This window comes from Candidatus Pantoea deserta, from assembly GCF_003813865.1.
In the GTDB taxonomy this organism is placed as follows: domain Bacteria; phylum Pseudomonadota; class Gammaproteobacteria; order Enterobacterales; family Enterobacteriaceae; genus Pantoea; species Pantoea deserta.
On sequence record NZ_RMVG01000014.1, the window covers coordinates 1 to 113,448 of the forward strand.

Here is a 113,448-nt window from a genome sequence, read left to right on the forward strand (position 1 = left end):
AGGCGCCGGGGCGGCAGCCGGGAAGAATGCGGTTGAGAATAATGCTTTGGGGGCAAACCCGGACATAATGAAGATGAGCAGAAAGAGGAGCGTGGGGATCGTTCATTAAAAATCATACCGATAAATCCGATGACTCCGGGGATTATTAACACGGATGGAGAAGCTCAGACAAATGGAATGTCCAAAACTTCAGTTCCTGAGATACCGCCAAAATTGCGTGAATTTACGAACCCAGCCCAAGGGCCAGTCATTCCTCAGGGTTGGATACGCAAGCCTGGGCGAACACCCGGAAGAACTATTTATTACCCGCCAAATACGAATTCTGGTAGTTCGTATATAAGAGTTTTGCCTCCGGGAGCAACGCCTGTTCCGGGACTAGAAAATGGCTATGGGATATCCGCTAAGAATGGTCAGCCAACAAATCCAGCTACAGGTAGTACTGGAACTCGAAGAGAAACACTTGTACCACTCTTTGCAAATACGATGCCGCCAAAAAGGTAAGGTTAAATGATTACTGAGAATGAACTCCATGAATTTGAGGAAGCGATATTTACTGGGGTTACCGTTGGAATAGGGTCGTTGGTTTTGCTGTTCTCATCAGGAACACGCATACTGATCCAGTGTCCCTTTAGATGTGAGGAAAAAAACTCTTTTCATGTAGGGCATGGCGAGGATATATCAACAAGTAGTCTCCTGTTTTCATATCTTAATCAAAGGGTTGAGTTATGCTCTTTGCCAGATGGTGAAATATTAAAATTGTCCTTTGGCAACGAGAAAAAAATATATATCGTTCCTGAAAACAACGGCTTTGAATCTTATGTAATTACTACAAGCCAAGGTGATTATCCTGTAACCGCTTACTGATTGAAATCCCGGCCACCGCGCCGGGATGTTACTAATAATCAGCCAGTCACCACGACTTCTCAACCGCCCCGACGACATAGCAACCCGTTCAACAAGCAGCGCTTTCATTGTCTAGCGCAGCGCGTACCACTCTTTATGCTTCAGCGGATTCATCGCCGCGCCGATAATATCGGAAATCACGTTCACCAGAATCACCAGACCGCCAACCACCATCACGCCTGCGGAAATAGCGGCGTAATCCTGCTGACGAATGGCGTTAATCAACCAGCGACCCAGGCCAGGCCAGTTAAACACCATCTCAGTGATCATCGCCAGCGTCAGCATGGTAGAGAACTGCAAACCCAGACGCGGGATCACCGGCGGCAGAGCGTTATGCAACACATGGCGACGGATCACGGTAAAGCGCGACAGCCCGCGCGTGGCGGCGGCTTTGACGTAATTTTTATCCATGACCTCGCTGGTGCTGGCGCGCAACAGGCGGATTACCTCGGTCGCAGGCGCCACGGCCAGCACAATCACCGGCAGGATCATATGCGTCAGCACGCTAATCAGCATCTCATGACGCCAAGGCGAGGGACTCAGCCAGGCGTCAATCAGCGCAAATCCCGTAATATTCTGCACCGGGTAGAGCAGATCAAAACGACCCGAAACCGGCAGCCAGCCCAGCGTAAGCGAGAAGAACAGGGTAAACAGCAACGCCAGCCAGAACAGCGGCATAGAGAAACCGAGCAGAGCCAGCGCGCTAATTAGCTTATCCTGCCACTTATGGCGCATTACGCCCGCGCAAATGCCGAGCGGTATGCCGGTCAGCAATGCCAGAACAAACGCCAGCACGCACAGTTCCAGCGTAGCGGGGAAAACTTCACGCAGCTGTAAGCCAATCTCCTGGCCATTGGTGCTGGACACGCCGAAATCAAACTGCATCAAACCACTAAACCAGAACCACCAGGCGTCGAACAGCGAAGCGCCTTCCAGCGGCGCGTTAGGCGTGAAATAGCTCAGACTGAAGCTGACCAGCGACAGCAAAAACAGCGTAATAACCAGCAACAGCAGGCGGCGTAACATATAGATGATCACTTATGGCTCCTCGCGCTCATCGCGGTACACTCCGGCAAAAGAGGCATTACCAAAGGGACTCAGCACCAGGCCCTTAATATCATGCCGGTAGGCCTGAAGCCGCAAAGACGACGCCAGCGGCAGCACGGGTAGATCCCGCGCCAGCATCTGCTGCGCCAGATGGTAGTTGTCAATGCGACCCGCCAGCTGCTGCGACAGCAGCGCTTTTTGCAGGGCTTCGTCAAAGGCTGGCGAGCACCAGTGCGCGTAGTTGGTCTGCGAACGAATCGCCGCGCAGCTCAACAGCGGGCGGAAAAAGCTGTCGGGATCGTTACTGTCGGTCGCCCAGCCGGTCAGGGTCAAATCATGGTTCATCGCCATCAGCTGCGCCTCCTGAAAACGCCCCTCAACCGGCGCGATGCTGACCTGTACGCCCACCTGAGCCAGATCGGCCTGCAACAGCTCCGCCGTTTTCAGCGGGCTGGGATTCCAGGATTGCGACGCGGCCGGCACCACCAGACGCAGATGCAGATCTGTGACGCCCAGCGACGCCAGCATGGCGCGCGCTTTTTGCGGATCGTACTCGGTGACACGCGCGTCATTGTCGTAGGCCCAGGAGGCGCGCGGCAGCACAGACGCCGCCGTTTCCGCCGTACCGTAATAGATAGACTCCATTAATCGCTCATTGTTGATCGCTAAAGCCAGCGCATGACGCACTTCAGGGCGATCGAGCGGCGGTTTACGGGTATTGAACGCCAGATAGGCGATATTCATGCCGGGACGCAGCGTCATACGTAAGCGAGGGTCGTCGCGCAAAATGGAAATCTGGCTGGCGGCAGGATAGGCCAGCACGTCGCACTCGCCGGTCAGCAGTTTGGACAACCGCCCCGTGCCGCCCGCGCCCAGATCGATTACCGCCTGTTGCAGACGGGGCACGCCTCGCCAGTAGGCGGGGTTGCGCGCCAGACGAATATACTGTCCGGCGCGATATTCGCTGAGCTGGAAGGGACCGGTCCCCACGGGCTGACGATCCAGCTCTTCCTGACGGCCGAGACGCGTCAGCCGATCGGCATATTCCGCGGAGAGCACCGGCGCGTAGTGGGTCGCCAGATGCCAGAGAAAAGAGGCGTCTGGGCTATTAAGGCGAATATCTACCGTATTATCGTCGAGCTTTTTCACGCTCTGCACCGCGTCTACAAATTGCAGGCTGTCAAAGTAGGGATAGCTGCCGCCGTTGACGTTATGCCAGGGGTGATGGCGATCGAACATGCGCGCAAAGCTGAAGACGACATCGTCCGCGTTCATGGGGCGGGTTGGCGTAAACCAGCCGGTATGCTGAAACGAAACCTTACTGCGCAGATGGAAGCGGTAGGTTGCGCCGTTATCGCGCACCTCCCAGCTGGAGGCCAGATCGGGCACCAGTCGGTAGGTATAGGGATCGACATCAAGCAGGCGGTCATAAAGCTGCGCGGCCAGGGTATCAACCACAAGGCCGCTACTGGCCATTTGCGGGTTGAAGGTATTCAGCGTGCCGTTAACGCAATAGACAAAGCCGCTCTGACGAATATCACGCTCGCTGGCTGACCAGGCCGACGCGCTAAACAGACTGAGAGCAAGCAGCAGCGACGAAATTAGTTTTGACATAGAACTCAACGGTATTCGGGCAATAGGCTGAGTGTATCGCAAAGGGGGCAATGTCCCAAAATATGCGAAGCAGGCAAGAGGGAATTTGCCAGACGAGAGGGGAAAACACCTACCCTTGCTATGGAGATGAGAAAAATTCTCACTTAGCGCTTTACAACTGAGAACAAGAATGATTATTATTACCTTGCGATTCGACGGTGGCTCTACCGAAGAAAAGCACGACATTGCTCACATTGCTTCCAGTATTGTTGCCCGCAGATTATATGCGGGCTTTTTTTTGTCCTGCGTCGCCTGACGCGATGCGGCTTACTGTCAGCCTAAAGTCCTGTTCAGGAAAGTTTCAATCAGGCGGGTAACTGCGTCTGGATTCTCCCGATTGCTGATATGCCCAGCCTGGGAGATCAGATGAAACTCGCAGCCCAGCATTTCCGCCATTTTCCGACCCTCTTCGGGCGGCCTGGGAAGATCATATTCGCCGGTTGCGATACACACCGGGCAGCGAATACTTTTTAGCAGCGGCAGGCGATCGGGGCGGCCAAATATCATTTTACCGATGGGGACAATACTTTCGCGCAGGAGAGGCGTCGGAAGGGCGGCCAGTTTTGCTGTCAGCAGCGAAACATCATCTGCCGCAGCCTGGTCGGAATAAAACTGAGAAACAATATAATTCAGCAGCGGTGGCTTAATGGCGCCGGTAAAATTTACCGCGTTCAACATTTCCACATATTGCGCTTCTTTTTGCGCGGTTTCTTTTCCGATAAACGTATCAAAAAGCATCAGCGCGTTAACGCGTTCTGGCGCTAAAGCGGCAAGCTCAGCGGCCCACATTCCGCCAACCGAAAGGCCCACAACGGCAAATTTATCGATGCCCAGGCTGTCCATTAGCTTTAAATGGGCTTCCGCCAGCGCTTTAAGAGAGGTTGCTGAAGCAGGCAAGGCTGGCGAATTACCGTGTCCCCAGAGATCGGGTAAAATAAGGCGGTATTTTTTTGCCAGCTTTTCTGTTTGCGGCGTCCACATACTACGGTCAAAGAGATAGCTGTGCCCCATTAAAAGGGGAAATCCTGAACCAACATCCGTGAATGACATCATATTATTCGGGTTCATATCGTCGTCCTTTAGGTCTTAATCCTTTACCGTTTTATTTATTAAATAAAACGTCACCCACCATAAAGGCCCTGTTGCCGGAGTTATTGACCGGCATCAATTCAGGGCCTTGATTTTACGGCGAACGCGATTTTGTCACCTGGGGAACGGAGAAATTTATGACTCGGTCTGGATACCGTGCTTTTTCAGCATGGCGCGCAGCTGATGATAGGTCACGCCAAGTAAATCGGCCGCGCGTCGCTGATTGTATTTCGCCTGGCGCAGGCTGGACTCCACCAGCGCGCGTTCCTGTGCGTTTTGCCACTGGCGCAGATCGAGCGGCAGCGCAGGCAGGGAACTCTCGCCGCTATCGGGCGGCGTCACGGCAGGCTGGGCGCGCGGCGCAAAGGGGTTGAGGATAATGGTGTCGAGCGGTTCGTCGCTACTGTGGTGGCGATAAACCGAGCGCTCCACCACGTTTTTCAGTTCACGCACGTTGCCCGGCCAGTGATACGCCAGCAGGGTCGCCTGCGCCTCAGGAGTAAAGCCTGGAAACAGCGGCAGGCTTAGCTCACGGCACATCTGAATGGCGAAATGCTCGGCCATCAGCAGAATATCGCTGCGGCGTTCGCGCAGCGGCGGCAGCTGAACCACGTCAAAGGCAAGACGATCGAGCAGATCGGCACGGAATTTACCTGCCGCCGCCAGCGCTGGCAGGTCTTCGTTCGTGGCGCACACCAGCCGCACATTGACCTGAAACGCATGATTGCCCCCGACGCGCTCAAGCTGCCCATATTCAATCACGCGCAGCAGTTTCTCCTGTACCAGCATCGGGGCCGTGGCCAGTTCGTCAAGAAACAGCGTGCCGCCGTCCGCGCGCTCGAAGCGGCCCAGATGACGCTTCTGCGCGCCGGTAAACGCGCCCGCTTCATGGCCGAACAGCTCAGAGTCAAGCAGGTTCTCGTTCAGCGCCGCGCAGTTGAGCGAGATAAACGGGCCTTGCCAGCGATCGGACAGATAGTGCAGGCGGCTGGCGATCAGTTCTTTGCCGGTTCCGCGTTCTCCGACCACCAGCACCGGTTTCTCCAGCGGCGCCAGCATCGACACCTGCTCAAGCACTTCCAGAAAATTATTCGACTCGCCCAACAGATTATCGTTGCTGCCTGCCATGATGAAATTCGCCATCTGTTAATCAATTTCACTACATTACGTGACGCCCGCTGCGCTGTAAAATTTAAATTGCTATTAAAATCAATAAAATAAAATCTGGCACGCCTTTTGAATAGTAACAGTCAGCGCATGGCGCACCAACATAATCAAAGAGGAACTGCATGATGGGTATTTTTTCTCGTTTCGCCGACATCGTAAACGCCAACATCAACTCCCTGCTGGAGCGTGCGGAAGATCCGCAGAAACTGGTCCGCCTGATGATTCAGGAAATGGAAGACACGCTGATTGAAGTACGTTCAACCTCTGCCCGCGCCCTGGCGGAGAAAAAACAGCTGACCCGCCGCATTGAACAGGCGGAAATTCAGCAGGCCGAATGGCAAGAAAAAGCCGAGCTGGCGCTGCGTAAAGAAAAAGACGATCTGGCGCGCGCCGCGCTGATTGAAAAACAGAAGCTTACCGACCTGATCGCCTCGTTGCAGCAGGAAGTGACGCATATCGACGAGACGCTGGCGCGTATGAAAGGCGAGATCGGCGAACTGGAGAAAAAGCTGAGCGAAACCCGCGCGCGTCAGCAGGCGCTGACGCTGCGTCATCAGGCGGCGTCTTCTTCGCGCGACGCCCGTCGTCAGCTTGACAGCGGCAAGCTGGATGAAGCGATGGCGCGTTTCGAATCCTTTGAGCGTCGCATTGACCATATGGAAGCGGAAGCCGAAAGCCAGCGTTTTGGCAAAGTAAAATCGCTGGACGCGCAGTTTGCCGATTTACAGGCCGATGATGAAATCAGCCAGCAGCTGGAAGCGCTGAAAGCCAAAATGAACCGTAGCGAATAATAACGATCGATCTGCGAGACTGATTAAGGAGAGTCAATGAGCGCACTTTTCCTCGCTATACCGCTGACCATATTCGTGCTGTTTGTCGCGCCGATCTGGTTATGGCTGCACTACAGCAATCGCCGCAGCGGCAATGAACTGTCGGCAGGCGATCTTCAGCGCCTGCAACAGCTGACGCAGGACGCCGAGCGCATGCGCGATCGCATCCATGCGCTGGAGTCTATTCTTGATGCGGAGCATCCTAACTGGAGACAGCCATGATTAAACGTAAGCTCTGGCGTAAACCGGACGAAGGTAAGCTGATGGGCGTCTGCGCCGGCGTGGCGGAGTATCTCGATATCCCGGTGCGTCTGCTGCGCGTCATTGTGGTGCTGTCGCTGTTCTTCGGCCTGTTCGCGATTACCGTCTGCGCCTACTTTATTCTGGGCTTTGTGCTGGATGTGAAACCTGCGGATGCCGAAGACGGGCCGGTCGCGCCCAACGCCAGCGAGCTGCTGGACCGGCTGGAAACCGCGCTGCGCCGTGACGAGCACAGCGTGCGCGACATTGAGCGCTACGTGACCTCGGAAACGTTCAGCGTGCGCAGCCGCTTTCGTCAGCTCTGATTTTCCCTGACGGGGCCTGCTGGCTCCGTTATTCTGACCAACCGGAGGTTTCTTTTGTCATACTCACGTACGTCCTCTTTTCGCCGCCGCGCGACCCCCGCGTTGAAGTCGGTGGGAAAATTCATCATTATCAATGCCGTGAGTTACGGGCCTGCCGGACTGACCGGCTGGGCGGTGAAATCCGTTGCGCGTCGTCCGCTGCGCATTCTGCTTTCCCTGGCGCTGGAGCCGTTGCTACAGCGCATTATGAAGCGGGCATCGGCGCGCTTCATCAGGGAAAACGATGATAAACAAGTCTGAACTACTCGCACTGCTGAATCGCGGCGCAGATCGACATCTGCGCCTGGCCGTGACCGGCCTGAGCCGCAGCGGTAAAACCGCTTTTATTACTTCTTTAGTCAATCAGTTGCTTAACGTGCACAGCGGCGCGCGGCTGCCGCTTTTTTCCGTGGTGCGCGACGAGCGGCTGCTCGGCGTCAAGCGTATTCCGCAGCGCGATATGGGCACTGCGCGCTTTACCTATGACGAAGGGCTGGCGCAGCTCTACGGTACGCCGCCAGCCTGGCCTACGCCGACGCGCGGCGTCAGCGAAATGCGGCTGGCGCTGCGCTATCGCTCCCAGGATTCGCTGCTGCGCCACTTCAAAGAGAGCGCGACGCTCTATCTGGAGATCGTGGATTATCCCGGCGAGTGGCTGCTCGATCTGCCGATGCTGGCGCAGGACTACCTCGACTGGTCACGGCAGATGCTGGGGCTGTTGCAGGGCGATCGCGCGCAGTGGGCGCAGCCGTGGCGCGAACTGTGCGCCTCGCTCGATCCCTTCGCGCCGGCTGATGAGAACCGGCTGGCGGACATTGCCGCCGCCTGGACCGCGTATCTGCACCGCTGTAAGGCAGAAGGGCTGCATTTTATTCAGCCTGGCCGTTTTGTTCTGCCCGGCGAGATGGCGGGCGCGCCGGCGCTGCAATTTTTCCCGTGGCCGCTGGTGGATGAGGCGCAGCGCAGCAAACTGGCGCAGGCCGATAAAGGCAGCAACTTCGCCATGCTGCAACAGCGTTTTCGCTACTATTGTCAGCATGTGGTGAAAGATTTTTACCGCAACCACTTTTTGCGCTTCGATCGCCAGATTGTGCTGGTGGATTGTCTGCAACCGCTGAACAGCGGCCCGCAGGCGTTTAACGATATGCGTCTGGCGCTGACCCAGCTAATGCAGAGCTTTCACTACGGGCAGCGTACGCTGTTTCGCCGCCTGTTTGCGCCGGTGATCGATAAGCTGCTGTTTGCCGCCACCAAAGCCGACCATATTACGGCGGACCAGCACGCCAATATGGTGTCGCTGCTGCAACAGCTGGTGCAGGATGCCTGGCAGAACGCGGCGTTTGAAGGCATCAGCATGGACTGCATCGGGCTGGCGTCAGTACAGGCGACGCAGAGCGGCCTGGTGGATCACCGCGGCGAAAAGATCCCCGCGCTGCGCGGCGAGCGGCTGGCGGACGGCGAAGCGCTGACCTTCTATCCGGGCGAAGTCCCGCCGCGTCTGCCTGGCCATGCGTTCTGGCAGCAGCAGGGCTTCCAGTTTGAACAGTTCCGGCCGCAGCCGCTCGACATCGATCGTCCGCTGCCCCATATCCGCATGGACGCTGCGCTGGAATTTTTATTAGGAGATAAGCTGCGATGAGCGAAGACAAACTGAAACCGCGTATTGATTTCGCCCGGCCGCTGGAGGCGTCGCGCGAGCCGCTGCTGCGTCCGGCGCAGGCGTTTGATGCCGACGCGCAGCAGGCGTTTCTCGCCGTGGATAACGACGCGGATGACGTGGTGGAAGAGGGCGCGGGCGAACGCGCGGTAGAACAGGCGCTGCGGCCCAGGCGCAGCCTGTGGCGCAGGCTGGTGGGGGCGGGCGCGGCGCTGTTTGCCGCAAGCGTTGCCGCCCAGAGCGTGCAGTGGGCTTATGACGCCTGGCTGGCGCGCGACTGGTTCGCGCTCGGCAGCGGCGCGGCGGGCGGCCTGATCGTTATCGCAGGCGTGGGCGCGCTGACCAGCGAATGGCGTCGCCTTTACAAGCTGCGCGCGCGTGCTGAAACGCGCGAGACGGGGCGCGAGCTGCTGCACAGCCACAGCGTCGGCAGAGGGCGCGCCTTTTGTGAAAAACTGGCGCAGCAGGCCGGACTCGATCAGGCGCACCCCGCCTTGCAGCGCTGGCACGCCGCGCTGCATGAGAGTCAGAACGATGGCGAAACCGTCAGGCTCTATGCGCAACTGGTGCAGCCCGTGCAGGATCGCCAGGCGCGGCGTGAAATCGGTCGTCATGCGGCAGAGTCAACGCTGATGATTGCCGTGAGTCCGCTGGCGCTGGTGGATATGGCGTTTATCGCCTGGCGCAATTTACGACTGGTTAACCGCATCGCGGCTATCTATGGCATTGAGCTGGGCTACTTCAGCCGTCTGCGGCTGTTTCGCCTGGTCTTGCTGAACATCGCCTTTGCCGGGGCGTCAGAGCTGGTGCGCGAGGTGGGCATGGACTGGATGTCGCAGGATATTGCCGCACGGCTCTCCGCCCGCGCCGCACAGGGTATCGGCGCGGGTTTGCTTACTGCCCGGCTGGGCATCAAAGCCATGGAGCTGTGTCGTCCGCTGCCCTGGCTGGAGGAGGATAAGCCGCGGCTGGGAGACTTTCGTCGCGATCTCATTACCCGGCTGAAAGAGACGCTGCCAACAGGCAGCGGCCCAAAAACGCGCTAAATGGCGCTATACCGGTGCGCAGTTGCCAGCGCAACGCGCACCGTTTGCTGAACACCCCTGTCAACTTTAGCTTCCACACCCCCTTCAGACCCGCCGCAAGTTAGCGTATTATCTCCAGATTCTTCACCTGACTAAGGCCATCGCAATGCGTCTTGAAGTCTTCTGCCAGGACCGTATTGGTCTGGCGCGCGAGCTGCTCGATCTGTTAGTTGCCCGTAACATTGATTTACGCGGCATTGAAATCGCGGCTCTGGGCCGTATCTACCTCAACTTCTCTGCGCTTGAATTTGATCAGTTCAGCAGCCTGATGGCGGAAATTCGCCGCACGCCGGGCGTGACCGACGTGCGCACCGTTGCCTATATGCCCTCGGAGCGCGAGCACCGCGCCCTGAGCGCGCTGCTGGTGGCGATGCCGGAGCCGGTTTTTTCCATCGATCTTAAAAGCAAAGTAGAGCTGGCGAACCCGGCGGCGCAGAACCTGTTCGACCTCGACGAACAGAAAATTCGCAACTACAGCGCGGGCAATCTGATTAACGGGTTCAATTTTCAGCGCTGGCTGGAGAGCGATCGCGTCGAGGCGCAGGCGCAGCAGGTGGTCATTGACGGGCGTGATTTTTTGATGGAGGTGCGTCCTGTCTATCTGACCGCAGACGAAGGCGCGGGCGATCAGCCGGTCGGCGCAATGGTGATGCTGAAATCGACCGCGCGCATGGGACGCCAGCTGCAAAACCTGATCGTCACCGATGAGTCTGAGTTTGAACATATCATTGCGGTAACGCCGAAGATGCGTCAGGTTATCGATCAGGCGCGCAAGCTGGCGATGCACGATGCGCCGCTGCTAATCGTCGGCGATACCGGCACCGGCAAAGATATGCTGGCGCGCGCCTGTCATCTGCGCAGCGCGCGCGGCAACAAACCCTTTCTGGCGCTTAACTGCGCTTCGCTGCCGGACGATGTGGCGGAAAGTGAGCTTTTTGGCCACGCGGCAGGCGCCTATCCCAACGCGCTGGAGGGAAAAAAGGGCTTTTTCGAGCAGGCCAACGGCGGCTCGGTGCTGCTGGATGAGATTGGCGAAATGTCGCCGCGTATGCAGACCAAACTGCTGCGCTTTCTCAACGACGGCACCTTTCGTCGCGTCGGCGAAGAGCATGAGGTGCATGTAGACGTGCGCGTTATCTGCGCCACGCAGAAAAACCTGATTGAACTGGTGCAGCGCGGCGAGTTTCGCGAGGATCTGTTCTATCGACTGAACGTTTTGACCCTGCATCTGCCCCCTCTGCGCGAACGTCCGCAGGATATTTTGCCGCTTACCGAAATGTTTGTGGCGCGCTTTGCCGATGAGCAGGGCATTCCGCGCCCGCGCCTGTCATCGCAGCTAAACGGTTTTTTAACCCGTTACAGCTGGCCGGGCAACGTGCGTCAGCTTAAAAACGCGCTCTACCGCGCGCTCACGCAGCTGGAAGGGCACGAACTCCGTCCGCAGGACATTATTTTGCCTGAGCAGGCGCTGGACGCGACCTTGGGGGAAGAGGCGATGGAAGGGACGCTGGATGAGATCACCAGCCGCTTTGAGCGCTCGGTGCTGACCCGTCTCTATCTCTCCTATCCCAGCACGCGCAAGCTGGCGAAACGGCTCGGCGTATCGCACACCGCTATCGCCAATAAACTGCGTGAATATGGTTTAGGCCATAAGCGCGGCGAGCAGGAAGAGAAAAACGGCGGCTAAGCGCCGCCGTCGTTATCTTTACTTCAGTACCGCCAGCGCCGCATCGTAATCCGGTTCGGTGGTGATCTCATTCACCAGCTGGCTGTACAGCACCTTATCATTTTCGTCCAGCACCACTACCGCGCGCGCGGTCAGACCGGCCAGCGCGCCTGCGGCAATCTCCACGCCATAGGCATTTTTGAACGCTGCGCCGCGCAGCGTTGACAGCGTGACCACGTTATTCAGGTTATCCGCGCCGCAGAAGCGCGACTGGGCAAACGGCAGATCGGCCGAGATGCACAGCACTACGGTATTGGTCAGTTCGCTCGCCAGCTGGTTAAAGCGGCGCACGGAAGCGGCGCAAACGCCCGTATCAATGCTGGGAAAAATATTCAGAACCTTACGTTTTCCTGCATACTCAGTGAGTGATACGTCAGTAAGGTTTTTCGCCACCAGCGTAAAGGGCTGAGCCTGCTCGCCGGCCTGTGGGAAGTGACCTGCAACCTCTACCGGGTTGCCCTGAAAGTGAACAGTGTGAGACATAGCGATTCCTCAAAAGCCAAAAACTGGCTGGTTACAGATGTGTAGCGTTCAGAACAGGGTTATGACATATCTGTGAAAGACTTACGAGAAAAAAACAGAGTTTATTCAAGACGAGGCGCAGTTTTCGACATAACACGGAGAGAGTATGAGAACGGTAAAAAGCTATCCGGAATCCTGGCCGCTGCACACGCCTTTCGTTATCGCTCGCGGCAGCCGCACTGAAGCAAAGGTCGTAGTCGTCGAAATCGAACAGGATGGCATCAAAGGCACCGGCGAGGCGACGCCCTATGCGCGCTACGGCGAAACGGAAGCCTCGGTGCTGGCGCAAATCGCCCAGGTGCTACCCGTCTTACAGCAGGGAATGACGCGTGAGGCCTTGCAGCAGGCGTTGCCTGCGGGCGCGGCGCGTAACGCCATTGACAGCGCGCTGTGGGATCTTGAGAGCCGTCAGCAGGAGCAGGACCTCTGGACGCTAAACGGCATGACGCCACCCGATGCGGTTACCACGGCGCAGACCGTCAGTATCGATACGCCTGAAGCCATGGCGAGCAGCGCCAGGGCGTTATGGCAACACGGCGCGACGCTGCTGAAAATCAAGCTGGACGATACCTTTATTACCGAGCGCCTGATGGCGATCCGCACGGCGGTGCCGCAGGCCACGCTTATCGTCGATGCCAATGAGTCCTGGCAGGCGGAAGGGCTGGCGGCGCGCTGTCAGCTACTGGCCGATCTTGACGTGGCGATGCTGGAGCAGCCGCTGCCTGCCGGTCAGGATGCGGCGCTGGCGAACTTTATCCATCCGCTGCCGATCTGCGCTGACGAGAGCTGCCATACGCGCGACAGTCTGCCTGCGCTGCAAGGCCGCTATGAGATGATCAATATCAAGCTTGATAAGGCGGGCGGGCTGACCGAAGCGCTGGCGCTGGCGGCAAAGGCCAGAACTCTGGGGTTCGATATTATGCTCGGCTGTATGATCTGCACCTCGCGCGCCATCCATGCCGCGCTGCCGCTGGCAGGCGAAGCGCGTTTCGCCGACCTCGACGGACCCACCTGGCTGGCGGTGGATGTGGAGCCATCGGTGCACATCAGCGCCGGCAAGCTGCTTATCGCTGCCAGCGCAGCAGGTTGATCATCGCTTCCAGATAGCGCTCTGTGGCTTCATCGACCGAAATCGCCGGCATTTCGGCGGTGACGCAGGGCAATCCCAGATCGTCGCACCAGCTGCCGAACGAGCCGGGCGTAGCATAGCCGACGCTGCTCACCAGCGGCAGCCCGGTCTGCTGCGCCAGCCAGTGGCCCAGCGCGCTGCTGTGCGGATCGTCGATGCAGGCCAGCGGCTCATGCCAGGAGACCACCCAGCCTGGCCTGAGCTGATGAATTAATTCGCACAGCGCCTGGGTTTCCGGCTCTGAGGCGGGACGTTCGCCGGTCGAGAGCACCACGTCGCGCGCGTCGGCGACGCTGTTCCAGCGATAAACCGTGTCGCCGTTTTGCCAGTTGGCCGCCGGAAAGTTGCGGTTAAGATCGACGCCGTTCGCATTGGCGCGCAGGCCAAGCTGACAGCCGTCAGGATTGACCGCCAGCACGACATGATGGCGGCGCAGCCGATCCGGCAGGGTGCGCATGGCGGCTGAGAGAGTGGCGATCGCCGCATTTTCATCGCCATGGGTGCCCGCCAGAATAAGTCCGCTGTCAGCCTCTGCGGCCGGCGCGGGAAACCACAGCAGCGGTGCGCCCAGCACGCTGTCGCCATAGCGCTGAAACGGGATTTCGAGTTTTCCGCGCAGCGGTCGCGGGTGTAACGACGTCATAGGCTCTCTCCTGTTGCTGTCTGCCTGACAAAGTAGCGGAAAAGCCGCGCGCGGAAAATCGCTATTTATCCTTCAGTCATTTGCGCTACAGTGCCGGGGTCATGCTGCGTCCGGTAGTGCGCTGCGCAGCACTTCATCAGGCTAAGGGAGTGAAAATGAACAAGACATTTTGCACGACGCTGATTGCGCTCGGCTTCGCAGGTATCGCGACGTCCGCGCTGGCGGCGCAGGTGCCCTCTGGCGCGCAGCTGGCGAGCCAGCAGGAGATTGTCCGCCATATCAAGGATGAACCTGCCTCGCTCGATCCGCTGAAAGCGGTGGGTTTGCCGGAAATTCAGGTTATTCGCGATCTGTTTGAAGGGCTGACCAATCAGGATGCCAAAGGCAACATCGTGCCGGGCGTGGCGGAAAGCTGGAGCAGTAGCGACAATAAAACCTGGATCTTTACGCTGCGCAGCAATGCAAAATGGTCGAACGGCGAACCGGTCACGGCGCAGGACTTTGTTTTTAGCTGGCAGCGTCTGGTGGACCCCAGGAACAGCTCTACCTTCGCCTGGTTTGCCGGGCTGGCTGGAATCAGCAACGCCACCGCTATAACTAAAGGCGAAATGGCGGCAAATACCCTGGGCGTCAGCGCCATTGATGCCCAACATCTGAAAGTGACGCTCGACCGCCCGGTGCCCTGGTTTCCTGCGCTTGTCGCCAACGTGGCGCTCTTCCCGGTGCCGCAGCAGGTGATTGCGCAAGAGGGCAGCGGCTGGACCGCGCCGGGCAAGCTGGTGGGAAATGGCGCCTATCAGCTTCAGTCGCGCGTAGTGAACGAAAAGATCGTGCTGACGCGCAATCCGCACTACTGGGATGACGCCCATTCCGTTCTGACCAAAGTCACCTTTATTCCGATCAATGAAGAGTCCAGCGCCACGAAACGCTACCGCGCAGGCGACATTGACATCACTGAATCCTTCCCGAAAAACATGTATGCGCAGCTGAAAAAGACGCTGCCGGGCGAGGTGTATACGCCCGATCAGCTGGGGACCTACTACTACGCCTTTAATACCCAGAAAGGCGCGACGGCGGATGCGCGGGTGCGCAAAGCGCTGTCGTGGAGCATCGATCGCCGCATTATCGCGGAAAAAGTGCTGGGTACCGGCGAGAAACCGGCCTGGCGCTTTACACCCGACGTGACGGCGGGCTTTAAGGCCGGGAATCCCTATATTGAGCAGCACGGCCAGCAGGAGCTTAACGCTCAGGCGAAAGCGCTGCTGACCGCGGCGGGTTACGGGCCGGACCGACCGCTGCACCTGACGCTGCTTTATAACACCTCGGAGAGCCATCAAAAGATCGCTATTGCCGTGGCGTCAATGTGGAAGAAAACGCTCGGCGTCGACGTTACCTTGCAGAATCAGGAGTGGAAGACCTACATCGACAGCCGCAACAGCGGCAACTTTGACGTTATCCGCGCCTCCTGGATCGGCGACTACAATGAGGCTTCAACCTTTCTCAGCCTGCTGACCAGCGGCAACAGCAGCAATATTTCCCGCTTCAGCAATGCCGATTACGACGCGGTTCTCGCCAGAGCCAGCAAAGAGATTCAGCCAGAAGCGCGCAACAACGACTACCTGAAAGCGGAGCAGATCCTCGCTGAGCAGGCACCGATCGCGCCCATCTATCAGTACACCAACGGTCGCCTGATCAAGCCGTGGGTAAAAGGCTACCCTGTTCAAAACCCGGAAGATGTCGCCTACAGCCGCGAGCTGTGGATCGAAAAACATTAACCCTGAGGCGGCCTGCGTCGCGGGCCGCTGACAGACACCTTTGCTCACAGCCTGACGATTGCAACTGGACCACGCCGCGCTAGACTGTATCGTATTGATTTTAGTAAAGAGGCGAGTCAGTGAACGTCATTGAAGGTAAAGCGTTGCAGGTTTCCGACGCGATTATCGCCTGCCAGCTGGATGGCAAGGGCGGCTTAATTCCTATCGAAGATAAAGATGTGCTCCACTGCGAGCGTCCCTGCTGGCTGCATCTTAACTATACCCATCGTGAGAGCGCCGACTGGCTGCAATCCACGCCGCTGATCCCTGATACGGTGCGCGATGCGCTGGCGGGGGACAGTATGCGTCCGCGCGTCAGCCGGCTCGGCGACGGTTTTATGATCGTGCTGCGCAGCGTCAACCACAACGCCGACTCGCGGCCTGAACAGCTGGTGGCGATGCGGGTGTTTATTAATGACAAGCTGATTGTGTCGACCCGCCGTCGCAAAGTCTATGCGGTCGATGCCGTGCTCACCGATCTGCAAAACGGTAACGGGCCGGAAGATGGCGGCAGCTGGCTGGTGGATATTTGCGATGCGCTGACCGATCACGCCAGCGAGTTTATCGAAGAGCTGCACGATAAAATCATTGAGCTGGAGGACGCGCTGCTGGACCAGCGCATCCCCGCTCGCGGACAGCTGGCGCTGCTGCGTAAGCAGCTGATTGTGATGCGTCGCTACATGGCTCCGCAGCGTGATGTCTATTCGCGGCTCGCCAGCGAAAAACTGCCCTGGATGGACGACAGCGATCGTCGTCGTATGCAGGAGGTGTCCGATCGGTTAGGGCGCGGACTCGACGATCTGGATGCAGGCGTGGCGCGCACGGCCGTGCTGGCGGACGAGGTCGCGTCTTTGATGGCGGAAGCGATGAATCGCCGGACCTACACCATGTCGCTGCTGGCGATGATTTTCCTGCCGACGACCTTTTTAACCGGGCTGTTTGGCGTCAACCTGGGCGGCATCCCCGGCGGGAACTGGCATCTGGGTTTCAGCGTATTTTGCCTGCTGCTGCTGGTGTTAATTCTGGGCGTGGCCTGGTGGCTTAAACGGCGGAAATGGTTGTAACAATTTATTAATCAAAAGGTTAGCTAAGGAAAGAGGCAAAAAAATCCGCCGTTGCGGCAGAAAGAGGAAAAAAGCTGATCGAGGTCAATAACTACCCAGGCCATCAGCGGCAAACTCTGTTCCCGCAGGTGAATGCAACGTCAAGCGATGGGCGTTGCGCTCCATATTGTCTTACTTCCTTTTTAGAATTACTGCATAGCACATAGTTAATTCAACATGCCGGCCTTATCCGCCGGCTTTTTTTTTGCCCGTGTCGCTGAGTTATACCTATGCTTAAGGAACAACGACAGCAAAGGAGAAAGGCATGACATCCATTATCGCCAGCGACCCGATTCCTACCGATCCTGTCCCGATTCCCGATCCGATACCGCAACCGCCGCCCAATCCGCAACCGGATCCGCAGCCGGAACCCGGCTATCCGCCGATTCTCGATCCGCCGCCGCATCGATAAAAAAAGGGCGCGCTGACTTAACAGCGCGCCCTTTTTGTTTTGTCTGCTGGTTACGGCAGCTGGAGAACGTTAAGACGCTCCGGAGCCGCATCCTCATCATCTTCCTGCCAGCCGGCAGGCTGCACTGGCAGAGTTTCGCGGTCAAAAGCCAGATCGCCGCCGTCTACCACGGCATCGCCGTGCTGAATGCCTTTAAAATCAAACAGGTTGATGTCCGCCAGATGTGAAGGCACAACGTTTTGCATGGCGCTGAACATGGTTTCGATGCGTCCCGGATAGCGCTTATCCCAGTCGCGCAGCATATCGGCAATCACCTGGCGCTGAAGATTCGGCTGCGAACCGCAGAGGTTGCAGGGAATGATCGGGAATTTACGCGCCTCAGAGAAGCGAATAATGTCTTTTTCCCGGCAGTAGGCCAATGGACGAATTACAATATGCTTGCCGTCGTCGCTCATCAGCTTCGGCGGCATTCCCTTCATTTTTCCGCCGTAGAACATGTTGAGAAACAGCGTTTGCAGGATGTCGTCGCGGTGATGACCCAGCGCGATTTTGGTGCAGCCCAGCTCGGTGGCGGTACGGTAGAGAATACCGCGGCGCAGGCGCGAGCAGAGGGAGCAGGTGGTTTTGCCTTCCGGGATCTTCTCTTTGACGATAGAGTAGGTGTCCTCTTCGACGATTTTGTACTCGACGCCCAGCGACTCCAGATACTCCGGCAAAATATGCTGCGGAAAGCCCGGCTGTTTCTGATCGAGATTAACCGCCACCAGCGAGAATTTCACCGGCGCGCTCTGTTGCAGATTGCGCAGGATCTCCAGCAGCGTATAGCTGTCTTTGCCGCCTGACAGGCAGACCATAATGCGGTCGCCTTCTTCAATCATATTGTAGTCAGCGATGGCCTCGCCGACGTTGCGACGTAAACGCTTCTGGAGTTTGTTGAGGTTGTACTGTTCTTTTTTATCAACCGTCTGATTTTCTTGCATGTTCAGTGTCTCTAAAACCAAAAAAGGGCATATTAAGGGGCAACAGGTTTCGGCTTGTCAGCTCAGCGTTGAGCATCTTAATCCGGCTGCCGTTCATCGCTTCAATCCTGGCGCATCAGGCTCATCGACCTGCTGCGCGTTTTCATGCCCCGTCTGGCTGGCTATAAAAGGGTTGCGCCAGCCGATAGCAATCAGCAGGCAAAAGTATGCCGCGTATGGTACGGATTACGGCGGCGAATGCCAGCACGTTTTATCGCGGCGCTTCCGCTGGAACCGGCGCAGGAGAGGAAGAGAGAGATTTGCAGGTACTTTTGCGGCGCAGAGATAAACACTAAGCGTAGCTTTCACTTTTGTCGCAGAGAGCGTATCAAATGCATAAAGCCATTTACCAACGGCAGAGCGCCTGTTTATAAACCTTGCGCATCAGGCTGAAGATTTCGCATGGGTGTCGTTCACAAAAATAGGGCACTGAAATCACCCAGCCCGGCGTTAATATAATGGCGAAGCGGGATAATTTATTGTCTGTTACAAATAATAAATTCAGGTTCATAGCTGACAGGAAAATTAACCGATCTTGCTATAAAGCAGACCTCATGAATTTTATCATGAATAGCAGTTGCAGCATGTAAATCTGTGCCCGCTATCACCGTAATTTTGGGCCTCAGGATGGCGGAAATAAAACGGCCGGCTCCCCCTTTCAGGATTTCTCCCGTCGCCACGGGCGTGTCTTCATAGCCTGTTACTGTAATGCCAGCATCAGAAGCCAGATGTAAATACCACAGCATATGGCAGGCAGACAGAGAGGAGATAAGAAGATCTTCCGGGTTCATTTTGCCAGAATCGCCACCCAATAAGGGATCATTTGAACAGTGAACAGGTTCTTTTCCCTCAATGGCAATGTCCCATGTGCGTTTGTATGCCTTATAACCGGACGTGCCAGTACCCAGATTTCCTGTCCAGGATATGTGTGATTTGTAAAGGTGCTCCATTCTTCTGCCTCTTTTTTTCACATTGTCTACGATAGCCATTCATTACGCGTATAGCCCCGGCCACAAGTTATAAGTTGAATAATGGAGCTTTTTTCAAACTTGTCACAGAAGTAGCGTAGATGGCATAATGGTATACCATTTTATACAGTGTAGAAAGTATTATATGAGCGTCACGCCCATTACCACCGCAAACCTGCTTGCCCGGCAGCTGAAAAATTTAATCAACAGTGGCTCTTTAAAAGATGGCGATCGGCTCATTGAAAGAGACCTTGCAAGCCAGTTTTCTGTTAGCCGCATCCCCATGAGAGAAGCTATACGGCAACTTGAGCAGGAGGGACTAGTCAAGGTTTACAGAAATCGGGGAGCGGTCGTTAAAACGCTTGATGCATCCGATATAGACGAAATTTATCAACTCCGGGCTTTACTGGAAGGTGAGGCTATATTTCAGAGCATGAATTACATGGATACTGAAACAATGGCACGGGCAGAACTTGTTCATCGTCTGCTGGGGAGCGCATCTGAACCCACGCAGCAGGGGCTTTATAACCGGGAGTTTCATGAGTTGTTATATCGCAGGTGTAAAAATCATCGTCTGCTGGAGATGATTAATGGGTTACGTGAGCAAATTGAGCGATACGAGCTTTTCCAGCGCCGCCTGTTGTCGGATACGCTTAAATTTCAGGATGAACACGAGCAAATATTAATAGCCTGCCAGCATAACAATCCAGCAGCGGCTCGTGAAAATACCGTCAGTCATATTCTTTCCGCAGGAGAGATATTAAAATCTTATCTTTTAAGTCGTTAATTTTTGCTGAAATTATAGTCTTACAAGCCAGCGCGCTGGGCTAATGGTATTTCCGTTATTAGCCAGTAAAATTGTCACAGGAAAAGCTAACTGAGGGCGTCGTTTATCGGCAGGAGTCATAGTCTGTCGCTTTCATGCAATAAATCAAAAAAATATTTAGCTATGCCATTTTGGAAAGCAATATCCGAACGCTTAAGCAGGCAGGCAGGCAGAGAAAGAGGCACAGTTCACCTCATCAGGTTTTCACGTTTGCTTTTGACACAAAGCGGATACTGGCAGGCAAGGCATTACGCATTCTAATGCCAGTCAGCATCACGTATATCCATTGGCTCAGTTAACTCATTCACTTCAGACGCGCAGTGTCGCCTTGATGGTGTCGACAAACAACCGTAACGCGAAGGGCATATGACGATTTTGCGAAAAATAGAGCGCGATACCCTGCGAGGCGATGGTCCAGTCGTCCAGCATGGTCACCAGGCGTTGCGTATTCAGCCCGTGTTGCGCATAGCGCTCCGGCACATAAGCCACACCTAATCCGGCGGCTGCAGCTTCTGCCATCAGCGCGCCGCTGTCGAGCGTCAGACTGCCGGGCACATCCAGCGCCAGTTGCCGTTCACCCTGCTGATATTCCCAGTGGTAGCGTTTGCCGCCTGGCAGACGGTGGCGTAAGCAGAGGTGCTGCATCAAATCCTGTGGATGCGTAACGGGCGGCCGCGATGCCAGGTAATCAGGCGATGCCACCGTAACAAAGCGTAGCGGTCCGCTCAGAGAAATAGCCACCATATCTTTAGGCACATCTTCAGACAGCCGTATGCCGGCATCGAAGCCTTGCTCGACAATATCAACCAGCTGACCTTGCGCCACTAAATCAATTTCAATCCCCGGATATTGTTGGGTGAAGGTCGGTAATATTCTTTCCAGCAGAAGGCTGATAGCGGCATCACTGGCGCTGATGCGCAGCGTTCCATAGGGTTGATGGTCGCTGTCGGTCACGTCATTCAGCACGTCGTCCATCTGAGCGAGCAGCGGGAGCATGCGCTTAATCAGCCTTTCACCGGTTTCCGTCAACGCCACGCTTCGCGTCGTTCGATGAAAAAGTCGCACGCCGAGCGTCGTTTCCAGCGCTTTGATGGTGTGACTGAGGGTTGAACGTTTAAGTCCGAGCACATCGGCGGCGCGACGAAAACTGCGCTGGTCAGCGACCGTTTTCACCGCCAGTAATTCATTCCAGGACGGGCGTTTCATTGTTCAGTATTTCCCACCATCTCATGCCGGTTTGGGGAGATTATGCCATCAATCATTCGCTCTATGATGAAAGACAGTTCACTAATCGGAGAGAACGGAAATGAAAACCTGGCTAATTACCGGCGCATCCAGCGGTCTGGGCCGCCTGATGTGTGAAAACCTGCTGGCCCGCGGCGATCGGGTCGTCGCCAGCGTCCGGCGTGAAGCCGCATTAGAGGATATGCGTGCGCAATACGGCGAGAGTTTACAGGTAATGGTGCTTGATCTTAGCCACACAGGCACGATTAAGCCCGCTGTCGAGGCGGCGTTCGAGCAGGCGGGGCGGTTTGATGTCGTGGTAAGTAACGCCGCTTATGGTCTGTCTGGCGCAGCGGAAGAGCTGAGCGACAGGCAAATTGAACGGCAGATCGCGACTAATCTCACCGGTTCGATTCAGCTGATCCGCGCAGTGATCCCGCTGATGCGGCAGCAGGGCGGCGGCCGTATTGTGCAGGTTTCCTCGGAAGGAGGGCAGATTGCTTATCCCAACTTCAGTCTCTACCACGCCACCAAGTGGGGCATAGAGGGGTTTGTCGAATCGGTTCGACAGGAAGTGGCCGCGTTTGGCATTGATTTTTTGTTAGTCGAACCGGGTCCGACGGCAACGAATTTTGGCGCGGGGCTGGATATTGCCGATGCCCTGCCAGTTTACCGTGATACGGCAGCCGGGGAGGTACGGAAAGCGCTGGCGAACGGTGAGTTTACGATTAAAGGCGATGCGCAAAAATGCGTCACGGCGATGATCGCTGCCGCTGATGCTGACAGTACGCCGCTGCGATTACCGCTGGGCAGTACGGCCTGGGACAATATCGAAAAGGCGCTCAGTATGCGGCTGGATGCGCTGCGGGCCATGAAAAGCGTGGCATACAGCGCGGATAGCCTGAAGGAATAGCGATGCCACTGATTTCAGCTACCCGCATGACGCGTTGCTTTCAGCGGGAGCAGAGAGATGAGCGCCCATCCGCGCCAGCCCTGCCATATGGCTGGCGCGGAACATACGCTACCAGCATTGCCTGACTCAGTGCGCTACCGCTGAGGCAGAGTGACTGCCCCCACAAAACCGATTAGGCTGCCTGTCGGTGGCTATCCCGCTGCGCTTTTACAGTGCCCGCGCTGGGCAAAGCGCATTGTCAGCCAGACCGCGCCTGAATGCGTAAACACCCTTTCAGCACAGCGATAAGTCTCAGGACTGCCGGCGCTTTACAGGAGATCGGCAGCCGCGCTTTTGCCACAGGCTATCGCACCAGGTCACTGAGTCTGTAGAAAGTTTAAAATACTTAATTAAATTTGTTCGTTACGGGGATGATAAATCTTCTTGACAGTTAAGTTTCGCTAATGATAAATGTAAATTGAAACGTCAACAAACGGCCTTTCACTCACAAGTTCGTTCTAATTTTCATAATACCTTCAACTGAAAGTAGGGAGTTTTTATGAGCAAAATTAACGAAGTTGCACGTCTGTACAAATCTCCTAAGCCTGCTAATGAAAATAATGTGGAGGGTAACGCCTTCACAGAAATGGTATTACAAACTAAATCTGCCGCTACGGCCGCTTTTGATAAGCTTGCTTATCTGGCAGGCATCAAAAATGCGCCAGCGGATGATAAATATTCGCAGCTAAATACCAGTAGTCTCAGCGAGCTGATGAAAAGCGCAAAAAGCGCCGGATATGACATCGAAGTGGTCAATCTCTGACGATATAAGGCAGCCTTTGCGGCTGCCTTTTTTATGAGGCCATATTTATGAGCGATGTAATCGAGCAGCTGAATAAAGAAATCACTATTGACGGGCTGCGCTGGGTATCGCGCTGGAGAGTCAATAACGGAAAATCAGATTCATACGTTGTACCTTTTGTTACCACCCATCCGGTTAATATCGTCTACCACGGCGAGCATGAATTTAAATATGGGCAGTACGGTATTCACCTGGGCCAACAGGACACGCTCACTTTTCTTGGCAACGAAGAGCAGGTTATCCTCGCTAAATTTATTGACTGCCGCGCCAGCTCACCGACGTTCCGAAAATACCTTGAGTTTGAAATAACGCCGTCGTCGGCCAAAACCTTGATCATTCCTCCTGGCGTGGCGCACACGTTCCATAATCTGGAAAATATTTTCACCCTTAACTCTTATACGCTTTTTCTGCCAGATATTGATACCTTATCACGGGCCGATCTTAACTGGTCTCCGGGCAATGACGTCATTAATATCCCGGAAGATATTTCACCCGACGATGTACCGGGTTATCGCCCTATGACGGAGGAGGCTGCGGATATTGTTTATCATCGCATTGGAGAATTTCAGCATGACAATCTGAAAAAACATAAATTCCAGCACTCAGAAACCAGAGAGTTCACGCTGGAAGACGGCAGTAAGGTCAACCTGAGGATCAGGGAAAAACTGGCAGACGAAGAGGCGCTGGCGCTGCCTGAATCCGCTATCACGGGCGTTGCGTTTCGGGAAATTCCCTCAGTCAAAACGGGCAAGCACAGCTGCATTGTTCCGCTGACCAGAAAGTCGCCGATGTATATTGTCGAGCATGGCAACGAGCATTACGACTTTGATTCTTACGGCTTACACCTGGGTCAGGAAGATCACCTGACTTTTCTGGGAAAAACCGATCACAGCATAACGCTAAAGCTGGTTGATATGCGGGAAGGCTCTGATACGCAGTTTATCGAAGAAGAGATCACCTTTACCCCTTATCCCAATGTCGAATTGATCATTCCCTGCGGTGTCGCGCACGCGTTGATAAACATGGCTGGGGTGATTACGGTTAACAGACCGGTTATTTATCTTAGCGATGAGAAAGAATACATACCCGGTCATGACGTTATAGACTGGCCCATAAAGAACCGGAACTATCTGAGCTACCGGATAAACAGCAGGGAAGCCGATACCGATTACTATGCTTTTCTGGTGGCAAGGCAGCAGGAGCTGGTCAGAGAGACCCCGACGCATAATACGCCTAAATCCGTGGTTGTATTTGATGAGCGTTCGGGTAAACATGTTAAAGTCCTGCTAAAAGAAAAGGTTTGAAATCAGCGATGAGCGCCCTGTTTTTTTTTATGCTGTTCTGCGTGATGACGGCGGACGGACTGATGGTTTTTCTTACGCCGGTACTGGTTTACCAGCTCACCGGCAGCATTGAATATTCAGGTCTTTCCTATGCGCTGTGGTGGTTGCCAAGGATACTGATTATTCCTTTTACAGGAAAATACATTGACCGGCTTGGCGTCCGACCGATATCTGTTTCTTCAGACTTAATAAAATCAGCAGGGTGCCTTTTTCTCGCTTTCGGCAGTTTTTCATCCGGTTTAAGCGTGGCCGTCGCCTTTGGCATCGTCGGCAGTATCATTTCTATCGGCAACTCTCAGACCGTCATTTCGTTTGAAAAGCTCGTTTCGACACTCAGCAGAACCAAAGAGCATCACGCCAATCTGATATCGCGCATGGATTTTTTTGGTATGGTGGCAGGGCCGCTGATTGGTATAGCGTTGATTGATTATGGCTACCGGTTGCTGCTGGTTGTTCCCTGTATCTTATATGCGGCTAATGCGCTGTTCTTTATCCTTAAGAAAAAAGAGCTACGCGATACCCGGCTTTCAACATCAGATGCGCCAGCAAGCAGTTCGCATACAGAGGGCGGCTTTAAACAGAATTTTAAAATTATTTTTCTGTCGCCGGTGCTGTTGTTGTGTATCTCTCTTGCCGCCGGAAATAATATGTTTGATGGGCTGGTTGAATCGAGCGGCACGGCGCTGATTGACCGGGTTATGGGGCTGCACATCAAGTATTTTGGCCTGATCGATGTGGCCGCAGGCGTCTGCGGCGTGGCGGGTACCTATCTGTACGGCTCGCTAAATGCGCTGATGTCCCGTAAAACCATGCTATTTTTTGCCGTTATCACCATCACGGTAAGTTCACTACTTATGCTGGCTTATCCTTCACTGTTTCCGGTTTTCGTTGGAGGCTATGCGCTCTCCATTACAGGCAAGGTTTTTACCGGGAATATATGCAGGATGATCCGTATTGAAACAATTAACCCATCAAACTTTGCTGGCGCATCCTCACTCATCGTATTATTCAATCAGTCGGTGCTGCCTGTTATTGGGATGATTATCTATTTCTCAGGGGATTCCACCAGGCCTGTTTATTTTTTCATGCTGGTGTCAGTGATTATTTCATTTACGGCGGGAATGATATTGTGTCGACAAAGCCTGTCTGAGGCTAAAAGGCCTGAAACATCCGGAGTGATTTAGTTGCTGTGCAGATAAGCAATGCTTATATTTTAATGCCCAGCGGCCCGGTTTTCTGCGTGGAGCGGCGTGCTCAACAGTGTCAAAACCATAATGCTTCAGAGCAAGATTTTTGCCACATCCATTTCCGTTACAGAGCGGATCTCCAGCGTGAGGCTTCACGGAGGCAGGGAACGGTCTGCGACTCTTCTGTCATAACCCATGCGCGTAAGCGCTTCTCAGCCAACGGACACCTGCTGCATCATCAGGCCGTGCGTCTGAAAAGCGCCAGTCAGAGACATTACTTCACGATGAGCGCCTTCCCCGATCCGTTTTAAGCCTGGCTGTCACCGCGTACCCAGCGACAGGCGCGCACTGATTCGTCTGCGCCATCAGGATAAAGTCATCCTTCGCGCCTTTTCTTCAGGCCAGCAGGAGAAGTGGGGCAGCAGTAAGACGCAGTTTATCCCGCTCGTTATCAAGTCATTCCCTTTCGCCAGGCGTGCAGCCTGCCGCTAATAATGCCTAATCAAGCCAGAGCCGTATCAGGCGCAGTTAGCGTGCTGATGCAGAAAGTGCATAACATCCTCAAATAAACTGCGTTGATGATTCGCACCGCGAATAATCAATAAGCCCTGCTTTATGTTTCATTGTGTAATTCAGGCTTGCACTTTACCGGTAACATCGTATTTTGAGAAAGGTGTCGTTAAACACCTGCTCAAAGGAGGGTTATTTATGACTAAGCATCATCTGATTAAATCTGTTGAAATGACTGCAATTGTTGTTGTCGCGCTGGTGATCGCCTGGCTGGCTGTCACCGGCATCCTCTCATCAATGGGCCTTGATCACGCCTGGCCTTATCCAGCTAAATAACTGAGTCTGACACCAGGGAAATCAAGCGGCACTTAAAAATAACCAGAAGAAATTAACGGCTTGACACGCTAAACATGGGGTTAGCGACAACGCGGGAAGGGGGTAAAGGGCGGTAAAGATAACTGACAGCCCCGGCAGCGAAAAGGCCGCCTCACGACAGCGGCCAGTGAATGATTACAAAGGTGAGACTGTCTCAACGTTGTGCTGAAAAACGTAAGGATCCGATAGCAGTTCAAACTGCTCATCGTCCGGATAGGTGACCGCCATCTGGTACTGTTCGCCTGCGAATGCTTTCACTGCCTCCAGATCTCGCCAGTATGTCGCCAGAAAGAAATGCTCCCATTCTCCCTGCGTCTCTCTGCGCACATAAGCGCCCAGACTATCCGACGTCGCCTCTGCATGTTCAACACCGGTTTTCTGTAAATGGCGTGCAAAACCTTCACCATGCCTGGTCGGTACACAGCCGTGCCATGTTCTGACAATCACAGCGCTATCCTCATGTTGTGGAAGAGGTTTAACCATAACACGACTGGGAGGGCGGCGGGGTTTGGAACGAGCCTGTAGGTTGAAAAGCGCCTTTGCATTGTCGTTGCTTGTATTCTGATAAACAGATTGCCTGCAAGCCAGAGGAAGCCAGGCCTGCGGCGGCAGAGCAGAATCAGGGAAGGCGTAAAACCAGTCAACAATAATGGCTTTCTCCGTTGCCTTCTCATCAGAGTATTTAGGCTACGGCGAGTTTTATCAGCCGGCTTTTGTTGCCTCAGAGCATAATCGCTTTGCGTCACTTCAGCCGGAAAAGGGTCTGGCTGCAATCTTTAGTCGCGTGACCGGCTATAAAAAGCCGCCATTGCTGGCGGCCTGAAGGGGGTCTGGATAAAAGCGGCGTCTGTGGATTTGCCGCGTGCAGGGGGGATGTTAACTGGCGGGCGCGGTTTTTATCGCCGGGCGCTGTGGCACTACCCACAGAAAGCCAATAATAATCAGCGCAAGCGTCAGGGAGGCGCTATAGCGGCTCAGCGCAAGTCCACCGGATGCGATGGGTTTATCCAGAAAGTCGCCGACCACGGCGCCCAGCGGACGCGTCAGGATAAACGCGGCCCAGAACAGCGCAGTACGTGACAGCGCGGTAAAGCGGCTGGCGGCCCAGATAAGGGCCAGCGCCCCGACAAACAGCAGAATACCGCCGTCATAGCCGAGTCCTTCGCTGTCTGCGGTCCAGTCACCCAGCGCCGTACCCAGCGTTTGTGAAAACATAATAGTGACCCAGTAAAAGATCTCCGTGACGCCGTTATTTACTGAATTAACGGCGACGGTGCCGCAGGTTACGCGCCAGATAAACAGCGAAAGCACCAGTAACGTACTCAGCAACAGCGTGCCGCCCAGATAGCCTATGCCCAGAGAGCGATCGGCAAAGTCCGCCAGCGTCGTGCCGACGGTTGTGGTGGCAACGACGGTAAACCAGTAGATCCACTTATTAAAACTGTGGCGCTTGATCTGCACCACTACAGCGACCAGAAAGATGATGGAGAAAATCAGTGTACCGGTAAGGTAACCCAGATTCATCGACATAGTGACCGCATCGCCGCCGGTTTCACCCAGCGTAGTTGCAGCGATTTTAGTTAACCAGAAGGCCAGGGTAACGGCAGGGACTTTACTCAGGGAGTGAGACTCTGTGATCTTATTTTGCATTGTAAACGCTCCGGAAAAGCCTGAAACAGGCTCAGGCAACCCTTACGTTATAGGAATATTCTTAATTGAAGCTTAAGCGGCAGGGGCGTGGTGGCGAAATGCAGACCGTTACAGACAGGGCGGCAGGCCGTCATGATCTCTTAGCTCGGCGCCTGTTAAAGGCCCAGTAAGCCTCGCGTTTCCGGCTTAAAACAAAGTGGATAACAACGCTGCGCGGTACAACGGATAATACCTCCTGCGCAGCGGTGTCGCTGTCTGTGAAGAGAGTCACAGGCGTCGGAAAGGCATTTTCCTGCAAACAGGGGCGAAGAGCATGCCGCATAACAACCGGATGCGGCATGTCCGAATGCGCCAGGTCAGGAATTTTCCGAAGAGTGAACGCCATAGAAGCGCGTTTTCTCTCGCTGGCGCGCTTTGCGCGGCATTACCAGACTGGCGACGATAATCACCAGCGTCAGTCCAGCGGTCGCCAGCAGCTCGGTCTGATGTTGCGCATTAAACAACATACAAAGCAGGACGGTAGCGATAAACAGAATAGTTACCCAGGTCAGACCGGGAAAGAGCCACATGCGGTAACTCAGGGTTTCGCCTGCTTTTTCGCGTCTCTGGCGCAAGACCAGATGGGAAACGGCAATCACCAGATACACCAGCAGCGCGATAGCGCCAGAGGTCGCCAGCAGAAACTCGAATACCACGCTGGGCGCCAGATAGTTAGCCACGACCGCGACAAAAGCGGCGGCAGTGGAGAGCAGCACCGCAACCCAGGGCGTGCCGCTGCGGCTGGTGCGAGAGGCCGCCGCTGGCGCATCTTTACGACGCGACAGAGAGTAGAGCATGCGTGAAGAGGTGTAGAGGGCTGAGTTAAGACAGCTGCACACGGCGACCAGCACCACGACATCCACGATCAGTTTGGCATGGGGAATATGCATTGCCTGAAGCACGGTCTGATAGGAACCCTGCTCAACCAGCCCCGGCGAGTTCCACGGCACCAGCGCAACCACGAAGAAGATCGACAGCAGATAGAAAAGCGCGATACGCCAGATAACCGAATTAGTCGCCTTCGTAATTTGCCGGCCAGGGTTCTTCGATTCTGCCGCCGCGATGGTAATAATCTCAGTGCCCATAAAGGAAAACATGGTGGTCAAAATCGCGGCCATCACTTTACCGATGCCGTTTGGCATAAAGCCCTGGGTGTCATAGAGATGCTTTAGTCCGCTGGTGCCGCTGTTGGGCATATAGCCAGACATAGCCACGGCGGCCGCGCATAAAAACGCGACAATGGCGGCGACCTTGAGCAGCGCAAACCAAAATTCAAATTCGCCATAGTTCTTGACGCTGAGCAGATTGGTGGCGGTTAAAATAAGCGTAATGGCAAGCGTGAACTGCCAGATGGCGACCTGCGGAAACCAGGCGTGCAGGATGGTGCCCGCGGCATTCGCTTCCAGCGGAATAACCAGCACCCAAAACCACCAGTAGAGCCAGCCGATAGTGAATCCGGCCCAGCGTCCCAGCGCCTTGTCGGCATAGGTAGAAAAAGAGCCGGAATCAGGCAGAGCGACCGCCATTTCAGCCAGCATTCGCATAATCAACACCACCAGCGCGCCAGCGGCGGCGTAGGCGATAAGTACCGCCGGGCCGGCTTCAGCAATCGCATGGCCGGAGCCGACAAACAGGCCAGCGCCAATCACGCCCGCAATAGACAGCATACGCACATGGCGCGATTTGAGGTTTTGTGCCAGCGCAGTGTTGTTCTCAGTCTGCATACTCGTCATCAGAACATCTCCAGAACAGTCCCCGGACTTTTGTGTCCGGGGCAGGCAGGGGAAGCGGCTCAGCGCAGCGAGCCAGCAAGGATCAGGCCGTAACGGCGTGGTGTTCGGCGTCTGTGGCGTAATCGCTCATGGACGAGGTTAAGATGTCCAGCGCCTGGCGGAACTGCCGGTCAGGGATGGTCAGCGGATAGAGAAAACGAATAACGTTGCCTTTTGCGCCGCAGGTCAGCAACAGCAGTCCGTTTTCCATCGCCTTTTTCTGTATCGCCTGCGCGATGGCAGGATCGGTGAACTCAACGGCGACCATCGATCCTAATGCGCGAATGTCGCTGATGGCGCGGCAACGGGGGCGTAACGCCTGTAGGAAGGCGTCAAGTCTGGCGCCCAGCTCGCCCGCCCGTGCGCAGAGGCCTTCCTCTTCGATCACATCAAGCACGGCGTGCGCCGCCGCAATTGCCAGCGGATTGCCTGCGTAGGTGCCGCCCAGGCCGCCCGGTCCCGGCGCGTCCATGACCTCGGCGCGTCCGGATACGGCGGAGAGCGGCATTCCGCCTGCCAGGCTTTTCGCCATGGTGATCAGATCCACCTGCACCGGGTAGTGCTCCATGGCGAACAGTTTTCCGGTGCGGGCAAAACCGCTTTGCACCTCGTCGGCGATAAGCAAAATGCCATAGCTATCCGCCAGCTCTCGCAGCCTGACCATAAACTCCACCGGAGCCTGGTGGAAACCGCCTTCGCCCTGTACCGGCTCCAGCACAATCGCGGCAACGTCTTGCGGAGCGATGTCCTGCGTAAAAATAGCCTCAAGGCTGGCCAGCGCCGCCTCCGTGCTGACGCCCTGTACCGCGCTGGGATAGCGAGCATGGAACACCGAAGCCGGCATAGGGCCGAAATCGCGTTTATAGGGGGCGACTTTGCCGGTCATGGCCATGGTCAGCAGGGTGCGGCCATGAAAGGCATTGCCAAAGGCGATCACGCCGTGGCGTCGCGTAGCGGCGCGGGCAATTTTCACCGCATTTTCGACCGCTTCCGCGCCAGTGGTAAAGAAGGCGGTTTTAGCCTGACCCGCAACCGGCACCCGCTGGTTAATGCGTTCGGCCAGCGCCACATAACTTTCGTACGGCGTCACCTGAAAAGCGGTATGGGTAAATTTTGTTAACTGACCGGCGACTGCCTGTTCAATGCGCGGATGGCGATGACCCGTGTTCAGTACCGCAATTCCGCCGGCGAAATCGATCCAGCTATTGCCTTCGCCATCCCACAGGGTCGCGTTCTCTGCGCGCGCTACGTACCAGTCGCATAAGGTGCCGGTACCACGAGGCAGAGCCTGTGCTTTACGCTGCTGCATCAGATTATTGTGCTCACTCATCTCACTCACCTCGCCGATAGGTTTCATTTACAATTCCCGACAAACGCTTTTATTTAGGCGTGCGAAGAGATAAGTTGCCAGAGCCAATTCAAGACAGGGGGAGGGAGCCAATTGCAGCTGCTTTATGCCGATCACCTATTAGAAAGATTGCAGGTTTTACAGGATGGTCCGTTGCAGCAACGACTGCTGGCCTGCCTACAGGCGGCGATTATTGAGGGGGTCTTTCCCCGCGGCGGGCGTCTGCCGCCGACGCGCGACATGGCCCGCGAGCTGGGGGTATCTCGCAATACCGTACTGCATGTTTATGAAAGTCTGATGGCGCAAGGCTATGTGACGGCGCGCACCGGCAGTGGAACCTGGGTTGCGGAGACGCTGCCGGAAATCTGTCTGCAAAGTCAGGCCGTGGATCTACTACAGCCGGTGGCTGCGCCGCTACCGGCAACCCTGTCAAAACGCGGGGCGACCCTGATAGGCCATGCCACCGCATCGCCTTACCAGTGGGGCGCCTTTGTGCCCGGCGCGCCCGACGTTACCGAGTTTCCCCATAAGCTTTTTAGCCAGATTCAGGCCAGACTCAATCGCGAACCCGATATTCATCGACTGATTTACAGCAGCGGCGGCGGCTGCCCCGATCTGCGTCATGCGCTTGTGGAGTATCTGCGCGTGGCGCGCTCCGTTAAGGCCGATGCCGATCAGATCCTGATAACCGAAGGCGTGCATCAGGCGGTGGATCTGGTGACCAGCGTGCTGTGCGATCCCGGCGATCTGGTCTGGATGGAAGAGCCGGGCTACTGGGGAACGCGCAATGTGCTGCGCAAGAATGGCCTGAAAATTCGCGCCGTGCCGGTCGATGATGAGGGGATTGTGCCCGCGGCCGGCCCGCCGCCGAGAATGGTTTTTGTGACACCGTCACATCAGTATCCCTTAGGCGCTCACCTGAGTCTGGCGCGACGTCAGGCGCTATTATCGCTGGCGCGGCGTCACCAGAGCTGGATTATCGAAGATGATTATGACAGCGAGTTCCGCTTTTCGGGCAAGCCCTGGCCGTCGTTGCAGGGGCTGGAGGAGGATGCGCCAGTAATCTATATGGGCACGTTCAGCAAGACGCTCTATCCGGCTCTGCGCATTGGCTATATGGTTGTCCCGAAAATGCTGGCCGAACCGCTGCGCATCGCGGCTTCAGAGCTGTATCGCGGCGGTCATCTGCTGATTCAGCGCGCGCTGGCTGAATTTATTCGCCAGGGCCACTACATGGATCATATTCGCCGCATGCGTTTACTGTACGGGCAGCGGCGTCAGTTCCTGTGCAAGCTGATCGAGCGCTATCTGGGTCCCTCCTTTTTACTGCCGGCAAACCATGAAGCAGGCTTACATCTGGTGCTGCGGCTGCCCTCCGGCTGCGACGACGTCGCAATTACCGCCGAGGCGCTGAAGCGCGGCGTCAAGGTGCGGCCGCTTTCGCAATACTATATGCATCAGCAAGAGCGGCGCGGGCTGCTGCTCGGTTACGCCTGTGTGAATGAGCGGCAGTGTCAGGATGCGTTTGGCGTGCTGAAGGGCTGCCTGATGGCGGCGGGCATTGAGCCTGAGGTGGCGTAAAAAAGCCGCTGACGAGGCGTCAGAGGGCGTTTTGCGCCGCCGCGGCTTTTAACCCTGTGAACGACCTCTCTTTATCGCGATGTCGTCGCGTCAGGCGTCAGGCGCAGACCCTGTACCAGCAGGGTAAACGCCTCAATGACTTTCGGCAGCGCCTGCTGCGGATCATCGCTGGCCGCTATCCACTGCGCGGCGTTCAGGGCGGCGCTGTTTAACAGAAAGGCGGTGGCCTCTGGATCAACCGGTTTAATAACGCCGCGCGTCCTCATGTCGATGATGCGTTGACGCGTCGCCTGAAGGCAGCTGTTCTGGCTTGGCCACTGGGCGGGGTTGCCAAGAAAAGCCGGACCATCAAGCAAAACGATGCGCCGTACCTCCTCATTCAGCGCCATCCTGATATAGGCGATGCCCTCAGCCAGCAGCTTTTGCCAGTCATCTTCGACATCCGCGGCCGCCTCCATGGCATGCTGCGCCATCTCGTTATCTATCTGGGTAACAACCGCAGCCAGCAATCCCTTTTTGTCGCCGAAGTTATGGTAGAGCGCGCCGCGCGTCAGATTGACGCTGGCGGTAAGCTCATCCATTGAGGCGGCGGCAAAGCCTTTTTCTGCAAAGGCGTTACGCGCTGCGGCAATCAGCTTCAGACGATTCTCTTCCATGCTTTCTGCGCGGCGTTTAGCGGCCATAACCACTCCTGTTCACATACACGACGTATATATTTTGACATACGGCGCGTATGTGTGATTAATTTTACATACGCAGCGTATATTAAATCAGTTTGCCGGGCTGCGCATCTCGCTTCATATACCGCTAAGAGGAGATACCATGAATCAGCCTGAGCCTGTTTTTCCTGCTGACCGCCACGCTCTCTATGACAAGCATGGCTATTCCGCCGCGATTCGTTCTGGCGATCTGCTGTTTGTTTCTGGACAGGTCGGTAGTCGCGCCGACGGTACGCCGGAACCTGATTTCGCTGCGCAGGTACAGCTGGCCTTTGACAACCTCCAGGCAACGCTGGCCGCCGCCGGATGTACTTTTGACGACCTGCTGGATGTCACCACGTTTCATACCGATCCCGAAGATCAGTTTTCGACCATTATGGCGGTGAAGCAATCGATCTTCCCTCAGCCGCCCTATCCGAACTGGACGGCTGTAGGGGTGAACTGGCTGGCGGGGTACGATTTTGAAATCAAAGTGATTGCCCGGATCCCTGCGCCGCCGCAGTAAACAATGCGGCGCGGCTGTAGCGGGTTAGCATTGTCCTGAGCGCTATCCCGGAGAGACGTCGCGCCTGTTTCAGGCGATGCAGAAGGGAAGCGCCGCTGGCTAGCGCTCTGTTTCTCTCCGCGACCCTGCTGGCTGGAGGCTGTGCCGCATGCGTATAGATCGCCCGGCACAGCCTCTGGCGCAGCACAGCAGGCAAAGTGGAGACTGTTAGCCTGGGCCTTCGCTTCCCGCCGCCAGCAGCGGCACCAGCACATCGCTGATCGGCGTCGCGATGCCGTGCTTACGACCGTAACGCTGTATCACGCCATTGCGAATATCCCACTCCAGCGGGCGATTCGCCTGACGATCGGCAAGAATGGAAGTGCCTAAATCCGCCGGCGCCTGATGAAAAGCGGCGAGGATCTCCTGTGGCACGTTATCGCTCAGCCTTGCGCCTTCGGCCTGCGCAACGCTCAGGCACTCATGCAGATAGGTCAGCGCCAGCGCGCTGACGTCTGCGCGTGAAAACATGCCGGCGCGACGATTCGCCAGCACCATCAGACCGGCCACCGCGTTTTGCAGCAGTTTGCGCCAGGCGACGGAAACAAAATCTGATGACAGCGCCACCTCGCAGCAGGTGCCGCTGAAGGCTTCCATCACCCGTTGCGCCTGCGGCAGATCGGGCAGCGTCAGGCGCGGCCTGCCGCGCAGCCAGACTGAGGCGTCCGGCTCTCGCTGAGCGGGAAACCATACCACCGAAGGCAGCACGGTCGCGCCATTAACCCAGGGGGCCAGCTGGGCCTTTTGCTCGACGCCGTTTTGCAGCGCGCAGACCAGGGTATTTGTGCCGCACAGCCGGGCCAGCCAGTCGGCGCTGTCGGCGACCTGCGTGGTTTTCACCGCGACAAAAACCAGATCGAACGGCTGAGTCACCGAGTCCGGGTTCGTCAACACCGGGCCAGGCACCACGGTTTCGCCGTCATCGTGACGCAGGATTAGCCCGGCATGGGCGGTACGTCCGCACAGCCGCGGCGTGCGGCCTGCCTGATGCAGTGCGGCAGCGATGGTGGTGCCAATCGCGCCCGGACCAAGAAGCGCAATCGTGAAGCAATCCGACATAGTGAGTTCTCCTGACTGAATTAACTCATCACAAAAATGCCAGCGATCGTTAGCGTACAGGCCAGCCTTTTCTTTCGCGTTAAGCGCTCACCGGGAATCAGATAGCCCAGCCCGCGACATGTCGCCGCGCAGCGGGGCGTTTCAGCAGAGATGCAGCAGGGCGGCGAACAGCGTAAGTATCATAAGACGGCCAGGTACAGGGTGATAGTAACCGCGCATGCCCGAATGAAAAGTGAAGCTTCGTCATTGCAGTATGCATCGATGTTCACACTGACTGATAGCTGCGCGGCGCCTGCTGGCGTCAGGCTCAGGGGGCTGCCGCGCTGAAAAAGCCGAACGCCCCAGATCTCCTCCCGATATTTTAGCGGGCGACTGACCGCGCTTTGCGCCAGTAGCGACTTCAAACGCGCGCAGCGTCGCAGCAGGGGGAAAGCACGCATCTGTCGGAGTTTCTGTTAATGAGCTTAAGCTCAACCCCCTGGAACGAGCGCTGCGTAAAAGAGAGGACAGAGAGGCAGGCGTCGCGTCGAGCAAAAAGAAAATGGTTATTGAACAGAAATAACCAGAAACATCCAAAAAAGCCTGGGTTGCACCTGTCGCTCCTGCCAAAAAAGGCGCAGACAACCCTACTTTTCGCCAGGTTTATGTCATTACAAAGAAATATTTGCTGGTAAAACAGGCGTGATCTGACCAGTTTCCGTTAGCGCGGCCTTGTCATTTGTAACTCACTCACATAGGTTAATTTACAAATTCACAACCTATTTAACATGCAGGTTGCACCTGAAGTGAGTCGGGTTACACCTGCTTAATCAACCATCCGGCGGGGGTTCAGATTATGATGCAAAATGACAGCAGCATGGCGGTGTTACGAAAAAATAAAAAAGTGCTAATCGCAAGTCTGACGGGCAGCGCAATTGAATGGTTCGATTATTTTCTCTACGGGACAGCTGCTGCGCTGGTCTTTAATAAACTTTTCTTCCCCATGGTGGATCCGGTTATCGGGCTAATCCTCGCCTATCTCTCTTTTTCGCTGACTTTTTTCATTCGGCCCATTGGCGGCGTTATTTTCGCCCATATAGGCGACCGTATCGGGCGCAAAAAAACGCTGGTGCTGACGCTGTCGCTAATGGGCGGTGCGACGGTGCTTATCGGGCTGTTGCCTACCTATGAGATGATCGGTATCTGGGCGCCCGCGCTCTTGATTTTGATGCGTGTCATTCAGGGGATCGGCATCGGCGGAGAGTGGGGCGGCGCGCTGCTGCTGGCCTATGAATATGCCCCTGAAAAGCGCAAAGGTTTTTTTGGCAGTATTCCGCAGGCCGGCGTGACGATCGGTATGCTAATGGCGACCTTTATCGTCTCGCTGATGACGCTGCTGAGCGATGAGGCATTTCTCTCCTGGGGCTGGCGTATTCCTTTTCTGCTGAGTTCCGTGCTGGTGCTGCTGGGGCTGTGGATCCGCAAAGACATCGATGAAACGCCGGAATTCAAAAAGGTGAAACAGGCGGGACAGGTGGCGAAAGCGCCGCTGCGCGATACCCTGACGCAGCACTGGCGTGAAGTGTTAATCGCTGCGGGCCTGAAGGTGGTGGAAACCGCGCCCTTCTACATTTTCTCTACTTTCGTGGTGAGCTATGCCACCACGACGCTCAGCTATCAAAAGTCTCAGGCGCTGGAAGCGGTCACCCTTGCGGCGCTGGTTGCCACCATTATGATCCCGCTGATGGGATTACTCTCTGACAAAGTAGGCCGTCAGCGTATGTATGCGGTAAGCGTTTTTGCGCTTGGCCTGTTTATCGTGCCCTGGTTTTTGCTGCTCAATACCGGCACGACCTGGGGAATTGTGCTGGCGACGCTGATTGCCTTTGGCATTCTCTGGGCGCCAGTAACCGCCGTGCTCGGCACGCTCTGTTCCGAAATTTTCAGCGCGAATGTGCGCTATACCGGTATCACGCTGGGCTATCAGCTCGGCGCGGCGCTGGCGGGCGGCACGGCGCCGCTTATCGCTACCGGACTGCTGGCTAAATATGACGGCGACTGGACGCCGGTCGCCTGGTATCTGAGCGCGACCGTGGCAATTTCGCTGGCGGCGATTTTCTTCGCCAGCCGGGTAAAACGCGGGGAAGTGATTCAGGCGCAGACGCAGAAACTCTGAACTAACCGGGCGCAGAGCGACTGACGCGCCAGCTCCTGGGGGCGGCTCCAGCCCCAGGAAGCGTTCAGCCGCTCTGGTTTATCTGGGCATACGGCGTCGCCATACCTGCTACACCACCTGCGTCGCCAGCCGGGCCAGAATCCGTTACTATGCGCGCTCCTTCACCTTCTGGTTGCCTGATGTCTACCCTTATCGATACCTTTATTGCCCCGCCGTGCGCCGAACAGATTGAGACGCTCTTTCAGGATGAGCATCTGCTGCTGATCAATAAACCTTCCGGGCTGCTCAGCCTGTCGGGGAAGAACCCGCTAAACCTGGATTCGGTGCACTATCGGCTGGCTGCGCTTTATCCTGGCTGTACCCTGGTTCATCGTCTTGATTTCGGCACCTCCGGAATTATGGTAATCGCGCGCAATAAAGCGATTAACGTCGCGCTTTGCCAACAGTTTAGCCAGCGCAGGGTGCGCAAGGTCTACCATGCGCTGCTGTGCGGGCATCTGGACGAGAGCGAGGGTGTGATAGACGCGGCGATAGCCCGCGATGCGGCGCGATTTCCGCTGATGTCGATTTGCCCTGTGCAGGGCAAGCCTGCCCGTTCCCGCTATCGGGTTATCGAGCGCATTTATCAGGCGGGGGAAGGCGGCGCGCCGCTGCCGTTAACGCGCGTCGAGCTGACGCCGGAGACGGGGCGCACCCACCAGCTGCGCATTCACTGTCAACTGCTGGGCCATCCCATTCTGGGCTGCGACCTCTATGGCGGGCGGGAGCGGCCGGGAACGGCGCAGGCTTCCAGACTGATGCTCCATGCCAGTGAGTTAGGCTTTATTCATCCTGTCAGTGAAGCGGCGATCTATGTCCGTCATGCCAGTCCGTTTTGACCACTCCGTTACCACATCAGATCATCAGGCACTTTAAAATCAGCGTAGGGATCGTCTTCATCCTGCTCTTCCTGACTGAGCGCGCTGTTCAGGACGATACTGCCTGCATCACGCTGAGCAATCTTATCGGCGACGCTTGCCGGAATGATGGCATACTGGCTCTCGCCGTTGTTCTCACCCGCCAGACGCGCAATGGCGAGCCGTCCGTTAATCAGCTGAGCCTGGGTGGCTTTATCCACCTCAATCTTTTTAATCAGATTGTTGTCGGTGAAGTTAAAACTGATCGTGCCTCTGGCAATAGTGATTCTGTTCATTTCAATCAGCTGCTTGATCTGGGCTTTGTACTCTTTCGATAACGCCGCCTGTTTTTGCAGTTCGCTAAGCTGTTTATCACGCTCAAGCTGGGCCTTTTTGTTTTCCTCTACCGCCTGTCTGGCTTCGCGCGCCTGAACGCGCGATTTTTTCGCCGTTCTCTGCACCTTGTCCATTTTTTTGCTGGTAACCAGGCCCGCTTTCAGCATCTGCTCTTGTAACGTAAGTTTTGTCATTGTCGTTTCTGATTGGTAAAAATTTATCTGATTATACCTGTAAAATATGAGGCTGTACCGGCCTGACGCCGGGGTTTTCTGCGGCGCAGGCAATGGCGGCAGGCTCGTTATTACGCCGCCACTGCGCTTGCGGCCTGAACGGCGGGGATGCATGCCTGGGAAGGAACTGACGCGGACTCTTTTTCCAGTGGATATCGCGCAGCGGTTCTCGCCGCGTTGAACGCCATCGGGTTTCGACCTTTAAACGCCGCCAGAACTGCGCCGCGCGCTGAAAAAAAAAACCTCGCGAAGCGAGGTTTTTAGTCGAGAGCCGTTTTATCAGGCAACTTTAAACATTGAAGTGGTAAGGCTTAACTGCGCCGCCTGCTCCTCCAGCGAGGCGGCGGCGGCGGCGGCCTGTTCAACCAGCGCGGCGTTTTGCTGAGTGACCTCATCCATTTGCGCGATGGCGATGCCGACGTGCTCAATGCCGTTAACCTGCTCGCCGGAGGCGGTGTAGATTTCCGACATGATGGTTGATACATCGCCGATGGCCGTAACGATTCCGGTCATCGTCTTGCCCGCCTGTGCGACCAGGTCGGTGCCTTCCGATATGCGCAGATTTGAGGCTTCAATCAGCGTCTTGATCTCTCTCGCCGCTGTCGCGCTGCGCTGCGCCAGGGCGCGGACTTCGCTTGCCACTACGGCAAAACCCCGGCCCTGTTCGCCAGCGCGGGCCGCTTCGACGGCCGCGTTAAGCGCCAGAATGTTTGTCTGGAAGGCAATGCTTTCAATCGTACCAATAATATCAACTACATTTTTCGAGCTGGCGAAGATAGCCGCCATGGTGGTGACGACGTTATCCACCACGTTGCCTCCCTGCTGCGCGACCTGAGACGCTTCAGCGGCCAGGCTGCTGGCGCTTTGCGCATTGGCGGCATTTTGCCTCACGGTCGCCGTAAGTTGTTCCATGCTGGCTGACGTCTCTTCCAGCGAGGCGGCCTGCTGCTCCGTTCGCGCAGAGAGGTCGGTGTTACCCAGCGCGACCTCTTTAGAGGCGCTGTCGATAGAGGACGCCGCGGTCTGAATCTCTGAAACCACCTTTTTGAGCTGCTCCTGCATAGCGGTGAAAGTGGCGATTAACACACCGGTTTCATCTGTTGAGCGCGCTACCAGTTTGGTAGAGAGATCGCCTGCGGCAATCGCTTTAGCCGCTTTCACCGCCTCTTTAAGCGGAAGGGTGATAGCGCGGGCGAGAGCGTAGCCTAATGCGGACGCGATAACTAACGCCAGCAGCGCGCCGATAAACAGCGTTATCCGGGTTTGCGTCTCAATAGCGTTTACCGACCCCTGACGTTCATTGAGCAGGCTCTTCTCGCCGTTAACGATCTCATCAATGGTGTTACGCATCTGATCCATCTGGATCTTGCCGCTGTTGGCTTCAAAAGCGGCATTGAAGGCGACCGGCGTAATGGTTCCGGCATTGAGCGCGCGACGGTTGTTTAGCAGTTCTGCGGCAAAATTATCCTGCCAGGCCTGCTCTTCCTTCAGCAAATTGTTCAGCCGCGCCTGCTGAGCCGGGTTATCCGCCGTTAACGCTTTTGCGTCCTGCAACAGTTTCACAAAGTTCTCTTTGCTCTCTTTCCAGGGATCCAGCATCTCTTCTTTGCCGTTAATCGCATAACCGCGCAGACCGGTTTCCATATTCACCAGGCTTTGCGTCAGGGCGCGGCTTTTATCGATGACGCGCCAGCTATGAATGTTCCAGTTATTGGAATTTACGATGCTGGAAAAGTTGTTATAAAAGGTTGCGCACAAAACCAGCAATAAAATCACAATGGTGCCAAATGCAAGCAAAAACTTTCTTTTGATAGGTAAATTTCTGAACATTTTTTTCCCGGTCCATATAATTTAACAGAACAGCTACAGAAGCTGTAAAACGAGCAGGTTATCGGCCAGGCGCTGCTCGCCTTTAATTAATTTCTGCAAATTTCAGGCGGCGGTTAATAACTGTCTTACGGCTGCGTTTTTATAATTTTAAATTTCATACAGATATTTTAAAGTTGCGCGGTCACGTTGACAAAATTAAATAGCATGCTACCGCGGCGTCAGGATGAAATGCGGGTGTTTTCCAGCCAGCAATAGCAGAAGCTCATATTCTCCCTTGCTCAGCAAACCGGGCGTGGCGGCTTCTTTACGTTGCCAGCCCCGCAGGCTGATATCGAACCGCTCAGCGGCTCGCTCCTGTGTCAGGCCTGCGGCCACCCGCAAAGAGCGGACATCAGACGCGATAATCAAATCTGCTTTAAAGGATTTACTGGTCATTATTTTCTCTCAATACAGCCAGCCCCTTCCTGCGGGGCGCTGTCTGGCATACCTAAAATTAGGTAGGATAATAGGGATAACCGACGCCTTTTATAGCGGCAGCGGATTAAGTAGTTATTTACCCGGCGCGGCGGCGCCAAATAAATATACGGCTCTGTCTGGCGTAGCGGCTATTTTATCGGGAGCGTATTCCTGCGCGCGGCTTCTTAATAAGGCGCTGAATCATTTCGTCAGGAAACTATTTTCGCTGTCCTTATGCATCATTCAGGAATAAATTCTCGCTACTCACTGAGCAAGATATTTAGTACAGGCTGCTATGCCTGCGGACTATTACCCTGGCGTTTTTTCCCCTACAGCTATTTTGCTCCCGGATCGAAGAGGAGGCTATTGGTCACGCCTGCTAACCCGCCGATCCCGGTGGTCTGCGAACAGGGGCCGTTTTGCCGCAGGCGCTGACGCGGCAAAACGGCCAGCCTGCGCCGGTCCTGAAGGGGTATCACCTGTCAGATAACAGGTTCAGCCGCTCGTGGCGCTGCAAAAACGTGGGCGCGACTCACGGCGAGAGTATCTGCATCGGTCAGAGCGGCTGAGGTTTTAAAGTGACTGATAGCCGCGGCCAGGGTTTCCGTTCGCCCGTTCAGGCTGCCTGCAGAGACCGTGACCTGCTGGACGAGCGAGGCGTTTTGTTGGGTGACGCGGTCCAGATCGGCGATAGCCAGCGTGACCTGAGAAATCCCTTTACTCTGTTCCTCTGAGGCCAGCGCAATTTGGCCAATCAGATCGTTAACGGCAGAAACGCGCGTCGTTACGCTGCCCATGGTGTCGCCAGCTTGCCCGACAACCGCAGCGCCTTCCTGCACGCGCGCCACCGCGCCGCTAATCAGGCCTTCAATCTCTTTCGCTGCGGCGGCGCTTCGCTGGGCGAGGGTGCGCACCTCAGCGGCGACGACAGCGAAGCCGCGTCCCTGTTCACCCGCTCGCGCCGCCTCAACGGCTGCGTTCAGGGCCAGAATATTGGTCTGGAACGCGATATTGTTGACCGTGGCCGTGAACTGCCGGATTTTTTCGGCTTCTGCGGCAATATCGTGCATCAGCGTAGAAACAGAGTGAACCAGTTGCTCTCCTTGCTGCGTCGTCTGCGCGGTCGCCTCTGCAAGCTCGCGCCCTTCCCTGGCGCTCAGGGCGTTGTTCTTAACCGTGGCGGTCAGCTCTTCCATGCTGGCTGCGGTCTGTTCAAGCGCCGCGGCCTGACGGGTGGTGCGATCGGACAGGTCGCTATTGCCGGCGGCAATGTCTGCGGCTTCCTGACGCAGAACGCGGGTATTGCTATGCACTGACTCAACGGTAGTCAGCAGACTTTGCTGCATAAGCCTGACCAGCGGAATGAGCTGACCGACGCAGTTGCGGCCAGATTCCTGCGGCTCGCGGGAGAGATCGCCTGCGGCTATGCCCCTGAAGTGTTCGCGCAGTGCGCCAAGCGGTTTAACCAGATGAGTCACAAGAAAGCGATCGCAGAAGAGCAGTAGCGCCAGCGTCATCAGCGCGGCGGTAAAAAAGGCGATCTCCAGACGATAACGATCGCTGGCCGTGGCCGCTTCGTCTGATGCGAGCTGATGCTGAAGCCAGCCAAGCCGCTCGTTTGCTGCGGAAGAGAAAAGGGCGGGCGTTTCGCTCAGGGCGTCATTAAAGCGCGCCCAGCCAGCGCCGGCGGGGATCTCCGTATGCAGCGCCGCTTTTTCGTCGGCCGACCCGGAAGTCATCACACTCCCGGCTCGCGCCAGAAAAATAAGCTGCGCGTTCAGGGCGTCTCTTCCCTCGGCCCGCTGGTGCAGGTCATGCAAAATAACTGAACCGTAAGTGCCAGCCAGCGCGACGACAAGCAGAGCGGCAAGCAAAATAGCCTGTACAACCCGTCGGATAGTGAAATTTCTGAGGAAATGCATATCAGGTTCCCTGATGTTGTTATTGCTGTGTAAGAAATCAGGGCTTTTGTAATTAAAGTCGCCCGCAATTTAATTGTGTACTATTTTTTTATCCCTTACAGTCTGGCAGCCAAACTGGAAAAAGGAAACGATCATTTAAAATATTTTTAATGCGCTGATTCAGCAGAATTTTATTTCGAGGTTTAACCAGGCGAGGGCATCAGAATAGCAGGGAGGTCCATTTCCAGCGCGTAAACAGCGTGTTTTTTCTGTCACGCCGCCAGCGTTTTTTCGCTCTGTTTTTATGCGTTTTCTGCTCAGTTTATTCCGCCGCTGAGCGGTGCTGGAATCAGGCAAACAGGCGTAAACCTGACAGAGAGGTTGCAGGCATGCCGAAAGGCGGGCTGGCCGATGCCTTCTACAGGGATCACTGGCGCGGGCAGTGGCCGCACGGCGTCTGAAGCGGGAGCTAAACGGGAACGGGGCGGGCAATGAAGGGCGCTAAGACCCGCCTGCGCTATCCCGCCAGGGACAGATCGTATGGGCTATCGGGTACGTCGTTCCAGATACAGTCTATTTCGCTGTCGTGCGACCTGCACTCCGGCGGCGCATCAGGATTTTTCACCTGGTGATGCGGCGTTACCGCGCAGCCAGAGAGCAGCAGAGCGATAAGAAGCACACAAGGTTTCAGCATAAGAGGATTCCGGTGATAGCAGTCAGGATAATTTTCCCGCCGCTTGCCTCAACAGAGACCTAACAATGCCGGTGAGAGGCTGGCGCTGCATCAACCCTGACTAAACCCAGCCGCACTTTTTCCCCTGTCTCGCCATTAACGCGATCTAAATCAATAACGAGAATTGTTCGCACTCGCATAGTTGCGGCATTTCAACATCGGAGAAGAGATCATGCTGATAAAACCTGGCAGCCAGTGGCGCATTGAGGGGTATCGGGACGACGTTTCACCGGTATTCAGCCGTAAACTTTTCTCGCTGGGACTGGTGCCCGGCGCGCTTATTGAAATCGTTCGACTCGCCCCGCTGGGCGATCCGGCTGAAGTCCGTATTCGTCGCACCAGCTATGCGCTGCGCAAATCGGAACTCGCTATGCTGCGTCTTAAAGCCGTCAACGGAGGCGAGGGGGTATGAAAACACGCAATGCCGTGCTGGTCGGTAATCCAAACGCGGGCAAAACCACCTTATTCAACCTGCTGACCGGCCTGCGCCAGCGTACCGGCAACTGGCCGGGCGTGACCGTAGAGCGTAAGCAGGGTTCCTTCACTACCGCTCATGCCGCCGTTACCCTGATCGATCTGCCGGGCATTTACTCGCTGGAGGCGGTGCATGCCGAAGACGGGTTATCCGCCGACGAACGCGTCACCTGTCACTATGTGATGAGCGGTCAGGCGGACGTCATCGTCAATGTGGTCGACGCATCCAGTCTGGAAAAGAGTCTCTGGCTGACCCTGCAACTGCGCGAGCTTAATCTGCCGGTGATCCTGGTGCTAAACATGGCCGATGTGGCAAGAGAGTGCGGCGTTAAGGTAAATGTTGACGCCCTGGCCGAACAGTTAGGCTGCCCGGTCGTCCTGATGTCGGCTTCCACGTCAGAAGGCTTAGACGCACTGCTGGACGCCATCGATCGGGCTGTCAGCGCGCCGGCAGGCAGGCTGCATCTTAACCGTAGCGAGACCAGCCATGAAGCGCGTCTGGCGCGCATTGACCATATTAGTCAGATCGCCTGTGACCAGACGTCTCATACCGCTCATCGGCTGACGCGCGTGCTGGACGCGCTGTTTCTTGACCGATGGCTCGGCTTTCCCCTGTTTCTGGGGGTGATGTACCTGATGTTCTACGTATCCATTAACATCGGCGGCGCGCTACAGCCCCTGTTTGAGCAGGGATCGACGGCGCTGTTTGTTGACGGCGTCGCCCGGCTTTGCGCGGCGCTGCACTGCCCGGACTGGCTCACCTCATTTCTGGCGCAGGGCATCGGCGGCGGCATCACTACCGTACTGCCGCTGGTGCCCCAGCTGGCGCTGATGTTCTTTTTTCTGACGGTGCTGGAAGAGTCGGGCTATATGGCGCGCGCTGCCTTTGTGGTCGACAGACTGATGCGCTGGCTTGGCCTGCCGGGCAAATCCTTTGTGCCGCTGATCGTCGGCTTTGGCTGCAACGTGCCTGCCGTGATGGGCGCGCGCACCCTGGAGACCGAAAGGGAAAGAATACTGACGATGCTGATGGCTCCTTTTATGTCCTGTGGGGCCAGGCTGGCGATATTTGCTGTTTTCGCCACGGCGTTTTTTGGCAACGCCGGCGCGACGCTCACCTTTTCACTTTATCTGCTGGGCATTGCGGTCGCCGTATTTACCGGACTGGTGCTGAAGCATACCTTGCTGAACGGCGCCTCTTCGCGCGCCATTATGGAGCTGCCGCTCTGGCATGTGCCGGTGATGCGCAGCCTGCTGCTGCAAACCTGGTTCAGGCTGCATGCCTTTGTGATCCGCGCGGGCGTGGTGATTGTCAGCGCCTGCGTGGTGATCACTCTGCTGTCGGGCCTGACCATTAAAGGCGAGGTCGCCCAGCGCGTTGACGACTCGGTACTGGCTTCCGCCAGCCGCTATATCACGCCGCTGTTTACCCCGCTCGGCATTCGCGCCGATAACTGGCAGGCCACGGTGGGGCTGGTGACGGGCGCGATGGCAAAAGAGAGCGTGGTGGGGACGCTGAACGCACTCTATCAGGCAGAGCCGCAGCAGGCTGACGACGACGCGCCGCCGCAGAGCCTGCTGTCCGTGTTAAGCGCTGCGCTGAATGAGACCTGGCAAAATCTCAAGGATGCGTTCAGTCCGCAGGCGCTGATTAATCCGGTGGAAGCCAGTAAAGGAGATGGCGAAATGAGCGAGGGGGCGCTGGGCATGATGCAGTCGATGTTCGGCAGTCCGCTGGCGGCCTACAGCTACCTGGTTTTCGTGCTGCTCTATATGCCCTGTGCGTCCGTCATGGGCGCCCTGGCGAAAGAAGCGGGTCGCAAGTGGATGTGGTTTTCACTGTTCTGGGGGACGGGGGTCGCTTACGCGGCGGCGACGCTGGTCTATCAGGCCGGCACCTTCGCGCAGCATCCCACTTCAGCGCTGATGTATCTGTTCGCCATTGTCGGTGTCGGCGGAGTCTCGGTCACGCTTCTGCGCCGTATGCGCGACGACCTTCAGCCAGACAGGCCGCTGGAACGCAAAGGCTGCGTTGGATGCAAGGGGTGTAGAGAGTAGAAATAAAAAACGCTCCTGTAGTGGAGCGTTACCGAAAGTCGGTTAAGTGAATCAACAGCCGTACTTGTGTGGTGAGGTGTTTCCTCGACAACAACTATAGCGCTGTGTTTCTTAACCGACTTTCAATGACGCAGAGGGGATAGCCCGGAATAATTGCGTTAGATCAATTTGTTATGGGTTAACGCCCCAGCGCATCACATCATTTCCAGTGACGAGACGCCTTTAACTTCCATCACCTTTTCATACAGTTGTCCAGTTGACGCTCTTCGTGACAACGTCACTTCAACGCTCAGTTCGCACAAACCGCTTTCAGGATCGCGATTCACTACCGCGATATGCCCGTAGCGAATCCGCTCGCGTTGCAGAACCAGCAATACCAGCGGCACGCTCTTCGGCTTCAAATTAACCAGCAGCGTATGCTGTTTGCCGATCAGCAGATGGCTGATACGGCGGAAGGTCTCCAGCACTAGCAAGGCCAGCACCGTGCCATAAAGACCGATTTCGTACATGCCGCTGCCGATCACCAGACCAATGGCCGCCGTGACCCATAATCCCGCGGCGGTGGTTAACCCTTTCACCACCTGTTTCTGGATGATAATGGTTCCCGCGCCGAGAAAACCCATGCCGCTTACCACCTGCGCGGCGATACGGCTGGGATCGAGGGCAACGTGATCGCTGCTCAGCATATCCGCAAAGCCATATTTCGACACCACCATAAACATGGCGCTGCCGATGCCCACCAGAATATGAGTGCGCAGTCCCGCCTCTTTAGCGCGCATTTGCCGTTCCAGGCCGATCAGACCGCCCAGTACGCCAGCCAGCACAATGCGGATAAGTAAATCGACCGTCACCATTTGACGCTCCTGACAGCAGGTTTGTGCATGAATAGCAAAGATAAAGGTATTAAACAGGATAATTCTGCTTGCAATCGAGCAGGGAAAATTTTGTAAAAACCTGTGTCGCCTATCGACCGCCTGCTGCGCCTGTCTTATGCTTGACCGGCCTCTAACCCCTAATTTTTCCGGAGTCCGACTGATGAAAGCAGCCACCTTTCTGCTGGCCGGTGCCGCGCTGCTGCTCTCCGCATGCAGCAGCAGCAGCGATAACGAACCACCGCAACAGGCCACCGCAGCCCATATCCAGCCGCATGTGGTGATGTCTTCTTTAGCAGAAAGCAACTGCGCCGGCGCAGGCGGCACCCTGGCCTTTTCTCATCAGCTGGATGGCACACGCGTCGGCATGTGCCAGCTGGCCAACGGACGCCGCTGCGACGAGCAGGCGCTTATCGGCGGTAACTGCGCCCGCTAACTCTGTACCGTCAGCTGATTCGGACACTGCTCGCCGTGTTCAAGCTGGTTCAGGTTAGACAGGGTGGTTTCCGAAATCGCCGTTAAGGCTTCGGCCGTCAGAAACGCCTGGTGGCCGGTAAACAGCACGTTATGACAGGCTGACAGGCGACGAAATACGTCGTCCTGAATGACGTCGTTGGACTTATCTTCAAAAAAGAGATCGCGCTCGTTCTCGTAAACATCCATGCCGAGCGAACCGATTTTCTGCTGCTTCAGCGCCTCAATCGCCGCCTGAGAATCGATCAGTCCGCCGCGGCTGGTATTGATAATCATCACGCCGTCTTTCATCTGGCTAAAGGCGGCTGCGTTGAGCATATGATGATTCTCAGCCGTTAGCGGACAGTGCAGGCTAATCACGTCCGACTCGGCAAACAGCGTTTTCAAATCCACATATTCGGCGCCCAGCTCCAACGCCTGCGCGGCCGGGTAGGGATCGAACGCCAGCAGACGCATGCCGAAGCCTTTCAGGATGCGCATCGTCGCGATGCCGATTTTACCGGTGCCAACCACGCCCGCCGTTTTGCCGTGCATATTAAAACCCGTCAGCCCGTCGAGCGAAAAATTGGCGTCACGCGTGCGCTGATAGGCGCGATGAATGCGGCGGTTAAGCGTCATCATCAGGCCGACGGCGTGTTCCGCCACGGCTTCCGGCGAATAGGCGGGCACGCGCACCACCTTCAGGCCCAGTTCTGCCGCTGCGGCTAAATCAACGTTGTTGAATCCGGCGCAGCGCAGCGCGATATATTTCACCCCAAGCGCGGCCAGCTCTTCCAGCACCGGGCGGCTGCCGTCGTCGTTAACGAAAATACAGACGGCGTCACAGTCAACGGCGTTTTTTGCCGTCGCCTCCGTCAGCAAAAAGTCAAAATAGACCAGGTCGAAACGGTAGCTTTCATTAACGTGGTCCAGATACTTCTGGTCATAGTGTTTAGTGCTGTAAACCGCGATCTTCATCGTTACGCTCCTGCATACGGGTATCCCAACAGCATAACGGTTTATGCATGATTTTGCTGCCGCTGACGGTGCGCCTTCAACTCTGACGGATTACGTGCCATCATCATTGTCAGGATTCTGTCAGGAAAAGGAAAATTGCTGCCATGCCGCGACGCCTCCGTCGACTACTCGCTGCATTACTGGCGCTGACACTACTGGTGCTGGGGCTGTTGCTTACGCTGACGCACTGGCTGCCGCGCCTGGCCGGAATCTGGCTTCCGGCGGAGACACGCATCGTTGTTGACGGCGCGCCGCGCTGGCGCAACGGCGGGATCTGGTTTCCTCAGGTTCGCTATCTCGCCGGTGAGTGCGTGCTGGCCAGCGTAGAGCAGGCGACCTTTGGCAGAGAGAGGAAGCGCTGGCAGCTGAGCGCGCGGCAGGTCGCGCTTAACAGCGACTGTCTGCAACAGCTGCCGCACAGCGAGCAGCCCGGCACGCCCCGAAGTCTGGCAGCCTGGCAGCAGATGCTGCCAGGGGCGGACATTCATATCGAACGCCTCAGCGTCTCTCCCTGGCAACCCTATGCCGGCCGCGTTGATCTGGCGCTCTCCCCAGACCAACAGACGCTGCGCTATCGCGGCGATAACCTTGAGATTGACGCCAGTCTGCATGGGCAGCAGCTTAACGTCGCCCAGCTCAGGCTGCGCCATGCGGCGCTGCCGCAACCCTTTACGCTTGAGGGAGCGTTCAGGCTGCCGGAATTTGCTGACGGTCTGCCGGTGAGCGGCAGGCTGGAGGGCAACCTGCAATACGCCGGCCAGCCGCTGCGCCTGGCGCTGGCGTGGCAACAGCAGCAGGGACAACTGGATGTGTACACCACCGGCGACGGCCAGCCGCTGCTGGCGCTGCCGTGGCAGGTGGATGCGCAGCAGATCCGCATTCTCAAAGGCCGCTATCGTTGGCCGACCGGCAGTCAGACCGTTGCCGGCTTTCTCGATCTGACGCTGGATCACTGGCAGCAGGGTCTGGAAGAGATGCAAATTACCGGACGCCTTAACGTGTTGACGCAGGGACGCGGCGGCAAAGGCAACGCGGTGTTGAGTATTGGGCCGGGCAGGCTGAGCATGGGCGACAGCGCGCTCCCGCTGCGCCTGACCGGGGAAAGCAAGCTGGCGTCAATGCAGCTTTACGCCTCGTTGCCGGGCTATCTCAGCGGGCCGCTGCTCGATCCGCAGCTGAAATTTCAGCCGGGCGCGCTGCTGCGTCTGCGCGGTCGCCTGCTGTCGACGCTGGAGGTGGAAGAGGCGCGCTGGCCGCTGGCGGGGGTGCGTCTTGCGTCGCAGGGGATAAACGGGCGTTTACAGGCGATCCTGCGGGCGCGCGATCCCAGCTTCGGCCAGTTCAGGCTGCACCTGGACGGTCATGCCGCCGATTTCTGGCCAGATAAGGGCGAGTGGCAGTGGCGCTACTGGGGGGCGGGCGACATGCTGCCCCTTAGCGCCGCCTGGACCCTTCAGGGAGCAGGCGGCTGGCGCGATACGCTTATCCATCTGGACCGCCTTGATGCCCGTTTCGATCGCATGCAGTACGGCATGGCAGAGGTAGCGAAGCCGCGCCTGACGCTCAGCGCCCCGGTTAACTGGCAGCGCGATGCGCATCAGGCGGCCTTTACTGGCGGTTTCCGCATAGATGCCGGGGAGACGCAATTTGATTTTGGCGGACGGCTGCCTGCCTCATCACTCCGCTTTGAGGCGAAAGGTCAGGACCCCAGCCACTTTATCTGGCGCGGTCAGTTACAGGCGCAGGCGATTGGTCCACTGCGCGTGCATGGCCGCTGGGACGGCCAGCGGCTGCGCGGCGAGGCCTGGTGGCCGACGCAGTCGTTAACGGTGTTCCAGCCGCTACTGAAACCCGATCTGAAAATGAAGATCCGCGCGGGAGAGCTGCGCGCGCAGGTGGCGTTTTCTGCGGCGGCGCGCGAGGGCTTTAGCGCGGGAGGCCACTGGGCGGTGACAAAGGGCAGCCTGTGGATGCCGGACAATCAGATCAACGACCTCGACTTTTCCCTGCCGTTCCGCCTGAAAGAGCAGCAGTGGCAGCTGGGCGTGCGGGGACCGGTATCGCTGCGCATTGGTGAAATCACCAACCAGTTCGCGATGCAGAATATTCGCGCCGATTTGCAAGGCTATTATCCCTGGCATGAGGCGCAGCCGCTGACCTTGCAGAATGTCAGTCTGGATCTGCTGGGCGGCGAGGTGTCGCTGCCTGCGCTGCGACTGCCTCAGCACGAGGCGGCGAAGCTCAGGCTGCGCGACATCAGTCTCAGCAAGCTGGTGACGGCGTTAAAACCGAAGCAGTTCGCTATGTCGGGCAAGGTCAACGGCGAACTGCCGCTGTGGGTGAATAACGCCCGCTGGCTGGTGCAAAACGGCTGGATCGCCAACAGCGGGCCGCTGACCTTCCGCATGGACAAAGATATGGCTGACGCTATCGCTGCGGGCAACGTCGCGGCCGGCGCGGCAATAAGCTGGCTGCGCTACATGGAGATTTCCCGCTCGTGGGCCACGCTCGATCTGGATAACCTCGGCAATCTCACTATGCAGGCGCAGGTGCAGGGCGCCAGCCGCTTCAGCAACCGCCAGCAGACCGTCAATCTCAACTATCACCATCAGCAGAATCTGTTTCAGCTTTGGCGCAGCCTGCGCTTTGGCGATAATTTGCAATCCTGGGTGGAACAGAACGCCACTCTGCCGACCAAGAGGGAACAAAGACCATGAGCCTCAGGGCGTTACTGGTGCTGGCAGTCGGACTGCCGCTGACAGGCTGTGTGCCACGCATCGAGGTGGCCGCGCCAGAGCAGCCGATCACCATCAATATGAACGTGCGCATCGAACATGAAATTCATATCAAAGTCGATAAAGACGTGGAGGCGCTGCTGAAAAGCCAGAGCGATCTGTTTTGATGCAGGGGAAATGGAAAGGCTTTATCGCCGCGCTGATACTATTTGGCGCGCAACCGGCTATGGCGCTCACGCTCAATGAGGCGCGCCAGCAGGGGCGCGTCGGCGAGACCTTTAGCGGCTATATTGCCGCGCGGCAGCAGGACAACGAAACGCTGGCGCTGGTGAAGCGCATTAATAACGGCCGCAGCGCGGAATATCAGCGCATTGCGCAAGAAAACCATCTCACCACCGAAGAGGTGGCGCGTATTGCCGGAGCGAAGCTGGTTGAGCGGGCGGGCGCAGGCGAGTATGTGCGCGGCCTTAACGGTCTGTGGATGCAGAAATAAAAAAGCCAGGCGTCATGCCTGGCAATCGAAACACACAGATAATAATAATGATTAGGCGGCAACAATCTGCCTGATAGCGTTTTTCGCGTCGTCAGTGGCTTTAGTCGCCACTTCCGGGCCGTAGGCGATACCTTCGGCAAAGACAAAGTTCACATCGGTAATACCGATAAAGCCGAGGAACAGCTTTACGTAAGGGGTCAGCAGGTCGCTTGGGGTATCTTTATGAATACCGCCGCGGCTGGAGAGGATCACCGCACGCTTGCCTTTTACCAGACCTTCCGGGCCTGCTTCGGTGTAGCGGAAGGTGACGCCAGCGCGCGCAACCAGGTCAAAATAGTTTTTCAGCTGAGTCGGGATATTGAAGTTGTACATCGGCGCGGCAATCACGACCACGTCATGCGCCTGAAGCTCTTCAATCAGCGCGTTGGACAGGTCCAGCGCTTCCTGCTGACGCGGCGTCAGCGGCGCGTCGGACGGGCGCAGCGCGCCGACCAGCTCGCCATCCAGTACCGGAATCGGATTGGCCGCCAGATCGCGAACGGTAACCTGATCGCCTTTGGCTTTCGCTTCATCAACGTAGAAGTCGGCCAGCTGGCTTGACTGTGAGTAACCAGCCAGAATGCTGGATTTCAGAACTAATACTTTGCTCATTGCTGTTTCCTGTATGTTACGCGGAAGGCTGCCCGCTCAATGGGTTACACTCTACGGTCATTAACGGCACGGTAAAAGCGCAATATTTCGAGAGCGATGTTCGAATTTCTTGAACAAGCATGGCATGGAAGGCGCAGCTGTATGGGTCAAAATGTGTTATTCTTTCGCGATAAAATTTTAGTTTCAGCCAGTTAACCCGGCTATCGGACGCTGCATCAGGCAGCGGCTCCGTCTGAGAAGGTACTCCATTACTATGTCATCACCGGTTTCCTCTCCCTTAGCGCCGCTGTGGCCGCGACTCAACAATCTGATGCTGCGCGATCGCCAGCGTCTTCAGCGCCGCCTGCGCGGAGCGAGCAAAATAAAGGAGCCTGCGGCGCAGCAGGGCGTCGCGGCTGAAATCAGCGAGCAGATCGCCGCCGCGGAGCAGCGCGTCGCGGCGCGCGCGGCGTCAACGCCGAAAATTACCTTTCCCGATAATCTGCCGGTCAGTCAGAAGCAGCAGCAGATTGCCGAAGCGATCCGCGATCATCAGGTGGTGATCGTTGCCGGTGAAACCGGATCAGGGAAAACCACGCAGCTGCCGAAAATCTGCCTGGCGCTGGGACGCGGCGTGAAAGGGTTGATTGGCCATACTCAGCCGCGCCGTCTGGCCGCGCGCACCGTCGCCAACCGCATCGCCGAAGAGCTGGATACGTCGCTCGGCGGCTGTATCGGCTATAAGGTGCGCTTTAACGATCAGGTCAGCGACAACACCCAGGTTAAGCTGATGACCGACGGTATCCTGCTGGCGGAAATTCAGCAGGATCGCCTGCTGCTGCAATATGACACCATCATTATCGATGAGGCGCACGAGCGCAGCCTGAATATCGATTTTCTGCTGGGCTATCTGCGCGAACTGTTGCCGCGTCGTCCCGATCTGAAAGTGATTATCACCTCGGCGACCATCGATCCGCAGCGCTTCTCGCGTCATTTCCATAACGCGCCGGTAATCGAAGTATCAGGCCGCACCTGGCCGGTTGAGGTGCGCTACCGTCCCGTGGTTGAGGATGCCGACGACAGCGAGCGCGATCAGCTACAGGCGATTTTCGATGCGGTAGATGAGCTAGGCGAAGAGGGGCGCGGCGATATTCTGATCTTTATGAGCGGCGAACGTGAAATTCGCGACACCGCTGATGCGCTGATGAAGCGCGATCTGCCGCATACGGAGATACTGCCGCTCTATGCGCGGCTGTCGAATGCCGAGCAGAACCGGGTGTTTCAGTCGCACAGCGGCCGCCGCATCGTGCTGGCGACCAACGTCGCGGAAACCTCGCTGACCGTACCGGGCATTAAATACGTTATCGATCCCGGCACCGCGCGCATCAGCCGCTACAGCTACCGCACCAAGGTGCAGCGTCTGCCGATCGAGCCGATTTCACAGGCGTCGGCCAACCAGCGTAAAGGCCGCTGCGGCCGCGTGGCGGAAGGTATCTGTATTCGTCTCTACTCCGAGGACGATTTCCTCAGCCGCCCGGCGTTTACCGATCCGGAAATTCTGCGTACCAACCTGGCGTCGGTTATTCTGCAAATGACCGCGCTGGGGCTGGGCGATATTGCCGCGTTCCCCTTTGTCGAAGCGCCCGATAAACGCAATATCCAGGATGGCGTGCGCCTGCTGGAGGAGCTGGGGGCGTTAACGCTGAATGAGGAGACCGGCCACTACAGGCTGACCGGTTCCGGCCGTCAGCTGGCGCAGCTGCCGGTCGATCCCCGCCTGGCGCGTATGGTGCTGGAGGCGCAGAAATTCGGCTGCGTGCGGGAAGTGATGATTATCACCGCGGCGCTCTCCATCCAGGACCCGCGCGAACGTCCAGTCGAGAAGCAGCAGGCTGCTGATGAGAAGCATCGCCGGTTCGCTGATAAAGAGTCGGACTTCCTGGCGTTTGTGAATCTCTGGAACTACCTCGGCGAGCAGCAGAAAGCGCTGTCGGGCAATCAGTTCCGCCGCCAGTGCAAAGCAGACTTTCTTAACTATCTGCGCGTGCGCGAATGGCAGGACATTTATACCCAGCTACGCCAGGTAGTGCGCGAACTGGGCATTCCGGTGAACAGCGAACCGGCAGGTTTCCGCGAGGTGCACTGCGCGCTGCTGACCGGCCTGCTGTCGCATATCGGCATCAAGGACGCTGAAAAGCAGGAGTTTACCGGGGCGCGCAACGCCCGCTTCGCCATTTTCCCAGGCTCCGGTCTGTTTAAAAAGCCGCCGAAGTGGACCATGGTGGCGGAACTGGTGGAAACCAGCCGCCTGTGGGGGCGGATTGCGGCGCGTATCGATCCAGAGTGGATCGAGCCGCTGGCGCAGCACTTGATCAAGCGCAGCTACAGCGAGCCGCACTGGGAGAAAAGTCAGGGCGCGGTGATGGCGCAGGAGAAAGTGACGCTGTACGGTTTGCCGATTGTCACCGCGCGCAAGGTGAACTATGGCCGTATCGATCCCACGCTGAGCCGCGAGCTGTTTATTCGTCATGCGCTGGTCGAGGGCGACTGGCAGACGCGTCATGCCTTCTTCCGCAATAACCAGAAGCTGCGCAGCGAAGTCGAAGACCTGGAGCATAAATCGCGCCGCCGCGACATCCTGGTGGACGATGAAACCCTGTTCGGCTTCTACGATCGACGCATCGGTCAGGAAGTGGTGTCGGCGAAGCATTTTGACAGCTGGTGGAAGCTGGCGAGCCGGGAAAATCCTGATCTGCTCAACTTTGATAAGCAGATGCTGATTAAAGAGGGCGCGGATAAGGTCAGCCAGCTGGATTACCCTAACTTCTGGCATCAGGGCAATCTCAAGCTGAAGCTCAGCTATCAGTTTGAGCCTGGCGCGGACGCCGACGGCGTTACGGTGCATATCCCGCTGCCGCTGCTGAATCAGGTAGAGGACCAGGGCTTTGAATGGCAGATCCCCGGCGTGCGGCGCGAACTGATTATCGCACTGATCAAGTCGCTGCCGAAGCCGCTGCGGCGCAATCTGGTGCCTGCGCCCAACTACGCCGACGCTTTCCTCGGCCGCGTCACCGCGATGGAGATGCCGCTGCCTGACGCGCTGGCGAAAGAGTTTCGCCGTATGACCGGCGTGATGCTGGAGCGGGAAAACTGGCAGTGGGAACAGGTGCCCGATCATCTGAAAATGACGTTCCGCGTGGTAGACGAGCACAACCGCAAGCTAAAAGAAGGCAAAGATCTCAGCGCTCTGAAGGCCGCGCTGAAGAATAAAGTGCAGGAGACGCTGTCGAAAGTCGCCGATGACGGGCTGGAGCAGAGCGGCCTGCATCTCTGGAGCTTCGGCGATCTGCCGCGCAGCTATGAACAGAAGCGCGGCGGCTATCAGGTAAAAGCCTGGCCTGCGCTGGTGGATGAGAAAGAGAGCGTGGCGATTCGCCTGTTCGACAGCGAGCAGGAGCAGCAAAAAATGATGTGGCGCGGCCAGCGTCGCCTGCTGCTGCTGAATATTCCTTCGCCGATTAAATATCTGCATGAGAAGCTGCCGAATAAAGCCAAGCTGGGACTCTACTTTAATCCTTACGGCAAGGTGCTGGAGCTGATTGACGACTGCATCGCCTGCGGAGTGGATAAGCTGATGGCGGAGGCGGGCGGCCCGGCCTGGCAGCAGGAGAATTTCGAGCAGCTGCACGAGAAGGTGCGAGCCGAGCTGAACGATACCGTGGTAGAGATAGCCAGGCAGGTGGAGCAGATCCTGACCGCCGTGTTTAACATCAACAAGCGGCTGAAAGGGCGCGTCGATATGACCATGGCGCTGGCGCTGTCAGACATCAAGGCGCAGATGAGCGGACTGGTTTATCGCGGTTTTGTGACCGGCAACGGCTGGAAGCACCTGGGCGACACGCTGCGCTATCTGCACGGCATCGAGCGCCGACTGGAAAAGCTTCCGGCCGATCCCCACAGCGATCGCGCCCGTATGCTTAAGGTGCAGGCGGTAGAGCAGGCCTGGCAGGCCTGGCGCAATAAACTGCCGCCGCAGCGTCAGGATGACGAAGCAGTGCGCGACATCCGCTGGATGATCGAGGAGCTACGCATCAGCTACTTCGCGCAGCAGCTTGGCACGCCTTATCCGGTGTCGGATAAGCGTATTCTACAGGCCATGGAGCAGATTGCGGCGTAATCGCCGCCGCCCGCCGCAAGCCGCAGCCATTAGCGCTGCGGCTTTGTTATTCTCACTCCCGTTTCCTGCCAGCTAACCCGATTTGCGTTAATAATTTATTTACAGCCATGCTTAAATAAAACGCAAAATAAGCTGTCTGCCTCAGGCATCGCCGTTATTTTTCAGTAAAATCGTGGCGGCGCGAAAAGCGCGCCGGATAATTTGACTGATTAGGGACGATGATGATGAATAAAACTGTACTCCTGAGCTGTATATTGCTTGCCCTGGGAACAGGCGCCAGGGCTTATGCCAGTACACAAACCGTTAGTCTCGGCTATGCGCAAAGTAAAATTCAGAATTTCAAGGACATCCGAGGGGTTAACTTTAAATACCGCTATGAGTGGGATTCGCCGCTGAGCGTTATTGGCTCGCTGACTTATATGAGCGGCAGCGGCGACTATACTCCCACGGTAGCGTCGATGGATATATTCGACGGCCATGCAAAGGTAAAATATTATTCCCTTGCTGCCGGACCCGCCTGGCGTATTAATCAATATATCAGCGCTTATGGTTTGCTCGGCGTAAATTACAATAAAGTTGACTATCGGGAAGGCTGGTATAATTACGAAGGGCGCTACGTTTATATGGGTGAGACGTCGCTCAGTGAGAACAAAACCGCGCTGATGTACGGCGCAGGTCTGCAAATCAATCCGGTAGAGAATCTGGCCGTGGATATAGGCTATGAAGGCTCACGTCTGGATGTCGCGGGTAAGGATATGTCGATTAATGGCTTTAGCTTAAATGTGGGCTATCGCTTCTGAACCTGGCGCGCAGAAAGAAAAAAGGCGCGGCTGACCACGCCTGCGCCTTTTCTGGCTGACGTCGCGGACGCTTTACTGCGCCAGCGCTTCCAGTTTATCGCGGAAAGAGGTGACCGCGATGGCGCGGTTATCGGCCAGATAGCGATCTTTGGCGGCGGGGGCGGAGCTTTGCACCGCAATCACCTGCCAGCCGTCACTGTTTTTCAACAGCAGCGGCGAACCGCTGTCACCCGGCAGCGTATCGCACTGATGCGACAGCACGGCGCGCTGCGCCCAGCCGGTAATCACACAGTCGCTGTGCGAGTAGAGCGTATCAAGATGATCTTCCGGATAGCCCGCCTGCGTCACTTTACGGTCAGCCTCCTTCAGCGCGGCGGTCAGATCGCCGCGCGAACCGTCGAACAACGGAACAGGATTAATGGCCGACGGCGGATTGCGCAGAATAATCAGTCCGTAGTCGTAGGGCGCGGCGTCGCTCGGCACAATCCAGCCTTCGCCATCCGCCTTTAACCGGCGCGCCAGCCCAGGCTCCACGCGCGCATCGATGTCATGAATTTCATAGCGCCAGCCGCTATCGCTGGCCATAAAGCGCAGCGCCACCGGCTTATCAAATTTGCCCGGCGGCGTTAGCAGGCAGTGTCCCGCCGTTAATGCAAGGTGGGCAGAAATCAGTGTGGCGGTACAGAGATTGCCGCTCTCTGTTTCCAGCTGACCAATGGCGTCCCAGGGCGAGGCAGTGACATCCTCAATGGCTTTACGGTGATCTTTGCCAAAAAAAAGCGTTTTGATTTCATCGGGATTCGGCGCATCGTCGTTATCATCGGCGTGGGCCAGATTGGTGATACAGAATAATCCAGTCAACAGCAAAATAGCCAGGCGCATAGGTCTCTCAATGGCGAGATTTAAAAAGTGGTTATAGTTATTACGCGTGCGCAATAACTATAGTCGGTGAGCGTTAAAAAAGGGAGATTTATTGGAGTAATCAGCACGCTACAACGACTAAATAAAGAAGAAGGCTGCGACGACGCCGCACAGGATCATCACCAGCAAGATTATCTCAAAACGATAGCGACGCACCATTTCCGCAACTCCGGTAACGAAACACCCGGCAGAACCGGGTGTTTAGATTAATCAACGCTTGTTAAGGCGCGGGTGCGCGACCTTAATTATTTTGTAGCGGCTTTTTTAGACGCTTTGTGATGCTTTTTAGCGGCCTGCGCTTTCTGCGGAGCGGCTTTCTTCGCTACTTTATGATGCTTTTTCGCTGCCTGCGCTTTCTGAGCGGCATCTTTCTTCGCTACTTTGTGATGCTTTTTAGCGGCCTGGGCTTTCTGAGCGGCATCTTTTTTCGCTGCTTTGTGGTGCTTTTTAGCGGCCTGCGCTTTCTGAGCGGCATCTTTCTTCGCTACTTTGTGGTGCTTTTTAGCGGCCTGAGCTTTCTGAGCAGCTTTGTGTTTTTTGTGCGCGGTTTTGTGCACGGTTTTAGCTGGCGCAGCGGTAGTGGTGGTCGCAGCCGGCGCAGCGGCAGGCGCAGCGGTGGTGTCAGCCGCGAAAGCAACAGAAGAGAGACCCATAGCAGCGGCGATGACCAGTGCAAACAATTTTTTCATTGCAAATTCCTCGAACATTTTTTCATGTGTAGCCCACTGCGGGGCCGGTGAAGAGACTATATGAGAGTCGAGGAGAGCTTTCCGTGGGTGTTTGGTATCGGCGTGTAACGGATTGTACAAACGGAGAAAAGGGCGGCCGCAAGGGCCGCACAGACTAGCGGTTCAGATAGCGTTGTTCAAGATGCTGGCGGAAATAGCGCGGGTTCAGCGCTTCGCCCGTGGCGTTGATCAGCAGCTGCCCGGTAGGAAAACGGCTGCCGTGCTGCCAGATGTTTTGCTGAAGCCAGTCAAATACCGGCTGCAATTCGCCGTGCTGGAGACGCTCGCTGAGATCCGGCAGCGCTTTTTTCACGGCCTGGAAGAGCTGCGCCGCATACATGGCGCCCAGCGTATAAGTCGGGAAATAGCCGAACGCGCCGTCAGTCCAGTGAATATCCTGCATACAGCCGTCGCGGTAGTTGCCGCGCGTATCCAGCCCCAGCGCCTGCTGCATCTTCTCATCCCACAGCGCGGGGATGTCATCGACCTCAATATCGCCTTCAATCAGCGCGCGCTCGATCTCGAAGCGCAAAATCACATGGGCCGGATAGCTCAGCTCATCGGCGTCAACGCGAATAAAGCCGGGCTTAACGCGCTGCGTCAGACGCACAAAGTTTTCCGCATTCAGCGCCGGCTGCGCCCCCAGCTTTTCACAGACCTGCGGTAAGATGCGCTGCAAAAACTCGGGACTGCGGCCCAGCTGCATCTCCATAAACAGGCTTTGCGACTCGTGGATCGCGGTGGAACGCGCCAGGCCTACGGGCTGATTGCGCCACTGCTGCGGCAGACCCTGCTCATAGCGCGCATGGCCGGTTTCATGGATGACGCCCATCAGCGCGCTAAGAAACTCATGCTGGTTATAGCGCGTGGTGATGCGTACATCCTCCGGCACGCCGCCGCAGAAGGGATGAGCGCTGACGTCGAGGCGGCCGTGACGGAAGTCAAAGCCCAGCGTCTCCATGACGCTCAGACCCAGCTCGCGCTGCGCGGCGATGGCAAAGGGACCCTGCGGCTGTTCGGTTTTTTCCTGCGCCTGTTTTTCCACTACCCGCTGAAGCAGTTCAGGCAGCCAGCTCTTCAGTTCGCCAAAGGTTTCATCCAGCTTTGCGCTGGTCATGCCGGGTTCGTACAAATCCAGCAGGGCGTCATAGCGTGAGGTCCCGTTCGCCTCGGCGCGCAGCCGCGCCTCCTCACGGCTCAGGCGCACCACCTCTTTCAGGTTGGCGGCAAAACCCTGCCAGTCGTTAGCCGGACGCTGCTCGCGCCAGGCGTGTTCACAGCGCGAACCGGCCAGCGACTTCGCCTCCACCAGCGAGGCGGGCAGCAGCGAAGCCTGCTGCCAGGCGCGCTGCATCTCATGCAGGTTAGCGCGCTCTACATCGTTGAGATCGGCCTGCGCGGCCTCTTTAAGCAGATCGCCGACGCGGGGATCGGTCAGGATTTCATGGCGCAGCACGCCCATTTCCGCCAGCGCTTCGCCGCGCGCCTGGCTGCCGCCCGCAGGCATCATGGTTTGCATGTCCCAGCCCGCCACCGCCATCAGATGGCCGAATCGGGAGAGGCGCTGAAAAGTAGCGCTAAGTTGTTGATAAGCTGTAGTCACCAGAAGCTCCTTGTGAAGATTTATCGCGCGGAAAGTTCACGCAAGGGTAAATCAACCGGCCAGCAAAAGCGAACGCTTGCCCCGCCCAGCGGGCTGCTTTCGATGCTGACGCGGCCGCCCAGCGCCTGAGCAATAGAGTGCACGATAGCCAGTCCCAGACCGCAGCCGCCGGTGGCGCGGTCGCGGCTGGGATCGAGCCGCACAAAGGGTTCGAACACGCGTTCGCGCTCTTCGACCGGAATGCCGGGACCGTCATCCTCGACCTGCAGGCAGCCCAGCGCGCCGTCAAACCACAGGCTGACGCGCAGTCGCTGGCCGGCGTAGCGCAGGGCATTGTTAATCAGATTATCCAGCACGCGCTCCATCAGACGGCTGTCCGACACGCCGTGGTTGTCGCGCTGCGGCAGATCGAGATCGATCTGGGTTTGCGGATTAAGGGCGCGCACGTCGTTGACGTGTTCACGCAGCCAGTTCGCCAGGTCGAAAGACGTCAGGTTAAGATCGACGCGCGGACGATCGAGGCGCGCGTAGGTCAGCAGCTCTTCAATCAGGCTCTCCAGCTGACCAATATCGCGGTTGATGGCGGCGGACTCCCCCGCGCTGAGGTTGTCGCTCATCTCCAGCCGATAGCGCAGTCGCACCAGCGGGGTGCGCAGTTCATGCGCGATGCCGTCGATCAGCTGCTTTTTACTGGCCACCAGCGTGTTGATGTTGTCGGCCATCTGGTTAAAAGCGATGCCTAAGCGGAACAGGCTGGAGGTATTGTCGAAATGGGTGCGCACGTCCAGCTCTCCGCGGCCAAAGCGCTGCGCCGCAATTTCCAGACGCTGCATCTCTTTCCAGTGCGGACGCATCCAGATAAACACCGGCAGGGCCAGCGACATGCCGATAAACACCAGCAGCGCAATATCCAGCAGCCGCATCTGATGCAGATAGAAGAGGTAGGGGATCGGGCCGACGGAAAGCACATAGTGGCTGCGCGGAATATGCTGCAGGAAGGTGTACTGGTCATCCAGCGCCACGATTTCGCCTGCGCGCAGGCGGCGCATATCGGGTTCATCGAGCTGGTACTTGCTCATTGGCTCAATATGCAGGTCGAACGACAGGCCCAGATCGAGGCTCTTAATCGTCTTGTTCCAGTCGCGCGGCGGAATTTCACGCAGTTCGCTACGGATCAGATAGAGCGAACTCGCCATCAGGTCGTTCATCGACTGGCGCCCGGCGCGCTCGGCGGTAAATTTATACACCAGGCCGACCAGCAGCGCCATTACCAGAAAACAGACGAACAGCAGCAGATAGAACTGGATAAACAACTTTCTCATGCCTGGGTGTCCCACGCCTGCGGCGCAAACAGGTAGCCTTTATTGCGGATGGTTTTAATGCGAAACGGTTCGGTCGCGCTGTCATGCAGTTTTTTACGCAGCCGGGAGATGGCCACGTCAATACTGCGATCCAGGCCATCGTAGCTGACGCCGCGCAGGGTTTTCAGCAGCGCGTCGCGGTTAAGGATCTGTCCGGCGTGACTGGCCAGCTCCCACAGCAGATCGAAGTCGGCGGTCGAGAGCGTGATCTGCTCGCCGAACAGCGTGACCTCGCGATTCAGCGCGTCAATGCTCAGGGAGCCAAAGCGCAGCAGCTTCTGTTTTTGCGCGGCGACAGGCGTCGGCAGTTCATCGCTTTGCCCCTGCTGCGCCTGGCGCAGATGCAGCCGCAGCCGCGCCAGCAGCACCGCAGGCGGGGTGGTTTTGAGGATATAGTCCTGCGCCCCCATCTCCAGCGCCAGAATATGGTTCATATCGCTGTCGAGCGAGGTCAGCAGCACGATCGGTCCCTGCCAGTGCGTGCGCAGATCGCGACACAGGGTCATGCCGTCTTTGCCGGGCAGCATAATATCCAGCATCACCAGGTCCGGCTTTTCAGCGGCAATCACCGCTTCGGCGCGATCGCCGCGCATTTCGACAATCACCTCAATATCATGGCGGCCCAGATAGGCGGCAATCAGTGAACCGACTTCCGGTTCATCTTCAACAAAAACAATTTTGTTCATAATCCACAGTGACAAATTAGCCTGACGAGCAGCATAACTTTTCCCGGTCCTGAGCACTATGCCACCGCACGAAATATCCTTAGGTCACTGGTATCTGTAAGGCAAAATGTGCCATCATTGTTTGTGCGTTTAAGCAAGGTTCTGAACCGTAATGAAAAAACAGGGGGAGTGCGAGGGTGTCTGATAAAGAGCTGGCTTCAGCCATATACAGTGACCGCATCTGCTTCAACTACAGCGATTTTCTCTCCGCCTCTTGCAAAAAACGCTGGAGTTTTGTTGACGCCATTTATGGCGTGATGCCGATTTTCGGCATGGTAACCCGCAAATCCTCGGCTCACAGCGTCCAGGCGAGCGACGAACACCTGAAAGAGCTGGCATTACAAATCATCTCCACCCAGGTCAGCGACGAGATCAATATTGCGCGTCTGATTACTCTGGCCGAACAGCAGCACATCACGCATTTTGACATCCAGCTGCCTTATCCACTCTCGGCGCAGCAGCTGGAGGCGATCCATCAGGAATATCGTAAGCCGCTCAGCCTGACACAGCAGGATGACCTGCTGTGCGTGGTTATCCCTGAACAGTCACACTAAACCATCAGCTGCCACATAGCGGGCAGCGAAGCCGCCATCAGCAAACCAATAGCGATGCGCTCAAGCTGGGTCAGCGCGATGTCGCCTCGTCCGCCGCGACGCGCGAACAGAAACAGCAGCAGACCCGGCGCATAGAGCACCACCGACAGCAGCAAATGCAGCGGTCCTGAAGCATAGAGCAACCACAGCCCGTACAGACTGGCGCCCACGCCCGTCGCCAGCGCCAGCGGCTGCCCTTTGCCGCGCGTCAGCTTCACCAGATACAGCCCCACCAGCAGATAAGGGACCAGGATCATCTCCGAGGCGATGGTGAGCAGAGTATTGTAATCGGCGTGGGTCAGGGCAATCAGAATCAGACAGAGCTGCACGCTGCCATTGGTCAGCCACAGCGACGCGACCGGCGCGCTGCGCGCATTCTGGCGCGCAATGCTGCGCGGAAACGCGCCCTGTTGCGCGGCGATAAAGGGCACCTCGGCGGCCATAATCGTCCAGCTGAGGTAGGCGCCGCACACGGACAGAATCAGCCCGCCCGCGATAACCGCATCGCCCCAGTGCCCAATCAGGCGCGTCATCAGACCGGCCATAGACGGGTTACGCATCTGCGCCAGCTCGGCGCGAGGAATGATGCCCAGCGACAGCAGCGTCACCAGCAAATAGACCAGCAGCGCCGCCAGCACCGCCAGCAGCGTGGCGCGGCCCACATCCTTTTTATGACGCGCGCGTGCCGACACTACGACCGCGCCCTCGACGCCGATAAACACCCACAGGGTAATCAGCATGGTCTGTTTGACCTGCTCCCAGAGCGGCTGGCCGAGCGTGAGGCCCGAAAAATCAAAATGGAACTGGTCATAGTTAAAGGCGGCGATCGCCAGCACCACAAACAGCAGCAGCGGCACCAGTTTTCCCAGCGTGGCCAGCAGGTTGATGCTGGCTGCGGTTTGTACGCCGCGCAAAACCAGAAAGTGCACCAGCCACAGCAGCACCGACGCGCCCAGCATCGCCTGCCAGGTGTTGCCGTCGCCGAACACCACGCGTTCGGGGGTGTCCGTAAAAAAGCTCAGCGCAGAGAAGACGATCACCAGATAAGAGACATTGGCGATGACTGCGCACAGCCAGTAGCCCCAGGCGGAGCAAAAGCCGAGCAGCTCACCGAAACCTGCGCGGGCATAGGTAAAGATGCCGCCGTCCAGATCCGGCCTGAGCCTTGTGAGCAGCAGCATCGCCAGCGCCAGCAACAGAATGCCCGCGCCGGTAATCATCCAGCCAGTCAGCAGCGCTGCCGGTCCGGCGACGGCTGCCATATTCTGCGGCAAGCTAAACACGCCTGCGCCCAGCATTGAGCTGAGCACCAGCGCCGTAAGCGCGCTAAGACCTAATTTTTTCTCCAAAATACCCTTCCTGCTAGCACAAGTGGCTGGATTATGTTCTGAACGACGCATTTAACCGCGCCGTTTGGTTTTTATATGACGGATTCAGCTAAAAGCAGGGCGAAGATTCTACGGAGTGCGAAAAGGGATGGCAATGCGTGGTTATGCAAAATTGTGAAGGGATAATGCAAACAGCAGGGCGGCGAGCGCCGCCCTGAGAGAGATTACTTGAACAGATCCGCCGTAACGGTCAGGTTACCACCGCTCTGGTTCTGCCACTGACGCGTGACGTGATAGTACTTGGCCCCTTTATCCGCGGCGCGCTTGGCGACTTCTTCAGAGATCTCTGTCGGCGTGCCGAAGTGGCCGGTAAAGGTGACGCTGTCAAACGGTTGCATCTGCGCGGCGGTAATCGCGTTTACTTCCTGAATCGATTTGCCGTTCGGCAGATTCACGGTGTAGCGCTGGCCGGTAGAGCTTTGCGTTTCGAAGAAACGGCCGACGTTGCTGCTGGGGGTCTCAGACGAGGCAACGCCCGGAATTTCGACGCGTTTTGCCGCTTCGCCGCCTGCCGCCAGCGCGGCCTTGCCTGCATCTGAATCCGCCGGGATCAGGTTCGGGCTTTGCACTTTGCGCTCTTTCGCATCGGCTTTATACACATAGGCGGTGACGTACTGGTTGCCGCCGTTATTGGCGTCAACCTGACGCACGATATAGAAAGAGGCGGCGCCTTTTTCCTTCGCTGCTTTACTCACGGCGTCGTTAACATCCGGCTGGCTGCCAAAGAAGCCGCTGACGCTAACGGTATCAAAAGGCTCCAGTCGATAGGCTTCGGCTTTTGGCAGCTCTTTTACCCCGTTGATGACGCGATAGGTAGTGTCGTCGCTGGCTTTGGGCGCATCGGCTTTATAGAGATCGGCGGTCACGCGCCAGTTGCCGCTGTTGCCGTTGCTGTCGTTGATGCCCTGAATAAAGTAAGAGGCCGCGCCCAGCTCATCCGCACGTTTCGAGACGGCGTCGGCTGCGTCGCCAATGGCGTTGAAACGGCCGGTGACGTTAATACGTTCGAATGGTTTCAACTCGGCCGCTTTTTCCGGCGTCAGTTCCTGCGCGGCAAACGCGTTGGCCGTCAGCAGGGATAACAAGGTTGACGCCAGAATGGTGTTCTTCAGCTTCATAAAAATGATCCTTCGCCTTACGCAAAAATGAGTACGAAAACGTGCTGGACTCTTGATGTATAACAGATTAGCCGCTGATTATTGCATGTTATAAACAGGCTGTCGCAGCCAATTTATGCGACAAATCCTGAGAAATTGACAGCTAAATTCGCTACCGGGTCAGGCAGTGGAATAAAGACGATTATTTAACCTGGTTATCGCTGAATGTGGTAACCCTTAGTGCTTAAACAGTTAATACATTGTTAAATAAAGGTTTTTATTAACCAGATCTGCGCCGTGACACGATTTTGCTCAGCAGAAAATATTTTAAACGTCCTGTTTGGCAGTGGCTAAGCGCAGCTTTTTTGTTATGACGCTGAATAATTGTGTGAATGTCATAAGTACAGGCTCTGGATGTAGATCGCTGTTCATATTTTCAGTAGGTTATAAATACTTTGATACATGTGCATTTCGTTCATAAGCGCCTGAAACCCTGTTTCGGGCGCTGTGTCGCTATGCAGTCGACAGGCCATCATCAACCGATGAAAGGGATGAATATGTTAATTGGAATACCCAAAGAGCGGTTGCCCAACGAGGCGCGCGTGGCAGCGACGCCAAAAACCGTTGAGCAGCTTATCAAACTGGGTTTCAGCGTTGCCGTTGAGCACGATGCAGGCAAACGCGCCAGTTTTGATGACGAAAGTTTTGTCGCCGCTGGCGCCAGTATTAGCGACAGCCAGCAGATCTGGCAGTCGGATGTCATTATGAAGGTCAATGCGCCTGAGGATGACGAGATCGCGTTAATGCGCGCGGGCAGCACGCTGGTAAGCTTTGTCTGGCCTGCGCAAAATGCCGCGCTGCTGGAAAAGCTGGCCGCGCGCAACGTCACCGTGATGGCAATGGATGCGGTGCCGCGTATTTCCCGCGCGCAGTCGCTGGATGCGTTAAGTTCTATGGCGAACATTGCGGGTTATCGCGCCATCGTCGAAGCCGCGCATGAATTTGGCCGCTTCTTTACCGGCCAGATCACGGCGGCAGGCAAAGTGCCGCCGGCCAAGGTTATGGTGATCGGCGCGGGCGTCGCCGGTCTGGCGGCGATTGGCGCGGCGGGCAGCCTGGGCGCCATTGTGCGCGCCTTCGATACCCGTCCGGAAGTGAAAGAGCAGGTCCAGAGTATGGGGGCCGAGTTCCTTGAGCTGGATTTTGAAGAGGAAGCAGGCAGCGGCGACGGATATGCCAAAGTGATGTCCGACGCCTTTATTAAGGCGGAGATGGCGCTGTTCGCCGCTCAGGCGAAAGAGGTGGACATCATCGTCACCACGGCGCTGATCCCCGGCAAACCGGCGCCGAAGCTGATCACCGCTGAAATGGTCGCCAGCATGAAACCCGGCAGCGTGATTGTCGATCTGGCGGCGCAAACCGGCGGCAACTGCGAACTGACCGTGGCCGATCGCGTTACCGTAACGGACAACGGCGTGAAGATCATCGGCTATACCGATCTGCCCAGCCGCTTGCCCACCCAGTCTTCCCAGCTGTACGGCACCAATCTGGTGAACCTGATGAAGCTGCTGTGCAAAGAGAAGAACGGTGAAATCAGCGTGGATTTCGACGATGTGGTGGTGCGCGGCGTAACCGTGATCCGCGACGGCGACATCACCTGGCCTGCGCCGCCGATTCAGGTCTCCGCCGCGCCGAAAGCCGCGTCTCCAGCGGCGCAGCCGGTAGCAAAAGAGGCCGCAGCGCCCGCCCCGACGTGGCGCAAATATCTGCTGCTGGCGCTGGCGATTGTCTTGTTCGCCTGTCTGGCTAACGTTGCGCCAGCCGAGTTCCTGTCGCATTTCACCGTATTTGCGCTTGCCTGCGTGGTGGGCTACTACGTGGTGTGGAACGTCAGCCATGCGCTGCATACGCCTTTGATGTCCGTGACCAACGCCATATCCGGCATTATTGTGGTCGGCGCGGTACTACAGATGGGACAGGGCGGCTGGGTCACCTTTATCTCGTTTATCGCGGTGCTGATCGCCAGCATCAATATTTTCGGTGGCTTCACCGTCACCCAGCGCATGCTGAAAATGTTTCGTAAGGGGTAGCAGATGTCTGGCGGATTAGTTACTGCGGCATACATTGTTGCCGCTATTCTCTTTATTTTCAGCCTGGCTGGACTTTCGAAACATGAAACCTCGAAACGGGGGAATCTGTTCGGCATTAGCGGGATGGCGCTGGCGCTGCTGGCGACTATTTTTGGTCCTGACAGCGGCAATGTCGCCTGGATTTTACTGGCGATGGTTATCGGCGGAGCAATCGGCATTCGGCTGGCGCAAAAGGTCGAAATGACCGAAATGCCTGAGCTGGTGGCGATTCTGCACAGCTTTGTCGGTCTGGCTGCCGTGCTGGTGGGCTTTAACAGCTACATCGCTCATGCGCCTGGCCTGCCTGCGGTGATGGAAAATATTCACCTGACCGAGGTGTTCCTCGGCATCTTTATCGGTGCCGTGACCTTTACCGGCTCGGTGGTGGCTTTCGGCAAGCTGCGCGGCAAGATCTCATCGCGTCCGCTTATGCTGCCGCATCGTCACAAGCTCAACCTGCTGGCGCTGGTGGTGTCATTCCTGCTGCTGCTGTGGTTTGTCCGCACCGACAGCACTGGCGCGCAGGTGTTCGCGCTGCTGCTGATGACGCTGATTGCGCTGGCGTTTGGCTGGCATCTGGTGGCCTCTATCGGCGGCGCGGATATGCCGGTGGTAGTCTCTATGCTCAACTCCTACTCAGGCTGGGCGGCGGCGGCGGCGGGCTTTATGCTGAGCAATGACCTGCTGATCGTAACGGGCGCGCTGGTTGGCTCTTCAGGCGCCATCCTCTCTTACATTATGTGTAAGGCGATGAATCGCTCATTTATTAGCGTTATCGCGGGCGGCTTTGGTACCGACAGCAGTACAGGCGACGAAAGCGATGAGGCGGGCGAACATCGCGAAATCAGCGCGGAGGAGACCGCTGAGCTGCTGAAGCACTCTTCCTCGGTGATTATCACGCCGGGCTACGGCATGGCCGTGGCGCAGGCCCAGTATCCAGTGGCGGAAATTACCGAAAAACTGCGCGCGCGCGGCATCAAGGTTCGCTTCGGCATTCACCCGGTCGCCGGTCGCCTGCCGGGGCATATGAATGTGCTGCTGGCAGAGGCGAAAGTGCCTTATGACGTGGTGCTGGAGATGGATGAGATCAATGATGATTTCTCCGACACCGATACCGTGCTGGTTATTGGCGCCAACGACACCGTTAACCCGGCAGCGCAGGACGATCCGCGCAGCCCTATCGCTGGGATGCCCGTGCTGGAAGTGTGGAAAGCGCAGAACGTCATTGTGTTTAAGCGTTCCATGAACACCGGCTATGCGGGCGTACAGAATCCGCTGTTCTTTAAAGAGAATACGCAGATGCTGTTTGGCGATGCCAAAGCCAGCGTGGAAGGGATACTGAAAGCGTTGTAACAATAAGGGCGGCCACTCGGCCGCCCTTATTTATTCGTCATCGTCCTCTTCATCATCGTCCAGCGACACGGGCGAATTAAAGTCATCAGGTTTAATTGCCAGCAGATCGCAGCGCAAATGATCGATAACCTGTTCCGCCGTATTGCCGAGGAATGCTGCTGACAGGCCGGTGCGGCCAATGGTGCCCAGCACGACAATCCCTGCGCTGAGCTGACTGGCGATGTCAGGGATCACCTCTTCAGGCAGTCCCTTGGCGACGTGGGTAAACTCCTCGCGAATAGAAAACTTCTGCCGCAGGGCTTTCATGGCCACCAGATGCTGGCCGCGAATCGCATCGTTATAGACGCTGGGGTCAAAATCAGGCAGCTCAATAGCAATATTGATCGGCGTGATGGGGTAAGCGCCCACCAGATGCACTTCGGTGTGGTTTACCATCTCTGCCAGCAGCGTGGTTTCACGAATGAGTTTTTGATTCAGCTCGTCATGGTGCGGCTCTTCGCTGGCCAGATTGACGGCCACTACCGCTTTACCGCCTTCCGGCCAGGGCTGATCTTTCACCATCCAGACCGGGCAGGGACATTTACGCAGCAGATGCCAGTCGGTCGGGGTGAAGATCACCGCTTCCAGTCTGTCGTGCTGATGCGCCATTTTCAGCACCAGATCGTGTCCGTGCGCCAGCACTTCCTGGATAATCGCCTCATAGGGGCGGTTATGCCACACCACCTTGATTTCAATTTCTACGCCTGCTTCCAGATAGGCGCGCGCCTGCTCGCGGATCCATTCGGTGCGCTGGCTGATAACGCCTTGACGCATAGAAGAACGCTCATCAGGCGACAGCAGCGTGGTCATCTCATAGGAGAAGTCATAAATCGGCAGATAGGCCTTAATTTTGCCGCCGATACGCTGATTGAGGTAAACCGCGCGTCGCAGCGCAGGCTGATCGTCTTGCTGTGAGTCGATAGCAACCAGAATATTTTGGTAGCGAGACATAGGGAATAACTCCTTAAACCAACGCGGACTGGTTTAAAGATAGCCTAAGTTAAGAGCAGGAAGAAGCGGAAAAGTTACTGTGGGATCAATAAACTAACAAATAAAGGGCGGTAGTCAGAGTTGCAGGGATGTTGCGCACATACCTGCAACTCTAATGATTAGGAGACCAATTAATTAAGCAGCCTGAACGCTCTGACCGGCCAGCTCAGAAAGCAGATCGTGATTTTCGATAGTGATATATTTGCCTTTCACCGCCAGCATGCCGGATTTCTGAAAACGCCCCAGCAGACGGCTGATGGTTTCAACGGTCAGGCCGAGGTAGTTGCCGATGTCGCCGCGCGTCATGGTCAGACGGAATTCCCGCTGCGAGAAGCCGCGCTGGCCGAAACGACGGGAAAGATTCCAGATAAACGCGGCCAGCCGCTCTTCAGCGTTTTTCTTGGAGAGCAGCAGGATCATATCCTGATCGCCTTTAATTTCGCCGCTCATTAAACGCATCATTTGCTGACGCAGAGCGGGCATTTTGCCCGATAAATCGTCCAGCGTTTCAAATGGAATCTCACACACCATCGCGGTTTCCAGCGCCTGAGCGAAGCTGGGATGGTTGCCGCTCATAATGGCGTCGAAACCCACCAGATCGCCCGCCAGATGAAAACCGGTGATCTGCTCATCGCCCTGTTCAGTGATGGTGTAGCTTTTAATGGTGCCGGAGCGAATAGCGTAAAGCGATTTAAGGTCGTCGCCGGCTTTGAACAGCGTCTGACCTTTCTGGATCGGTTTTTTACGCTCGATAATATTGTCGAGCTGATCCAGCTCATGCTCGTTCAGGGTGAAGGGAATACACAGCTGGCTAATGCTGCAATCCTGACAGTGAATGGCACAGCCACCTGACTGAATACGGCGAATGGTGCGTTTTTCAGTGATCATATTGTACGCTCGACGATTATTGACTGGGGTCAATTTTAACATTTTTTGCGCTGAAGTGAACTTGTCCGAGCAGTTTTAGCCCTGCAAAGTGTAGGGATGTCAGACAGGGCGCGGAACCGCGCTATATCAAGCCCTTCAGGTCACACTTTTGGCAAATGGCACGAAAAGTTTCCATATTTTTTGATTCAGATGGGTGTTTTTTCAGCAGGCGCCAGGGTCTATCAATCACTGGCGCACTGTTTTTGCCCTTTGCTACTATTGCATGAGTATGGCCCGGTGGGTCTCTGTAATGTTTATCTGGCGTGAGAAAATTCCATGAACCTTGACGATGAAGACCTGTTTCGGGATGCCATGGGTGATGTCACTCCATTAAAAGATACGGCCAGTACGCTCTGGCTAAAATCGCCTTCAACCAAAGCGCCGCGTCGACCTGAGGCGGAAGCGGAGAATGAGAACTTTTTGACGCGCGGCTACCTTGATATTGTTCCCCTGACCACGCCGCTGGAATATAAAGCCGATGGCATCCAGCAGGGCGTGCTGGAGAAGCTGCGTAAAGGAGAGTACAAGCTGGACGCTAGTCTGAATCTGCTGCGCCAGCCCGTCGAGACATGCCGTCAGGCCGTTTTCAGTTTTATGATGCAGGCGCGCAAGGACGGGCTGCGAAACCTGCTGATCATTCATGGTAAGGGGCGTAATAACGAATCCCACGCCAATATCGTGCGCAGCTACCTGGCGCGCTGGCTGCGTCAGTTTGACGATGTTCAGACATTTTGCGTGTCGCAGCCGCAGCATGGCGGGGCGGGCGCGCTTTATATCGGTCTGCGCAAAACGGACAAAGCGCGGCTGGATAACCGCGAACGTCACGCCAAGCGCAGCCGTTAGTCAGGCGACTTGCGGATCGTCGCCATCAGGATTTCGGCACTGAGACTGAGCGTACTGGCGGTACGGGTAATGATGCCGACCGGTTCGCCCGGTCCGGTGGAATTGATGGGCAGGGCGCACAGCGCATGGTGCGCCAGGTCTTCTTTAATGGCGCCGGAAGGCACAAACCACACATAGTCATAGCGCAGCGCCAGCTGGCGCGCCAGCGAGGTTGACGAGGTTTCTACGCAGGTGCTGGGCAGGGCGCATCCCTGTTCATCCAGCATCTGCTGAGCGATACGGCGCGGCGCCGTGCCTTCAGGAGAGATCACCACCGGCCACTGCATGGCGCGGGATAAGGTGACGTTGTCACTTAAAAGCGGGTGCTCCGGACGAACCACCAGCTTTAGCGACTCCAGAAACAAGAGTTCATAGGTCAGACCCGCCATCATTTCGCTGTCGGCCATGCGGCCGATACCGATATCAAATTCGCCGGCGCGCAGTCCGGCCAGCAGGACATTGTTATGCAGCGTCGCCACCTGAACGGTAGTGTGCGGCTGCTGCTGATGAAACCGATCGAGGATTTGCGGCAGCATGCCCATCGCCGCCGTCGTCAGCGCGCCGAGCCGGATCACTACCGGCCGCGTGGAGACAGGAAGCGTAAAACTTTGACCTGCATGGTTGAGCGCATCCAGCACTTTTACCGCATGGATCAAAAACTGTTCGCCCATGGTAGTGAGCTGTGCGCCCAGTCGGCCGCGCTCAAACAGCCGAACGCCCGTTAACTCTTCCAGTTCATTAAGAGTTTTCGACAGCGCGGGCTGGCTCAGATTGAGCGTTTCCGCCGCCCGCCCCAAAGTGCCCTGTTGCGCCACGGCAACAAAGGTATGAAGATGACGCAAGCGAATGCGCTGATTGAAAAGGATATTTTTTTCCATTCCGCCAACTTAATGAGTTTTAGCCCGGTACATCAACCAGTAAAGCTGGGTTTTGTTAACTTTGTTGCAAAATATCATTAACAAAGTGAGGTGAAAAGGCTTTGTGGTTGATAACCCGACACTTTTATTTCAGGCGCGGTGTTATCACTTTGCATGGCGGACTGGCAGGCCACGGTTTTTCAACAGTTTAACGGATTGATGTTGAATAATTCTCAATATCATATAAAAATCAGACGCCATATTGTTAACGATGGGCTATTATAGCTGCCGTTTTTTTTACCAAAACTGATGCCTCATCCAGAGAGCGTAGTGAGGAGATCGCAGTGACCAGCGTCGAGGCGGTGGACGTTCGCCAGTTAATCAATCAGTCAGAGCTAAGCCGATGGCAAAAGCGCCTGATCGCGCTTTGCTTTATTGTGGTGGCCCTGGACGGCATGGACATTGCGCTAATGGGCTTTATCGCGCCGACGCTCAAGGCGAGCTGGGGCGTGACCAACCATCAGCTTGGTCTGGTGATCAGCGCCGCGCTGGTAGGGCTGGCGCTGGGCGCAATGCTGGCGGGTCCGCTGGCAGACCGCTACGGGCGTCGCATGATGATTATTCTCAGCGTCTTCTTCTTCGGGCTGTGGACGCTGGCCACCGCGCTGGCAGGCAACGTCGAACAGATGATGCTGTTTCGTTTTCTCACCGGGCTTGGGCTGGGCGCTGCCATGCCCAACGTCGGAACGCTGGTCGCAGAATATGCGCCCGAACGCCGCCGCGCTTTTATTATCACTGTCGTGTTCTGCGGCTTCACTTTCGGCGCGGCCAGTGGAGGCTTTGCCGCTTCCTGGCTGCTGCCGCGCTACAGCTGGCACGCCGTCATGCTGCTGGGCGGAATACTGCCGCTGGTGATGGTGCCCTTTTTAGTGCGTGGGCTGCCTGAATCGGTGCGTTTTCTGATCAGCCGCCGCGCGCCTGCCTCTCGCATCCACGCGATTCTCGAACGTATGCTGCCAGGCGCAACCCGTCCCGATAGCGCGTTTCACGCCAGGGAAACCGCGCCTGTCACGCAGGGCGCGATGACGACCGTAGTCTCATCTCGCTATCTGTTCGGCAGTCTGATGCTGTGGGGCGGCTACTTTATGGGGCTTTTTCTGGTTTATCTGATCGGCAGCTGGCTGCCGTCGCTGATCAATACGCTGGGCATGTCCGTCACCGAGGCGGCGGTGATCACCGCCATGTATCAGGCAGGGGGCACGCTGGGTTCGCTGTTTGCTGGCTGGCTGATGGATCGTTTTAATGCGAACCTGGCGCTGGCGGCCATCTATTTTTGCGGCGGCCTGGCGATTGTGGCCCTGGGTTTCTCTCCGGCGGAGGTGGGCATCATGAGCGCCATCGCGTTTTGCAGCGGCTTCTGCTTCAACGGCGCCAATACCGGTATGAACGCGCTGTCGGCCAGTTACTATCCGACCCATGCGCGCGCGACCGGCTCCAGCTGGATGCACGGCGTGGGGCGCGTCGGCGCTATTCTCAGCGCCTTTGTCGGAGCGGAAATGCTGTCGCTCGGCTGGTCGTTCAGCCTGATCTTCGTGCTGCTGGCGATCCCGGCGCTGCTGACGACCCTGATGCTGCTGCTGAAAAATCGTTTCGGCTTTAAGCCGATCACAAATCCATAACTTTTTCGCCTGCTGAAGACGCGTTGCTTTACAGTAGCAGCAACGTCGTTCATGACAGGAGCAGGAAATATGGGTCACTTCCTCAGCGCGGACGCTATTCGTACGCGCTTCTCTCAGGCAATGTCCGCGATGTATCAGCAGGAAGTGCCGCAGTACGGCACGCTGATGACGCTGGTGCAGCATGTAAACGAAAGCACCCTGGTCGATAACCCTGCGCTTGAGGCCCGGCTGCACAATGCCGATGAGCTGGAGCGGCTTAGCCTGGAGCGGCACGGCGCGATTCGCGTCGGCACGGCGCAGGAGCTGTCGATGCTGCGTCAGATGTTCGCGGTGATGGGCATGGAGCCGGTCGGCTATTACGATCTCTCGCAGGCGGGCGTCCCTGTTCACTCTACCGCGTTTCGTCCGGTCAGCGACGAGGCGCTGCGCCGCAATCCTTTCCGCATCTTTACCTCTTTGCTGCGGCTGGAGCTGATCGCCGATCCTCAGCTGCGCGACAAAGCGGCCGCTGTGCTGGCGCAGCGCGATATTTTTACGCCGCGCTGCCGGGCGCTGATTGCGCAGCAGCAGCAGCAGGGCGGACTGAGTGACGCGGACGCCGAAATCTTTGTTAAAGAGGCGCTGGAGACGTTCCGCTGGCATGCGCTGAGCACCGTGGACCGCGCCACCTTTCAGGCGCTGAGCCAGCAGCATCGACTGGTTGCCGATGTGGTTTGCTTCCCCGGCTGTCATATCAATCATCTGACGCCGCGCACGCTGGACATCGACCGGGCGCAGGCGCTGATGCCCGACTACGGCATCGAACCCAAGACGCTGATTGAAGGGCCGCCGCGCCGCAGAGTGCCGATTCTGCTACGACAGACCAGCTTCAAGGCGCTGGAAGAGCCGGTAATTTTTCCGCTGGGCGAGACAGGTACCCACACCGCGCGCTTCGGCGAGATTGAACAGCGCGGCGCGGCGCTGACGCCAAAAGGGCGCGCGCTTTACGATCGTCTGCTGGCGGAGGCGGGTACAGGCGTCGATAACCAGCAGCACCAGCAGCATCTGGCAGAGGTATTTCGCGCCTTTCCCGATGACGAACGCAGCCTGCGCGAGCAGCAGCTCGCCTGGTTTGACTATCGTCTGAGCGCGCAGGGCGAAGCGCAACCGCCGCAGCCGGGCGAATCCCTGACGTCGCTGATTGAGCAAGGGCGCATTCTCGCCGAACCCATCGTGTACGAAGATTTTCTGCCGGTCAGCGCGGCGGGGATCTTTCAGTCCAACCTGGGCGATCGGGCGCAGGCTCGTTCGGCGGGGAACGCCAGCAGGGCCGATTTTGAATCAGCGTTGGGCGTGGCGGTGCAGGATGAAATGCAGCTCTATCAGGCGCGACAGCAGCTGTCGCTGGCGCGCTGCGGGGTCAGCGAAGCGTAACGGAAGCGATTCGGCATATTCTGCAAATGCACTAAGAACATGGACAATTTCTGAAGAGCCTGCTGATAATGCGCGTTAACGCCTTATCAGGGAACAGGTATGAAAAACAGACAACCTTTGCGCCTTATGACCGCGGAAGGTGAGCTAAGAGGGCGTATGGATGATGATCTCTTTGTCTTCAGAGGCATCCCCTTTGCCGCTGCGCCAGTAGGCGCGCTACGCTGGCGCGCGCCGCAGCCGGTCGCGCCCTGGCAAGGCGTGCGCGATGCCGTCGACTTCGGGGCAGCCAGCTGGCAGAACCGCGAACTCTGTAAAATCGCGGGCGGAGGCGATCCCGGTCCCCTTAGCGAAGACTGTCTCTATCTTAACGTCTGGACACCCGATATTGAGCCGTCGAAGCCGCTGCCCGTGATGGTGTGGCTGCACGGCGGCGGCTTTGCGATGGGGTCCGGCGCGCTGCCGCCCTATAGCGGCAAGCCGCTGGCGGCGCGAGGGGCCGTTGTAGTGACCGTCAATTATCGCCTCGGCCACCTGGGCTTTTTCGCTCATCCGGCGCTGGATGCGGAGTATCGCGACGGTGACGTGGTAAACAATTTCGCCTTGCTCGATCAGATTGCAGCGCTCCAGTGGGTGCAGCGCAATATCCCGGCGTTTGGCGGCGATCGTGACAACGTCACTCTTTTTGGCGAATCCTCCGGCGCACGCAGCGTCCTGTCGCTCTGCTGCTCGCCGCTGGCTGAAGGACTGTTTCACAAAGGCATTGTGCAGAGCGCCTATAGCCTGCCCGACAAGCCGCGTAAGGCGGCGCTGCGTCAGGGCGAAGAGGTCGCGGCCCATTTTGGCCTGCGCAATGCGACCGCCGAACAGCTGCGGGCCCTGCCTGCCGACGCCTTCTGGCCGCTTGAGCATCCGCTGACGCAGGGACCGGTGCCGGTGGTGGGCGATGCGGTGCTGCCGCAGTCCATGCTGACCACCTTTATGACGGCGCGCCAGCATCGACTCCCGCTAATGGCAGGCAGCAACAGCGACGAGGCCAGCGTGCTGGAGTACTTCAATGTCGATACCGCGCAGGTGATGCGTGAGCTGCGGAGCAGCAGGCCGCTGAGCTATCGGCTGCTTAAGTGGCTGTACGATATTCACGACGATCGGTTGCTTGGACGGGCGGCGGCACGCGATCTCGCCTTTAGCGTTATGCCATGGCTGCTGATGCGGGCGCAGCACAACGTCGGCATGCCGGGCTGGCGTTACTGGTTCGACTATGTTTCCGGGCAGTCGCGCGATCTCTACCCGCACGGCGCCTGGCATGGAAACGAGGTGCCCTATGCGCTCAATACGCTGGCGGCGATGCAGCCCGTCGACAGCGCTCGCCCCTATACTGAAGAGGACTATCTTTTTTCGCAGCGCATGGCCGATTACTGGTTTGCCTTCGCGCGCGACGCGGGAGAGTTCAGCTATCGGCTGGAGGGAGAGATAAACTGGCCGGCTTGGCATCCTGGCGAGGATCTGACGCTGTCGTTTGGTGAAAAGGGTCAGGATCGGCTGGTATTAAAGCGTAACTTTATGCGGGCGCGCCTGCGGCTGTTTCGTCTGATGATGAAAAACATGGTTAAGCTTTGACGGCTAATTATTAATATATCTGAACCAGTTTTTCGCCAGTTAATCCCTCAGCTGTGCTTATAAATGAACGGGTTAACCAAGAGAGCGCTGCCTCTATTCAGCAGTTTTTTTGCTAACAAAAAGGCTGTACCTTCCTGAAACCCTGCCGATAACGCCAATATGCCCGAGATTATCGGGCCTTCCCGGTTTTCACCGTCAAGGAATTGGCTATGCGCATTTTAAAAAATTTTACCATTCGTACTGTAATGCTCTGGATCCTCGGCATTTTTTGTCTGCTGTGGTGTGCTGTAGGCTGGTTTAGCGTGCACTCGTTAGGGGCGCTCAGCGCAGGTAATGACGTCGATCGTCATCTGGTGGCCCAGATGACCACCTTAAGCAAAGGCAATGACCAGTACTTTCGCGTGATTACGCGCCTGTCGCGCGTGATGGAAGGCAAAGCCAGCGGAGCGCAGCCGGGCGACGCGGAGTGGAAGCCGGTACAGCAGGCGCTGGACAATATGACGCAGCAGCTGGCGCAGTTTAAAAAGATGGCGCCCGGTCCGATGGAGCCGCAGATCGTCGACAGCGTTATTGCCAACTGGCAAAAACTCCTGGATGAAGGGGTAACGCCGCAGCTGCAAAAAGCGCGTCAGGAGAGCCTTGAAGCCTACCGCCAGCAGGCAAAAGAGATTACGCCTGCGCTGAGCCGCGCCTTTGGCGCCAGCGCCGACACCTTTAACCAGGCGGCAGCGATCAAACTGGATGAAACGCGCGTCAGGGTGGATCATCTTACCGCGCTGACCAAAATCACGCTGGTGGTGGCCGTCATCGTCGGGCTGTTCATCCTGCTGTTTACCGATCGCTATCTGGTGGCGATGCTGGTTAAGCCGCTGGATCGCATTCGCGATCATTTCGCCCTGATTGCTAAAGGCGACCTTAGCCAGTCGGTAGAGCCATTTGGCCGCAACTGCGTCGGCAAACTGGTTCCGTTACTCAGCGCGATGCAGGACAGTTTGCGCGAGGCGGTGAGCGCGATTCGCAGCGGCACAGAGAATATTGCGCGCGGCGCGGCGGAGATCTCAGCGGGCAACAACGACCTCTCTTCGCGCACCGAGGAGCAGGCGGCCGCGCTGGAGCAGACCGCCGCCAGCATGGAGCAGTTAACGGCGACGGTGAAATTCAATGCCGATAACGCGCGGCAGGCCAGCCTGCTGGCGGAAACCGCCTCTGGCACCGCGCAGCAGGGCGGTCAGCTGGTGAGCGAAGTGGTCACCACCATGAACGGCATCTCCGGCAGTTCGAAAAAGATTGCCGAAATTACCAATGTGATTAACGGCATCGCATTCCAGACGAATATTCTGGCGCTCAATGCGGCCGTCGAAGCCGCCCGTGCCGGAGAACAGGGTCGCGGATTCGCCGTGGTCGCCAGCGAGGTGCGCAACCTGGCGCAGCGCAGCGCCGGCGCCGCGAAAGAGATTGCCGCGCTGATCGAGGATTCCGTACAGCGCGTGGATAAAGGCGCGGCACTGGTCAGCAACACCGGCGCGACGATGCACAATATTCTGAAATCGGTGCAGGATGTGGATGCCATCATGAAACAGATCGCCGCCGCATCGGAAGAGCAGAGCAAAGGCATCTCGCAGGTGGGCGTCGCGGTAACCGAGATGGATAGCGTGACGCAGCAGAACGCCTCGCTGGTTGAGGAGGTGTCCGCCGCCGCCGCCGCGCTGGCGCGTCAGACCGAATCGCTGGAGGCGTCGGTTGCGCGGTTCCGTCTGTCGTCGCACCAGGGCGCTGAGCACGTCGCGCCGTCAGCCAGCCGCGCGACGCCGGTTGCCGTTCATACCCGCCCGGCGGAAAAGAGCGGCGACTGGGTGACGTTCTGATGATCTGACAGCCAGGCCGCCAGTTCCGCAAGAAAGGGCGGCGCATCCTGGGGCGAGCGTTGCAGCAGACTGTATGCCGCCCCGGTTTTCACCCGTCCGGCGAAGGGCGCGATCAGGCGACCGTTCGCCAGGTCGCTCTCCACCAGATTGATGTCTGCCACCGTTACGCCAAATCCCTGTATTGCCGCGCTGATCGCCAGATCCATGGTGCTGAAATGCTGATTGCGCGTCATCGTCAGCGCGACGTTCTCTGCCTGAAGCCACAGCTGCCAGTCGCGACTGTCGGCGGTGGGATGCAGAAAGGTCATGCCCGTCAGCGCCTCTGGCGTCGCAGGCGGAGTGGCGCTGGCGGCCATGACCGGCGTAATCGCCTCGTCAAACAGATGCTGCGCCCCCGGCGGCGGCGAACCGTACAGAATAGCGGCGTCGAAGCCCTCCAGCTGAGCGTGATGATCCAGCGTCGTGGTGAGCGCGACGTGCAGCTCCGGCCGCTGCTGCTCCAGCGCCACCAGGCGCGGCACCAGCCAGCGCATGGCGCAGGTCGGCGCCTTCAGCCGGATCGCGCCGTTATGGCGCATCGCCTTATGGGCGGCCTGCGTCATTTGCTCAAATCCCTGGCGCATCTCCGGCAGCAGCGCCGCGCCTTGCGGCGTCAGGCGCAGGCCGCGGGCATGTCGGTCAAACAGCGCAAACCCCATAAACTGCTCCAGCGCGGCAATCTTACGACTGACCGCGCCCTGGGTAATGCAAAGCTCCGCCGCCGCGCGCGTCAGATTGAGATGGCGCGCGGTCACCAGAAAGGCGTGAACAGCATTGAGGGGCAAAGAACGCGACATAACGGCTCCAGCTATGCATTTTTGTCATAGCTATTATGACAACAATTCGCTTGTCGACTCAAGCGCCTGCCCGTTGAATAGAAAACAGCTTAATTCACATTTTTATGCACGACCGCAGGAGCCTGTAGCCATGAAAAGCAGCGTTGAATTTACCTCTAAACTGCCTGATGTCGGCACCACGATCTTTAGCGTCATCGGTCAGCTCTCGGCGCGTCATAACGCGATAAACCTGTCGCAGGGCGCGCCCAACTTCCCCTGCGATCCGCTGCTGGTGGAAGAGGTAAGCCGCGCGATGCGCGAAGGGCATAATCAGTACGCGCCCATGACCGGCTGGCCTGCGCTGAAAGAGGCGCTGGCGGCGAAAGTGGCTGCGCTTTACGGACAGCACTACGATCCCGGCACGGAAGTGTTGATCAGCGGCAGCGCCAGCCAGGGGATCTATATGGCGATCGCCGCGCTGGTGAATGCGGGGGACGAAGTTATCTTCTTTGAACCCGCTTTCGACAGCTATGCGCCCGTGGTGCGACTCCAGGGCGGAACGCCGGTCGGGCTGAAGCTGCAGTTTCCCGATTACGCCATTAACTGGGATGAGCTGCGTGCCGCGCTTACGCCGCGCACCCGCATGATTATTATCAACACGCCGCACAATCCCAGCGCGCAGGTGCTGACGCCGGAGGATCTGGCGCAGCTGGCGGCGCTGACGCGCGGCACCGATATCGTGGTGCTCTCTGACGAAGTCTATGAACATATTGTGTTTGACGGCCGCGCGCATTGTGGCATGGCGACGCATCCGGAACTGGCGCAGCGCAGCGTGATTGTCTCTTCCTTCGGCAAAACCTTTCACGTCACGGGCTGGCGCGTCGGTTACTGCCTGGCGCCTGCCGAGCTGATGCAAGAGTTGATCAAGGTGCACCAGTTTATGATGTACGCGGCTGATACGCCGATGCAGATTGGCTTTGCCCACTATTTGCAGCATGCGCAGAACTATCTGTCGCTGCCGAGCTTCTATCAGCAGAAGCGCGATCGTCTGGTGAAATTACTCCAGGACTCGCCGTTTAAGCTGCTGCCGTGCGCGGGGTCTTTTTTTGTTTTAGCCAGCTATGGACATTTCAGTGACGAACCGGACAGCGAGATGGTAAAACGTCTTATCGTTGAACACGGCGTGGCCACCATTCCGCTTTCGGCGTTTTATATGGACGGCACCGATAACAACGTGATTCGTCTCTCTTTTGCTAAAGACGACGTTACCCTGGAGCGCGGCGCTGAAGCGCTCTGTCGGGTAAAGGGTTAATCTCAGGGGAAAATAAAATGAAAAAGCTTAACGCGCTATTTCTTGCGCTGGGAATGATGAGTTCGGTACATGCGCTGGCGGCGCAGACGCTGCGCTACGGGCTGGAGTCGCAGTATGCGCCGTTTGAGAGCCGCAACGCGCAGGGTGAACTGGAAGGGTTTGACATTGAGCTGGGCAAGGCCATCTGCGCCACCGGCAATTTTGACTGCCAGTGGGTGGAAAGCAGCTTCGATGCGCTGATCCCGGCGTTGCAGGCGAAGAAATTCGACGCCATCAACTCAGCGATGAATATCACCGAAGCGCGCGCCAAAAGCATCGACTTCACCAAACCGATTTATCGTATTCCCAGCATGCTGATCGTTAAAGAGGGCGAAAAGCTCCAGCCCACCGCCGAGGCGCTGAAAGGTAGAAATATTGGCGTGCTGCAAGGTTCTATACAGGAGACCTACGCCAAAAAACACTGGGAGACGCAGGGCGTCACCGTGACCTCCTATCAGGATCAGAATCAGGTCTATAACGATATGGTCGCTGGTCGTCTTGACGGAACGCTGGTGATGTCTGCCGCCGGGCAGTCGGGCTTCCTCGACAAGCCGCAGGGTAAAGGCTTCGTCTTTGCCGGTAAAGCGGTGGAGGATGACGCGATTCTGGGTTCCGGCATCGGTTTCGGCCTGCGCAAAGGGGATACGAAGCTGAAACAGGAACTGGACGCCGCCATTACCAAAATTCAGGACGACGGCACGGTAAAAAAACTGGCCGATAAATATTTTCCTGGCATTGACGTGAGTGTGACGAAGTAAGCAACAGCAGGCGGCCGCCCACCGCCTTTTTGCGGCGAGGCGACCAACCAGCCGCCGCCGTCTGACCCGCAAAATTAAATAACTGAACGAGATTGCCGATAACAGCGCCGTCATTTTCATGGAGATTCCGACATGCTGTTATCTGCTAAAATCGCCATGCCCCTCGCGGCGGCGTCAGCGCTGATGCTATCAGGCTGCTCTACTGTGCTTCCTCTTGACTACAAAAATTATACCGGCCCGAATGCCGCCACTCTGGTTGTGCAACATAAAAAAGGCGAGGGCGGGCTGTTTTATCTGGCCTTCTATGAAAAGAAGGGCGAATGTTACGACAGGATAGAGCGCTATGAGCTGAACTTCAGCGCCTCTGCCACTAAAGGAAGCGTTATTTCATATCAGATCGCGCCAGGCAAATTCGTCGTCGTCGAGCAAAGTCACGGTATCGGTAACTTCGCCAAAATAGAGGGTAAATTTGTCTATCACAGCGCGGGCTACAGCGAAACGCAGTGGATCCCGTTTATTACGCAACCGGGCAAACGCTATTTTGTCGCGCGGGACTATGGCGTGCGCGTTATTCCCGCGAACTACAGTATTACCCCCGATACCAACCCGGCGAAGGTATTCAGGGATTTCCCCCAGCAGCAGGAGCCAAACTGGAATGCTAATCAGCGCTGCCCGCATCTGCTGTATGATAATTAATTGTTCCGGGCATGACCTCAGGCTTTTCGCCGGTAAGTTGCGGAGAGAGCGGCGCGCTTTGGGTCAGTGAGTCTGATCGATGAGTTACTATGCCGCCGCCGTCAACGGATGCCTGAAGTTATGGGCGCGCAACAGGCCGTGCGCCGCAACATTTTTTATCTGGAATGGGGCAGGAAAGTCTTGTGCAGCGTCTTTTGATTATGGGAAATAGCGGGTCGGGTAAAAGCTGGCTGGCGGCCCGACTATCCGCACGGTTACACCTGTCTGTCACTGACTTAGATGCGCTCAACTGGGAGTCTGGCGGCTACAGCCGCGCCCGGCCTAAAGCTGAGGTGCTCTGCGACGTTCATCAGATAGCGCATCAGGAGCGCTGGATTATGGAGGGCGTCTATGGCTGGATTGCGGAAAGCGTGGCGTTATACGCGACACGGGTTATCTGGCTGACGCCGGATAGCGCAGAGTGCGTTGAAAATATCAGAGCCAGAGGGATCAGAAATCAGGGTTCCGCTGAGGATTTTGCCGCGCTGCTGGAATGGGCTGCGTTATATGACAAACGAACCGGATCGAGCAGCTATCAGGGACACTTTGCCGTGTTTTCTCAACTTAGCCCCGACCGCCGGATTCGGCTGAACAGCCGCGAGGAAACAGACCGCTTTCTTGCTCTGCTCTGAAAAAAACGCGCTGAAGGATTGCGCTGATCTTTATGCTCTTAGCGTTTTTCGGACCCGGCAAAAAGTGGCGTGACACCGCGTCAGGCCGGTTTCATAAACCAGACAGGTGACTGAGCGCCGGTTTCAGCGGATTGATGCGCTGCTTGTTACGCAACGCGCATAGCGAAAGCTACCCTTGTCCTTACCGGCCAGCAAAGGCGAGGGCGCGGCGTCACTCTCAGCGCGCCCTCCGCCGTTAAGGTTTCGCCGCCAGCAGACACAGCCTCTCAGCCACCTGATAGGACTTCACAAAAGAGGTCACGGGCAGAAACTCAAAGTGCGAGTGGAAATTATGCGCGCCGGTAAAAAAGTTGGGCGTCAGCAATCCTTTCGCCGACAGCGCCGCGCCGTCTGTGCCTCCGCGCATAGGGATGACCTTCGGCTCGATGTCCAGCTCTTGCAGCGCGGTAAAGATCAGATCGATAGCCCGCCGGTCTTCGCCCAGGGCGTTGCTGATATTGCTGTAAATATCGCTGATGCCGATCGTGACGTCGCCCGTGGGGTAGCGCCGGGCTATCTCCGCCGCCGCCTGGCGCAGCTGCGCCTTGCGCGCCTCAAGCTGCGTCCGATCGAAGTCGCGAATCGAGGCTTTCAGCGTGGCCTGGCTCGCTCCCGCCTGCATTTCGTTAAACCAGATATAACCTTCGCGCCCTTCGGTATGCTCCGGCGTCTCCAGCCGATCGAACAGGCTGATAAAGTCGTGCGCCATCAGCAGCGGGTTAACCAGCACGCCTTTCGCCGACATTGGATGGGCCGGTACGCCGGTGAAGGTGATCTCCGCCGACGCGCCGTTAAAGTTCTCATACACCACTTCGCCCAGCTCGCAGCAGTCAATGGTCCAGGCGAAATCGACGTTGAAGCGCGTTTCCAGATCCAGCGCTTTTGCGCCGCGCAGCCCGATCTCTTCGTCAGGCACAAAGGCCACCACGATGTCGCCATGATCGCCCTGCAAATTCTCCATCAGCGTCATCACCACCGTTACCGCCGCTTTGTTATCTGCGCCCAGCACGCTGGTGCCGTCGCTGAAAATAATCTCCTGACCGAGATAGGGCGCGATTTCCGGATGCTCGTCCCGGCGTAGCCAGATATTTTCCTGCGCGTTCAGTAACAGATCCTCTCCCTGCCAGGTAAGAATCTGTGGATGAATATCTGGCGACAACCCGACGTCAACGGTATCGATATGGGTGATAAAGCCGATACGCGGCGCATCCGGACGCGTGCCGCGCTTTACGGCGGTCACCGTGGCGAAATCATCGATCACCACCTCGTCGAGACCCAGCGCAGTCAGCTCCTGCGCCAGCAGCTGTGCCATCGCGTGCTGCTCCGGCGTGCTGGGAAGCGTGGTGGATGTCGCGTCGCTCTGACTGCTCACCGCCAGATAGCGAAAAAAACGTTGGGTTAACTGAGTTGCAAGGGCTGTCATCACCGATCCTTATTTGTCTGCCAGTGGCAGGATTCGTTATGTTAAAAACGTGGTATCCATAAAGCCTCTGGATCATTTAGGGAATCTGATCAACGGAAGTCAATAAAAAGTGAGGAAATGATGAAAGTGAAGATAGCGATGCTGGCGTTGCTGTCCGCCACCCTGGCGCACGGCGTCAGCGCGAAAACGCTGGTTTACTGCGCGGAAGGGTCGCCGGAGAACTTTAATCCGCAGCTCTACACCTCAGGCACCAGCGTGGACGCCAGCGCGGTGCCGGTTTTTAACCGGCTGGTGGATTTCAAGTACGGCACCACCGAACTGGTGCCGAGCCTGGCGGAAAGCTGGGAGATCAGCCCGGACGGTAAAACCTACACCTTCCATCTGCGGAAAAACGTTCAGTTCCAGAGTAATAAAGCCTTCCGGCCCAGCCGCAATTTTAATGCTGACGACGTTATTTTTTCTTTTATGCGGCAGATGGATGAAAAAAATCCCTATCACAACGTCTCTGGCGGCACCTATGCCAACTTCGACAGCCTTGAGCTGGCGACGCTGATTAAAAGCATCGACCGCGTCGATGACTATACGGTGCGCATTAACCTGAACCATGCCGAGTCGCCGTTTCTTGCCGACCTCGGCTGGTATTTCGCGTCGATTCACTCCGCCGAATACGCCGACCAGATGTTAAAAGCGGGCACGCCGGAAAAAGTCGATATGGACCCGATCGGCACCGGTCCGTTCCAGCTGGTGCAGTACCAGAAAGATTCCCGCATTCTCTATAAGGCCTTTCCGCACTACTGGGCAGGCAAGGCGAAGCTGGACCGCATCGTATTCAGTATCACCCCGGACGCCTCGGTGCGGCTGGCGAAGCTGGAGAAGGGAGAGTGCCAGGTGATGCCATTCCCCAATCCCGCCGACCTGGAAAAGATGCGCAGCAACAAAGAGATTAACCTGCTGCAAAAAGCCGGTCTGAATACGGGGTTCCTCGCCTTTAACACCACCAGAGCGCCGATGGATAAAGTGCAGGTGCGGCAGGCGCTGGCGATGGCGATCAACAAGCCTGCGATTATCGACGCCATTTTCAAAGGCACCGGCACCGTGGCGAAAAACATTCTTCCGCCGGGCGTCTGGAGTGAGAATAAAGACCTGAAGGATTATGACTACGACCCGGAAAAAGCCAGAGCGCTGCTGCAACAGGCGGGCGTTAAACCGGGCACGGAAATATCGCTGTGGGCGATGCCGGTCTCCCGTCCCTATAACCCCAACGCGCGTCGCATGGCAGAGATGATTCAGGCAGACTGGGCAAAAGTGGGCATCAAAGCCACTATTGTCACCTATGAGTGGGGAGAGTACCTGAAGCGGGTGCGCAGCGGCGAGCATCAGGCGGCGCTGATGGGCTGGACCACCGCCACCGGCGACCCGGATAACTTCTTTGGTCCGCTCTATAGCTGTAAATCAACCCAGGGCGGCTCAAACTCCTCGAAATGGTGCTACCAGCCGTTTGAAAAGCTAATCGTCGAGGCCCGCGCCGAACCGGATCAGGGTAAACGAACCGCGCTCTATCTTCAGGCGCAGCAGATTATGCATGACCAGATGCCTGCGGTAATGATTGCGCATTCGACCATTTTTGAGCCGGTGCGCAAAGAGGTCAGCGGCTACGACATCGACCCGTTTGGCAAGCACATCTTCTATCCGGTCGATATTAAACCCTAGTTATGCCAGCTGAGCGGCGATCTGGTTCAGACGCTGCTGTAAAAACAGGAGGAAAGGCGACAGCGCCGCGTTGCGCTGTCGTCCTGACACGCGCTGTAGCTGAAGCGTGCGCTGACTGAGCTGATCGACGCCGGTGTCACGCAGCACCAGATCCTGGTGCGATGCGTTGAGCAGCGTAAAGGCGCTGCTGATAGTGATGGCATTCGGGGTATTGAGCAAAAACTGATAAAGCGTGGCGAAGTAGTCGCAGGTCAGCACCGGCTCAATCACGCAGCCGCGCATCTGACAGGCGAGGTCAAACAGCTGACGCACCGTGGTGCTCTGTTCCGGCAGCGCGACCGGATAGTGGCTGAGCGCCTCCAGCGTGACCGGCTGCCGGGCCAGCGGATGATCTTTATGCATAGCCAGCAGAACCGGCGCGGGCCAGGAGCCGATGACTTCAACGCCGCGCTCTGGGTGCAGGCTGAACTGCAACGCCACATCGCACTCGCCGGCGCGAACCCGCGCCGCCACCGCCTCTGCTCCCTCGACCTTCACCGCGAAAAAGATAGCCGGATTAGCGGCGCGAAATTCCGCCAGCAGCCCCGGTAGCAGGCTGAACGCCATGCCATCGGTGCAGGCGATACGGATCAGCGTGCGGCGAATGGCCTTCAGCCCTTTGATTTCCGCCAGCGCATAGTCCATATCCAGCAGCGTTTGCCGCACCTGTCGGGCAAGGATTTCGCCCGCCTCATTCAATACCATGCCGCGTGCGTGACGCCTGAAAAGCGGCGTGCCTGCCTGGTCTTCCAGTCGCTGGATCTGGCGGCTGATGGCCGAAACCGCCACAAACAGCTGCTTGCTGGCGGCGCTCAGCGAGCCGCAGTCAGCGACAGCAAGAAAGTAGCGGAGTTCACTGCTCAGCATAGTGGGACCTCTGCACCGCCTCGGTGCGTGCTTCTTTTTCGGGCATTCTAGCCTTGCTTTTAAGGCAAGGCTATATCGATAAATTGATAATTGTGGCAACGCCTCTGTTTTGGCAAAGATAGCCTGACGACATAAAAACAAGACAGGGCAAACATGACAGAACAACAGGCTATTCAGCAGGCGATGCGCTATTTCGACAGCGGGGAATTTCAACAGCTTCTGGCGCGTCGCGTGGCGTGCGTGACCGAAAGTCAGCGCGCGGATCGCGACAGCGAACTGCATCACTATCTGCATCAGGAGATTGGCCCGCAGCTGGCGGCGCTTGGTTTTACGCTGCGCTTTATCGACAACCCGACGGTGGGCAATCCCCCGTTTCTGCTCGCGACGCGAATTGAAGAAGCGAGTCTGCCGACGCTGCTGGTCTACGGGCACGGCGATGTGGTGTTCGGCGATGATGAAAACTGGCGCGAGGGACTGAATCCGTGGCGGCTGACGGAGGAGGGCGATCGCTGGTACGGGCGCGGCAGCGCGGATAATAAAGGGCAGCACTGCGTCAATCTCGCTGCGCTGGAGCAGGTCTACCATGCGCGCGGCGGCCGCCTCGGCTTTAACTGCAAAATTCTGTTTGAGATGGGGGAAGAGATTAGCTCGCCCGGTCTGGCCGAGCTGTGTCGGCAGCAGCAGGAGCTGCTGCGCGCCGACCTCTTTATCGCCTCTGACGGACCACGCGTCAGCGCGCCGCGCCCGACGCTGTTCCTCGGCTCGCGCGGCGCCGCTAATTTTCGCCTGACCATCAATGCGCGCGACAATGCCTACCATTCAGGCAACTGGGGCGGACTGTTAAGCAACCCCGGCACGCAGCTGGCGAGCGCGATTGCCTGCCTGGTCAGTGCGCACGGCGTGTTACAGGTTGAGGCGTTAAAGCCTGACTCCCTGAGCGCGGCGGTGCGCGCCATCCTCAGCGACATCGAAGTCGGCGGGATGCCGGGCGATCCTGAACTGGCGGCCCACTGGGGCGAACCTGGCCTGACGGCGGCTGAGCGTCTTTATGGCTGGAATACGCTGGAGGTGCTGGCGTTTGAGACCGGCAATCCGGCGCGGCCAATGAACGCCATTCCCGGCAAGGCGACCGCCGTCTGTCAGCTGCGCTTTGTGGTCGGCACCGACTGGGAAAATCTGGTGGCGCATGTGGAGGCGCATCTGCGCGCGCATGGATTCGATAGCGTACAGGTGGATTTCCTGCGCGGATCGCCCGCGACGCGTCTCGATCCGCAAAGCCCGCTGGTGAGCTGGGCGCTGGAGAGCCTGGCCGTCAGCAGCGGAAAAAAACCGGCGCTGCTGCCAAACCTGGGCGGATCGCTGCCAAATGAGGTATTTTCTGACATTCTCGGCCTGCCGACTTTGTGGGTGCCGCACTCCTATCCCGCCTGCGGTCAGCACGGCGTCAACGAGCATATGCTGAAGTCGGTTGCGCGCGAAGGGTTGCAGATTATGACGCGGCTATTCTGGCAGCTGGGTGAAGAGGGAGAGGCGCTGATGGCGCGTCAGCACGCCTGTCAGGGAGCGCGCCCATGAGCAGCCTGACGCAAGCGGTACCCCAGGTTCAGGCGCGGCCTGATCTGCACAAGACCCTGTTCGCCACCTGCATCGGCAACGCGCTGGAGTGGTTTGATATTGCGGTATACGGCTTTTTCGCCAGCTACATTGCCCACGCCTTTTTCCCCACCAGCGATGCGTCGGTATCGCTGCTGCTGACCTTCGGCAGCTTCGGCGTCTCTTTTCTGATTCGTCCGCTGGGGGCCGTGGTGCTGGGCAACTATGCCGATCGCCACGGACGGAAAAAGGCGCTGCTGCTCTCTCTCAATCTGATGATGCTGGGCGGCGCGATAATCACCTTTATGCCGGAATATGGCTCTGTCGGGCTGGCCGCGCCGCTGCTGATTATGCTGGCGCGTCTGATCCAGGGATTCTCAGCAGGCGGAGAGTTTGGCAGCTCCACGGCCTTTCTGGTCGAACATTTTCCTGAGCGCAAAGCCTTTATCGCCAGCTGGCAGTTTGCCACGCAGGGCGCAAGCACGCTGATGGCCTCCGCCTTTGGGCTGGGACTGACGCAGATACTCAGCGAACCGCAGATTCAGTCCTGGGGCTGGCGTATCCCTTTTGCCTTTGGCCTGCTGATTGGCCCGCTGGGCATCTATATTCGTCGCCACATCCATGAACCCGCCAGCTTTACGCAGCAGGAGAAAGTGGCGGCGCCGCTGAAACAGCTGTTTGGCCGTCAGAAAGAGCTGATGCTGCTGGCGATTGGCCTGATGGTGGTCTCGACGGCGGTGAACTACATGCTGAACTATGTGCCGACCTGGGCCACCAAAACGCTGCATCTGCCGGGAACGGTCGCGTTCAGCGCGACGCTGCTGGCCGGGGTAATCCTGACGGTGGTGACGCCGCTGATGGGGTTATGGGCCGAGCGCGTAGGACGGGTGCCGCTGATGTGGGGATCGCTGCTGCTGCTGCTGGTGACCATCTATCCGGCCTTCCGGTATGTGGTGGATCATACCTCGCCGCTGATGCTGATGCTGCTGGTGGGCTGGATGGCGCTGCTGAAATCGATCTATTTCTCGACGGTGCCCTCGGTTATGGCGGATCTTTTCCCGGTGGGAACGCGCGCCAGCGGGATGGCTATTAGCTATAACGTAGCGGTCACGGTGTTCGGCGGCTTTGCCCCGCTTATCTGCACGCTGCTGATTAACGCCACCGGCACCAGCCTTGCGCCGGGTTACTATCTGATGGCGGTATCGCTGTTGAGCGCCGCCGCGTTGCTGCGAAGCCGTTCGCGCGTAGCGTAAAAAAGCGCCCGTCAGGGCGCTTCTGAATAAGGCTAAGATACCGCCGCGGGTAGCGCGGGTAAGCGACAAAGGAAGGGCTTGCCGTTGCTGACCGCGTACCCGCTTTTCGCCCATTTTCTCACCTGAGCGCGAGAAGGGCGCTGCGGCATTACAGCGAGAACTGAAGATAGGCGACGTGCGTCTGCAAAAACTCTTCCAGCCCGTGACGCCCGTCGGCACCGCCGATTCCCGACTTGCGCCAGCCTGCATGAAAACCCTGCATGGCCTCAAAGTTCTCGCGGTTAACATAGGTCTCGCCAAACTTCAGCTTACGCAGCGCGACCATTGTGGTATTCAGATTCTGGGTGAAAATCGATGAGGTCAGGCCATATTCGCAGTCGTTGGCCAGCGCAATGGCTTCATCCAGCGTTTTAAAGGTCATCACCGGCAGTACAGGCCCAAAGATCTCTTCGCGCATGATCTCCATATCCTGGCGCACGTTGGTGATGATGGTCGGTTCAAAAAAGTAGCCTTTGTCGCCCGCGCGTCGGCCGCCGACAACCACCTTGCCGCCAGCCGCTACCGCGTCCGCGACTTTTTTCTCCACGCGAGCCAGCGCGGCGGCGCTGATCAGCGGTCCCATATCAATGTCGCGCTGCTCGGCGGGATCGCCAAACTTCACCGCAGAGAACGCAGCGGTTAGCGCGGTCATAAAGCGGTCATAGATGCCTTCCTGCACGTAGACGCGCTCTGCGCAGTTGCACACCTGTCCGGTATTAATCACGCGCGAACTGACAATGGCTTTGACCGCTAGCGCCACATCGGCATCGTCCATCACGATAGCAGGGGCTTTGCCGCCCAGCTCCAGCGAAACCTTAGTTACGTTTTTAGCGGCGGCCTGCATGGTGGCGACGCCTGCGCCAACGCTTCCGGTCAGGCTCACCAGACCCACTTTCGGGTTCGCGGCCAGCTCCTGACCGATCTCCGGGCCGTAGCCATAGACAATATTGATAACGCCCTGCGGCAGGCCGACCTGATGCACGATGTCAGCGAAAATCCCGGCGTTCAGGGGCGTCAGCTCGCTCGGCTTGATGACGATGGTATTGCCGGTAACCAGCGCCGGCGCGGCTTTGCGCGCGATCAGGAAGAAAGGGAAGTTCCACGGCAAAATGCCGGTAGTGACGCCGATAGCCTTTTTAAACACAAAGATATTTTCGTCCGGCCGGTCGCTGTTAACGATTTCGCCTTCATAGCGGCGCGCCCATTCGGCCATGTACTCCAGATAGTCGGCCGTGAACAGCACTTCGGTTTGCGCCAGCCCCTGGGTTTTACCGCCTTCGGCGACAATGGTCGCCGTCAGTTCCGGTTCGCGCTCGCGGACAGCCGCCGCCAGTTTGCGCAGCCAGCCACCGCGCTCAACGGCCGGTAAGGCTTCCCATCCAGGCTGAGCCGCTTCGGCCGCGTCGATGGCCCGGCCGGCTTCCTGAGCGCAGCCCTCAGGAATACGCGCCAGCAGCGCTTCGGTCGCCGGATTCGTCACCTCAATCCATTTGTCGCTCTGGTGCGCAACGAACTCGCCGTTAATGTAGTGTTTTAGTTCTGTTGTCATCTACCGAATCTCCGATGTCTGGTACGTTAATAAAATGTTTCATAAACAAAGCGTGAAACAAAACGACCGGTAACACCTTAGTCTTGTTGCCATGTGTGAGCCGAGGCTGGCAACAGAACAGAGATTAAGAGGACAACGACGGCAAAACGGTTGCCTCTCCAGTACACAGCCCTCATATCTCCTCTGTGTTGCGTAAAACGCAATTTGGGCCAACACTTTCAGAAGGCACGAGGAGGATGTTATGGCAAGCGGATGGGCGTCAGACGGCGCGGTTCAGGAACAGATCGAAAGCACGGTAAATGATGAGATCGCCCGCGTGCGCGGCACGATGAGCAAAGGCGAAAGCGCGGAGTTTTGTGACGAATGCGGCGAGCCTATTCCACAGGCGCGGCGCGAAGCCGTGCCCGGCGTGCGTTACTGTCTGGCGTGCCAGCAGGCGCACGATAAAGAGATGAAAGCCAGTTCGCTCTATAACCGACGCGGCAGTAAAGACAGCCAGCTGCGCTAGCTCAGGACCCTGGCATGGCGAGTCCGCTGCCGATAAACCATGCCAGAAAGCCGACTCCAGCCACAATAATGGCGATCGGAAACGCGATTCCCCACCTCATAAACACCTCATTGTTATTGTCTCAGGCAACCTGCATCACGGCGCGGTGCGTCTTTAGCATGCTAAACAGTTGAAACTGACTGGCGTCGCTAACGTCGCGCATCACTTCGCCTTTTTTATAGGTAATGGTGTGCACCTGTCCCAGCTGACGCCACACCACCATCGCCGAGGCAATCAGCGCGCAATTTTCTTCCGCCTGCTGACACTCCAGCGTCGCATACTGCGCGTCATCCAGGCCATTAATAAAAATCTTTAGCGCGCTGGCAGGCAGAATGGCGCGAAGATCGTCCAGCATCGCGCGGCTTACCTGACGCGTTAAGAACAGCGTTAACCATTTGGCCGTCATCTCGATCCCTGCCTTTGATGATTTTCTCCGTTTTATACGGCGTTAGCGTCCATTAGTGAAGCGATCTTTGTTTCTTTGCCAGCGCGGTGAAAAAAGCGGCAGCCAAATGAAAAATGTGCTGCGCGACACGGCATTTAATAAAAAAACTGAGAATAATAAGTCACTTAAAAGGATTTTTATGCTGTCGGTCCGACAAAGTGGAAATTGTGATCCGCACCGGGATTAACGGGCGAATATTGCCATTTTGCCGTGATAACCGGCAGCCATCCAAAGGCTGGGGCGTTCAGGCGCGCCGTAGACTGCCTGCTAATCAGGAACCGGGTTTCCTGTAGGCCTCAACCTTATGTAAGGAATAACAATGAACAGTGCCATCATCGCAGGTATCTTCTGGCATCTCGTCGGTGCTGCCAGTGCGGCGTGTTTCTACGCGCCTTTTAAACAGGTGAAAAAGTGGTCATGGGAAACAATGTGGTCGGTGGGCGGCTTTATGTCGTGGCTAATCTTGCCCTGGGCGGTAAGTGCGGCGCTGCTGCCGAACTTCTGGGCCTATTACAGTAGTTTTAGCTTCTCGCAGCTGTTGCCAGTGTTTCTGTTTGGCGCGATGTGGGGCATAGGTAATATCAATTATGGTCTGACCATGCGCTATCTCGGCATGTCGATGGGCATTGGCATCGCCATCGGCATTACGCTGGTGGTCGGCACGCTGATGACGCCACTGATTCAGGGCCGTTTCGGCGAACTCTTCGCCTCGACCGGCGGCCGCTTAACCCTGCTCGGCGTCGTCGTTGCGCTGGCGGGCGTCGCCATTGTCTCACGTGCCGGTTTGCTGAAAGAGCGGGCGTTGGGGATCAACGCGGAGGATTTCAATCTCAAGAAAGGGCTGGTGCTGGCGGTGCTGTGCGGCATTTTCTCCGCCGGGATGTCGTTCGCTATGGACGCGGCGAAGCCGATGCATGAAGCGGCGGCCGGACTGGGTATCGATCCGCTCTACGTCGCGTTGCCAAGCTATGTGGTGATTATGGGCGGCGGCGCGCTGGTCAACCTGGCCTTCTGCTTTATTCGCCTGGCGATTAAGCCGGAGCTGTCGCTGCGCCGCGATTTGTCGGTCGCGAAGCCGCTGCTGATCGCTAATGTGGCCTTTGCCGTTCTGGGCGGCACCATGTGGTATCTGCAATTCTTTTTCTATGCGTGGGGCCACGCTAAGATCCCGCCGCAGTATGACTACGTCAGCTGGATGCTGCATATGAGCCTCTATGTGCTGTGCGGCGGCCTGGTTGGCCTGCTGATGAAAGAGTGGAAGTCGGCGGGACGCCGTCCGGTCAGCGTGCTGTCTATTGGCTGCGTGGTGATTATTATCGCGGCCAATATCGTTGGACTGGGGCTGGCGGCGTAACGGCAGTCTGCGCCAGACGTCTGTCAGGCGCAGAGCCTTTAAGCGCGTCGCGTAATCTGCGTTACCACCCTGGATGCGCGCTGGCGCAGCAGAGCACGCATCTCGGTAATCAGCGCGCCTCAGGGATGAGGGGCGTTTGTCGCGCAAGGCAAACGATCTAAGCAGAATAAACCCAGGCTGAAGCTGCCAGCGAGCGGGCTGGCGTCGTTGTCATAGCAGGGCGGCAAAGCCAGGGCTTGCGCCGCCTTTGCTTCAGGAAGGCGTGCTGTCCTGTGACGCGCTTCCCGTTCGCTGCGGCTCAAAACGCTGCCGCCATGCGCTGGGCGTCAGGCCGGTATCGCGCGTAAACACCACCGAAAAATAGTTACTGTCATCGAAGCCGCAGCGTGCCGCCACCTCGCTGATCAGGCAATCCTGGGTACGCAGCAGATGTTTCGCCTGACAGAGCTGGAGCTGACGCAGGTAGTGGCCGACCGTCATGCCGGTTTGCTGGCGAAAAAGCTGTTTCAGCGCGCGTTCGTTCAGCGCATTTTGCTGGCAAAACATCGAGAGATCGAAGGGGCGCGCCAGCGCGCCCTGTAGCGCGGACATCAGCAGATCGAGCTGCTCGCCTTCAGGCAGCGCCCAGGGGCGATCCGCGGCATAGCCGTGACGCCGCAAAATCAACGCCAGCTGCAAAAACAGCGCTTCGGAAAGCTGTATAGAGAGCGAGTCGCTCTTGCGGCTCTCCCGCTCCAGCTGGCTGATTACGCCGCGCGCCAGCGCCATGCCGCGGGTGGTGAGCCGCCAGCAGGCCGGGGCGTCCTCCCCCTGAGGCGGCAGCAGCTGCGACCAGTTCAGGCTAAGCCCAAAGCGATCGCGGCAGTAAAGAATATTGTCGAGCACCAAATCGTTAACGCTATCATAGCTGTGGCAATCCTGGTCACGAACGTAAAAGACGTCGCCGCAGGTGATCAGCCAGGGACGATCGTTGAGGATATGCAGCCCGTTCCCGCGCCAGACAATAACGATTTCGCTGAACTCATGCCGGTGCGCCGGAAAAGAGGGCTGAGGCATCCTTTCGGCCACCGTGATCGGCAGGTTTGGGGCGGGAAAATAATCTTCCCGACGCAGTATCAGCGACATCAATAGCTCCTTTTACATCATCTGCTGGCGCTCCGCTCGCGGGGCGCAGCCAAATTCACGGCGAAACAGGGTAGAAAAATGGTTACTGTCGCCGAAGCCGCACTGAAAGGCGATGTCGGTGATGCGCAAATCGCTGTGGCGCAGCAGGTGACGCGCCTGCAACAGCCGCAGACGATTCAGATAACGCTGCGGCGTGCTGCCCGTTTGTTGCTTCATCTGGCGATGCAGCGTGCGCAGCGACAGCGAAAAGCGGTCGGCCAGCGCTTCCCACATAATCTCTTCGCTGTAGTGTTCGTTAAGCCAGTCGAGCAGGCGGTGCAGGCGGGCTTCCTGATCCTGCGCCTGTTCATTGCGGCAGGCTTCGCGCAATAACACCAGCAGCTGCAAAAACAGCTGTTCCTGTCGCGCCTGTTTCTCCAGCGACCAGCTCTCATCCTGACGCATCTTCGCCACCACATCCAGCGCCTGGGTCATAGCTTTATTATTGATGCGCCAGTGCGACGCATAATTTCCCGCTTCCTCATTCGGCAGCAGCGCCTGTAGGCCTGAGAGAAAGCGAAACGCGGCAGGGCTGCGATAAAGTACATTGGTCAGGCAAAGGTTGTCTGTCTGTTCATACAGATGGCGATCGTGATCGCGCACAAAACAGACGCAGCCCGCGCACAGGGTTTGCGGCTGGCCGTTAAAGACATGAATGCCGGAACCCTGTTCGACCAGCACGATTTCGTGAAAATCGTGGTGATGCTCAGGAAACGCCTGCTGCGGCACGCGGGGTTCGATAGCGATAGCATAATCCCCCTCAGGGAAAAAATCGGCGCTGTGTAGGATCGTCATGGTGGCCTCTATCGTTTAACAAAGCGTCATTGAGTCTATTCCAGCGCCCGCGCGGCTGACCTTGATTTTTAGACAGCGAAACGCATGAATTTTGCTTTTTATTCAAGATATTCCTGCCAGATAAAAGAATTGCGGCAGCGCTCACATCCGCTGCCCTTGCGCCTCTGTGATCTCCCTCACGAACTTCTTTGTAAACCTGCCAGCGGCATAGCCGTGCTGGCAGTAAGGGGAAGGTGGGCGACGCGTAACGTTTTTACTCTGGGCGCATCACATCACAGGAAGAACGGGCCATGAGTAAGCGAAATATCGTTGCGGTTGATTTGGGCGCATCCAGCGGACGCGTGATGCTCGCCCAGTGGGACGGCGCCTCTCAACGGATCGATCTGCGCGAGGTGCGGCGTTTCGCCAGCCATCGCGAACGTCGCGCAGGGTATGACTGCTGGGATCTTGACCATCTGGAACGCGAGATTCGCGCCGGGCTGGCGCAGCTGGATGCAGAAAATATCGTGCCGGACAGTATCGGTATCGACACCTGGGGCGTGGATATGGTGTTGCTGGACAGCGCGGGCAACCGGGTCGGCGAAGCGGTAAGCTACCGCGACAAACGCACCCACGGTCTGATGGAGCAGGCGCTACGGGAGCTGGGCAAACAGACGATTTATGCCCGCACCGGCATTCAGTTTCTGCCGTTTAATACGCTTTATCAGTTCCGCGCGCTGAGTCAGCAACAGCCGGACTGGAAAGCGCGCGTCGCCCACGCCCTGATGATCCCCGACTATTTGCACTATCGCCTGACCGGCAAGCTGAACTGGGAATACACCAACGCCACCACCACGCAGCTGCTGAATATTGAGAGCGGAGAGTGGGACAGCGAACTGCTCAAGTGGGCAGGCGCGTCGCCATCCTGGTTCGGTAAGCCGACGTCGCCGGGCAATCAGATTGGCTGCTGGGAGAATGCCAGCGGCGCTCAGGTTCCGGTCATTGCCGTCACCACCCACGACACCGCCAGCGCCGTGCTTGCCACCCCCCTTACGCAGGATAACGCGGCCTACCTTAGCTCCGGCACCTGGTCGCTGATGGGCTTTGAAAGCCTGCTGCCTTACACCTCCGCCGACGCGCTTCGGGCCAATATCACCAATGAAGGCGGCGCCGAGGGCTATCGCGTGCTGAAAAATATTATGGGGCTATGGCTGCTGCAACGTATCTGCGCAGAGCTACAGATCGACGATCTGCGCGCGCTGATCGCGGAGACGGAAAAAGAGCCGGCCTGCCGTGCGCTGATCAATCCGAACGATGCGCGCTTTATCAATCCGGACAGCATGGTCAACGAAATCCAGAACGCCTGCGCCGAGCAGAACATGGCGGTGCCGCAATCGGCCGCCGCGCTGGCGCGCTGCATCTTCGATAGCCTGGCGCTGCTCTATCGCGAGGTGATCGATGAGCTTGCGGCGCTGCGCGGTAGCGCATTTCACCAGCTGCACGTGGTAGGCGGCGGCAGCCAGAACCAGTTTCTTAATCAGCTTTGCGCCGATGCCTGCCAAATCCCGGTGCTGGCTGGACCGATCGAAGCCTCTACGCTGGGCAATGTCGGCTGTCAGCTGATTGCGCTAGGAGAGCTGACCGACGTGGCGGATTTCCGCCGCTGCGTCGAAAACAATTTCCCGCTGAAAAAATTTGAACCGATGAATAACAGCGCCTACCGTGCCTGTCAGGCACGTTTTGCCGCGCTGAGTCAACCTGCTAAGGAACTCGCATATGACCAAGCTAATTGAGCAAGCCTTCGAACTGGCTAAACAACGTTATGCCGAAACCGGCGTGGATGTCGAACAGGCGATAGCGCGGCTGGATAGCGTCCCGGTTTCGATGCACTGCTGGCAGGGCGATGACGTGCGCGGATTCGAAAATCCGCAGGGCGCGCTGACCGGCGGCATTCAGGCCACCGGCAACTATCCGGGTAAAGCGCGCAACGCCACGGAACTGCGCGCCGATCTGGAAAAGGCCATGTCGCTGATCCCAGGACCGAAGCGCCTGAATCTGCACGCTATCTACCTTGAAAGCGATACGCCGGTCGATCGCGACGCCATTGAACCGAAACACTTCGCCAACTGGGTCGAGTGGGCGAAGCAGCATAAGCTGGGGCTGGATTTTAATCCCAGCTGCTTTTCCCATCCGCTGAGCGCTGACGGTTTTACGCTGTCGCATGCCGACAAAGCCATTCGTCAGTTCTGGATCGATCATTGTAAAGCGAGTCGTCGCGTCTCGGCTTACTTTGGCGAGCAGCTGGGCACGCCCTCTGTGATGAATATCTGGGTGCCGGACGGCATGAAAGACATCACCGTAGACCGTCTTGCCCCGCGCCAGCGCCTGCTCAGCGCGCTGGACGAGGTTATCGCCGAGAAGCTGAATCCGCAGCATCATATCGATGCGGTAGAGAGCAAGCTGTTCGGTATTGGCGCGGAGAGTTTTACCGTCGGCTCCAACGAATTTTTTATGGGTTACGCCAGCAGCCGCCAGACCGCTCTGACGCTGGATGCCGGCCACTTCCATCCTACCGAAGTGATCTCCGACAAAATTTCCACCGCGATGCTCTATGTGCCGCGGCTGCTGCTGCACGTCAGCCGTCCGGTACGCTGGGACAGCGATCATGTGGTGCTGCTTGATGATGAAACCCAGGCGATTGCCAGCGAGATCGTCCGTCACCAGCTGTTCGACAAGGTTCATATCGGACTCGACTTCTTTGATGCCTCGATTAATCGCATCGCCGCCTGGGTTATCGGCACGCGCAACACCAAAAAGGCGCTGCTGCGCGCGCTGCTGGAACCTACCGATCGCCTGCGCCAGGCCGAAGCGGCAGGGGACTACACCGCGCGGCTGGCGCTGCTGGAAGAGCAAAAATCACTGCCATGGCAGGCGGTATGGGAAGCCTGGTGCCTGCGCCACGACGTGCCCGCCGACGCCAGCTGGTTAAGCGATGTCCGTCATTATGAACAACAAATTCTGAATCAACGTTAAGGGTTCACTATGCAAAGCATTCTTTCTTCCTGGTTTGTGCAGGGAATGGTTAAAGCCACCAGCGATATGTGGCTGAAGGGCTGGGACGAGCGTAACGGCGGCAACGTCACGCTGCGTTTGCTGGAGGAGGAGGTGAAACCTTTCGCCAGCGATTTTTACGCCGAGCCGCGCTGCGTTGAAATGACGAAACCAGCGCCTGAACTGGCGAACTGCTGGTTCCTGGTCACCGGCTCCGGCAAATTTTTCCGCAATGTGCAGCTCGATCCCGCGGATTGCCTGGCGCTGCTGAAGGTCGATGAGAAAGGGTTGTCCTATAAAATTCACTGGGGCCTGAGCAACGGGGGATTGCCGACCTCGGAACTGGCGGCGCATTTCCAGTCGCACAGCGTGCGCAAAGTCGCCACCAACGGCGCCGATCGCGTCATTATGCACTGCCATGCCACCAACTTTATGGCGCTGAGCTATGTGGTGGAGCTGGATTCGGCGCGCTTTACCCGTCTGTTATGGGAAGGCAGCACCGAATGCCTGGTGGTGTTCCCGGACGGCGTAGGCATTCTGCCGTGGATGGTGCCGGGCACCGATGAAATCGGCCAGGCGACCGCCGATAAGATGGCCTCGCACAGCATTGTGATGTGGCCGTTCCACGGCATCTTCGGGGCTGGTCCGACGCTGGATGAAACCTTCGGCCTGATCGATACCGCAGAGAAGTCGTCAGAAGTGATTGTTAAGGTGCTGTCGATGGGCGGCATACGTCAGAGTATTACCACTGAACAACTGGTCGCGCTCGGCAAACGCTTTAACGTTATGCCCTGGCAGGCCGCACTTGACGCAGGACCAGCCAATGCTTCGTAAAGCCTTTGTGATGCAGGTGAACGCCGGTTGCCATAGCGAGTATGAACGTCGCCATTCACCCATCTGGCCGGAGCTGGCGGAAACGCTTAAGGCGCACGGCGCGCATAACTACGCGATCTGGCTGGATGCCGAGCGTAATTTGCTGTTTGCCAGCGTAGAGATTGAGTCGGAAGAGCGGTGGAACGCCGTGGCGCAAACGGAGGTGTGCCAGCGCTGGTGGGCATCCATGAAGGATTTGATGCCGAGCAACCTGGACAACAGCCCGGTCAGCCAGCCGCTAAAACCGGTATTTTTTCTCGAATAACGGCTGTCGCGCACAGGGCGGGTTTTCCCCGCCCTGTATTTCTTCGCGCATTAAAATATCTGTTTCTTCTGGCACTGACCGGTTAAAACGGGCCACATCGCCATCAGGGTATCAACGATGTTATCCAGATCGGCCTGCGGCGCACCTTCGCGCGCGCGGACTGACATCCCCTGAAGCAGACAGGCCAGATAGCGAGCCAGAGAGGTAATATCGGTCTGTGCCGCTATATCGCCGCGCTGCTGACGAGCCGTCAGAAAATCCATCAGGGTTTGCTGCTGCGCATCGTGCTGCTGACGCAGCATACGCGCGATCTCGCCCGATGAAGAGGAAAGCGCGGTCGAGGTGCAGATAAAAAAGCAGCCTGACGGCGTCTCACAGTCGGTAAAACAGGCTGCCGTGGCGCGAAACCAACCTTCAATCGCTTCGGCGACCGATTTACTCTCATCCTGTAGCGCGGCATTACGGTAGGCGCTAAAGCGTTCGATATAGCGCTCCATCGCTGCGCGAAACAGTCCTTCCTTATTAACAAACTCGGCATAGAGCGTCGGCGCCTTGGCGCCGGTTGCGGCGACGAGATCGGAGAGGGAGGTGCCTTCATATCCGTGAGTCCAGAACAATGTCAGCGCTTTATCCAGCGCAGCATCGCGGTCAAAAGTTTTAGGCCGACCGCGACATTTTTTCAGGGCCTCATCAGCATACTGGCTCATAAATCCTCACATCAAAAAAACATGCTATTAAATTACCGATCATTATAAAAATATGCAAGCCAGCCCGCGCGTCCTTTTCGCAAGGTTATCATTTTGTGCCTTGCGGCCTGCTTTTCACCCTAATGGTTAAGTTGAAAAGGGCGCTGAAGCCCATAATCACGCCACTTCAGCAATAAAATAACGATCGATAAAAAAACATTGACGCAGGGTCATCCCATGCTCTACCATTAATTTAACGATCGTTAATTAATTTAACGACCCCTTTTAAAACCCGAATATGAGAGCCGAAATCATGAAAACCATCAAACTGACCCTGGCCGCTGTAGCCCTGAGCACCCTGACTTTTGGCGCATTCGCCGCCGACCAGGTCAACAGCGATCCCCTGCATCAGACGCCGGTTGGCACCATTTCAGCGCAGGGTGGTTCTAACCTGGATTCACTGGAAGCGCAGCTCAACGCGAAAGCGGATGCCGCAGGCGCGAAATCTTTTCGCATCACTTCTACTTCAGGTCAGAACAACCTGCACGGCACGGCAGTGATTTATCAGTAATCGCGTCGCGGCAGTTAAGGAGGAGAGGATGAAAAGCGTAAAATATGCCGTACTGGCGGCGCTGATCGGCACGTTTTCACTGGTCGGCGCGGTGGCACAAACCACCGGGATAGCGCCTGACTATGCAGGCAGCAGCCGCGCAGTTAACGTGAGCGGCAGCAGCAATTTTATTTCGCTGGAGCAGCAGCTGTCGGGAAAGCAGGACGCGCTTCGCGTAAAGCCTTTACGCATCACTTCGACCTCTGGGACCAGCAGGCTGTCTGGCACCGCCGCGAACCCTGATTAACGAAAAGGGCTTCAGAGTATGAACTCTGAAGCCCTTTTTTTATCCGTTGCTGCGCAGCTGCGGATATTTGCGAAAACTGTACAGACACCAGAACAGAGCGACCAGCCCCAGCAGCGCTCCCGTATTACCCACGTCGGCCATGCTCATATGGCGGCTAACCTGATTGCCCAGCAGCGCGCCCGCGCCAATGCCGATGTTATAAATGCCCGACATCAGCGACATCGCCACATCGGTGGCGTCTGGAGCCAGCGACAGCACGCGCACCTGCATCGCCAGACCAATCATCATCATCGCCATACCCCACAGAATACAGAGCGTCGAAATGGCGACGGGACGCAGCGCTGCAAAAATCAGCAGCCCCATACACAGGGTAATGGCCGCGATGGCGGCAATCAGCAGCGCCGACGGAAATTTATTGCCCAGCGAACTGAACAGAACGCTGCCCAGGATACCGGCGGAACCAAACAGCAGCAGCAGCAGCGTTGTGAAATTTTCATCTGCGTTAGCCACCAGCTGCATAAAGGGTTCGATATAGCTGTAAGCGGTGTAGTGCGCGGTGACGACCAGCGTGACCAGCAGATACATGCTCACCAGCGCCGGACGGCGAAACAGCATGGGGACGCTGCTCAGGGAGCCGGTATGCTCGCTGGGCAGGCGCGGCAGAATGCGCGCCAGCAGCACCATTAGCACGAGAGCGGACAGCCCAATCATGCCAAAGGTAGTGCGCCAGCCCAGATACTGCCCCACCACGCGGCCAATCGGCACACCCAGCACCATGGCCAGCGCGGTGCCCGTTGCCAGCATACTTAGCGCCTGCGTCTTTTTCCCGGCAGGGGCAACGCGAATGGCCAGCGACGCGGTGATTGACCAGAAGACGGCGTGCGCCAGCGCAATGCCGATACGCGACAGCACCAGCGAGTCGAAACTCCATGCAAATGTCGACAGCACATGGCTGGCGATAAACACCAGAAACAGCACCGACAGCAGAATGCGTCGCTCAACGTTGCGCGTCAGCAGCATCAGCGGCAGCGACAGCAGCGCCACGACCCAGGCATAAATGGTGAGCATAATACCCACGTCGGCGCTTTTCATATTGAAGCTGGCGCCAATGTCAGACAGCAGGCCGACCGGAACAAACTCAGTGGTGTTAAAAACAAACGCGGCGATGGCCAGCAGCACCACGCGTAGCCAGGCCGTTTTACGGGATACAGTAGTTGATTGCATGAAAGTAAAATTAGTCAGAACAACAATAAACGGATGCCGCACAGGCATCCACGAAAGTGACTTGCGTCACAAATTATTGACTATTGTGGAGGAATTGCACGCTCAGGGGAACGCTGAAACAGGGTTTTATTTCTGAAAAATAGTTATCGCCCGCTGGCCGGGCGATAAACCGGAAGAGGATCAGCCGAATTTGCCGGGCATCATGCGCTTAAGCGTGGAGTCCTTGAGAAAATAGTGATGGAACAGCGCAGCGGCGGCATGCACGCCCACTAGCCAGTAGCCCATCGGCGCCAGGGTTTCATGCCAGTCTATGAGCGTGTCAGAAAGATCGAAGTTCGGCTCGCTCGCCACGGGCATCGGAATACCAAACAGCCACCAGTCGCGCCCGCGCAGATAGCGCGAGGTCAGGCCCAGAACAGGCAGGGTGATAAACAGGGCATAAATCAGCGTGTGCACCAGATGAGCAAGACCGGTCTGCCAGCGCGCTATGGGCGGAGTAATCGCCGGGCTTGGGTGGCGCGTGCGTAGAAACAGGCGCGCCACCATCAGCAACAGCACGCAAAAGCCCGCGCTAAAATGCGTAACGATCATGGCATAGCCCTGCCAGGAGCCGCGCTGGGCAAAGCCACGCAGCTCAATGGTGGCGTAAGCCAGCGCAACCAACAGAAAGGTCATCCAGTGTAGGGCAATTTGTGAAGCGGCATATTTTTCGCGCATAGTCTGCTCATGCAACAGGAAAGAGACCTCTACCATACCTGAAATACATACGAAATTTTAACAAACTGGCGCAACGGCGATCCTCTGCTGGCAGACCAGCATAATCAGAGTCAGGCAGTATGCTTTAGTGCCACGCTATTCTGATTGTTCAGGTTTTTTTTTATCGGCAGTGGACAACAGGATTCGCAGCCCAGCGCGCTGGCATAGTATTTACGCGCCTGAAGGATGGCGGCATTGGCGGTATAAAAAGTGCCAAGGAACATTCTGGCGTCAAGCGGGGGAAGATACTTGCAGCCTGCGGCATGAACGACGTGGTTATCGTTGTAGCCTGAGTGTTTAGAAACGTAGTAGTAATGACCCATGGGGACATCCTCATTGCTGTGAATAAAAATACATTTATTGTTGGAATGGAAGGGATTATAGCGGGGATTGAGGATTTTTTTCGCGCTGGCCCTGATTAGTAAGCAGACTCAGTATATTCAGGCTAAAAAGGACGCAAAAGCGTCCTTTTTTGCGCAATGCGGTTTACAGATTTTTTTGCAGCAGACGCCAGCCAACCAGCAAAGCGAAAACTAACAGCAGAGAAATAAATGTCGTAATTCCTGTCCAGCCGAAACGGTACCAGAACAGGCCACCGAGCGTACCGGCTACGCTGGAACCCACATAATAACTGAAGAGATAAAGCGATGAGGCCTGACCTTTAGCGCGCCGCGCTCGTGAGCCAATCCAGCCGCTGGCAACCGCATGCGCGGCGAAAAAGCCGGCGGTGAACAGCATCATGCCGACAAAAATCAGCCATACCGCGTTAAATGCCGTGATCAGCAGACCTGTCAGCATCAGGGCCGTTGCGCCCAGCAACACCGGGCCGCGTCCCAGCTTCATGGTCAGCGCGCCGGCTTTGGGCGAACTCCACGATCCGGTCAGATAGACCACTGACAGCAGACCCACAATCGTCTGGCTGAGATGATAAGGCGCGTCGAGCAGTCGATAGCCGATGTAGTTGAACAGTGTGACAAAGGCGCCCATCAGCAAAAAGCCTTCGGCGAACAGCAGCGGCAAACCCGCGTCGCGCCAGTGGAGGCGAAAGTTAATCATCAGACTGCGGGGTTTCAGCGAGGCGGGGCGGAAGTGGCGGGAGGCCGGCAATATCCACCAGAACATCAGCGCCGCCGCAAGGGCGCAGCAGCCGATGGCGGCAATGGCGATACGCCAGGAAAACAGGTCTGTCAGCACACCGCTCAGCAAACGGCCGCTCATGCCGCCGATGGAGTTACCGCTGATATACAGCCCCATGGAAAACGCGACCACGCTGGGGTGGATCTCTTCGCTCAGATAGGTCATGCCGACCGCGGCGACGCCGCTTAACGATAACCCCGTCAGCGCACGCATCAGCAATATGCCCTGCCAGCTGTGCATGGTGGCGGAGAGCAGCGTGCAGAATGCGGCCAGCATCAGCGCCGTCACCATAACATTTTTGCGACCGATGGCGTCGGAAAGCGGGCCGGTCACCAGCAGCCCAAGCGCCATCAGGCCGGTGGCGACAGAGAGCGAAATACTGCTTTCCGCGGGGGAGACGCCGAACTGCGCAGACAGCACGGGCAGAATAGGCTGCACGCAGTAGAGCAGAGCGAAGGTAGCGAGACCAGCGGAAAAGAGCGCCAGCGTAACGCGCATAAACTGCGTCGTCCCGCGCTTAATCCATACGGGCGATGACGTCGTGGTTATGGCGGCAGGGTCGGTTATCTCATCATCGAGCGTAACCGCCGGGGAAGAGTGACGCACGGTAATTCCTCATAAAGAACGGAATCTCTACTCTAGGAAAGCGCCAGTAGGTTGTCTAATATATTAATAATCTCAATTGATATGTAATAAATATGAATATTGAACTGCGTCATCTTCGTTATTTTCTGGCGGTGGCCGAAGAGCTGCACTTTGGCCGCGCGGCGCAGAGACTGCATATTTCGCAGCCGCCGCTGAGCCAGCAAATCATGCAGCTGGAACAGGAGATCGAGGCGAAGCTGTTTACCCGCAGTAATCGCAGCGTGCAGCTGACGCCGGCAGGCCGGCAGTTTCTTATCGATGCGCGTGCGATTTTACAGCAGGTCGAACAGGCAGCCGGGCGGGCGGCGCGGCTGCAACGCGGAGAAGAAGGGGAGCTGCGTATAGGTTTTACCTCTTCCGCGCCTTTTACCGGGCTGGTGTCAGACGCGCTCTATCAGTTTCGTCAGCGCTGGCCGCAGGTGCATATTCAGATGCAGGAGATCAACACGCGCCAGCAGCTGGCGCCGCTTCATGAAGGTCAGCTTGATTTGGGCGTTATGCGCAACACGACGCTGCCGCCTGACCTGCGCCATCAGCTGCTGCTGCGTGAACCCCTGCGCGCCGTGGTGCACTGGGCGCATCCGCTGGCGGATGCGGAGACGATTTCCGTCAGCGCGCTGGCCAGCGAACCCTTTATTTTTTTCGATCCGCAGGGCGGGACTGCGCTGCACGGCGAAATTCTCGGCCTGCTGCATCGCTATCATATCAAGCCGCACATCATGCAGGAGGTAGGCGAGGCGATGACCATTCTTGGGCTGGTGGCGACCGGTCTGGGCGTCTCGATTCTGCCTGCCTCCTTTGCCCGCGCGCGTCTGGCTGATGTGGTCTGGTTGCCGCTTCAGGAACAAGACGCACAGTCAGAAGTGTGGCTGGTGTGGTCCGGCGAGCGAGAACCCTCGACGCAAATGCGCAACATGATGCAGTTACTCCAGCCCGCAGCGGATAAATAAGGACCAGACCTTAATCAAAGCCGGGTTTTTTATGTGCTGTAAATCACATTTCAAATCAAATGTTTGACGCTCAGGCGTAATCTGCATCACCATAGTCGCTGTTTATTTAGAAGCGCGAAAATAACCGGGAGCAAGGCGTGAATCTGGACAGTCAGCCTGGCCATATTGACCAGATCAAACAGACCAATGCAGGGGTTGTCTATCGACTGATCGATCTCCACGGCCCCATCTCGCGTATCGAACTTTCAAGGCTGGCGCAGCTCGCTCCCGCCAGCATTACCAAAATTGTGCGTGAAATGCTGGATGCGCATCTGGTGCAGGAAACCGAGTTTCAGGAGCCGGGTTCGCGCGGCCGTCCGGCGATAGGGCTGATTCTGGATACCGTTGCCTGGCACTATCTTGCCGCACGGCTGTACCGGGGCGTTTTAACGCTGACGTTGCGCGATCTCAGCGGTCGCGCCCTGGTTGAGGAATCCCTGCCGTTGCCTGACGAAAGTCAGCAGCCATTACTCTCTTCATTAATTGAGCAGGTTGACACCTTTTTTATTCGCCATCAGCACAGGCTGGAACGGCTGACGGCTATTGCCATGAGCTTGCCCGGCCTGATTAACGCCGCTTCAGGGGTGGTGCATCGCTTACCGGGCTACGCGGCCCAGGAGATGCCGCTGGGGGATGCTCTGGCGCAGCACACGGGCGTGCCGGTTTTCATTCAGCATGACATTTCAGCCTGGACGCTGGCCGAGTCGCTGTTCGGCGCATCCCGCGGCGCCCAGGATGTGATTCAAATTGTCATCGATGATACCGTCGGCGCGGGCGTTATCAGCGGCGGTCAGCTGCTGCATAAAAGCGGCCGCGCGCTGGTCGAGATTGGCCACACGCAAATCGATCCCTACGGGCAGCAGTGCTATTGCGGCAATCACGGCTGTCTGGAAACGGTGGCCAGCACCGGCAGTCTGCTGGCGCTGGCGGCGCAGCGGCTGTTGGTGCAGCCGGACAGCGTGCTGCATCAGCAGCCGTTAACGCTGGCGTCGCTCTGTCTGGCGGCTCAGCAAGGGGACCGCGTGGCGCGCGACGTTATCGCAGGCGTCGGGCATCACATCGGCCGCATGCTGGCGATGATGATCAATATTTTCAATCCGCAGCATATCTTAATCGGCTCGCCTCTTAATCAGGCCGCCGATGTGCTGTTTCCCGCCGTCAGCAGCACGATCCGTCAGCAGGCGTTGCCTGCCTACAGCGAGGCGATCCAGCTGGCGCCCACCGAATTTCGCGAACCCGGTACGCTGGGGGCGGCGGCGTTAATCAAGGACGCGCTCTATAGCGGCTATTTGTTAGTGAAGCTGTTACAAGGTTGAGCTCGACTGAACTTTGCGCTAACGCAAGCTGACTGGCGTCCACATTCCCTACAATGCGTTTTACATTTTTTGTAAAAAGATGCAAAACGTTGAGGAGGAGTGAAGTGAAAAACCTGTTCATTACCGGCACTGACACCGCTGTAGGGAAGACCGTGGTGTCACGCGCGCTTCTGCAGTACCTCGCTCGCGCCGGACTGAGTGCCGTTGGCTTTAAACCGGTGGCCAGAAACGCGGTTCCAGGCGCGGAGGGCCTGCGCAGCAAAGATGCGCTGGTGTTGCAGAGCAGCTCTACCCTTGATCTGCCTTACAGCGCCATCAATCCCCTCATTTATGAAGAAGATGAAGTCAGTACCCGTCCCCATGAGCCGATGGACTATGCCCTGTTAAGCAGCAGCCTGCATCGTCTGCAACAGCAGGCCGACTGTGTGGTGACTGAAGGAACGGGCGGCTGGCGCAGCCTGATGAACGATGCGAAGCCGCTGTCAGGCTGGGTAGCGCAACACCAGCTTCCGGTAGTGCTGGTGGTGGGCATTAAGCAGGGATGTCTGAACCATGCGCTGCTGACTGCCGAGGCGATTGGCCGCGATGGGCTGCCGCTGGCGGGCTGGGTAGCAAACCGCATCAATCCGGGACTGGCGCACTATGCCGAGCTAATTTCAGTGCTGAGCGACAACATTAGCGCGCCGCTGCTGGGGGAGCTGCCTTATCTTCCCCGCGCTGAGCAGCGCGATCTGGCGGGGTATCTTGATCTGACCTCCCTGGGCGTCGCACCCGTGCCCGTTTCCGGTGCAAAGATTGCCTGATGGTGAAACACTGCCTGTCAAAACCCCGGCGGCTGAACCAATAGTTTCAGGGTCAGGCCTGCCGGTTATCGTTGTTTTATCTGTTACCAGTCAACAAATTACGGTTTTTTTTTGCTGCGGAAAAGCCTTGTGGCGTGATTCATGCATTAGCTTCACTTATCACAAGCCTGCCGGAGCACTAAGATGTCCCATCCAGAAGAAAACGTCCTGCTGTACGGGCTGGACGAGCCAGTACGACCTGCGCCTGCTTTTTTTGCCGCGCTTCAGCATGTGCTGGCCAGCGTGGTCGGCATTATTACTCCGCCGTTGATTATTGGTTCCGTGCTGGGGCTTCAGCAATGGATCCCTTATCTCATCAGTATGTCGCTGCTGGTTTCCGGCATGGGCACCTTTCTCCAGGCGCGGCGTATAGCGGGAATCGGCGCGGGCATGATCTGTCTGCAAGGCACCAGCTTCGCCTTTCTGGGCGTTATTCTCTCTGGCGGCATGATGGTTAAAAGCCGGGGCGGCTCGCCAGAAGACATTATGGCGATGATTTTCGGCTGTACGCTGGTCGCTGCGCTTATCCCGCTGCTGATTAGCCGCTGCGTTCAGCAGCTGCGCCGGGTATTAACGCCAGTGGTGACGGGTACGGTCATCACGCTGATCGGCATCAGCCTGATTAAAGTGAGCATTACCGACTGGGCAGGCGGGCATCAGGCCGCCAACTTCGGCGCGCCGGCTAACCTGGCGCTGGGCGCGTTAACGCTGCTGGTGATTATTACGCTGAACCGCATGCGGAACCGCTGGGCGCGACTGATCGCCGTTATTGCCGGTATTGCCGTGGGCTGCGTGGCGGCGACGCTGAGTGGGAATCTGGTGCTGAAGCCGCTGACCGAAACCAGCTGGCTGGCGCTGCCTGGCTTTTTCCGCTTTGGTTTTGCTTTTGACTGGACCATCTTCTTACCTATTGCGCTGGTGTCGGTGATTTCCGTCATTGAGGCGGTGGGCGATCTCACCGCCAACTGTCTGCTGTCGCAGCAGCCGATTAGCGGACCGCAGTTTCAGCGTCGTCTACAGGGCGGCATCTGTGCCGATGGCGTGAGCTGCGTGCTGGCGGCGATGTTTTCCGCTTTTCCTAATACCACTTTCGCCCAGAATAACGGCGTGATTCAGATGACCGGCGTTGCGAGCCGCTACGTTGGCATGGTGATAGGCGCAATGCTGGCGCTGCTGGGGCTGTTTCCTGTTGTCGGCGCGCTGATGCAGCAGATCCCGCCGCCGGTGCTGGGGGGCGCAACCCTGGTGATGTTCGGCAGCGTGGTGGCTGCCGGTATCCGCGTCATGACGCAGACTCCGCTGGGGCGCAGAGAGATGCTGATTGTGGCGGTATCCTTTGGCCTGGGGCTGGGCGTCGAGGCGGTGCCGGATGTGCTGAAACAGTTTCCGCCGCTGATCGGTCAGATTTTTGGCCATGCTGTCACCACTGGCGGCGTGCTGGCGATTCTGCTGAATCTGGTACTGCCCAGCGAGCAGCCGGCGGTATCCTTGCCCCAGAGCGAAACCCTCAACAAAGGGCTGTAGCAGGGCGCATTAAAAGCTTCAGCCGGAGCAGGGCTGGTGGACGGAGAGGGCGGAAACAACAGACGACGCCCTCTGCCGCAGATTGCTATCCTCTGGCTCCGATGATTTCCTGCGATCGCAGCCAGCGCCAGACGCGTATAATTTCTGCCTTACAGACAGCCTGACAGGCGCTGTTTTATCCTTCCTGTACGCCGCAGGCATGCGGCGCGTCACAAAACCTGCCGGTTCAGACCAGTCCGCTTCAACGGCATATTATTCTCATTCAGCAAAGCAGACGCGCGATAAAGGTGGCGCTGTCACTAAAGGGGCGCACGTCACGCACATCAGCAGCCTGAATTTAGGCTAGCCTTGCTGAATAACAAAAGGGAGTTCTATGACTGAAAGCGCACACCTTCACGTCAGCCACCGCGGCTGGATCCTGTTCGCCTGTATGCTCGCGATGTTTATGGCCGCCATTGAAGTCACCATTGTGGCGACAGCCATGCCGACCATCATTGCCGATCTGGGCGGCTTTTCGCAGTTTGGCTGGGTTTTTTCTGTCTATCTGCTGACCCAGGCGGTGAGCGTGCCGCTCTATGGACGTCTGGCAGATATGTGGGGACGACGCAAAATGTTTTTTATCGGCACATCGCTGTTCCTGGCAGGATCGGTGCTGTGCGGTTTTGCCCAAAATATGCTGTGGCTGATCCTGTTTCGCGCCTTTCAGGGGCTGGGCGCAGGGGCGATTATGCCGCTCAGCTCAACCATTGTGGCCGATATTTACTCGCCGCGCGAACGCGCCAGCGTGCAGGGCTGGCTCTCCAGCGTCTGGGGCGTGGCGGCCATTACCGGACCCTTAACCGGGGCCTGGCTGGTGGAGCATTTTAGCTGGTCGCTGATTTTCTGGGTGAATCTGCCGATAGGGCTAATGAGCATGGCGCTGCTGGCGCGCTTTTTACCAGCGCACTGCGCAGAGGAGAAGTCGCAGCCGCTTAACGTCACGGGCAGCGTCTGGCTGATGCTGTGCGTGAGCGCACTGCTGATGGCGATGCTACAGGCGGAGTGGCTGGGCTACTGGCTGATCGCCTTTCTGTTACTGGCGCTGTTTGCGGGCTGGCAGCTTAAAAAGCATGAACTGCGCGCCGATGCGCCGCTGTTCCCGCTGGAGATCTGGCGCAGCCGTCTGATCATCGCGGGCAATGCGGGCAACCTGATTATCGGCGCGGCCATGATGGGCATCAGCGCCTTTCTGCCCACCTGGATTCAGGGGATTACCGGCGGCACGCCGTTGCAGGCGGGCAGCACGCTGGCGATGATGTCCATCGGCTGGCCGCTTGCCAGCACCCTGAGCGGGCGGCTGATCCTGCGGACCTCGTACCGCTTCACCGCGCAGATTGGCGCTCTGTTGCTGATCCTGGGCAGCGCGTTGCTGCTGTTGCTGCGCGCCGACAGTTCGATGCTGCAGGCGGGGGCGACGGCATTTGTTATCGGTACCGGTATGGGTATGACCAGCACCACCTTTCTGGTCTCGGTGCAGAATCATGCGCATTATGACATCCGCGGCATCTGCACCGCGTCGATTATGTTCAGCCGCATGATGGGGTCAGCGATCGGGACGGCGTTAATGGGCGCGGTGCTGAATCTGAATCTGGCGCAGCGGCTGCCGCAGGCGCAGGATCCGGTTCAGCAGATTATGTCTACCCAGTCACGCAGCGCGCTCTCCAGCGAGACGCTGCACCATATGGAACAGGCTATTGCCGCCTCGCTGCACTGGGTATTTGTCGTGGCGCTGGTGATAGCGCTGTTTGCGCCGGGGGTGGCGTGGATGATGCCGCGTCAGCGGCCGGAACGGACGGAATAGAAAAGGGCGACAATGTCGCCCTGAAAAACTACTGCGCGGGGGCGTCCTGCGAGCTGCCTGCGCTGTCGGGGACGCTGCTGTCATCATCGCGTCCCACGCGTTTATAAACAATTTTCTGTGTGTCGTTTTCGCAGTGGCCGACGACCTGACCGCCAGCCTGGTCTACCTGATCGTTCGGCACGATATCCAGCGTAAAGCCCGATTCCGGCACGCCATTCTGAATAATTTTCTGGCTGATGTCCGCCTTAACGGATTCGCAGGAGGCCTGTGCCAGCACCGGCAGCGCCAGTAAAGTTGCGAGTAACATTCCGGTTTGTTTCTTCATCGTCTTCTCCTTTGCGTAGTGAACCTTACTGACTATAGCATCCTGTGGGAAAAATCAGGGGGCGACGGGACGGCCGGTGCGGCGATCCAGACAGCGCAGCGTATTGGCTTCCCAGTAGGCGTTAACGTTGTAACTTTTCTCGCAGGCATCGCGCGTATCGAATGCGGTATCGGCTTTGTCGAACTCTTTCTCTACGCGGGAGTTAACCTTGTTACGCAGGCTACGCGTGTCATTCCATTGCTCTTTGCTCTGACGCGCCGCTTCATTACTGGCGGCGCTGTTGCCGTTTTCAATAATCAGGCGGTTGGTGTC

At 57.2% G+C, this 113,448-nt stretch carries 108 protein-coding genes and 1 pseudogene (1 of these 109 only partly in view); 59 read left to right on the plus strand and 50 right to left on the minus strand.

The window, feature by feature from the left end; genetic code table 11:
• The first annotated feature begins 507 nt into the window (after positions 1-507).
• Positions 508-864, plus strand: a complete 357-nt coding sequence (locus BBB56_RS16370; protein WP_123802007.1) for a hypothetical protein — start codon at positions 508-510, stop codon at positions 862-864.
• 111 nt (positions 865-975) lie between these two features.
• On the opposite strand, the gene sapB is transcribed toward BBB56_RS16370, so the two are convergent.
• From sapB to pspF, 4 genes are all read right to left on the minus strand, one after another.
• Entirely contained in the window at positions 976-1,941 is a 966-nt protein-coding gene (gene sapB / locus BBB56_RS16375; protein ID WP_123802008.1) for a putrescine export ABC transporter permease SapB, read from the minus strand.
• A complete protein-coding gene (gene sapA / locus BBB56_RS16380) occupies positions 1,942-3,564 on the minus strand; it encodes an ABC transporter substrate-binding protein SapA (RefSeq protein ID WP_123802009.1) in 1,623 nt (540 codons plus the stop codon).
• Between the two features lie 312 nt (positions 3,565-3,876).
• Entirely contained in the window at positions 3,877-4,671 is a 795-nt protein-coding gene (locus BBB56_RS16385; RefSeq protein ID WP_123802010.1) for an alpha/beta fold hydrolase, read from the minus strand.
• 156 nt (positions 4,672-4,827) lie between these two features.
• Entirely contained in the window at positions 4,828-5,820 is a 993-nt protein-coding gene (gene pspF / locus BBB56_RS16390) for a phage shock protein operon transcriptional activator (RefSeq protein WP_123802121.1), read from the minus strand.
• Positions 5,821-5,984: 164 nt separating this feature from the next.
• Between pspF and pspA the strand changes: the two genes are divergently transcribed.
• The 7 genes from pspA (at position 5,985) to tyrR (ending at position 11,723) form a co-directional block, all read left to right on the plus strand.
• Positions 5,985-6,650 carry a phage shock protein PspA gene (gene pspA, locus BBB56_RS16395; protein ID WP_123802122.1) on the plus strand — a complete coding sequence of 222 codons (666 nt, stop codon included), beginning with the start codon at positions 5,985-5,987 and terminating at the stop codon, positions 6,648-6,650.
• Between the two features lie 36 nt (positions 6,651-6,686).
• A complete protein-coding gene (gene pspB, locus BBB56_RS16400; protein ID WP_033746941.1) occupies positions 6,687-6,911 on the plus strand; it encodes an envelope stress response membrane protein PspB in 225 nt (74 codons plus the stop codon).
• Positions 6,908-7,255 (plus strand): envelope stress response membrane protein PspC, encoded by a 348-nt coding sequence (gene pspC, locus BBB56_RS16405; protein ID WP_123802011.1) that lies wholly within the window; start codon positions 6,908-6,910, stop codon positions 7,253-7,255. The genes pspB and pspC overlap by 4 nt, the downstream gene beginning before the upstream one ends.
• 54 nt (positions 7,256-7,309) lie before the next feature.
• Positions 7,310-7,555, plus strand: a complete 246-nt coding sequence (gene pspD / locus BBB56_RS16410; protein WP_123802012.1) for a phage shock protein PspD — start codon at positions 7,310-7,312, stop codon at positions 7,553-7,555.
• Positions 7,539-8,933, plus strand: coding sequence for a YcjX family GTP-binding protein (locus tag BBB56_RS16415; RefSeq protein WP_123802013.1), 1,395 nt, complete (start codon positions 7,539-7,541; stop codon positions 8,931-8,933). The genes pspD and BBB56_RS16415 overlap by 17 nt, the downstream gene beginning before the upstream one ends.
• On the plus strand, positions 8,930-9,997 hold the full coding sequence (locus tag BBB56_RS16420) for a TIGR01620 family protein (protein WP_123802014.1): 1,068 nt from the start codon (positions 8,930-8,932) through the stop codon (positions 9,995-9,997). The genes BBB56_RS16415 and BBB56_RS16420 overlap by 4 nt, the downstream gene beginning before the upstream one ends.
• A gap of 145 nt (positions 9,998-10,142) precedes the next feature.
• Positions 10,143-11,723 carry a transcriptional regulator TyrR gene (gene tyrR, locus BBB56_RS16425; RefSeq protein WP_123802015.1) on the plus strand — a complete coding sequence of 527 codons (1,581 nt, stop codon included), beginning with the start codon at positions 10,143-10,145 and terminating at the stop codon, positions 11,721-11,723.
• Positions 11,724-11,741: 18 nt separating this feature from the next.
• Here the strand turns inward: tyrR and tpx are convergent, their stop codons facing one another.
• Positions 11,742-12,245 (minus strand): thiol peroxidase, encoded by a 504-nt coding sequence (tpx, locus tag BBB56_RS16430; protein ID WP_123802016.1) that lies wholly within the window; start codon positions 12,243-12,245, stop codon positions 11,742-11,744.
• Between the two features lie 145 nt (positions 12,246-12,390).
• Here tpx and ycjG point away from each other — a divergent pair, with 145 nt between their 5' ends.
• A complete protein-coding gene (gene ycjG / locus BBB56_RS16435) occupies positions 12,391-13,374 on the plus strand; it encodes an L-Ala-D/L-Glu epimerase (protein ID WP_123802017.1) in 984 nt (327 codons plus the stop codon).
• Here the strand turns inward: ycjG and mpaA are convergent.
• Positions 13,349-14,056, minus strand: coding sequence for a murein tripeptide amidase MpaA (gene mpaA / locus BBB56_RS16440; RefSeq protein ID WP_123802018.1), 708 nt, complete (start codon positions 14,054-14,056; stop codon positions 13,349-13,351). The genes ycjG and mpaA overlap by 26 nt on opposite strands.
• Positions 14,057-14,211: 155 nt before the next feature.
• On the opposite strand from mpaA, the gene BBB56_RS16445 reads away from it, so the two are divergent.
• From BBB56_RS16445 to BBB56_RS23645, 3 genes are all read left to right on the plus strand, one after another.
• On the plus strand, positions 14,212-15,831 hold the full coding sequence (locus BBB56_RS16445; RefSeq protein WP_123802019.1) for a peptide ABC transporter substrate-binding protein: 1,620 nt from the start codon (positions 14,212-14,214) through the stop codon (positions 15,829-15,831).
• Between the two features lie 119 nt (positions 15,832-15,950).
• Positions 15,951-16,934 carry a zinc transporter ZntB gene (gene zntB, locus BBB56_RS16450; protein ID WP_123802020.1) on the plus strand — a complete coding sequence of 328 codons (984 nt, stop codon included), beginning with the start codon at positions 15,951-15,953 and terminating at the stop codon, positions 16,932-16,934.
• Positions 16,935-17,238: 304 nt separating this feature from the next.
• Positions 17,239-17,385, plus strand: a complete 147-nt coding sequence (locus BBB56_RS23645) for a hypothetical protein (protein ID WP_199756251.1) — start codon at positions 17,239-17,241, stop codon at positions 17,383-17,385.
• Between the two features lie 50 nt (positions 17,386-17,435).
• On the opposite strand, the gene ttcA is transcribed toward BBB56_RS23645, so the two are convergent.
• Both ttcA and BBB56_RS16465 read right to left on the minus strand, forming a co-directional pair.
• The gene (ttcA, locus tag BBB56_RS16455) at positions 17,436-18,365 is read right to left on the minus strand and encodes a tRNA 2-thiocytidine(32) synthetase TtcA (protein WP_123802021.1); all 930 of its coding nucleotides are present in this window, start codon (positions 18,363-18,365) and stop codon (positions 17,436-17,438) included.
• Between the two features lie 515 nt (positions 18,366-18,880).
• A complete protein-coding gene (locus BBB56_RS16465; RefSeq protein WP_123802022.1) occupies positions 18,881-19,354 on the minus strand; it encodes an OsmC family protein in 474 nt (157 codons plus the stop codon).
• A 163-nt stretch (positions 19,355-19,517) separates the two neighbouring features.
• Between BBB56_RS16465 and BBB56_RS16470 the strand changes: the two genes are divergently transcribed.
• Positions 19,518-20,159, plus strand: coding sequence for a GntR family transcriptional regulator (locus BBB56_RS16470; RefSeq protein WP_123802023.1), 642 nt, complete (start codon positions 19,518-19,520; stop codon positions 20,157-20,159).
• A gap of 348 nt (positions 20,160-20,507) precedes the next feature.
• On the opposite strand, the gene BBB56_RS16475 is transcribed toward BBB56_RS16470, so the two are convergent.
• Positions 20,508-21,404 carry a LysR family transcriptional regulator gene (locus BBB56_RS16475; RefSeq protein ID WP_123802024.1) on the minus strand — a complete coding sequence of 299 codons (897 nt, stop codon included), beginning with the start codon at positions 21,402-21,404 and terminating at the stop codon, positions 20,508-20,510.
• Positions 21,405-21,504: 100 nt separating this feature from the next.
• Here BBB56_RS16475 and BBB56_RS16480 point away from each other — a divergent pair, with 100 nt between their 5' ends.
• The 5 genes from BBB56_RS16480 (at position 21,505) to BBB56_RS23650 (ending at position 26,552) form a co-directional block, all read left to right on the plus strand.
• A complete protein-coding gene (locus BBB56_RS16480) occupies positions 21,505-22,335 on the plus strand; it encodes an SDR family oxidoreductase (protein WP_123802025.1) in 831 nt (276 codons plus the stop codon).
• 538 nt (positions 22,336-22,873) lie between these two features.
• Positions 22,874-23,137, plus strand: coding sequence for an XRE family transcriptional regulator (locus BBB56_RS16485; RefSeq protein ID WP_123802026.1), 264 nt, complete (start codon positions 22,874-22,876; stop codon positions 23,135-23,137).
• A 47-nt stretch (positions 23,138-23,184) separates the two neighbouring features.
• Entirely contained in the window at positions 23,185-24,480 is a 1,296-nt protein-coding gene (locus BBB56_RS16490; protein WP_123802027.1) for a dTDP-4-dehydrorhamnose 3,5-epimerase family protein, read from the plus strand.
• On the plus strand, positions 24,477-25,703 hold the full coding sequence (locus BBB56_RS16495) for an MFS transporter (RefSeq protein ID WP_233593050.1): 1,227 nt from the start codon (positions 24,477-24,479) through the stop codon (positions 25,701-25,703). Before BBB56_RS16490 ends, BBB56_RS16495 begins: the two co-directional genes overlap by 4 nt.
• 711 nt (positions 25,704-26,414) lie before the next feature.
• Positions 26,415-26,552: a hypothetical protein gene (locus BBB56_RS23650; RefSeq protein WP_199756252.1), complete on the plus strand. Its 138-nt coding sequence runs from the start codon at positions 26,415-26,417 to the stop codon at positions 26,550-26,552.
• A gap of 174 nt (positions 26,553-26,726) precedes the next feature.
• Here BBB56_RS23650 and BBB56_RS16500 read toward each other — a convergent pair whose 3' ends face one another.
• Positions 26,727-27,038, minus strand: coding sequence for a hypothetical protein (locus BBB56_RS16500; RefSeq protein WP_123802028.1), 312 nt, complete (start codon positions 27,036-27,038; stop codon positions 26,727-26,729).
• Between the two features lie 202 nt (positions 27,039-27,240).
• Between BBB56_RS16500 and BBB56_RS23515 the strand changes: the two genes are divergently transcribed.
• Positions 27,241-27,414, plus strand: coding sequence for a hypothetical protein (locus tag BBB56_RS23515; protein WP_158673942.1), 174 nt, complete (start codon positions 27,241-27,243; stop codon positions 27,412-27,414).
• A 53-nt stretch (positions 27,415-27,467) separates the two neighbouring features.
• Here BBB56_RS23515 and BBB56_RS16505 read toward each other — a convergent pair whose 3' ends face one another.
• The 3 genes from BBB56_RS16505 to gabT form a co-directional block, all read right to left on the minus strand.
• Positions 27,468-28,241, minus strand: a complete 774-nt coding sequence (locus tag BBB56_RS16505; RefSeq protein ID WP_123802029.1) for a COG4705 family protein — start codon at positions 28,239-28,241, stop codon at positions 27,468-27,470.
• 356 nt (positions 28,242-28,597) lie between these two features.
• Positions 28,598-30,013, minus strand: coding sequence for a GABA permease (gene gabP / locus BBB56_RS16510; protein WP_123802030.1), 1,416 nt, complete (start codon positions 30,011-30,013; stop codon positions 28,598-28,600).
• Positions 30,014-30,095: 82 nt separating this feature from the next.
• Entirely contained in the window at positions 30,096-31,382 is a 1,287-nt protein-coding gene (gabT, locus tag BBB56_RS16515) for a 4-aminobutyrate--2-oxoglutarate transaminase (RefSeq protein ID WP_123802124.1), read from the minus strand.
• Between the two features lie 111 nt (positions 31,383-31,493).
• Here gabT and pdxR point away from each other — a divergent pair, with 111 nt between their 5' ends.
• Positions 31,494-32,981, plus strand: coding sequence for a MocR-like pyridoxine biosynthesis transcription factor PdxR (pdxR, locus tag BBB56_RS16520; protein WP_123802031.1), 1,488 nt, complete (start codon positions 31,494-31,496; stop codon positions 32,979-32,981).
• Between the two features lie 71 nt (positions 32,982-33,052).
• Here the strand turns inward: pdxR and BBB56_RS16525 are convergent, their stop codons facing one another.
• Complete coding sequence (locus tag BBB56_RS16525) at positions 33,053-33,664, minus strand: TetR/AcrR family transcriptional regulator (RefSeq protein ID WP_123802032.1); 612 nt, start codon at positions 33,662-33,664, stop codon at positions 33,053-33,055.
• A 139-nt stretch (positions 33,665-33,803) separates the two neighbouring features.
• Between BBB56_RS16525 and BBB56_RS16530 the strand changes: the two genes are divergently transcribed.
• Positions 33,804-34,205 carry a RidA family protein gene (locus BBB56_RS16530; protein WP_123802033.1) on the plus strand — a complete coding sequence of 134 codons (402 nt, stop codon included), beginning with the start codon at positions 33,804-33,806 and terminating at the stop codon, positions 34,203-34,205.
• 207 nt (positions 34,206-34,412) lie between these two features.
• Here BBB56_RS16530 and BBB56_RS16535 read toward each other — a convergent pair whose 3' ends face one another.
• Positions 34,413-35,303: an oxidoreductase gene (locus BBB56_RS16535; RefSeq protein ID WP_123802034.1), complete on the minus strand. Its 891-nt coding sequence runs from the start codon at positions 35,301-35,303 to the stop codon at positions 34,413-34,415.
• A 284-nt stretch (positions 35,304-35,587) separates the two neighbouring features.
• Positions 35,588-35,717: pseudogene (locus BBB56_RS23790) on the minus strand (helix-turn-helix domain-containing protein); the annotation flags it as partial.
• A 421-nt stretch (positions 35,718-36,138) separates the two neighbouring features.
• Here BBB56_RS23790 and BBB56_RS16545 point away from each other — a divergent pair.
• Both BBB56_RS16545 and BBB56_RS16550 read left to right on the plus strand, forming a co-directional pair.
• Positions 36,139-37,458, plus strand: a complete 1,320-nt coding sequence (locus BBB56_RS16545) for an MFS transporter (RefSeq protein WP_123802036.1) — start codon at positions 36,139-36,141, stop codon at positions 37,456-37,458.
• 179 nt (positions 37,459-37,637) lie between these two features.
• Positions 37,638-38,336: an RluA family pseudouridine synthase gene (locus tag BBB56_RS16550; protein ID WP_123802037.1), complete on the plus strand. Its 699-nt coding sequence runs from the start codon at positions 37,638-37,640 to the stop codon at positions 38,334-38,336.
• A gap of 8 nt (positions 38,337-38,344) precedes the next feature.
• On the opposite strand, the gene BBB56_RS16555 is transcribed toward BBB56_RS16550, so the two are convergent.
• The 5 genes from BBB56_RS16555 to BBB56_RS23520 form a co-directional block, all read right to left on the minus strand.
• The gene (locus tag BBB56_RS16555) at positions 38,345-38,884 is read right to left on the minus strand and encodes a DUF2058 domain-containing protein (protein ID WP_123802038.1); all 540 of its coding nucleotides are present in this window, start codon (positions 38,882-38,884) and stop codon (positions 38,345-38,347) included.
• A 318-nt stretch (positions 38,885-39,202) separates the two neighbouring features.
• Positions 39,203-40,720: a methyl-accepting chemotaxis protein gene (locus tag BBB56_RS23925; protein WP_305036976.1), complete on the minus strand. Its 1,518-nt coding sequence runs from the start codon at positions 40,718-40,720 to the stop codon at positions 39,203-39,205.
• A gap of 240 nt (positions 40,721-40,960) precedes the next feature.
• The gene (locus BBB56_RS16565) at positions 40,961-41,188 is read right to left on the minus strand and encodes a helix-turn-helix domain-containing protein (protein ID WP_123802040.1); all 228 of its coding nucleotides are present in this window, start codon (positions 41,186-41,188) and stop codon (positions 40,961-40,963) included.
• A gap of 503 nt (positions 41,189-41,691) precedes the next feature.
• A complete protein-coding gene (locus BBB56_RS16570) occupies positions 41,692-43,131 on the minus strand; it encodes a methyl-accepting chemotaxis protein (RefSeq protein WP_123802041.1) in 1,440 nt (479 codons plus the stop codon).
• Between the two features lie 496 nt (positions 43,132-43,627).
• Positions 43,628-43,804 (minus strand): hypothetical protein, encoded by a 177-nt coding sequence (locus BBB56_RS23520; RefSeq protein ID WP_158673943.1) that lies wholly within the window; start codon positions 43,802-43,804, stop codon positions 43,628-43,630.
• Positions 43,805-44,015: 211 nt separating this feature from the next.
• Between BBB56_RS23520 and BBB56_RS16575 the strand changes: the two genes are divergently transcribed.
• Positions 44,016-44,255, plus strand: coding sequence for a FeoA domain-containing protein (locus BBB56_RS16575; RefSeq protein WP_123802042.1), 240 nt, complete (start codon positions 44,016-44,018; stop codon positions 44,253-44,255).
• Positions 44,252-46,375: a Fe(2+) transporter permease subunit FeoB gene (feoB, locus tag BBB56_RS16580; protein WP_123802043.1), complete on the plus strand. Its 2,124-nt coding sequence runs from the start codon at positions 44,252-44,254 to the stop codon at positions 46,373-46,375. The genes BBB56_RS16575 and feoB overlap by 4 nt, the downstream gene beginning before the upstream one ends.
• Before the next feature lie 194 nt (positions 46,376-46,569).
• On the opposite strand, the gene BBB56_RS16585 is transcribed toward feoB, so the two are convergent.
• Entirely contained in the window at positions 46,570-47,226 is a 657-nt protein-coding gene (locus tag BBB56_RS16585) for an MgtC/SapB family protein (protein WP_123802125.1), read from the minus strand.
• Positions 47,227-47,410: 184 nt separating this feature from the next.
• Here BBB56_RS16585 and BBB56_RS16590 point away from each other — a divergent pair, with 184 nt between their 5' ends.
• Positions 47,411-47,683 carry a putative hemolysin gene (locus tag BBB56_RS16590; protein WP_123802044.1) on the plus strand — a complete coding sequence of 91 codons (273 nt, stop codon included), beginning with the start codon at positions 47,411-47,413 and terminating at the stop codon, positions 47,681-47,683.
• On the opposite strand, the gene BBB56_RS16595 is transcribed toward BBB56_RS16590, so the two are convergent.
• Positions 47,680-48,678, minus strand: a complete 999-nt coding sequence (locus tag BBB56_RS16595; protein ID WP_123802045.1) for a 2-hydroxyacid dehydrogenase — start codon at positions 48,676-48,678, stop codon at positions 47,680-47,682. The genes BBB56_RS16590 and BBB56_RS16595 overlap by 4 nt on opposite strands.
• A 143-nt stretch (positions 48,679-48,821) precedes the next feature.
• Between BBB56_RS16595 and BBB56_RS16600 the strand changes: the two genes are divergently transcribed.
• The 3 genes from BBB56_RS16600 to BBB56_RS16610 are packed head-to-tail and all read left to right on the plus strand — an operon-like array spanning position 48,822 to position 51,945.
• On the plus strand, positions 48,822-51,434 hold the full coding sequence (locus tag BBB56_RS16600; protein ID WP_123802046.1) for a YdbH family protein: 2,613 nt from the start codon (positions 48,822-48,824) through the stop codon (positions 51,432-51,434).
• Entirely contained in the window at positions 51,431-51,619 is a 189-nt protein-coding gene (locus tag BBB56_RS16605) for a YnbE family lipoprotein (RefSeq protein ID WP_123802047.1), read from the plus strand. The genes BBB56_RS16600 and BBB56_RS16605 overlap by 4 nt, the downstream gene beginning before the upstream one ends.
• A complete protein-coding gene (locus tag BBB56_RS16610) occupies positions 51,619-51,945 on the plus strand; it encodes a YdbL family probable chaperone protein (protein ID WP_123802048.1) in 327 nt (108 codons plus the stop codon). The genes BBB56_RS16605 and BBB56_RS16610 overlap by 1 nt, the downstream gene beginning before the upstream one ends.
• 51 nt (positions 51,946-51,996) lie before the next feature.
• On the opposite strand, the gene BBB56_RS16615 is transcribed toward BBB56_RS16610, so the two are convergent.
• Positions 51,997-52,596: an FMN-dependent NADH-azoreductase gene (locus BBB56_RS16615; RefSeq protein ID WP_123802049.1), complete on the minus strand. Its 600-nt coding sequence runs from the start codon at positions 52,594-52,596 to the stop codon at positions 51,997-51,999.
• 253 nt (positions 52,597-52,849) lie between these two features.
• On the opposite strand from BBB56_RS16615, the gene hrpA reads away from it, so the two are divergent.
• A complete protein-coding gene (gene hrpA / locus BBB56_RS16620) occupies positions 52,850-56,752 on the plus strand; it encodes an ATP-dependent RNA helicase HrpA (protein ID WP_123802050.1) in 3,903 nt (1,300 codons plus the stop codon).
• Positions 56,753-56,976: 224 nt separating this feature from the next.
• Positions 56,977-57,552: an Ail/Lom family outer membrane beta-barrel protein gene (locus BBB56_RS16625; protein WP_123802051.1), complete on the plus strand. Its 576-nt coding sequence runs from the start codon at positions 56,977-56,979 to the stop codon at positions 57,550-57,552.
• A gap of 72 nt (positions 57,553-57,624) precedes the next feature.
• On the opposite strand, the gene BBB56_RS16630 is transcribed toward BBB56_RS16625, so the two are convergent.
• The 6 genes from BBB56_RS16630 to rstA all read right to left on the minus strand — a co-directional run bounded on the left by BBB56_RS16630 (position 57,625) and on the right by rstA (position 62,851).
• Positions 57,625-58,434: a trypsin-like serine peptidase gene (locus tag BBB56_RS16630; RefSeq protein ID WP_123802052.1), complete on the minus strand. Its 810-nt coding sequence runs from the start codon at positions 58,432-58,434 to the stop codon at positions 57,625-57,627.
• Between the two features lie 117 nt (positions 58,435-58,551).
• The gene (gene ydgU, locus BBB56_RS24060) at positions 58,552-58,632 is read right to left on the minus strand and encodes a small membrane protein YdgU (RefSeq protein ID WP_456238497.1); all 81 of its coding nucleotides are present in this window, start codon (positions 58,630-58,632) and stop codon (positions 58,552-58,554) included.
• An 86-nt stretch (positions 58,633-58,718) separates the two neighbouring features.
• The gene (gene asr / locus BBB56_RS16635) at positions 58,719-59,162 is read right to left on the minus strand and encodes an acid resistance repetitive basic protein Asr (protein WP_123802126.1); all 444 of its coding nucleotides are present in this window, start codon (positions 59,160-59,162) and stop codon (positions 58,719-58,721) included.
• A gap of 154 nt (positions 59,163-59,316) precedes the next feature.
• Positions 59,317-60,804 (minus strand): carboxypeptidase M32, encoded by a 1,488-nt coding sequence (locus tag BBB56_RS16640; RefSeq protein ID WP_123802053.1) that lies wholly within the window; start codon positions 60,802-60,804, stop codon positions 59,317-59,319.
• A 20-nt stretch (positions 60,805-60,824) separates the two neighbouring features.
• A complete protein-coding gene (gene rstB / locus BBB56_RS16645; RefSeq protein ID WP_123802054.1) occupies positions 60,825-62,126 on the minus strand; it encodes a two-component system sensor histidine kinase RstB in 1,302 nt (433 codons plus the stop codon).
• Positions 62,123-62,851, minus strand: a complete 729-nt coding sequence (rstA, locus tag BBB56_RS16650; protein WP_123802055.1) for a two-component system response regulator RstA — start codon at positions 62,849-62,851, stop codon at positions 62,123-62,125. Before rstA ends, rstB begins: the two co-directional genes overlap by 4 nt.
• A gap of 176 nt (positions 62,852-63,027) precedes the next feature.
• Here rstA and BBB56_RS16655 point away from each other — a divergent pair, with 176 nt between their 5' ends.
• Entirely contained in the window at positions 63,028-63,444 is a 417-nt protein-coding gene (locus BBB56_RS16655; protein ID WP_123802056.1) for a hypothetical protein, read from the plus strand.
• Here BBB56_RS16655 and BBB56_RS16660 read toward each other — a convergent pair.
• Both BBB56_RS16660 and ydgH read right to left on the minus strand, forming a co-directional pair.
• Positions 63,441-64,832 (minus strand): basic amino acid/polyamine antiporter, encoded by a 1,392-nt coding sequence (locus tag BBB56_RS16660; protein ID WP_123802057.1) that lies wholly within the window; start codon positions 64,830-64,832, stop codon positions 63,441-63,443. The genes BBB56_RS16655 and BBB56_RS16660 overlap by 4 nt on opposite strands.
• Before the next feature lie 203 nt (positions 64,833-65,035).
• On the minus strand, positions 65,036-65,989 hold the full coding sequence (gene ydgH, locus BBB56_RS16665) for a DUF1471 family protein YdgH (protein WP_123802058.1): 954 nt from the start codon (positions 65,987-65,989) through the stop codon (positions 65,036-65,038).
• 536 nt (positions 65,990-66,525) lie between these two features.
• On the opposite strand from ydgH, the gene pntA reads away from it, so the two are divergent.
• Together pntA and pntB are read left to right on the plus strand one after the other, a co-directional pair.
• Complete coding sequence (pntA, locus tag BBB56_RS16670; protein ID WP_123802059.1) at positions 66,526-68,058, plus strand: Re/Si-specific NAD(P)(+) transhydrogenase subunit alpha; 1,533 nt, start codon at positions 66,526-66,528, stop codon at positions 68,056-68,058.
• A gap of 3 nt (positions 68,059-68,061) precedes the next feature.
• Complete coding sequence (gene pntB / locus BBB56_RS16675) at positions 68,062-69,450, plus strand: Re/Si-specific NAD(P)(+) transhydrogenase subunit beta (RefSeq protein WP_123802060.1); 1,389 nt, start codon at positions 68,062-68,064, stop codon at positions 69,448-69,450.
• Between the two features lie 30 nt (positions 69,451-69,480).
• Here the strand turns inward: pntB and uspE are convergent, their stop codons facing one another.
• Positions 69,481-70,440, minus strand: coding sequence for a universal stress protein UspE (gene uspE, locus BBB56_RS16680; protein WP_123802061.1), 960 nt, complete (start codon positions 70,438-70,440; stop codon positions 69,481-69,483).
• A 174-nt stretch (positions 70,441-70,614) separates the two neighbouring features.
• Positions 70,615-71,367 (minus strand): fumarate/nitrate reduction transcriptional regulator Fnr, encoded by a 753-nt coding sequence (fnr, locus tag BBB56_RS16685; RefSeq protein WP_123802062.1) that lies wholly within the window; start codon positions 71,365-71,367, stop codon positions 70,615-70,617.
• A gap of 315 nt (positions 71,368-71,682) precedes the next feature.
• Between fnr and smrA the strand changes: the two genes are divergently transcribed.
• Positions 71,683-72,249 carry a DNA endonuclease SmrA gene (gene smrA, locus BBB56_RS16690; RefSeq protein ID WP_123802063.1) on the plus strand — a complete coding sequence of 189 codons (567 nt, stop codon included), beginning with the start codon at positions 71,683-71,685 and terminating at the stop codon, positions 72,247-72,249.
• Here smrA and BBB56_RS16695 read toward each other — a convergent pair.
• Positions 72,246-73,166: a LysR substrate-binding domain-containing protein gene (locus BBB56_RS16695; RefSeq protein WP_123802064.1), complete on the minus strand. Its 921-nt coding sequence runs from the start codon at positions 73,164-73,166 to the stop codon at positions 72,246-72,248. The two genes, smrA and BBB56_RS16695, sit on opposite strands and share 4 nt — an antisense overlap.
• A 323-nt stretch (positions 73,167-73,489) precedes the next feature.
• Here BBB56_RS16695 and BBB56_RS16700 point away from each other — a divergent pair, with 323 nt between their 5' ends.
• The 4 genes from BBB56_RS16700 (at position 73,490) to BBB56_RS16715 (ending at position 79,719) form a co-directional block, all read left to right on the plus strand.
• On the plus strand, positions 73,490-74,824 hold the full coding sequence (locus tag BBB56_RS16700; protein ID WP_123802065.1) for an MFS transporter: 1,335 nt from the start codon (positions 73,490-73,492) through the stop codon (positions 74,822-74,824).
• A gap of 69 nt (positions 74,825-74,893) precedes the next feature.
• Positions 74,894-76,237 (plus strand): 2-oxoadipate dioxygenase/decarboxylase HglS, encoded by a 1,344-nt coding sequence (hglS, locus tag BBB56_RS16705; RefSeq protein ID WP_123802066.1) that lies wholly within the window; start codon positions 74,894-74,896, stop codon positions 76,235-76,237.
• 99 nt (positions 76,238-76,336) lie between these two features.
• Positions 76,337-77,854 carry a carboxylesterase/lipase family protein gene (locus BBB56_RS16710; RefSeq protein WP_123802067.1) on the plus strand — a complete coding sequence of 506 codons (1,518 nt, stop codon included), beginning with the start codon at positions 76,337-76,339 and terminating at the stop codon, positions 77,852-77,854.
• Between the two features lie 209 nt (positions 77,855-78,063).
• Complete coding sequence (locus BBB56_RS16715) at positions 78,064-79,719, plus strand: methyl-accepting chemotaxis protein (protein ID WP_123802068.1); 1,656 nt, start codon at positions 78,064-78,066, stop codon at positions 79,717-79,719.
• On the opposite strand, the gene BBB56_RS16720 is transcribed toward BBB56_RS16715, so the two are convergent.
• Positions 79,674-80,555 carry a LysR substrate-binding domain-containing protein gene (locus tag BBB56_RS16720; RefSeq protein ID WP_123802069.1) on the minus strand — a complete coding sequence of 294 codons (882 nt, stop codon included), beginning with the start codon at positions 80,553-80,555 and terminating at the stop codon, positions 79,674-79,676. The two genes, BBB56_RS16715 and BBB56_RS16720, sit on opposite strands and share 46 nt — an antisense overlap.
• A 130-nt stretch (positions 80,556-80,685) precedes the next feature.
• Here BBB56_RS16720 and BBB56_RS16725 point away from each other — a divergent pair, with 130 nt between their 5' ends.
• From BBB56_RS16725 to BBB56_RS16740, 4 genes are all read left to right on the plus strand, one after another.
• Complete coding sequence (locus BBB56_RS16725) at positions 80,686-81,846, plus strand: methionine aminotransferase (protein WP_233593051.1); 1,161 nt, start codon at positions 80,686-80,688, stop codon at positions 81,844-81,846.
• A 17-nt stretch (positions 81,847-81,863) separates the two neighbouring features.
• Entirely contained in the window at positions 81,864-82,643 is a 780-nt protein-coding gene (locus BBB56_RS16730) for a transporter substrate-binding domain-containing protein (RefSeq protein ID WP_123802071.1), read from the plus strand.
• 132 nt (positions 82,644-82,775) lie between these two features.
• Positions 82,776-83,339: a hypothetical protein gene (locus tag BBB56_RS16735; RefSeq protein WP_123802072.1), complete on the plus strand. Its 564-nt coding sequence runs from the start codon at positions 82,776-82,778 to the stop codon at positions 83,337-83,339.
• Positions 83,340-83,521: 182 nt separating this feature from the next.
• Positions 83,522-84,010 (plus strand): P-loop NTPase family protein, encoded by a 489-nt coding sequence (locus BBB56_RS16740; RefSeq protein WP_233593052.1) that lies wholly within the window; start codon positions 83,522-83,524, stop codon positions 84,008-84,010.
• A 235-nt stretch (positions 84,011-84,245) separates the two neighbouring features.
• On the opposite strand, the gene pepT is transcribed toward BBB56_RS16740, so the two are convergent.
• Complete coding sequence (pepT, locus tag BBB56_RS16745; RefSeq protein WP_370661866.1) at positions 84,246-85,472, minus strand: peptidase T; 1,227 nt, start codon at positions 85,470-85,472, stop codon at positions 84,246-84,248.
• Positions 85,473-85,592: 120 nt separating this feature from the next.
• Here pepT and BBB56_RS16750 point away from each other — a divergent pair, with 120 nt between their 5' ends.
• Entirely contained in the window at positions 85,593-87,182 is a 1,590-nt protein-coding gene (locus BBB56_RS16750) for an ABC transporter substrate-binding protein (protein ID WP_123802127.1), read from the plus strand.
• On the opposite strand, the gene BBB56_RS16755 is transcribed toward BBB56_RS16750, so the two are convergent.
• Complete coding sequence (locus BBB56_RS16755) at positions 87,183-88,088, minus strand: LysR family transcriptional regulator (protein WP_123802075.1); 906 nt, start codon at positions 88,086-88,088, stop codon at positions 87,183-87,185. It lies immediately after the preceding gene.
• A gap of 153 nt (positions 88,089-88,241) precedes the next feature.
• Between BBB56_RS16755 and BBB56_RS16760 the strand changes: the two genes are divergently transcribed.
• Both BBB56_RS16760 and BBB56_RS16765 read left to right on the plus strand, forming a co-directional pair.
• Positions 88,242-89,663 (plus strand): M20 family metallopeptidase, encoded by a 1,422-nt coding sequence (locus BBB56_RS16760; RefSeq protein WP_123802076.1) that lies wholly within the window; start codon positions 88,242-88,244, stop codon positions 89,661-89,663.
• Positions 89,660-90,934, plus strand: a complete 1,275-nt coding sequence (locus BBB56_RS16765) for an MFS transporter (protein WP_123802077.1) — start codon at positions 89,660-89,662, stop codon at positions 90,932-90,934. The genes BBB56_RS16760 and BBB56_RS16765 overlap by 4 nt, the downstream gene beginning before the upstream one ends.
• Positions 90,935-91,082: 148 nt before the next feature.
• Here BBB56_RS16765 and aldA read toward each other — a convergent pair whose 3' ends face one another.
• Positions 91,083-92,522 (minus strand): aldehyde dehydrogenase, encoded by a 1,440-nt coding sequence (gene aldA, locus BBB56_RS16770; RefSeq protein WP_123802078.1) that lies wholly within the window; start codon positions 92,520-92,522, stop codon positions 91,083-91,085.
• Between the two features lie 241 nt (positions 92,523-92,763).
• Here aldA and BBB56_RS16775 point away from each other — a divergent pair, with 241 nt between their 5' ends.
• A complete protein-coding gene (locus BBB56_RS16775; RefSeq protein ID WP_123802079.1) occupies positions 92,764-93,030 on the plus strand; it encodes a DksA/TraR family C4-type zinc finger protein in 267 nt (88 codons plus the stop codon).
• Between the two features lies 1 nt (position 93,031).
• Here the strand turns inward: BBB56_RS16775 and BBB56_RS23450 are convergent, their stop codons facing one another.
• Complete coding sequence (locus tag BBB56_RS23450) at positions 93,032-93,130, minus strand: YoaK family small membrane protein (RefSeq protein ID WP_148085445.1); 99 nt, start codon at positions 93,128-93,130, stop codon at positions 93,032-93,034.
• 21 nt (positions 93,131-93,151) lie between these two features.
• Positions 93,152-93,475: a hypothetical protein gene (locus tag BBB56_RS16780; RefSeq protein WP_123802080.1), complete on the minus strand. Its 324-nt coding sequence runs from the start codon at positions 93,473-93,475 to the stop codon at positions 93,152-93,154.
• A 358-nt stretch (positions 93,476-93,833) separates the two neighbouring features.
• Here BBB56_RS16780 and rhaT point away from each other — a divergent pair, with 358 nt between their 5' ends.
• Positions 93,834-94,868 (plus strand): L-rhamnose/proton symporter RhaT, encoded by a 1,035-nt coding sequence (rhaT, locus tag BBB56_RS16785; RefSeq protein ID WP_123802081.1) that lies wholly within the window; start codon positions 93,834-93,836, stop codon positions 94,866-94,868.
• 252 nt (positions 94,869-95,120) lie between these two features.
• On the opposite strand, the gene rhaR is transcribed toward rhaT, so the two are convergent.
• On the minus strand, positions 95,121-95,993 hold the full coding sequence (gene rhaR / locus BBB56_RS16790) for an HTH-type transcriptional activator RhaR (RefSeq protein WP_123802082.1): 873 nt from the start codon (positions 95,991-95,993) through the stop codon (positions 95,121-95,123).
• A 12-nt stretch (positions 95,994-96,005) separates the two neighbouring features.
• A complete protein-coding gene (gene rhaS, locus BBB56_RS16795) occupies positions 96,006-96,827 on the minus strand; it encodes an HTH-type transcriptional activator RhaS (RefSeq protein WP_123802083.1) in 822 nt (273 codons plus the stop codon).
• A 290-nt stretch (positions 96,828-97,117) separates the two neighbouring features.
• Here rhaS and rhaB point away from each other — a divergent pair, with 290 nt between their 5' ends.
• From rhaB to rhaM, 4 genes are read left to right on the plus strand one after another with little or no spacing between them, the layout of a single operon-like run.
• Positions 97,118-98,599 (plus strand): rhamnulokinase, encoded by a 1,482-nt coding sequence (gene rhaB, locus BBB56_RS16800; protein WP_123802084.1) that lies wholly within the window; start codon positions 97,118-97,120, stop codon positions 98,597-98,599.
• Positions 98,583-99,839, plus strand: coding sequence for an L-rhamnose isomerase (locus BBB56_RS16805; protein WP_123802085.1), 1,257 nt, complete (start codon positions 98,583-98,585; stop codon positions 99,837-99,839). The genes rhaB and BBB56_RS16805 overlap by 17 nt, the downstream gene beginning before the upstream one ends.
• A gap of 9 nt (positions 99,840-99,848) precedes the next feature.
• On the plus strand, positions 99,849-100,691 hold the full coding sequence (rhaD, locus tag BBB56_RS16810) for a rhamnulose-1-phosphate aldolase (RefSeq protein WP_123802086.1): 843 nt from the start codon (positions 99,849-99,851) through the stop codon (positions 100,689-100,691).
• Positions 100,681-100,995 (plus strand): L-rhamnose mutarotase, encoded by a 315-nt coding sequence (gene rhaM / locus BBB56_RS16815; RefSeq protein ID WP_123802087.1) that lies wholly within the window; start codon positions 100,681-100,683, stop codon positions 100,993-100,995. Before rhaD ends, rhaM begins: the two co-directional genes overlap by 11 nt.
• A 50-nt stretch (positions 100,996-101,045) precedes the next feature.
• On the opposite strand, the gene BBB56_RS16820 is transcribed toward rhaM, so the two are convergent.
• Positions 101,046-101,702 (minus strand): TetR/AcrR family transcriptional regulator, encoded by a 657-nt coding sequence (locus BBB56_RS16820; protein ID WP_123802088.1) that lies wholly within the window; start codon positions 101,700-101,702, stop codon positions 101,046-101,048.
• 292 nt (positions 101,703-101,994) lie between these two features.
• Here BBB56_RS16820 and bhsA point away from each other — a divergent pair, with 292 nt between their 5' ends.
• Positions 101,995-102,252, plus strand: a complete 258-nt coding sequence (bhsA, locus tag BBB56_RS16825; RefSeq protein WP_123802089.1) for a multiple stress resistance protein BhsA — start codon at positions 101,995-101,997, stop codon at positions 102,250-102,252.
• 28 nt (positions 102,253-102,280) lie between these two features.
• Positions 102,281-102,538 carry a hypothetical protein gene (locus tag BBB56_RS16830; protein WP_123802090.1) on the plus strand — a complete coding sequence of 86 codons (258 nt, stop codon included), beginning with the start codon at positions 102,281-102,283 and terminating at the stop codon, positions 102,536-102,538.
• Between the two features lie 39 nt (positions 102,539-102,577).
• Here the strand turns inward: BBB56_RS16830 and BBB56_RS16835 are convergent, their stop codons facing one another.
• The 4 genes from BBB56_RS16835 to ynfM form a co-directional block, all read right to left on the minus strand.
• Positions 102,578-103,762, minus strand: a complete 1,185-nt coding sequence (locus tag BBB56_RS16835) for a sugar transporter (protein WP_123802091.1) — start codon at positions 103,760-103,762, stop codon at positions 102,578-102,580.
• A gap of 180 nt (positions 103,763-103,942) precedes the next feature.
• The gene (gene cybB, locus BBB56_RS16840) at positions 103,943-104,479 is read right to left on the minus strand and encodes a cytochrome b561 (RefSeq protein WP_123802092.1); all 537 of its coding nucleotides are present in this window, start codon (positions 104,477-104,479) and stop codon (positions 103,943-103,945) included.
• A gap of 110 nt (positions 104,480-104,589) precedes the next feature.
• The gene (locus BBB56_RS16845) at positions 104,590-104,841 is read right to left on the minus strand and encodes a hypothetical protein (protein ID WP_123802093.1); all 252 of its coding nucleotides are present in this window, start codon (positions 104,839-104,841) and stop codon (positions 104,590-104,592) included.
• 163 nt (positions 104,842-105,004) lie between these two features.
• On the minus strand, positions 105,005-106,261 hold the full coding sequence (gene ynfM, locus BBB56_RS16850; protein WP_123802094.1) for a multidrug efflux MFS transporter YnfM/SxtP(Kp): 1,257 nt from the start codon (positions 106,259-106,261) through the stop codon (positions 105,005-105,007).
• Positions 106,262-106,353: 92 nt separating this feature from the next.
• Here ynfM and BBB56_RS16855 point away from each other — a divergent pair, with 92 nt between their 5' ends.
• The 5 genes from BBB56_RS16855 (at position 106,354) to BBB56_RS16875 (ending at position 112,811) form a co-directional block, all read left to right on the plus strand.
• Positions 106,354-107,250: a LysR family transcriptional regulator gene (locus BBB56_RS16855; protein ID WP_123802095.1), complete on the plus strand. Its 897-nt coding sequence runs from the start codon at positions 106,354-106,356 to the stop codon at positions 107,248-107,250.
• A gap of 137 nt (positions 107,251-107,387) precedes the next feature.
• Entirely contained in the window at positions 107,388-108,605 is a 1,218-nt protein-coding gene (gene mlc, locus BBB56_RS16860) for a sugar metabolism global transcriptional regulator Mlc (protein WP_123802096.1), read from the plus strand.
• Between the two features lie 104 nt (positions 108,606-108,709).
• Positions 108,710-109,408, plus strand: a complete 699-nt coding sequence (bioD, locus tag BBB56_RS16865; protein WP_233593053.1) for a dethiobiotin synthase — start codon at positions 108,710-108,712, stop codon at positions 109,406-109,408.
• A 183-nt stretch (positions 109,409-109,591) separates the two neighbouring features.
• The gene (locus BBB56_RS16870; protein ID WP_123802098.1) at positions 109,592-110,971 is read left to right on the plus strand and encodes a nucleobase:cation symporter-2 family protein; all 1,380 of its coding nucleotides are present in this window, start codon (positions 109,592-109,594) and stop codon (positions 110,969-110,971) included.
• 373 nt (positions 110,972-111,344) lie between these two features.
• Entirely contained in the window at positions 111,345-112,811 is a 1,467-nt protein-coding gene (locus BBB56_RS16875) for an MDR family MFS transporter (RefSeq protein WP_123802099.1), read from the plus strand.
• 28 nt (positions 112,812-112,839) lie between these two features.
• Here the strand turns inward: BBB56_RS16875 and BBB56_RS16880 are convergent, their stop codons facing one another.
• Together BBB56_RS16880 and BBB56_RS16885 are read right to left on the minus strand one after the other, a co-directional pair.
• Positions 112,840-113,136, minus strand: coding sequence for a DUF1161 domain-containing protein (locus BBB56_RS16880; RefSeq protein WP_123802100.1), 297 nt, complete (start codon positions 113,134-113,136; stop codon positions 112,840-112,842).
• Positions 113,137-113,190: 54 nt separating this feature from the next.
• Positions 113,191-113,448 carry the 3' portion of a DUF1283 family protein gene (locus BBB56_RS16885; RefSeq protein WP_123802128.1) on the minus strand. 78 nt of this gene lie beyond the right edge of the window, so only the last 258 of its 336 coding nucleotides appear in the window; its start codon lies off the right edge, out of view; it ends in the stop codon at positions 113,191-113,193.

Excerpts from the sequence above, each read along its gene's own strand:
- BBB56_RS16535 (WP_123802034.1), bottom strand. The coding sequence starts at position 35,303 with ATGTCGGATTGCTTCACGATTGCGCTTCTTGGTCCGGGCGCGATTGGC.
- pspA (WP_123802122.1), top strand. The coding sequence starts at position 5,985 with ATGGGTATTTTTTCTCGTTTCGCCGACATCGTAAACGCCAACATCAAC.
- pspB (WP_033746941.1), top strand. The coding sequence starts at position 6,687 with ATGAGCGCACTTTTCCTCGCTATACCGCTGACCATATTCGTGCTGTTT.
- BBB56_RS16855 (WP_123802095.1), top strand. The coding sequence starts at position 106,354 with ATGAATATTGAACTGCGTCATCTTCGTTATTTTCTGGCGGTGGCCGAA.
- BBB56_RS16595 (WP_123802045.1), bottom strand. The coding sequence starts at position 48,678 with ATGAAGATCGCGGTTTACAGCACTAAACACTATGACCAGAAGTATCTG.
- rstA (WP_123802055.1), bottom strand. The coding sequence starts at position 62,851 with ATGAACAAAATTGTTTTTGTTGAAGATGAACCGGAAGTCGGTTCACTG.
- BBB56_RS16735 (WP_123802072.1), top strand. The coding sequence starts at position 82,776 with ATGCTGTTATCTGCTAAAATCGCCATGCCCCTCGCGGCGGCGTCAGCG.
- BBB56_RS16570 (WP_123802041.1), bottom strand. The coding sequence starts at position 43,131 with ATGCATTTCCTCAGAAATTTCACTATCCGACGGGTTGTACAGGCTATT.
- BBB56_RS16755 (WP_123802075.1), bottom strand. The coding sequence starts at position 88,088 with ATGCTGAGCAGTGAACTCCGCTACTTTCTTGCTGTCGCTGACTGCGGC.
- rhaR (WP_123802082.1), bottom strand. The coding sequence starts at position 95,993 with ATGTCGCTGATACTGCGTCGGGAAGATTATTTTCCCGCCCCAAACCTG.
- rhaT (WP_123802081.1), top strand. The coding sequence starts at position 93,834 with ATGAACAGTGCCATCATCGCAGGTATCTTCTGGCATCTCGTCGGTGCT.
- BBB56_RS16545 (WP_123802036.1), top strand. The coding sequence starts at position 36,139 with ATGATGCAAAATGACAGCAGCATGGCGGTGTTACGAAAAAATAAAAAA.
- BBB56_RS16870 (WP_123802098.1), top strand. The coding sequence starts at position 109,592 with ATGTCCCATCCAGAAGAAAACGTCCTGCTGTACGGGCTGGACGAGCCA.
- BBB56_RS16470 (WP_123802023.1), top strand. The coding sequence starts at position 19,518 with ATGAGCGTCACGCCCATTACCACCGCAAACCTGCTTGCCCGGCAGCTG.
- BBB56_RS23650 (WP_199756252.1), top strand. The coding sequence starts at position 26,415 with ATGACTAAGCATCATCTGATTAAATCTGTTGAAATGACTGCAATTGTT.
- BBB56_RS16445 (WP_123802019.1), top strand. The coding sequence starts at position 14,212 with ATGAACAAGACATTTTGCACGACGCTGATTGCGCTCGGCTTCGCAGGT.
- BBB56_RS16760 (WP_123802076.1), top strand. The coding sequence starts at position 88,242 with ATGACAGAACAACAGGCTATTCAGCAGGCGATGCGCTATTTCGACAGC.
- BBB56_RS16725 (WP_233593051.1), top strand. The coding sequence starts at position 80,686 with ATGAAAAGCAGCGTTGAATTTACCTCTAAACTGCCTGATGTCGGCACC.
- BBB56_RS16610 (WP_123802048.1), top strand. The coding sequence starts at position 51,619 with ATGCAGGGGAAATGGAAAGGCTTTATCGCCGCGCTGATACTATTTGGC.
- BBB56_RS16695 (WP_123802064.1), bottom strand. The coding sequence starts at position 73,166 with ATGGAAAAAAATATCCTTTTCAATCAGCGCATTCGCTTGCGTCATCTT.
- mpaA (WP_123802018.1), bottom strand. The coding sequence starts at position 14,056 with ATGACGTCGTTACACCCGCGACCGCTGCGCGGAAAACTCGAAATCCCG.
- BBB56_RS16525 (WP_123802032.1), bottom strand. The coding sequence starts at position 33,664 with ATGGCCGCTAAACGCCGCGCAGAAAGCATGGAAGAGAATCGTCTGAAG.
- feoB (WP_123802043.1), top strand. The coding sequence starts at position 44,252 with ATGAAAACACGCAATGCCGTGCTGGTCGGTAATCCAAACGCGGGCAAA.
- ycjG (WP_123802017.1), top strand. The coding sequence starts at position 12,391 with ATGAGAACGGTAAAAAGCTATCCGGAATCCTGGCCGCTGCACACGCCT.
- BBB56_RS23450 (WP_148085445.1), bottom strand. The coding sequence starts at position 93,130 with ATGAGGTGGGGAATCGCGTTTCCGATCGCCATTATTGTGGCTGGAGTC.
- BBB56_RS16805 (WP_123802085.1), top strand. The coding sequence starts at position 98,583 with ATGACCAAGCTAATTGAGCAAGCCTTCGAACTGGCTAAACAACGTTAT.
- BBB56_RS16625 (WP_123802051.1), top strand. The coding sequence starts at position 56,977 with ATGAATAAAACTGTACTCCTGAGCTGTATATTGCTTGCCCTGGGAACA.
- BBB56_RS16490 (WP_123802027.1), top strand. The coding sequence starts at position 23,185 with ATGAGCGATGTAATCGAGCAGCTGAATAAAGAAATCACTATTGACGGG.
- BBB56_RS16775 (WP_123802079.1), top strand. The coding sequence starts at position 92,764 with ATGGCAAGCGGATGGGCGTCAGACGGCGCGGTTCAGGAACAGATCGAA.
- BBB56_RS16630 (WP_123802052.1), bottom strand. The coding sequence starts at position 58,434 with ATGCGCCTGGCTATTTTGCTGTTGACTGGATTATTCTGTATCACCAAT.
- ydgH (WP_123802058.1), bottom strand. The coding sequence starts at position 65,989 with ATGAAGCTGAAGAACACCATTCTGGCGTCAACCTTGTTATCCCTGCTG.
- rhaD (WP_123802086.1), top strand. The coding sequence starts at position 99,849 with ATGCAAAGCATTCTTTCTTCCTGGTTTGTGCAGGGAATGGTTAAAGCC.
- BBB56_RS16750 (WP_123802127.1), top strand. The coding sequence starts at position 85,593 with ATGAAAGTGAAGATAGCGATGCTGGCGTTGCTGTCCGCCACCCTGGCG.
- BBB56_RS16715 (WP_123802068.1), top strand. The coding sequence starts at position 78,064 with ATGCGCATTTTAAAAAATTTTACCATTCGTACTGTAATGCTCTGGATC.
- BBB56_RS16710 (WP_123802067.1), top strand. The coding sequence starts at position 76,337 with ATGAAAAACAGACAACCTTTGCGCCTTATGACCGCGGAAGGTGAGCTA.
- BBB56_RS16370 (WP_123802007.1), top strand. The coding sequence starts at position 508 with ATGATTACTGAGAATGAACTCCATGAATTTGAGGAAGCGATATTTACT.
- BBB56_RS16845 (WP_123802093.1), bottom strand. The coding sequence starts at position 104,841 with ATGGGTCATTACTACTACGTTTCTAAACACTCAGGCTACAACGATAAC.
- BBB56_RS16780 (WP_123802080.1), bottom strand. The coding sequence starts at position 93,475 with ATGACGGCCAAATGGTTAACGCTGTTCTTAACGCGTCAGGTAAGCCGC.
- BBB56_RS16835 (WP_123802091.1), bottom strand. The coding sequence starts at position 103,762 with ATGCAATCAACTACTGTATCCCGTAAAACGGCCTGGCTACGCGTGGTG.
- BBB56_RS16505 (WP_123802029.1), bottom strand. The coding sequence starts at position 28,241 with ATGCAAAATAAGATCACAGAGTCTCACTCCCTGAGTAAAGTCCCTGCC.
- BBB56_RS16820 (WP_123802088.1), bottom strand. The coding sequence starts at position 101,702 with ATGAGCCAGTATGCTGATGAGGCCCTGAAAAAATGTCGCGGTCGGCCT.
- BBB56_RS16765 (WP_123802077.1), top strand. The coding sequence starts at position 89,660 with ATGAGCAGCCTGACGCAAGCGGTACCCCAGGTTCAGGCGCGGCCTGAT.
- BBB56_RS16880 (WP_123802100.1), bottom strand. The coding sequence starts at position 113,136 with ATGAAGAAACAAACCGGAATGTTACTCGCAACTTTACTGGCGCTGCCG.
- cybB (WP_123802092.1), bottom strand. The coding sequence starts at position 104,479 with ATGCGCGAAAAATATGCCGCTTCACAAATTGCCCTACACTGGATGACC.
- tyrR (WP_123802015.1), top strand. The coding sequence starts at position 10,143 with ATGCGTCTTGAAGTCTTCTGCCAGGACCGTATTGGTCTGGCGCGCGAG.
- smrA (WP_123802063.1), top strand. The coding sequence starts at position 71,683 with ATGAACCTTGACGATGAAGACCTGTTTCGGGATGCCATGGGTGATGTC.
- BBB56_RS23515 (WP_158673942.1), top strand. The coding sequence starts at position 27,241 with ATGGCTTTCTCCGTTGCCTTCTCATCAGAGTATTTAGGCTACGGCGAG.
- BBB56_RS16485 (WP_123802026.1), top strand. The coding sequence starts at position 22,874 with ATGAGCAAAATTAACGAAGTTGCACGTCTGTACAAATCTCCTAAGCCT.
- BBB56_RS16475 (WP_123802024.1), bottom strand. The coding sequence starts at position 21,404 with ATGAAACGCCCGTCCTGGAATGAATTACTGGCGGTGAAAACGGTCGCT.
- BBB56_RS16555 (WP_123802038.1), bottom strand. The coding sequence starts at position 38,884 with ATGACAAAACTTACGTTACAAGAGCAGATGCTGAAAGCGGGCCTGGTT.
- pspF (WP_123802121.1), bottom strand. The coding sequence starts at position 5,820 with ATGGCAGGCAGCAACGATAATCTGTTGGGCGAGTCGAATAATTTTCTG.
- BBB56_RS16575 (WP_123802042.1), top strand. The coding sequence starts at position 44,016 with ATGCTGATAAAACCTGGCAGCCAGTGGCGCATTGAGGGGTATCGGGAC.
- rhaS (WP_123802083.1), bottom strand. The coding sequence starts at position 96,827 with ATGACGATCCTACACAGCGCCGATTTTTTCCCTGAGGGGGATTATGCT.
- BBB56_RS16590 (WP_123802044.1), top strand. The coding sequence starts at position 47,411 with ATGAAAGCAGCCACCTTTCTGCTGGCCGGTGCCGCGCTGCTGCTCTCC.
- BBB56_RS16480 (WP_123802025.1), top strand. The coding sequence starts at position 21,505 with ATGAAAACCTGGCTAATTACCGGCGCATCCAGCGGTCTGGGCCGCCTG.
- pntB (WP_123802060.1), top strand. The coding sequence starts at position 68,062 with ATGTCTGGCGGATTAGTTACTGCGGCATACATTGTTGCCGCTATTCTC.
- gabP (WP_123802030.1), bottom strand. The coding sequence starts at position 30,013 with ATGACGAGTATGCAGACTGAGAACAACACTGCGCTGGCACAAAACCTC.
- aldA (WP_123802078.1), bottom strand. The coding sequence starts at position 92,522 with ATGACAACAGAACTAAAACACTACATTAACGGCGAGTTCGTTGCGCAC.
- pepT (WP_370661866.1), bottom strand. The coding sequence starts at position 85,472 with ATGACAGCCCTTGCAACTCAGTTAACCCAACGTTTTTTTCGCTATCTG.
- BBB56_RS16420 (WP_123802014.1), top strand. The coding sequence starts at position 8,930 with ATGAGCGAAGACAAACTGAAACCGCGTATTGATTTCGCCCGGCCGCTG.
- rstB (WP_123802054.1), bottom strand. The coding sequence starts at position 62,126 with ATGAGAAAGTTGTTTATCCAGTTCTATCTGCTGCTGTTCGTCTGTTTT.
- pntA (WP_123802059.1), top strand. The coding sequence starts at position 66,526 with ATGTTAATTGGAATACCCAAAGAGCGGTTGCCCAACGAGGCGCGCGTG.
- tpx (WP_123802016.1), bottom strand. The coding sequence starts at position 12,245 with ATGTCTCACACTGTTCACTTTCAGGGCAACCCGGTAGAGGTTGCAGGT.
- sapA (WP_123802009.1), bottom strand. The coding sequence starts at position 3,564 with ATGTCAAAACTAATTTCGTCGCTGCTGCTTGCTCTCAGTCTGTTTAGC.
- BBB56_RS16720 (WP_123802069.1), bottom strand. The coding sequence starts at position 80,555 with ATGTCGCGTTCTTTGCCCCTCAATGCTGTTCACGCCTTTCTGGTGACC.
- bhsA (WP_123802089.1), top strand. The coding sequence starts at position 101,995 with ATGAAAACCATCAAACTGACCCTGGCCGCTGTAGCCCTGAGCACCCTG.
- uspE (WP_123802061.1), bottom strand. The coding sequence starts at position 70,440 with ATGTCTCGCTACCAAAATATTCTGGTTGCTATCGACTCACAGCAAGAC.
- BBB56_RS16565 (WP_123802040.1), bottom strand. The coding sequence starts at position 41,188 with ATGACCAGTAAATCCTTTAAAGCAGATTTGATTATCGCGTCTGATGTC.
- BBB56_RS16385 (WP_123802010.1), bottom strand. The coding sequence starts at position 4,671 with ATGAACCCGAATAATATGATGTCATTCACGGATGTTGGTTCAGGATTT.
- BBB56_RS23645 (WP_199756251.1), top strand. The coding sequence starts at position 17,239 with ATGACATCCATTATCGCCAGCGACCCGATTCCTACCGATCCTGTCCCG.
- BBB56_RS16465 (WP_123802022.1), bottom strand. The coding sequence starts at position 19,354 with ATGGAGCACCTTTACAAATCACACATATCCTGGACAGGAAATCTGGGT.
- ydgU (WP_456238497.1), bottom strand. The coding sequence starts at position 58,632 with ATGGTGCGTCGCTATCGTTTTGAGATAATCTTGCTGGTGATGATCCTG.
- hrpA (WP_123802050.1), top strand. The coding sequence starts at position 52,850 with ATGTCATCACCGGTTTCCTCTCCCTTAGCGCCGCTGTGGCCGCGACTC.
- rhaM (WP_123802087.1), top strand. The coding sequence starts at position 100,681 with ATGCTTCGTAAAGCCTTTGTGATGCAGGTGAACGCCGGTTGCCATAGC.
- BBB56_RS16530 (WP_123802033.1), top strand. The coding sequence starts at position 33,804 with ATGAATCAGCCTGAGCCTGTTTTTCCTGCTGACCGCCACGCTCTCTAT.
- BBB56_RS16615 (WP_123802049.1), bottom strand. The coding sequence starts at position 52,596 with ATGAGCAAAGTATTAGTTCTGAAATCCAGCATTCTGGCTGGTTACTCA.
- BBB56_RS16550 (WP_123802037.1), top strand. The coding sequence starts at position 37,638 with ATGTCTACCCTTATCGATACCTTTATTGCCCCGCCGTGCGCCGAACAG.
- BBB56_RS23520 (WP_158673943.1), bottom strand. The coding sequence starts at position 43,804 with ATGCTGAAACCTTGTGTGCTTCTTATCGCTCTGCTGCTCTCTGGCTGC.
- pspC (WP_123802011.1), top strand. The coding sequence starts at position 6,908 with ATGATTAAACGTAAGCTCTGGCGTAAACCGGACGAAGGTAAGCTGATG.
- BBB56_RS16730 (WP_123802071.1), top strand. The coding sequence starts at position 81,864 with ATGAAAAAGCTTAACGCGCTATTTCTTGCGCTGGGAATGATGAGTTCG.
- rhaB (WP_123802084.1), top strand. The coding sequence starts at position 97,118 with ATGAGTAAGCGAAATATCGTTGCGGTTGATTTGGGCGCATCCAGCGGA.
- ttcA (WP_123802021.1), bottom strand. The coding sequence starts at position 18,365 with ATGCAAGAAAATCAGACGGTTGATAAAAAAGAACAGTACAACCTCAAC.
- fnr (WP_123802062.1), bottom strand. The coding sequence starts at position 71,367 with ATGATCACTGAAAAACGCACCATTCGCCGTATTCAGTCAGGTGGCTGT.
- BBB56_RS16415 (WP_123802013.1), top strand. The coding sequence starts at position 7,539 with ATGATAAACAAGTCTGAACTACTCGCACTGCTGAATCGCGGCGCAGAT.
- BBB56_RS16600 (WP_123802046.1), top strand. The coding sequence starts at position 48,822 with ATGCCGCGACGCCTCCGTCGACTACTCGCTGCATTACTGGCGCTGACA.
- BBB56_RS16830 (WP_123802090.1), top strand. The coding sequence starts at position 102,281 with ATGAAAAGCGTAAAATATGCCGTACTGGCGGCGCTGATCGGCACGTTT.
- asr (WP_123802126.1), bottom strand. The coding sequence starts at position 59,162 with ATGAAAAAATTGTTTGCACTGGTCATCGCCGCTGCTATGGGTCTCTCT.
- hglS (WP_123802066.1), top strand. The coding sequence starts at position 74,894 with ATGGGTCACTTCCTCAGCGCGGACGCTATTCGTACGCGCTTCTCTCAG.
- gabT (WP_123802124.1), bottom strand. The coding sequence starts at position 31,382 with ATGAGTGAGCACAATAATCTGATGCAGCAGCGTAAAGCACAGGCTCTG.
- BBB56_RS16605 (WP_123802047.1), top strand. The coding sequence starts at position 51,431 with ATGAGCCTCAGGGCGTTACTGGTGCTGGCAGTCGGACTGCCGCTGACA.
- BBB56_RS16875 (WP_123802099.1), top strand. The coding sequence starts at position 111,345 with ATGACTGAAAGCGCACACCTTCACGTCAGCCACCGCGGCTGGATCCTG.